General features: G+C 73.1%; 94 protein-coding genes (1 of these 94 cut by a window edge). 43 read left to right on the plus strand and 51 right to left on the minus strand.

The features are described from left to right. Window positions 1-2,006 carry the 5' portion of an outer membrane protein assembly factor BamB family protein gene (locus ABTZ03_RS04925; protein ID WP_350511416.1) on the minus strand. Its footprint begins 388 nt before the window's first position, so 2,006 of the gene's 2,394 nt are visible here — the first part of the coding sequence; it begins with the start codon at window positions 2,004-2,006; its stop codon lies beyond the left edge, outside the window. A gap of 425 nt (window positions 2,007-2,431) precedes the next feature. Between ABTZ03_RS04925 and ABTZ03_RS04930 the strand changes: the two genes are divergently transcribed. Then, window positions 2,432-3,079: a TetR family transcriptional regulator gene (locus tag ABTZ03_RS04930; protein WP_188307623.1), complete on the plus strand. Its 648-nt coding sequence runs from the start codon at window positions 2,432-2,434 to the stop codon at window positions 3,077-3,079. A gap of 397 nt (window positions 3,080-3,476) precedes the next feature. Here ABTZ03_RS04930 and ABTZ03_RS04935 read toward each other — a convergent pair whose 3' ends face one another. The 6 genes from ABTZ03_RS04935 to ABTZ03_RS04960 all read right to left on the minus strand — a co-directional run bounded on the left by ABTZ03_RS04935 (window position 3,477) and on the right by ABTZ03_RS04960 (window position 9,368). Continuing rightward, window positions 3,477-4,421 carry a beta-ketoacyl-ACP synthase III gene (locus tag ABTZ03_RS04935; protein WP_350511417.1) on the minus strand — a complete coding sequence of 315 codons (945 nt, stop codon included), beginning with the start codon at window positions 4,419-4,421 and terminating at the stop codon, window positions 3,477-3,479. A gap of 123 nt (window positions 4,422-4,544) precedes the next feature. After that, window positions 4,545-5,804, minus strand: coding sequence for a L,D-transpeptidase family protein (locus ABTZ03_RS04940; RefSeq protein WP_350511418.1), 1,260 nt, complete (start codon window positions 5,802-5,804; stop codon window positions 4,545-4,547). Between the two features lie 127 nt (window positions 5,805-5,931). Beyond that, a complete protein-coding gene (gene mqnE / locus ABTZ03_RS04945; protein ID WP_350511419.1) occupies window positions 5,932-7,095 on the minus strand; it encodes an aminofutalosine synthase MqnE in 1,164 nt (387 codons plus the stop codon). Window positions 7,096-7,148: 53 nt separating this feature from the next. Next, complete coding sequence (locus ABTZ03_RS04950; RefSeq protein ID WP_350511420.1) at window positions 7,149-8,111, minus strand: threonine ammonia-lyase; 963 nt, start codon at window positions 8,109-8,111, stop codon at window positions 7,149-7,151. Between the two features lie 4 nt (window positions 8,112-8,115). After that, window positions 8,116-8,574 carry an Lrp/AsnC family transcriptional regulator gene (locus ABTZ03_RS04955; protein ID WP_030055719.1) on the minus strand — a complete coding sequence of 153 codons (459 nt, stop codon included), beginning with the start codon at window positions 8,572-8,574 and terminating at the stop codon, window positions 8,116-8,118. Window positions 8,575-8,693: 119 nt separating this feature from the next. Further along, the gene (locus ABTZ03_RS04960) at window positions 8,694-9,368 is read right to left on the minus strand and encodes a UbiX family flavin prenyltransferase (RefSeq protein WP_350511421.1); all 675 of its coding nucleotides are present in this window, start codon (window positions 9,366-9,368) and stop codon (window positions 8,694-8,696) included. A gap of 132 nt (window positions 9,369-9,500) precedes the next feature. On the opposite strand from ABTZ03_RS04960, the gene ABTZ03_RS04965 reads away from it, so the two are divergent. From ABTZ03_RS04965 to ABTZ03_RS04975, 3 genes are all read left to right on the plus strand, one after another. Continuing rightward, the gene (locus tag ABTZ03_RS04965) at window positions 9,501-10,247 is read left to right on the plus strand and encodes a cyclase family protein (protein WP_350511422.1); all 747 of its coding nucleotides are present in this window, start codon (window positions 9,501-9,503) and stop codon (window positions 10,245-10,247) included. Between the two features lie 77 nt (window positions 10,248-10,324). Beyond that, window positions 10,325-11,041 carry an MOSC domain-containing protein gene (locus ABTZ03_RS04970; protein WP_350511423.1) on the plus strand — a complete coding sequence of 239 codons (717 nt, stop codon included), beginning with the start codon at window positions 10,325-10,327 and terminating at the stop codon, window positions 11,039-11,041. A gap of 254 nt (window positions 11,042-11,295) precedes the next feature. Continuing rightward, entirely contained in the window at window positions 11,296-13,347 is a 2,052-nt protein-coding gene (locus ABTZ03_RS04975; protein WP_350511424.1) for an LPXTG cell wall anchor domain-containing protein, read from the plus strand. Between the two features lie 68 nt (window positions 13,348-13,415). On the opposite strand, the gene ABTZ03_RS04980 is transcribed toward ABTZ03_RS04975, so the two are convergent. Continuing rightward, window positions 13,416-13,784 (minus strand): VOC family protein, encoded by a 369-nt coding sequence (locus ABTZ03_RS04980; RefSeq protein ID WP_350511425.1) that lies wholly within the window; start codon window positions 13,782-13,784, stop codon window positions 13,416-13,418. An 8-nt stretch (window positions 13,785-13,792) separates the two neighbouring features. Then, window positions 13,793-14,596 (minus strand): TetR/AcrR family transcriptional regulator, encoded by an 804-nt coding sequence (locus ABTZ03_RS04985; protein WP_350511426.1) that lies wholly within the window; start codon window positions 14,594-14,596, stop codon window positions 13,793-13,795. A 97-nt stretch (window positions 14,597-14,693) separates the two neighbouring features. Here ABTZ03_RS04985 and ABTZ03_RS04990 point away from each other — a divergent pair, with 97 nt between their 5' ends. The 3 genes from ABTZ03_RS04990 (at window position 14,694) to ABTZ03_RS05000 (ending at window position 17,741) form a co-directional block, all read left to right on the plus strand. Beyond that, window positions 14,694-15,920 (plus strand): FAD-dependent oxidoreductase, encoded by a 1,227-nt coding sequence (locus ABTZ03_RS04990; RefSeq protein WP_350511427.1) that lies wholly within the window; start codon window positions 14,694-14,696, stop codon window positions 15,918-15,920. A 94-nt stretch (window positions 15,921-16,014) separates the two neighbouring features. Next, the gene (locus ABTZ03_RS04995) at window positions 16,015-16,770 is read left to right on the plus strand and encodes an alpha/beta fold hydrolase (protein ID WP_350511428.1); all 756 of its coding nucleotides are present in this window, start codon (window positions 16,015-16,017) and stop codon (window positions 16,768-16,770) included. Window positions 16,771-16,904: 134 nt separating this feature from the next. Continuing rightward, window positions 16,905-17,741: an NAD(P)H-binding protein gene (locus tag ABTZ03_RS05000; protein WP_350511429.1), complete on the plus strand. Its 837-nt coding sequence runs from the start codon at window positions 16,905-16,907 to the stop codon at window positions 17,739-17,741. A 69-nt stretch (window positions 17,742-17,810) separates the two neighbouring features. On the opposite strand, the gene mqnP is transcribed toward ABTZ03_RS05000, so the two are convergent. Then, window positions 17,811-18,716 carry a menaquinone biosynthesis prenyltransferase MqnP gene (gene mqnP, locus ABTZ03_RS05005; protein WP_350511519.1) on the minus strand — a complete coding sequence of 302 codons (906 nt, stop codon included), beginning with the start codon at window positions 18,714-18,716 and terminating at the stop codon, window positions 17,811-17,813. After that, window positions 18,704-20,161, minus strand: coding sequence for a menaquinone biosynthesis decarboxylase (locus ABTZ03_RS05010; protein WP_350511430.1), 1,458 nt, complete (start codon window positions 20,159-20,161; stop codon window positions 18,704-18,706). The genes mqnP and ABTZ03_RS05010 overlap by 13 nt, the downstream gene beginning before the upstream one ends. Window positions 20,162-20,258: 97 nt before the next feature. Here ABTZ03_RS05010 and ABTZ03_RS05015 point away from each other — a divergent pair, with 97 nt between their 5' ends. The 4 genes from ABTZ03_RS05015 to ABTZ03_RS05030 all read left to right on the plus strand — a co-directional run bounded on the left by ABTZ03_RS05015 (window position 20,259) and on the right by ABTZ03_RS05030 (window position 23,968). Further along, window positions 20,259-20,732, plus strand: a complete 474-nt coding sequence (locus tag ABTZ03_RS05015) for a PLD nuclease N-terminal domain-containing protein (protein WP_502894391.1) — start codon at window positions 20,259-20,261, stop codon at window positions 20,730-20,732. 451 nt (window positions 20,733-21,183) lie between these two features. Next, window positions 21,184-22,785, plus strand: coding sequence for an acyl-CoA carboxylase subunit beta (locus ABTZ03_RS05020; protein WP_350511432.1), 1,602 nt, complete (start codon window positions 21,184-21,186; stop codon window positions 22,783-22,785). A gap of 73 nt (window positions 22,786-22,858) precedes the next feature. Beyond that, window positions 22,859-23,068 (plus strand): acyl-CoA carboxylase epsilon subunit, encoded by a 210-nt coding sequence (locus tag ABTZ03_RS05025; RefSeq protein WP_350511433.1) that lies wholly within the window; start codon window positions 22,859-22,861, stop codon window positions 23,066-23,068. Between the two features lie 288 nt (window positions 23,069-23,356). After that, the gene (locus ABTZ03_RS05030; protein ID WP_350511434.1) at window positions 23,357-23,968 is read left to right on the plus strand and encodes a ScbR family autoregulator-binding transcription factor; all 612 of its coding nucleotides are present in this window, start codon (window positions 23,357-23,359) and stop codon (window positions 23,966-23,968) included. A 16-nt stretch (window positions 23,969-23,984) separates the two neighbouring features. On the opposite strand, the gene ABTZ03_RS05035 is transcribed toward ABTZ03_RS05030, so the two are convergent. Further along, complete coding sequence (locus tag ABTZ03_RS05035) at window positions 23,985-24,611, minus strand: ScbR family autoregulator-binding transcription factor (RefSeq protein ID WP_350511435.1); 627 nt, start codon at window positions 24,609-24,611, stop codon at window positions 23,985-23,987. 351 nt (window positions 24,612-24,962) lie between these two features. Between ABTZ03_RS05035 and ABTZ03_RS05040 the strand changes: the two genes are divergently transcribed. After that, window positions 24,963-26,027, plus strand: a complete 1,065-nt coding sequence (locus ABTZ03_RS05040; RefSeq protein ID WP_350511436.1) for a ScbA/BarX family gamma-butyrolactone biosynthesis protein — start codon at window positions 24,963-24,965, stop codon at window positions 26,025-26,027. Window positions 26,028-26,036: 9 nt separating this feature from the next. On the opposite strand, the gene ABTZ03_RS05045 is transcribed toward ABTZ03_RS05040, so the two are convergent. From ABTZ03_RS05045 to hemL, 7 genes are all read right to left on the minus strand, one after another. Next, window positions 26,037-26,426: a hypothetical protein gene (locus ABTZ03_RS05045; protein ID WP_350511437.1), complete on the minus strand. Its 390-nt coding sequence runs from the start codon at window positions 26,424-26,426 to the stop codon at window positions 26,037-26,039. A gap of 139 nt (window positions 26,427-26,565) precedes the next feature. Beyond that, window positions 26,566-27,696: a c-type cytochrome biogenesis protein CcsB gene (gene ccsB / locus ABTZ03_RS05050; RefSeq protein WP_350511438.1), complete on the minus strand. Its 1,131-nt coding sequence runs from the start codon at window positions 27,694-27,696 to the stop codon at window positions 26,566-26,568. Window positions 27,697-27,699: 3 nt separating this feature from the next. Further along, window positions 27,700-29,487, minus strand: coding sequence for a cytochrome c biogenesis protein ResB (resB, locus tag ABTZ03_RS05055; RefSeq protein ID WP_350511439.1), 1,788 nt, complete (start codon window positions 29,485-29,487; stop codon window positions 27,700-27,702). Between the two features lie 2 nt (window positions 29,488-29,489). Then, on the minus strand, window positions 29,490-30,260 hold the full coding sequence (locus tag ABTZ03_RS05060) for a cytochrome c biogenesis CcdA family protein (protein WP_350511520.1): 771 nt from the start codon (window positions 30,258-30,260) through the stop codon (window positions 29,490-29,492). Window positions 30,261-30,304: 44 nt separating this feature from the next. Beyond that, a complete protein-coding gene (locus ABTZ03_RS05065) occupies window positions 30,305-30,919 on the minus strand; it encodes a TlpA family protein disulfide reductase (RefSeq protein WP_502894387.1) in 615 nt (204 codons plus the stop codon). Window positions 30,920-31,061: 142 nt separating this feature from the next. Continuing rightward, window positions 31,062-31,712 (minus strand): histidine phosphatase family protein, encoded by a 651-nt coding sequence (locus ABTZ03_RS05070; RefSeq protein WP_350511521.1) that lies wholly within the window; start codon window positions 31,710-31,712, stop codon window positions 31,062-31,064. A 60-nt stretch (window positions 31,713-31,772) separates the two neighbouring features. Continuing rightward, entirely contained in the window at window positions 31,773-33,101 is a 1,329-nt protein-coding gene (gene hemL / locus ABTZ03_RS05075; RefSeq protein WP_350511441.1) for a glutamate-1-semialdehyde 2,1-aminomutase, read from the minus strand. Window positions 33,102-33,417: 316 nt separating this feature from the next. Here hemL and ABTZ03_RS05080 point away from each other — a divergent pair, with 316 nt between their 5' ends. Continuing rightward, window positions 33,418-34,047 (plus strand): hypothetical protein, encoded by a 630-nt coding sequence (locus tag ABTZ03_RS05080; RefSeq protein ID WP_350511442.1) that lies wholly within the window; start codon window positions 33,418-33,420, stop codon window positions 34,045-34,047. A 57-nt stretch (window positions 34,048-34,104) separates the two neighbouring features. On the opposite strand, the gene ABTZ03_RS05085 is transcribed toward ABTZ03_RS05080, so the two are convergent. The 5 genes from ABTZ03_RS05085 to ABTZ03_RS05105 form a co-directional block, all read right to left on the minus strand. Then, window positions 34,105-35,550 (minus strand): DHA2 family efflux MFS transporter permease subunit, encoded by a 1,446-nt coding sequence (locus ABTZ03_RS05085; RefSeq protein ID WP_350511443.1) that lies wholly within the window; start codon window positions 35,548-35,550, stop codon window positions 34,105-34,107. 82 nt (window positions 35,551-35,632) lie between these two features. Then, the gene (locus ABTZ03_RS05090) at window positions 35,633-36,127 is read right to left on the minus strand and encodes a MarR family winged helix-turn-helix transcriptional regulator (RefSeq protein ID WP_350511444.1); all 495 of its coding nucleotides are present in this window, start codon (window positions 36,125-36,127) and stop codon (window positions 35,633-35,635) included. A 63-nt stretch (window positions 36,128-36,190) separates the two neighbouring features. Continuing rightward, on the minus strand, window positions 36,191-37,534 hold the full coding sequence (locus ABTZ03_RS05095; RefSeq protein ID WP_350511445.1) for a glycosyltransferase family 39 protein: 1,344 nt from the start codon (window positions 37,532-37,534) through the stop codon (window positions 36,191-36,193). Between the two features lie 173 nt (window positions 37,535-37,707). Next, window positions 37,708-39,384, minus strand: coding sequence for an RICIN domain-containing protein (locus ABTZ03_RS05100; protein ID WP_350511446.1), 1,677 nt, complete (start codon window positions 39,382-39,384; stop codon window positions 37,708-37,710). Window positions 39,385-39,631: 247 nt separating this feature from the next. Continuing rightward, on the minus strand, window positions 39,632-39,871 hold the full coding sequence (locus ABTZ03_RS05105; protein WP_350511447.1) for a chaplin: 240 nt from the start codon (window positions 39,869-39,871) through the stop codon (window positions 39,632-39,634). A gap of 583 nt (window positions 39,872-40,454) precedes the next feature. On the opposite strand from ABTZ03_RS05105, the gene ABTZ03_RS05110 reads away from it, so the two are divergent. The 3 genes from ABTZ03_RS05110 (at window position 40,455) to ABTZ03_RS05120 (ending at window position 41,565) form a co-directional block, all read left to right on the plus strand. Continuing rightward, window positions 40,455-40,697: a chaplin gene (locus ABTZ03_RS05110; protein WP_350511448.1), complete on the plus strand. Its 243-nt coding sequence runs from the start codon at window positions 40,455-40,457 to the stop codon at window positions 40,695-40,697. 110 nt (window positions 40,698-40,807) lie between these two features. After that, window positions 40,808-41,077 (plus strand): chaplin, encoded by a 270-nt coding sequence (locus tag ABTZ03_RS05115; protein WP_350511449.1) that lies wholly within the window; start codon window positions 40,808-40,810, stop codon window positions 41,075-41,077. Between the two features lie 92 nt (window positions 41,078-41,169). After that, on the plus strand, window positions 41,170-41,565 hold the full coding sequence (locus ABTZ03_RS05120) for a hypothetical protein (protein WP_350511450.1): 396 nt from the start codon (window positions 41,170-41,172) through the stop codon (window positions 41,563-41,565). Window positions 41,566-41,659: 94 nt separating this feature from the next. Here ABTZ03_RS05120 and ABTZ03_RS05125 read toward each other — a convergent pair whose 3' ends face one another. After that, window positions 41,660-42,367 carry a hypothetical protein gene (locus ABTZ03_RS05125; RefSeq protein WP_350511451.1) on the minus strand — a complete coding sequence of 236 codons (708 nt, stop codon included), beginning with the start codon at window positions 42,365-42,367 and terminating at the stop codon, window positions 41,660-41,662. A 326-nt stretch (window positions 42,368-42,693) separates the two neighbouring features. Between ABTZ03_RS05125 and ABTZ03_RS05130 the strand changes: the two genes are divergently transcribed. From ABTZ03_RS05130 to ABTZ03_RS05140, 3 genes are all read left to right on the plus strand, one after another. Next, entirely contained in the window at window positions 42,694-43,038 is a 345-nt protein-coding gene (locus ABTZ03_RS05130; RefSeq protein ID WP_350507669.1) for a rodlet layer protein, read from the plus strand. Window positions 43,039-43,119: 81 nt separating this feature from the next. Beyond that, a complete protein-coding gene (locus tag ABTZ03_RS05135) occupies window positions 43,120-43,464 on the plus strand; it encodes a rodlet layer protein (protein WP_188309838.1) in 345 nt (114 codons plus the stop codon). Window positions 43,465-43,683: 219 nt separating this feature from the next. Further along, complete coding sequence (locus ABTZ03_RS05140) at window positions 43,684-43,950, plus strand: hypothetical protein (RefSeq protein ID WP_350511452.1); 267 nt, start codon at window positions 43,684-43,686, stop codon at window positions 43,948-43,950. Window positions 43,951-44,009: 59 nt separating this feature from the next. On the opposite strand, the gene hemB is transcribed toward ABTZ03_RS05140, so the two are convergent. The 7 genes from hemB to ABTZ03_RS05175 form a co-directional block, all read right to left on the minus strand. Continuing rightward, entirely contained in the window at window positions 44,010-44,996 is a 987-nt protein-coding gene (hemB, locus tag ABTZ03_RS05145; RefSeq protein ID WP_350511453.1) for a porphobilinogen synthase, read from the minus strand. A 92-nt stretch (window positions 44,997-45,088) separates the two neighbouring features. After that, a complete protein-coding gene (locus ABTZ03_RS05150; RefSeq protein WP_350511454.1) occupies window positions 45,089-46,735 on the minus strand; it encodes a bifunctional uroporphyrinogen-III C-methyltransferase/uroporphyrinogen-III synthase in 1,647 nt (548 codons plus the stop codon). Further along, window positions 46,732-47,736 carry a hydroxymethylbilane synthase gene (gene hemC, locus ABTZ03_RS05155; protein ID WP_350511455.1) on the minus strand — a complete coding sequence of 335 codons (1,005 nt, stop codon included), beginning with the start codon at window positions 47,734-47,736 and terminating at the stop codon, window positions 46,732-46,734. The genes ABTZ03_RS05150 and hemC overlap by 4 nt, the downstream gene beginning before the upstream one ends. A gap of 41 nt (window positions 47,737-47,777) precedes the next feature. Next, a complete protein-coding gene (locus ABTZ03_RS05160) occupies window positions 47,778-49,118 on the minus strand; it encodes a glutamyl-tRNA reductase (RefSeq protein WP_350511456.1) in 1,341 nt (446 codons plus the stop codon). 25 nt (window positions 49,119-49,143) lie between these two features. Continuing rightward, window positions 49,144-50,046: a redox-sensing transcriptional repressor Rex gene (locus ABTZ03_RS05165; protein ID WP_350511522.1), complete on the minus strand. Its 903-nt coding sequence runs from the start codon at window positions 50,044-50,046 to the stop codon at window positions 49,144-49,146. A 107-nt stretch (window positions 50,047-50,153) separates the two neighbouring features. After that, complete coding sequence (locus tag ABTZ03_RS05170) at window positions 50,154-50,900, minus strand: 3'-5' exonuclease (protein WP_350511457.1); 747 nt, start codon at window positions 50,898-50,900, stop codon at window positions 50,154-50,156. Between the two features lie 173 nt (window positions 50,901-51,073). Continuing rightward, window positions 51,074-51,349 carry a glutaredoxin family protein gene (locus tag ABTZ03_RS05175; RefSeq protein ID WP_350511458.1) on the minus strand — a complete coding sequence of 92 codons (276 nt, stop codon included), beginning with the start codon at window positions 51,347-51,349 and terminating at the stop codon, window positions 51,074-51,076. A 95-nt stretch (window positions 51,350-51,444) separates the two neighbouring features. Between ABTZ03_RS05175 and ABTZ03_RS05180 the strand changes: the two genes are divergently transcribed. The 3 genes from ABTZ03_RS05180 to ABTZ03_RS05190 all read left to right on the plus strand — a co-directional run bounded on the left by ABTZ03_RS05180 (window position 51,445) and on the right by ABTZ03_RS05190 (window position 55,489). Beyond that, window positions 51,445-52,509 (plus strand): HAD family hydrolase, encoded by a 1,065-nt coding sequence (locus ABTZ03_RS05180; RefSeq protein ID WP_350511459.1) that lies wholly within the window; start codon window positions 51,445-51,447, stop codon window positions 52,507-52,509. A gap of 592 nt (window positions 52,510-53,101) precedes the next feature. Beyond that, window positions 53,102-53,920: an ECF subfamily RNA polymerase sigma factor, BldN family gene (locus ABTZ03_RS05185; protein WP_402419315.1), complete on the plus strand. Its 819-nt coding sequence runs from the start codon at window positions 53,102-53,104 to the stop codon at window positions 53,918-53,920. Between the two features lie 267 nt (window positions 53,921-54,187). Beyond that, window positions 54,188-55,489, plus strand: a complete 1,302-nt coding sequence (locus ABTZ03_RS05190) for a DUF5667 domain-containing protein (protein WP_350511461.1) — start codon at window positions 54,188-54,190, stop codon at window positions 55,487-55,489. 88 nt (window positions 55,490-55,577) lie between these two features. On the opposite strand, the gene ABTZ03_RS05195 is transcribed toward ABTZ03_RS05190, so the two are convergent. From ABTZ03_RS05195 to proC, 7 genes are all read right to left on the minus strand, one after another. Beyond that, window positions 55,578-56,585 (minus strand): lysophospholipid acyltransferase family protein, encoded by a 1,008-nt coding sequence (locus tag ABTZ03_RS05195; protein WP_350511462.1) that lies wholly within the window; start codon window positions 56,583-56,585, stop codon window positions 55,578-55,580. Window positions 56,586-56,592: 7 nt separating this feature from the next. Next, window positions 56,593-57,699, minus strand: a complete 1,107-nt coding sequence (locus tag ABTZ03_RS05200; RefSeq protein ID WP_350511463.1) for an NAD-dependent epimerase/dehydratase family protein — start codon at window positions 57,697-57,699, stop codon at window positions 56,593-56,595. Window positions 57,700-57,849: 150 nt separating this feature from the next. Beyond that, a complete protein-coding gene (locus ABTZ03_RS05205) occupies window positions 57,850-57,966 on the minus strand; it encodes a 30S ribosomal protein bS22 (RefSeq protein WP_425311139.1) in 117 nt (38 codons plus the stop codon). Between the two features lie 172 nt (window positions 57,967-58,138). After that, complete coding sequence (locus ABTZ03_RS05210) at window positions 58,139-58,348, minus strand: helix-turn-helix domain-containing protein (RefSeq protein WP_045699258.1); 210 nt, start codon at window positions 58,346-58,348, stop codon at window positions 58,139-58,141. Window positions 58,349-58,572: 224 nt separating this feature from the next. Continuing rightward, window positions 58,573-59,769: an acetoin utilization protein AcuC gene (locus ABTZ03_RS05215; protein ID WP_350511464.1), complete on the minus strand. Its 1,197-nt coding sequence runs from the start codon at window positions 59,767-59,769 to the stop codon at window positions 58,573-58,575. A 50-nt stretch (window positions 59,770-59,819) separates the two neighbouring features. After that, entirely contained in the window at window positions 59,820-61,019 is a 1,200-nt protein-coding gene (locus ABTZ03_RS05220; RefSeq protein ID WP_350511465.1) for an MFS transporter, read from the minus strand. A gap of 85 nt (window positions 61,020-61,104) precedes the next feature. After that, window positions 61,105-61,932: a pyrroline-5-carboxylate reductase gene (gene proC / locus ABTZ03_RS05225; RefSeq protein ID WP_350511466.1), complete on the minus strand. Its 828-nt coding sequence runs from the start codon at window positions 61,930-61,932 to the stop codon at window positions 61,105-61,107. 167 nt (window positions 61,933-62,099) lie between these two features. On the opposite strand from proC, the gene ABTZ03_RS05230 reads away from it, so the two are divergent. Continuing rightward, complete coding sequence (locus ABTZ03_RS05230) at window positions 62,100-62,558, plus strand: hypothetical protein (protein WP_350511467.1); 459 nt, start codon at window positions 62,100-62,102, stop codon at window positions 62,556-62,558. A 114-nt stretch (window positions 62,559-62,672) separates the two neighbouring features. After that, window positions 62,673-64,031, plus strand: coding sequence for an SCO2583/SCO2584 N-terminal domain-containing protein (locus ABTZ03_RS05235; RefSeq protein WP_350511468.1), 1,359 nt, complete (start codon window positions 62,673-62,675; stop codon window positions 64,029-64,031). 3 nt (window positions 64,032-64,034) lie between these two features. On the opposite strand, the gene ABTZ03_RS05240 is transcribed toward ABTZ03_RS05235, so the two are convergent. The 7 genes from ABTZ03_RS05240 to ABTZ03_RS05270 form a co-directional block, all read right to left on the minus strand. Then, window positions 64,035-64,547 carry a hypothetical protein gene (locus ABTZ03_RS05240; protein WP_350511469.1) on the minus strand — a complete coding sequence of 171 codons (513 nt, stop codon included), beginning with the start codon at window positions 64,545-64,547 and terminating at the stop codon, window positions 64,035-64,037. 124 nt (window positions 64,548-64,671) lie between these two features. Then, window positions 64,672-66,516, minus strand: a complete 1,845-nt coding sequence (ilvD, locus tag ABTZ03_RS05245) for a dihydroxy-acid dehydratase (protein ID WP_350511470.1) — start codon at window positions 66,514-66,516, stop codon at window positions 64,672-64,674. Between the two features lie 177 nt (window positions 66,517-66,693). Then, window positions 66,694-67,464, minus strand: a complete 771-nt coding sequence (locus ABTZ03_RS05250; RefSeq protein ID WP_350511471.1) for a class I SAM-dependent methyltransferase — start codon at window positions 67,462-67,464, stop codon at window positions 66,694-66,696. 45 nt (window positions 67,465-67,509) lie between these two features. After that, a complete protein-coding gene (locus tag ABTZ03_RS05255) occupies window positions 67,510-68,313 on the minus strand; it encodes a sugar phosphate isomerase/epimerase family protein (protein WP_350511523.1) in 804 nt (267 codons plus the stop codon). A gap of 570 nt (window positions 68,314-68,883) precedes the next feature. Continuing rightward, a complete protein-coding gene (locus ABTZ03_RS05260; protein WP_350511472.1) occupies window positions 68,884-69,846 on the minus strand; it encodes a Ppx/GppA family phosphatase in 963 nt (320 codons plus the stop codon). 183 nt (window positions 69,847-70,029) lie between these two features. Continuing rightward, window positions 70,030-70,926, minus strand: coding sequence for a glycerophosphodiester phosphodiesterase (locus ABTZ03_RS05265; protein WP_350511473.1), 897 nt, complete (start codon window positions 70,924-70,926; stop codon window positions 70,030-70,032). Window positions 70,927-71,011: 85 nt separating this feature from the next. After that, a complete protein-coding gene (locus ABTZ03_RS05270) occupies window positions 71,012-72,304 on the minus strand; it encodes an SUKH-4 family immunity protein (protein ID WP_350511474.1) in 1,293 nt (430 codons plus the stop codon). 120 nt (window positions 72,305-72,424) lie between these two features. Between ABTZ03_RS05270 and ABTZ03_RS05275 the strand changes: the two genes are divergently transcribed. Continuing rightward, window positions 72,425-72,706: a hypothetical protein gene (locus ABTZ03_RS05275; RefSeq protein ID WP_350511475.1), complete on the plus strand. Its 282-nt coding sequence runs from the start codon at window positions 72,425-72,427 to the stop codon at window positions 72,704-72,706. Beyond that, on the plus strand, window positions 72,703-72,993 hold the full coding sequence (locus tag ABTZ03_RS05280; protein ID WP_350511476.1) for a hypothetical protein: 291 nt from the start codon (window positions 72,703-72,705) through the stop codon (window positions 72,991-72,993). Before ABTZ03_RS05275 ends, ABTZ03_RS05280 begins: the two co-directional genes overlap by 4 nt. 33 nt (window positions 72,994-73,026) lie before the next feature. On the opposite strand, the gene ABTZ03_RS05285 is transcribed toward ABTZ03_RS05280, so the two are convergent. Continuing rightward, window positions 73,027-75,720, minus strand: coding sequence for a toxin glutamine deamidase domain-containing protein (locus tag ABTZ03_RS05285; RefSeq protein ID WP_350511477.1), 2,694 nt, complete (start codon window positions 75,718-75,720; stop codon window positions 73,027-73,029). Between the two features lie 49 nt (window positions 75,721-75,769). Continuing rightward, on the minus strand, window positions 75,770-76,189 hold the full coding sequence (locus tag ABTZ03_RS05290) for a hypothetical protein (RefSeq protein ID WP_350511478.1): 420 nt from the start codon (window positions 76,187-76,189) through the stop codon (window positions 75,770-75,772). Window positions 76,190-76,427: 238 nt separating this feature from the next. On the opposite strand from ABTZ03_RS05290, the gene ABTZ03_RS05295 reads away from it, so the two are divergent. After that, complete coding sequence (locus ABTZ03_RS05295) at window positions 76,428-77,267, plus strand: DUF3109 family protein (protein WP_350511524.1); 840 nt, start codon at window positions 76,428-76,430, stop codon at window positions 77,265-77,267. A gap of 73 nt (window positions 77,268-77,340) precedes the next feature. Here the strand turns inward: ABTZ03_RS05295 and ABTZ03_RS05300 are convergent, their stop codons facing one another. Next, window positions 77,341-78,510, minus strand: coding sequence for an NADH-quinone oxidoreductase subunit D (locus tag ABTZ03_RS05300; RefSeq protein WP_350511479.1), 1,170 nt, complete (start codon window positions 78,508-78,510; stop codon window positions 77,341-77,343). Next, complete coding sequence (locus ABTZ03_RS05305; RefSeq protein ID WP_350511480.1) at window positions 78,507-79,523, minus strand: SAM-dependent methyltransferase; 1,017 nt, start codon at window positions 79,521-79,523, stop codon at window positions 78,507-78,509. The genes ABTZ03_RS05300 and ABTZ03_RS05305 overlap by 4 nt, the downstream gene beginning before the upstream one ends. Before the next feature lie 129 nt (window positions 79,524-79,652). On the opposite strand from ABTZ03_RS05305, the gene ABTZ03_RS05310 reads away from it, so the two are divergent. From ABTZ03_RS05310 to ABTZ03_RS05385, 16 genes are all read left to right on the plus strand, one after another. Further along, a complete protein-coding gene (locus ABTZ03_RS05310; protein WP_350511481.1) occupies window positions 79,653-80,876 on the plus strand; it encodes a DUF7134 domain-containing protein in 1,224 nt (407 codons plus the stop codon). Between the two features lie 25 nt (window positions 80,877-80,901). Next, on the plus strand, window positions 80,902-81,591 hold the full coding sequence (locus ABTZ03_RS05315) for a response regulator transcription factor (RefSeq protein WP_350511482.1): 690 nt from the start codon (window positions 80,902-80,904) through the stop codon (window positions 81,589-81,591). Between the two features lie 114 nt (window positions 81,592-81,705). Further along, window positions 81,706-82,641: a Rossmann-like and DUF2520 domain-containing protein gene (locus ABTZ03_RS05320; RefSeq protein WP_350511483.1), complete on the plus strand. Its 936-nt coding sequence runs from the start codon at window positions 81,706-81,708 to the stop codon at window positions 82,639-82,641. Next, a complete protein-coding gene (gene panC / locus ABTZ03_RS05325; RefSeq protein ID WP_350511484.1) occupies window positions 82,642-83,547 on the plus strand; it encodes a pantoate--beta-alanine ligase in 906 nt (301 codons plus the stop codon). A gap of 66 nt (window positions 83,548-83,613) precedes the next feature. After that, window positions 83,614-84,063, plus strand: a complete 450-nt coding sequence (panD, locus tag ABTZ03_RS05330) for an aspartate 1-decarboxylase (protein ID WP_350511485.1) — start codon at window positions 83,614-83,616, stop codon at window positions 84,061-84,063. 15 nt (window positions 84,064-84,078) lie between these two features. Further along, a complete protein-coding gene (locus tag ABTZ03_RS05335) occupies window positions 84,079-85,752 on the plus strand; it encodes an L-aspartate oxidase (RefSeq protein WP_350511486.1) in 1,674 nt (557 codons plus the stop codon). A gap of 4 nt (window positions 85,753-85,756) precedes the next feature. Beyond that, complete coding sequence (nadC, locus tag ABTZ03_RS05340; RefSeq protein ID WP_350511487.1) at window positions 85,757-86,725, plus strand: carboxylating nicotinate-nucleotide diphosphorylase; 969 nt, start codon at window positions 85,757-85,759, stop codon at window positions 86,723-86,725. Window positions 86,726-86,773: 48 nt separating this feature from the next. Beyond that, window positions 86,774-87,559, plus strand: coding sequence for a type III pantothenate kinase (locus tag ABTZ03_RS05345; protein WP_350511488.1), 786 nt, complete (start codon window positions 86,774-86,776; stop codon window positions 87,557-87,559). 107 nt (window positions 87,560-87,666) lie between these two features. After that, window positions 87,667-88,416, plus strand: coding sequence for a hypothetical protein (locus ABTZ03_RS05350; protein ID WP_350511489.1), 750 nt, complete (start codon window positions 87,667-87,669; stop codon window positions 88,414-88,416). Between the two features lie 93 nt (window positions 88,417-88,509). Next, entirely contained in the window at window positions 88,510-90,066 is a 1,557-nt protein-coding gene (gene lysX / locus ABTZ03_RS05355) for a bifunctional lysylphosphatidylglycerol synthetase/lysine--tRNA ligase LysX (RefSeq protein ID WP_350511490.1), read from the plus strand. A 251-nt stretch (window positions 90,067-90,317) separates the two neighbouring features. After that, window positions 90,318-90,782, plus strand: coding sequence for a BlaI/MecI/CopY family transcriptional regulator (locus ABTZ03_RS05360; RefSeq protein ID WP_350511491.1), 465 nt, complete (start codon window positions 90,318-90,320; stop codon window positions 90,780-90,782). A gap of 9 nt (window positions 90,783-90,791) precedes the next feature. Continuing rightward, entirely contained in the window at window positions 90,792-91,328 is a 537-nt protein-coding gene (locus ABTZ03_RS05365; protein WP_350511492.1) for an amino-acid N-acetyltransferase, read from the plus strand. A gap of 91 nt (window positions 91,329-91,419) precedes the next feature. Then, window positions 91,420-91,770 carry a histone-like nucleoid-structuring protein Lsr2 gene (locus ABTZ03_RS05370; RefSeq protein WP_350511493.1) on the plus strand — a complete coding sequence of 117 codons (351 nt, stop codon included), beginning with the start codon at window positions 91,420-91,422 and terminating at the stop codon, window positions 91,768-91,770. A 675-nt stretch (window positions 91,771-92,445) separates the two neighbouring features. Further along, entirely contained in the window at window positions 92,446-94,965 is a 2,520-nt protein-coding gene (locus tag ABTZ03_RS05375; RefSeq protein WP_350511494.1) for an ATP-dependent Clp protease ATP-binding subunit, read from the plus strand. A gap of 277 nt (window positions 94,966-95,242) precedes the next feature. Next, entirely contained in the window at window positions 95,243-97,594 is a 2,352-nt protein-coding gene (locus ABTZ03_RS05380) for an immune inhibitor A domain-containing protein (protein WP_350511495.1), read from the plus strand. A 383-nt stretch (window positions 97,595-97,977) separates the two neighbouring features. Further along, window positions 97,978-98,928, plus strand: coding sequence for a M23 family metallopeptidase (locus ABTZ03_RS05385; RefSeq protein WP_350511496.1), 951 nt, complete (start codon window positions 97,978-97,980; stop codon window positions 98,926-98,928). A 333-nt stretch (window positions 98,929-99,261) separates the two neighbouring features. On the opposite strand, the gene ABTZ03_RS05390 is transcribed toward ABTZ03_RS05385, so the two are convergent. After that, window positions 99,262-99,900: IS4 family transposase (locus ABTZ03_RS05390; RefSeq protein ID WP_350511497.1), on the minus strand; the 639-nt coding region annotated here is incomplete at its 5' end.

Consider the following 99,900-nt stretch of genomic DNA (forward strand, 5'->3'; position numbering starts at 1 on the left):
GCCGCGTCCAGCGCGTAGACGGTGCCCAGGTAGTCCGCCACGTAGACGGCGTCGCCGTCCAGCGCCGGCGGGGTGAACAGCACCACCGGGGCCTCGAAGCGCCAGCGCTCGGCCCCGCTGGCCGCGTCCAGCGCGTACACCCGGGTACCGGCCGTCACGTACAGCACGCCGCCGCGCTCCACCGGGTGCGAGGGGACGTCGTCGCCGACCGGGACGGACCAGCGCAGGCCGGCCCCGCGCCCGTCCACGCAGCGCAGCCGGCCGGCGCCGTAGTAGTAGAGCGCGCCGGCCAGCAGCACCGGGCCGGACTGCGGGTTCTCGTAGTCCTGCTGGGCGTCGTCGGCCCGCCACAGCTCGGCGCCGGTGGCGGCCGCGCGCAGCTGGACGCCGCCGCCCCGCACGCCGCAGCAGAGCACGCCGTCCGCGGCGGACAGCGAGTAGACCCAGCCGTCCAGCGAGGTGCGCCAGCGCTCGGTGCCGTCCGCGACGTCCACGGTGTACAGGTGCGGGCCGTCCGCGGCGTGCACCCGGCCGGCGTCCACCGCGAGCGCCCAGGCGACGTCGCGGGTCTTGTAGCGGCGCTCGCCGGAGGCGATGTCCAGCGCGTGCACCTCGAAGCTGGAGACGAAGAGCGTCCCGTCGGCGACCACCGGGGTGCCCCAGACGTCGTTGGACATCCGGAACCGCCAGGGTCGCCAGCGCGCCGCCGGGGAGGGCGGCGGGGTCGGGATCGGCGGCGGGGTCGGCTGCACCCGGCGGACCCAGTCCGTCGTGGCCGGGGCGGTGCTCGGACCGGGCTGCTCGTGCTCGGCCCGCGGCCCCGGGCCTATCCGCACCGAGGCGCCGGACAGCTGCACCTCGACGGCCATCCCGCCGGTGGGCGCGCGGTGCTTGTTCTTGGACGGGATCTTCGCGGTCGGGATCTCCCCGTCCGTGGCACCGGGACGCGACCCGGCGTGCACCGGGCCGGTGGGCGGCGCGTGCCCGGCGCCCGGGTAGGTGCGCGGGTCGTCCGGGCCCGGGTGCTGCGGCGGCACCGGCGGCGGGCCCTGGGGGTGCGGCGGCCGGTGCGGCTCGACCGGCCCGGAGTGCGGCGGGCGGGGCGGCACAGCGGGCCGGCGGCCGCGCTTGCTCTCGATCAGCGCCAGCGCGTGGGCCGGCAGCCAGTCCCCGGCCTCGCCGGAGGCGTCGTCCCGGGAGAACAGGTGCGGGGCCAGCTCGGCCTGGATCTGGGCCGGGGTGGGCCGGCGCTCGGGCGCCTGCTGCATGCAGGCCCGGACCAGGTCCATCAGCTCGGGCGCCATGCCGGTCAGGTCCGGCTCCTCGCGCAGCAGCTGGAACACCGTCTCGACCGGGTTGGTGCCGCGGAACGGCGGGTGCCCGGTGGCGCAGAAGACCATCAGCGAGCCGAGCGAGAAGACATCGCTGGCGCCGCGGACGGTACGGCTGTCCCGGGCCTGCTCGGGGGACATGTAGGCGGGGGTGCCGACCGCGACGTTGGTCATGGTCAGCCGGGTGTTGGAGACACCGGCCGCGATGCCGAAGTCGATCACCTTGGGGCCGTCCTCGACCACCAGGACGTTGGAGGGCTTGAGGTCGCGGTGGACCAGCCCGGCCGCGTGGATGGACTGCAGCGCCTCGGCGATGCCGGCGACCAGCCAGCGGGTGGCGTCCACCGGCAGCGGGCCGCACTCCTCGACCAGGTCCTCCAGCGAGGGCGCCGGGATGTACGCGGTGGCCAGCCAGGGCACCCGGGCGTCCGCGTCGGCGTCCACCACGGCCGCGGTGTAGAAGCCGCCGACGGTCTTGGCCGCCGCGATCTCACGGGCGAAGCGGACCCGGAACAGCTCGTCCTCGGCCAGCTCCCCCCGGACGGTCTTGATGGCCACCCGGCGCCCGGAGGAGGAGCGCGCCAGGTAGACCAGCCCCATCCCGCCCGCGCCGAGCCGCCCCAGCACCTCGAAGGGCCCGATCCGCCTCGGATCGTGCGCCGTCAGCTGGTCCACTCCGCAGCCACCTCCCCGTTGTCCGCACCCGCCGCGTGGTGTCGGACCCGATTCTCCAATGCCGCCCGGCGCAACTCCAACCTCCCCCACCGGGAGACGGCCGCCGCCCCGGGCCGACAGTCCGCTGGTCAGCGATGACACAACGGCCGGATTCTGACGACCGCTCCGGCCGCGGCTTGCGCCCCGGTGCCCGGACCGTCGGGGTGTCACCCCGCACAGTCGATCACTCTCCGTCACTCGACCACCCCTCAGCGGACTCGCCGTCACGCTATGGGGTCAAAAGCACACGGGGGGGCTTCAAGAGCGCCTTCGGAGCCCGGTGAATATCCGTCCGAACTGGTTCGGGCCGCTATAGCAACCCCCCGTGCGGAGTAATAGTCGCATCACCGAATCGCGCCAAGATCGTGCCACGGTAAGCTGACGGCATGACAGGACAAGTTCGCACCGTCGACGGTCGCGTCGCCGGGCGACGCGGACAGGAGACGCGGCAGAAGCTGCTCGACTGCCTCCGCGAGATGCTCAGCACGTCGCCCTATCGGGACGTCAAGGTCATCGACGTCGCCCGTATGGCGGGTACCTCCCCCGCGACCTTCTACCAGTACTTCCCGGATGTCGAGGGCGCAGTCCTCGAAATCGCCGAGGAAATGGCCAAGGACTCCGACACCCTCAAAGAGCTGGTGGCCGGAAAGTCCTGGGCAGGGAAGTCCGGACCGACCACTTCGGAAGAACTGGTCGACGGATTCCTCGCCTTCTGGCGCAAGAACGACGCCATTCTCCGAGTGGTCACGCTGGGTGCCGCAGAAGGGGACAAGCGGTTCTTCAAGATCCGCATGACCGTCCTCAACTCGGTGGCCAAGCCGCTCGCGGAGGCCGTCAAGGAACTCCAGGCGAAGGGTCAGGCCGACAAGTCGCTCGACCCGAACGCCGTGGCCGGGGCCCTGGTCTCGCTGCTCGCCTCCGCAGCCGAGCACCAGAAGGCCTTCACCTCCTGGGGCGTCAAGGTCAAGGACCTCAAGCCCAACCTCGCTCCCCTGGTGTACCTGGGCGTCACCGGCAAGAAGGCGCCCAAGTAGCACCGTCCGTTCGATCCACCATCCGCTCCGCGCGCAGCCCCGGCCTCCTGTCCGGGGAACGACGGACGGCGGCCGTGTCCTCGGGGGAGGTCCGCCGACGTACCGCACGCGCGCCAGACATGCCGGTGGGCGGGCACCCCTCACACAGGGTGCCCGCCCACCGGCATGTTCTGCTCCCGGGGCCCCGCGGACGAACCCCCCGCCCCGAGGCCCAACCAAAGGCGAGCGGGCGAGTCACCGCCCCGAGGCCCGGCTCAGAGGCGAGCGGGCGAGTCCCCCGCCCCGAGCCGAAGGGGCGCGCCGGTGCCGAAAGGGAGAAGCGAGGGAGCGACGAAGGAGCGAGGGAGCACCGACCGTCGGCACCGGGACAAGAGCGCCCCGGAGGCGAGCGGGCGAATCAGGGACAGCGCACGACCTGGCCGGCGTAGGCCAGGCCGCCGCCGAAGCCGAAGAGCAGGACCGGGTCGCCCGGGGAGAGGGCGCCGCGCTCGACCAGCTTGGAGAAGGCGAGCGGGATCGAGGCGGCCGAGGTGTTGCCCGAGTCGACCACGTCCCGGGCCACCACCGCGTCGGCGAGGCCGAGCTTGGCGGCGATCGCGTCGATGATCCGCAGGTTGGCCTGGTGCGGCACGAAGCCCTTCAGCTCGGCCGGGTCGATCCCGGCGCGCTCGCAGGCCTGCCGGGCCAGCGGGGCGAGCTGGGTGGTGGCCCAGCGGAACACCGACTGGCCCTGCTGGCTGATCACCGGGTCCCAGCCGGTGATCACCACGGCGTCGCCCCGTTCCGGCTCGGAGCCCCAGACCACCGGTCCGATGCCCGGTTCGGCGCCCTCGGGCTGGGCCTCGACCACCGCGGCGCCCGCGCCGTCGCCGAAGATCACACAGGTGGAGCGGTCGGTCCAGTCGAGCGTGTCGGACATCCGCTCGGCGCCGATCACCAGGGCGCGGCTCGCCGCCCCGGCCCGGATCGCGTGGTCGGCGGTGGCCAGCGCGTACGAGAAGCCGGAGCAGACCGTGTTGATGTCGTACGCGGCGGGCGCCCGGATGCCCAGCCGGGCCGCGACCGCGGCGGCGGTGTTGGGGCTGCGTTCGATCGCGGTGCAGGTGGCGACCACCACCAGGTCGATCTCCGCCGCCGTCCGGCCGCTGTTGGCCAGCGCCTTCTGCGCGGCCTCGGCAGCGAGGTCGACCAGGGACTCACCCTCGGCGATGTGCCGGGTGCGGATGCCCACCCGGGTGCGGATCCACTCGTCATCGGTGTCGACGAGTGCCGCCAGATCGTCGTTGCCGAGGACCTTGGGGGGCTGGTAATGACCGAGTGCCACAATGCGCGAACCGCTCATGGTGCCATGGAACCGGGTTACCCGCTGGTCAGCAGGGCACGACCGGCTACAGGATCCGCGCCGACGATCTGTAGGGGCTCCACAAGCCCCTTGGGGCGTCTGGGTTCCGGCGGTCCGTCGAGGTCACGCGGCCAGCGAGGCGGCGTCGCCCATCGCGATCACCGGGTGGGCCGCCGGGTCCAGGGTGCGGATCAGCTGGGCCATCTTGTCCTCGGGTATCGACACGCAGCCGTGGGTCGGGCCGTCGTGGTCGACGTGCAGCCAGATGCCGCCGCCCTTCTTGCCGCCCATCGGGCGGCGCGGGTCGAGCGGGGAGCTGCCGGCCACCCGGTTGTAGTTGATCGCGACGACGTAGTCGAAGGAGCCGGCCAGCTGGTCGCCGAAGAAGCCCGTCCCGGAGACCACGAAGCTCGGGTCCTTGTCGTACGGGAGCTTGCTGCCGGGGTCGGCGTTGCGGCCGCCGGCGTCGGTGAGGTCGAAGACGCCGATCGGGCTGCGCAGGTCGCCCTCGTTGTGGTCGGTGGTCCAGCCGTTCTTGCCGTTGTGGCCCTGCCAGGTCTCGCCGGCCAGCCAGCGGCCCTCGGGGGTGCGGGTCCACAGGGTGACGCTGTTCCTGTCGGTGTCCTTGCCCTGACCGGTGGCGACCACGACCTGGGTGGTCGCGGCCGGGATCTTCGCGGTGAAGGCGGCACCGAGGCCGGGTATCGCGGCCAGCGAACCGTCCGGGCGGGCCTCGCCGCGGCCGGCGGCCGCGGGCGCGGACTGCCGGTCGGTGGCGGCCTGGACGGCGGCGGGGGCGGGTGACGCGGGGTGGTCGGGCGTGCTGACGCCCTCCGGCGCGTGGCCGTCGGCGGCGGTGGCGACGGCCTTGGCGCCGTCCTGGCCGACGGTGTACCAGCCGGCGGCGGCCGCGACCAGCAGGGCGGTGCCGGCCATCACGGCCTTGCCGTGGCGCTTCTGCTTCGCCTTGCGCCGGCGGCCGCGGGCGGCCGCCCGGCCGCCCGGCCCGGGGGCCGCCGGGGTCACGGAGGCGAGGGGCACGACCGGGGCGAGCTGCTCGTGGGCGGGCTCGGCGTCCACCTGGTCCGGGTACACCGGCTCCAGGTACACCGGCTCCGGGTGGACCGCGTCCGTGTACAGCGGCTCGGCGTACTCCGGCTCTGCGTACTCCGGCTGGACGGCGTACGGCTGGAACGGCTGGTCGTACGCCTCGACGTACCCGTCGACCGGCCGCGGGTACTCGCCGTAGCCGTCCTGCGGAGCCTGCGGGTACTGCTGGTACGCGCTGTACGGCGCCTCGTGCGACTGCTGCGGCACCCCGTACACCGGCTCCTGCATCGGCTCGTACGGCGGGTACTCGGTGGCGCGATGAGAACCGGACATGCCGTCGATCCTGCCAAACGCGCTACCCGTTGGTAAACCCGGGGCACGTGCGGGAGCCGTGAAGACGCCGCCGCCCGGGCCGCGGGTGCGGTCCGGGCGGCGGCGGGCACACCGGGGTGTGCGCAGGTCAGAGGCGCATCGCCTGCGGGGTCTCGCGGCGGTTCAGGTCCGGGCCGTCGTACTCGCGGATGATCTCGTAGCGGGTGTTGCGCTCCACCGGGCGGAAGCCGGCGTCCCGGATCAGGCCGAGCAGGTCGTCACGGCCGAGCTTGTTCGGGGTGCCGAAGTTGTCCGCGTCGTGGGTGATCTTGTACTCGACCACCGAGCCGTCCATGTCGTCCGCGCCGTGGCTGAGCGCCAGCTGGGCGGTGGTCACGCCGTGCATCACCCAGAAGACCTTGACGTGCGGGACGTTGTCGAAGAGCAGCCGGGAGACCGCGAAGGTCTTCAGCGCCTCGGCGCCGGTGGCCATCTCGGTGCGGGCCATCAGCTTGTTGCGCACGACGCCGTCCTTGGAGTCGTGGAAGTCGTGCTGGTAGCGCAGCGGGATGAAGACCTGGAAGCCGCCGGTCTCGTCCTGCAGCTCGCGCAGCCGCAGCACGTGGTCGACCCGGTGGCGGGGCTCCTCGATGTGGCCGTACAGCATGGTGGCCGGTGTCTTGAGGCCCTTGCCGTGCGCCAGGCGGTGGATCCGCGACCAGTCCTCCCAGTGGGTGTCGTGGTCGACGATGTGCTGGCGGACCTCCCAGTCGAAGATCTCCGCGCCGCCGCCGGTCAGCGACTCCAGACCGGCGTCGATCAGCTCGTCCAGGATCTCGTCGGCGGGCAGGCCGCTGATCTTCTCGAACCAGTGGATCTCGGTGGCGGTGAAGGCCTTCAGCGAGACGTTCGGCAGCGCCGCCTTGAGCTCCCGCAGCGAGCGCGGGTAGTAGCGCCAGGGCAGGGTCGGGTGCAGGCCGTTGACGATGTGCAGCTCGGTGAGGGAGTCGCTCTCCATCGCCTTGGCGAGGCGGACGGCCTCCTCGATGCGCATCGTGTAGGCGTCCTTCTCGCCCGGCTTGCGCTGGAACGAGCAGTACGCGCAGGACGCGCTGCACACGTTCGTCATGTTGAGGTGGCGGTTGACGTTGAAGTGGACGACGTCGCCGTTCTTCCGCGTCCGCACGTGGTGCGCCAGCCCGCCCAGCCAGGCCAGGTCGTCGCTCTCGTAGAGCGCGATCCCGTCCTCGCGGGTCAGCCGCTCACCCGCGTAGACCTTCGCCTCCAGCTCGCGCTTGAGCCCTGCGTCCATGCGGTGGCCCGCCTCCTCCGACATTCGATTCCTTGCCGGAGACGAGGTTACGCCTATGCCGTCAAGAGCTCGGCGAGCAGACCCGGGTCGATGTTGCCGCCGCTGACCACGGCCGCCACCTGGCGGCCCCCGGTCTCGGCGGCCCGGTGGAAGTACGCGGCCGGGGCGACCGCGCCGGAAGGCTCGGCGACCAGCCGGCCGCGGCGGGCCAGCAGGGCGACGGTGGCGCGGATCTCGTCCTCGGTGACGGTGACGATGTCGTCCACGTAGGCGGTGATGTGCTCGTACGGCAGCACGCCGACCGAGGGGGTGCGCAGCCCGTCCGCGACGGTCCGGTAGGTGTCCGCGACCGGCCACTCCACCCGGCGCCCGGAGCGCAGGCTCTCCTGGGCGTCGGCGGCCAGCTCCGGCTCCACCCCGATCACCCGGATCTCCGGGCGGCTGAGCTTGAGCGCGGCCGCCGTCCCGCCGATCAGGCCGCCGCCGCTGACCGGCACCAGCACGGTGTCCAGCCCGGCGGGGGCGTCCTCGGCGATCTCCAGGCCGACCGTGCCCTGGCCCGCGAGGATGAACGGGTCGTCGTACGGCGGCACCCAGACGAAGCCGAAGCGCTCGGCCAGGTCGCCGGGCAGGGTGTCCCGCTCCGCCGGCGGGACGAGGATCACCTCGGCGCCGAACGAGCGGGTGGCCGCCACCTTCACCTCGGGCGAGGTGTCCGGCATCACGATCACGGCCTTGATGTCGAGCAGCTGGGCCGCGTAGGCGACGGCCTGGGCGTGGTTGCCGCTGGACTGGGCGACCACGCCGCGGGCGCGCTCCTCCGCGTCGAGCGCGGCCAGCCGGTTGTAGGCGCCGCGGGTCTTGAAGGCCCCGGTCGGCTGGAGGTTCTCGGGCTTCAGCCAGAGCCGGCGCTCGCCCTCGGCCGCCCAGGGGGCGGGGACCAGCGGGGTGCGTACGGCCACCCCCGCGATCCGCTCCCGGGCCGCGTGCAGCTCCTCCAGACCGACCAGTGCCATCTCGTCACTCTCCTACGGGGGGTAGCTCGCTCACCCGGTTCTCCCACTTCGTGGAGAGTACGACGGTGGTGCGGGTGCGGGCCACGCCTTTCGTGCCCGAGATCCGCTTCACCACCGACTCCAGGCCGGCCACGTCGGCCACCCGGACCTTGAGCATGTAGGAGTCGTCACCCGCGATGAACCAGCAGTCCTCGACCTCGTTGAGGTCCTTCAGCCGGAACGCGACGTCCTCGTGGTCGGCGGCGTCGGTGAGTTGAAGGCCGATCAGGGCCGTGACGCCGAAGCCGAGCGAGGCCGGGTTGACCGTCGCGCGGTAGCCGGTGATCACACCGGCCTGCTCCAGGCGGTTGATGCGGTCCGTGACGCTCGGGCCGGAGAGTCCGACCAACCGGCCCAGCTCTGCGTAGGACGCGCGGCCGTTCTCCCGGAGCGCCTGGATGAGCTGTCTGTCCACCGTGTCCATATACCGTCCGCGTCCTTCCGAACCTCACCAGACCCACAGATCATTATCCGGATTCCAAGGCGCCGTGCGCTGAACGACCCGGATATCGCAGAGAAGATACTCTCCCGCCTTCGGTCTCCTTACTCCCCCTCGGCCGGAGCGGCCTCGCCGTCACCGGGTTTGCGGGCCGCCGCTCCCAACTCGCCCTCCCAGCGCAGGTACAGGGAATGCGGCACGTCGACGGCGTCCAGCACCCGGCCGGCCACGAAATCGACGAGTTCGCGCACGGTGGAACCGCCGGCGTAGAAACCGGGTGAGGCGGGCAGGACGACCGCGCCCTGTGCGTCGAGCTCCACCAAGTGCTTCAACGTCACCCCGTTGAGTGGTGTCTCGCGCACGCAGACGACGAGCGGGCGGCGCTCCTTGAGGGTGACGCTGGCCACCCGCTGCAGCAGGTCCTTGCTCAGGCCGAGCGCGATCCCGGCCACCGCGCCGGTGGTCGCCGGGACCACCAGCATGCCCTTGGCGGGGTACGAGCCGCTGGACGGGCCGGCCGCGAAGTCCCCGGCGGACCAGTAGCGGACGTCGTCCAGCCCCTCCTCGGTGCCCAGCCAGCGCGCCAGGTCGGTGCGCCAGTGGGCGTCCCGGAAGGAGATGCCGGTCTCGTCCAGGATGGTGAGCCGGGCGGCCCGGCTGACGATCAGGTCCACCGCCTCACCGGCGGCGAGCAGCGCCCGGATCACCGACGCCGCGTACGGCGTCCCCGACGCTCCCGAGACCCCGACCACCCACGGCTGACGCTTCGCAGTTCCCATGGGGCAATTCTGTCGGGCTTCACGGCCGGGCGTCCGCCCGCACCCGGCCACCGAGCCGCCCGTCACCTGCGGTTCCGTCCCGGGTCGCGCCGACCGGGTCCGCTCGGGCCCGCCCCCTGGGAGGATGGGCGCATGGCAGCGACCCTCGTCGACCTCACCCATCAGGTGACCACCGCGATGCCGGTCTACCCCGGCGATCCGGCCGTCCTGCTGGCGCCCGCCCTCACCACCGCCACCGCCGGGGTGAACGTGCTGGCCCTGCACCTCGGCTCGCAGTCCGGGACGCACGTGGACGCGCCGTACCACGTGGACGTCACCTGGCCGACCCTGGACGGGCTGCCGCTGGAGCGGTTCACCGGCCCGGCCGTGGTCGCCGACGTGCGCGGGCTGGAGCCCCGGGCGGCCGTCACCCCCGAGCTGCTGGCGCCCGCGCTGGAGCGTTGCGGGGAGGGCTCCGTCCTGCTGCTGGCCACCGGCTGGGCCCGGCACTGGGGCACCGACGCCTACCTCGCCCACCCCAGCCTGACGCCGGCCGCCGCCGAGGCGATCGTGGCCGCCGGGGTGCGGACGGTCGGCGTGGACGCGCTGAGCGTGGACCCCACCCCCGACCCGGGGCCGGAGGACCCGGCGGTGGCCGCCCTGCTCGCCGACCTCACCGACGAGCACGACGGGCCCGACCCGGTGGACGAGCCGACGCTGGCCGCCCACCGGGTGCTGCTGGGGGCGAGCGGCGGCGGGGTGATCGCCGAGAACCTGACCGACCTGCGGGCACTGCTGGCGGCGCAGGAGGCCGGTCGGCCGGTGGAGGTCTCGCTGTTCCCGCTGCGGCTGGTGGCGGCGGACGGGGCCCCGGTCCGGGCGGTGGCCCGGCTGGGCTGACCGACGCGCGACGAACCGTTCCTGCCACGGCACTTGGTCTAGACCATCCCCTGGTGGCGCCACTAGGCTGTCCGGCCATGGCTGAGATCATCGGAGTGGTCGAGCGACTCTGGCGCTACCCCGTGAAATCCACCGGCGGCGAACGACTCGACGCCGTCGACGTGGACGTCCGCGGCCTGGCCGGCGACCGGCTCTACGCCGTCCGCGACGCCTCCGGCAAGCTCGGCTCCGGCAAGAGCACCCGGCGCTTCCGCCGGATGGACGGCCTGCTCCGGCTCTCCGCCCGCCTCGGCCGCCGGATCGACGGCCCCGAGCTGTTCGACCCGCTCGGGCGCCCCGTCGACCACCCGACCGCCTTCCTGCGCGCCTACCTCCAGCGCGCGGACGTCGAACTCGCCCGCGAGGACGCCGTCCCGCACTTCGACCGGCTGCCGGTCAGCGTGCTCACCACCGCCACCCTGGACTGGGTCCGCGAGGCCGTCCCGTTCGCCGTGGTGGACGAACGCCGCTTCCGCCCCAACATCGTGCTGCGCACCCCGCCCGGCACCCCGCCGTTCGTCGAGGACGGCTGGTTCGGCCGGCAGGCCCACGGCGAGGCCCCGGACAGCGCCCGGTTCGCCTTCGTCACCTCCAGCGAGCGCTGTGCGATGAGCGGCGCCCCCCAGCCCGGGCTGCCGCACGCGCCCGAGATCCTCAAGGCGATCGTGCACGCCCACGACGGCCGGCTGGACGCGCTCGCCGAGGTGGCCGCGCCGGGGCGGCTGCGACTGGGCGACCGGCTGGTGCTGGACTGAGTCGCCGGACCTCCGGCCGAATCCGCAGGTCAGAGGCGTTTCCAAGATTCTCCGAAAAAACTTCGAAACCACCTGCAACCCCCGTGACCCTTGGACGTCTATGGGAGTGAGCGGCGGGGAGACCCGCCGGGACGGACCGCAGGCGACACCGGGGCACCACCTCGGACCTCGGGTCCGGATCACAGACCACACCTGATCGACCGGCTTCAGACGATCGCCGGTGAACACCCTGGGGGGTATGCACTATGTCCGTCGTGCGCGCACGTCGTTCCCGCTCCACCGTTCTGACCGCCGCCACCCTGGGCGCTCTGCTGGCCACCGGCGCCGTGCTGGCCTCCCCGGCCGCCTACGCCGCCGACGCCCCGGCCGCCGCCACCGCCTCCGCCGAGCCGACCGCCAAGGCCACCTCCGACCTGTCGCTGCAGGTCAACGCGCCCAAGACGGTCGGCCGCGGCGGAGAGCCGGTCGAGTTCACCGAGACCGTCACCAACTCCGGCGCCACCGAGGCCTCGTTCAACCTGCGGGTCAAGGCCACCACCGACGCCAGCTCGCTCGCGTACCAGGCCATCAAGGTCGAGTACCGCGACGCGGACGGCACCTGGAAGGCCGTCACCGACACGGTGCCCGGCCTGACCGTCGCCGCCGGCGCCAGCAAGGCCGTCCAGCTGCGCCTCACCACCGGGCTCCACGCCTACTGGACCAACCGGGTGTCCATCGTCAAGCTCGGCTCCGCCGTCCTCGACGCGACCGGCGGCACCGTCCTCGCCGAGAGCACCAAGGACGTCTCGGCCGACTACCTGACCATGGAGGTCGGGAACGCACCGACCACCGCGGTCATCGGCGGCGCGCCGGTCGAGTTCGACTACACCGTCAAGAACCCCACCGAGTCCCGCTTCACCACCGTCTCCAAGGTCGTGACGGCCAGCAAGTACAGCACGCTCCAGATGCAGAAGGCCGACGGCAGCTGGGAGACCCTCACCGGGACCTCCATGCCGCACGCCGACGACGACCTCCGCTACCTGCTCGCGGCCGACCAGAACCTGGCGCCCGGCGAGACCTTCACCCGGCACCTCCGCCTCGCCTTCAACGGCGACGCCAAGATCGGCACCACCTACGCCCACGCGTACGCGGAGCTCGACAACGGCCCCGGGTACTCGCCCACCTACATCGGCCCCCAGTTCATCCAGATCAACCTCACCGGGTCCCCGCTGGGCCTGTCGGTGCAGGAGCCGTCGTCGATCGGCAACGGCGGCAAGCCGGTCGAGTTCACCGAGACCGTCACCAACGCGAGCGGCTCCGAGGCGCCGTTCAACCTCAAGCTCGACGCGAGCAACCCGGCCGCCCGCAGCGCCGGCCGCATCACCCTGGAGTCCCGTGCCACCGACGGCACCTGGAAGCCGGTCGGGCTCACCTTCACCCAGCAGCCCGACGGGTTCCACTTCGTCGGCTCGCTCGCCGGCGTGACCGTCCCGGCCAACGGCACCAAGACCGTCCAGCTGCGCCTCGCCGCGCCGCTGAACAACGACTGGGCCGGCCAGAGCGGAACCGTCAAGCTCTCCTCGACCGTCCTGGACCAGACCGGTCAGTTCGTCCTCGCCAACAGCACCAAGGACGTCGCGCTCAAGGCCCTCGACGTGCAGACCAAGGGCGCGCCCACCACCGCCGTCCTCGGCGGCGCCCCGGGCGAGTTCGACGTCACCTTCGCCAACCCCAGCGCCTCGGACTACGACAACGTCTCCGAGGTCGTCCAGACCGACCGGCGCAGCACCCTCCAGGTGCAGAAGGCCGACGGCGGCTGGGAGGACATCACCGGTCTCCCGACCGGCCAGCCGGGCGGCGACCAGGCCGTCTACCACCTCAGCGGGGACAAGAACCTGGCCGCCGGCGCTTCCGTCACCCGGCACGTCCGCCTCGCCTTCACCGCCGACGCCCCGATCGGCCGGACCTACGTGAACACCTGGGCCGTCCTCGGCGAGGGCACCGACTTCCCCGCCTCCGTCGGCCCCCAGGGCTTCCCGGTCGACGTCAGCGCCACCGCGGTCGCCGGCACCGGCGCCGGCGCCGTCGACAAGGCCACCACCAACGGCGGCACCACCGCCGTCAAGGCCGGCCTCACCACCACCGACGGCACCGCCGCTTCCGGCAGCACCGGCACCTCCACCGACATCGCCGACGTCCAGTCGGCGGGCGGCGTGCTCGCCCACACCGGCTCGGACGGCATGCTGGCCTCCGCCGCGGCCGCCGCGAGCCTGCTCGCCGGCGGCATCGGCGCGCTCTTCTTCGCGCGCCGCCGTCGCAGCGCCTGACCACCGCTCCACGCAGTACCCGAGCCCCGGCTCCCCGGCACCGTCCGGGGGCCGGGGCTCGGCGTTTCTCAGCCCCTGACGAGGCAGAAGGGGTGTCCGGCCGGGTCCGCGTAGACCCGCCAGCCGCCGGCGTCGTGCAGCCGTACGGCGCCGAGGGCGAGGACCTCGGGCTCGGCGGCGTCGAGGTCCGGCACGTCGACGTCCAGGTGCGCCTGCTGGGGGTGGTCCGGGTCGGCCCAGCGGGGCGGGCGGTGGTCGGCGACGCCCTGGAAGCAGAGCACCGTGCCGTCGTCGAGGTGCAGGGTGGACCAGTCCGCGCCGAGCGACCAGCGGCGGTCCGGGCGGTCGACCTCGCCGCCGAGCACCGCGGCGTAGAACCCGGCGAGCGCCGCCGGCTCCGGGCAGTCGAGCACCAGGCACTGCAGTCTGCCGATCACGGGTCTCCTCAGGGGGTGTCGTCCTCCCCGGATTCTGCCTCCGGCAGGGCGACGGCCCGCAGGTAGGCCTCGGTGAAGAGTTCGAGGGTCTCCTCCAGCGAGGGCAGCTCGGACCCGAGGACGGGTTCCAGGGACGGCCGGAACAGCAGGTGGTTGAGCAGCGGGCCGAGCATCAGCTGGGACAGCACCGGGATCGGCAGCGGCCGCAGCCGGCCCGCCTCGATGTGCGGCTGCAGCAGCCGGGTGAGGCCGTCGAACATCCGCGGCAGGTAGACGGCCATCATCCGGGCGGCGGGGCCGTCGGATCTGCCGAACAGGTCGGCGAACATCGCCGGGACGACCTTCGGGTCGCACTGGAGGGCCGCGGCGAAGGTGCGGTGCAGCGCCCGGACGGTGTCCTCCAGCCGCTCCGGCGGGTCGGCGGCCAGCGCCTCCAGGTCCGGCAGCGGGCCGTACTGGAGGAAGACGGCGGAGAGCAGGCCGTCCCGCCCCTCGAAGACGGTGTGCAGGCTGGGCAGCGAGCACTCGGCCCGGTCGGCCACGGCGTCCAGGGTCACCCCGGACAGGCCGCGTTCGGCCACCAGCCGGCCCGCCGCCTCGATCGCCCGCTCCCGCACCGGCGGCCGTCCGCCCGGGTCGACGCCGGTCCGCCGGACGGCCTCGTCCAGCGGGGCCCGGGAGCCGCCGAGCCGGCGCAGCAGGGTGCTGCGCGAGATGCCGGCCGCCGACGCGATCGCCGTCAGCGGGACGTCCGCGACGTCCCGTCCCCGTTCCTTCGCCGCGGTGAGCGCGGCCGTCACCAGATCGTCCATGTGACACAGAGTACTACTTGACACCTGAGACGGTCCCAGAGATGCTCTATAGGCGAGTTCCACGCAGTAGCGGCAAGGGATCGAAGGGGAGAGAGCCATGAGCGTCGTCGTCTCCGGAGGCGGACCAGCCGGAATGATGCTGGGCCTGATGCTGGCCCGCGCGGGTGTCGAGGTGACCGTGCTGGAGAAGCACGGCGACTTCCTGCGCGACTTCCGCGGGGACACCGTCCACGCGTCCACCGTGCGCCTGATGGACGAACTCGGCCTCGGCCGGAAGTTCGCCCGGCTGCCGCAGAGCCGGCTCGGCAACCTGATGATCCCGCTGCCCGGGGGCGGCGAGTTCGCACTGAGCGCCTACGACCGGCTGCCCGCGCCGTACAACTACATCGCGATGATGCCCCAGTGGGACCTGCTGGACTTCCTGGTCCAGGAGGCGCAGCAGGAGCCCACCTTCACCGTGCGGATGAACACCGAGGCGACCGGGCTGCTCCGCGAGGGCGGCCGGGTGGTCGGCGTCCGCTACCGGACCCGGGACGGCGAGGAGGGCGAGCTCCGCGCCGAGCTCACCGTCGCCGCCGACGGCCGGCACTCCACCCTGCGCCGGGAGGCCGGTCTGGTGCCCCGGGAGTACCCGGTGCCCTTCGACGTCTGGTGGTTCCGGCTCCCCCGGCACCCCCACGAGCAGGCGGGGCAGCCCAGCATCGTCCCCGGCTTCGGCACCGGTGAGATGGCGCTCAGCATCGCCCGCGACGAGTACTTCCAGATCGGCTACTTCAAGCCCAAGGGCTCCGACGCCCGGCTGCGCGCCGAGGGCGTCGAGCGGTTCCGCGCCCGGATCGCCTCGATCCTGCCGCAGTACGCGGACCGGGTCGACCAGCTGGCCGCCATGGACGACGTCCACATGCTCGACGTCAAGCTCAACCGGCTCGACCGCTGGTACGTCGACGGTCTGCTGCTGATCGGCGACGCCGCCCACGCGATGTCCCCGGCCGGCGGGGTCGGGATCAACCTCGCCATCCAGGACGCCGTCGCCGCCGCCACCCTGCTCGCCGAGCCGCTGCGCCGCGGCCGCCCGACCGTCGCGGCCCTGGCCCGGGTCCAGCGCCGCCGCGAGTGGCCGACCGTGGTCATGCAGCGCCTCCAGCGGGTCCTGCACCACGTCATGTTCATCCCGACGCTCACCGGCCGCCGTCCGGGCCCGCCGACGGCCTTCGCCACGCTCTCCCGCCGGGTGCCCGCGGTCCAGGTGGGCCTGACCCGGCTGCTCGCCCTCGGCCCCCGCTCCGAGCACGCCCCGGACTTCGCCCGCCGCCCCGCCGCCTGACCGGCCGCCTCCCGGACGGCCGACTCCCGACCGGCCGGTCCGCCACCGCTGACCGGCCGTTCGGGCGGGCCGATTCCGGGGAACGACCAACGGCATGACGATCCCTCACCGCCGCACCGGCACCGGCGACCACCACGTCCTCGTCCTGCACGACTGGTTCGGCACCAGCGCGGGCTGGAGCCCCTTCCTCGACTACCTCGACGGCAAGGCCTTCGGCTACGCCTTCCTCGACTACCGCGGCTACGGCGACCGCAAGGACGTGACCGGCGCCTACACGCTGGCCGAGATAGCCTCCGACGCCCTCGCCCTCGCCGACCAGCTCGGCTGGGACCGCTTCTCCGTGGTCGGCCACTCGATGGGCGCCAAGGCGGCCCAGCAGCTGCTGGCCGAGGCACCGTCGCGGGTGCGCAAGCTGGTCGGCCTGGCTCCGGTGCCGGCCGGGTCGTACCCGCTGGACGAGGCCGGTGAGCAGCTGTTCTACGGCGCCGCCGAGGACCGGGAGAAGCGGTTCGCGATCCTCGACCTGGTCACCGGGCAGCGGGCCGGCCGGGTCTGGCTGGACCGGATGGTCGACCAGTCGCTGCGGCTGTCGACCCCCGAGGCCGTCGACGGGTACGTCCGGGACTGGGCGACGGCCGACCTGGAGCGGCGGATCAGCGGGAACCCCGTACCGGTCAAGGTGATCGTGGGCGAGTACGACCTCGCGCTGACCGCCGACCTCATGCGGGGCACCTGGCTGGAGCACTACCCCAACGCCGAGTTGGAGGAGCTCAGCGGCAGCGGGCACTACCCGATGTACGAGGCGCCGGTCGCGCTGGCCTCCTCGCTGGAGTCCTTCCTGCACAACTGACCGGCGCCCCGCGCCCGTTCACCGGGTCACGACCGTGGGCCGGGTGGACGGGCGCCCGTCGCGGTAGACGATGGCGCATGGACCGGAGACCCGTGCGCATGGGGCGTCGAGGGCTCCGCGCCTACCGTCGAGGTATGACGGAGAACACGACTGACGACGCGTCGACGGTGCTGCTGGTCGGCGCCTCCGGGGCGGTGGGGCGGCACCTGGGACTGCAACTCGCCGCCGCCGGAGTGCGGGTGCGGACGCTGACCCGGCGCGCGGACCGGGCCCGGCAGCAGGGGTACGTGCACGGCGACCTGCGCGACCCGCGCTCGCTGCGCGCGGCCGCGCACGGCGTCGACGCGGTGTTCCTGCGCTGGCCGTCCTCGACCGCCGAGGGCGCCGCAGCGGCGGTGGCGGCGCTGGCCGGGGAGGTCCGGCGGGTGGTGCTGCTCTCCCCGGCGGGCGGGCGCGCGGCGCCGAGCGAGGAGGTCGAGGCGCTCCTCGGTCGCAGCGGGCTGCCGCACACCGTGCTGCGGCCGCACGGCCTCGCGGGCGACGCGCTGCGCTGGGCGGAGGAGATCCGGGCCGGGGGCGCCGTGCGCGGCTACGGCGGCACGGCCGGGCTGAATCTGGTGGACGAGCGGGACATCGCCGCGGTGGCCGTCCGGGCGCTGACCGAGGACGGGCACGACGGCGCCCGCTACGTCCTCACCGGCCCGGAGTCCCCGACCCAGGCCGAGCAGGTGCGGATCATCGGCGAGGCGGCCGGGCGGGAGGTCCGCTGGGAGGAGGTCCCCCGGGAGGCCGCCCGCCACCGGATGCTCAGCACCGGCTGGCCCCCGGCCCTGGCGGACGGCGCCCTGGACTTCATCCACGCCCGGATCGCCGCCCCGGAACCGGTCACCACGACGGTCCAGGACGTCACCGGCCGGCCCGCCCGCCCCTTCCGCGCCTGGGCCGCGGACCACGCCGCGCTGTTCCGGTGAGCCGTCGGACGGTCGGGTGCGGGCGGCTCCCCGGCCGGTCGGTCGGGCGCGGGCGGTCGGGAGGGGCGGTCAGATTCCGAGGCCGCGGACGACCAGGTCGACCAGGGCGAAGAAGAACAGCGAGATGCCGACGAAGCTGTTGGTCTGGAAGAACGCCCGGTTGAGCCGTGAGAGGTCGTTCGGCTTGACGATGGTGTGCTCGTAGCCGAAGGCACCCGCGACGACCGCCAGGCCGATCCAGAAGGCCGGGCCGGCGTCGGTGAGCACCGCGAACCAGCCCAGCAGCAGGGTGGTCAGGACGTGGCAGACCCGGGCGCCCCAGATGGCGGCGGGAACCCCGAACCGGGCCGGCGGGGAGCCGACCCCGTTCTCCCGGTCGGACTCGACGTCCTGGCAGGCGTAGATCAGGTCGAAGCCGCCGATCCAGATGCCGACCGCGAGGCCGAGCACCACGGCCTCCCAGGACCAACTGCCGGTCACCGCGAGCCAGGCGCCGACCGGGCCCATCGCCTGGGCCAGGCCCAGGATCGCCTGCGGGAAGTTGGTGAACCGCTTGCCGTACGGGTAGACCACCATCGGCACCACGGCCACCGGGGCGAGCGCCAGGCACAGCGGGTTGAGCAGCGCCGCCGCGCCGAGGAAGACCACCAGCGCGACCGCCGAGCCGATGTACGCGGTCCTCAACGAGACGGCGCCGGTGACGAGTTCGCGACCGGCCGTGCGCGGGTTCCGGGCGTCGAGCTCACGGTCGATGATCCGGTTGGCGGCCATCGCGAAGGTGCGCAGGCCGACCATGCAGACGGTGACGACGAACAACTGGCCCCAGTGCACCCGCCGGTCGGCCAGGAACATCGCGGTGAGCGCGGCGATGTAGGCGAAGGGCAGGGCGAAGACCGAGTGCTCGATCATCACCAGCCGCAGGAACGCCCTGGTGCGGCCCGGGGTCTCGACGGCAGCCGTGCTCACAGTCCGTATTCCTTCCAACGACGGGTCACCAGCGCGGCGGTGGCCGGGTCCGAGGAGACCATCTCGGGCCAGCCGCCGTCCCGGGTGTAGCCCTCCTCGGGGAGCTTGCGGGTCGCGTCGATGCCCGCCTTGCCGCCCCAGAACTGCTGGTAGGAGGCGTGGTCGAGGTGGTCGACCGGGCCCTCGACCACGGTGAGGTCGCGGCTGTAGTCGACGTTCCCGAAGGCCCGCCAGGCGACTTCCTGGTAGTCGTGCACGTCGCAGTCGGAGTCCACCACGATGATCAGCTTGGTGAGCGACATCATGTGGGCGCCCCAGATCGCGTGCATCGTCTTCTGGGCGTGCTTGGGGTACTTCTTGTCGATCGAGACGATCACGCAGTTGTGGAAGCCGCCGGCCTCGGGCAGGTCGTAGTCGACGATGTCCGGGATGATGATCTTCAGCAGCGGCAGGAAGAAGCGCTCGGTGAACTTGCCGAGCGGGCCGTCCTCGGTCGGCGGCCGGCCGACCACGATGGACTGCAGGATCGGCCGGCGGCGCATCGTCACGCAGTCGATCTTCAGCGCCGGGAACGGCTCCTGCGGGGTGTAGAAGCCGGTGTGGTCGCCGAACGGGCCCTCGGGGAGCATCTCGCCGGGCTCCAGCCAGCCCTCCAGGACCACCTCGGCGTCGGCCGGGACCTGCAGCGGGACGGTCTTGCAGTCGACCATCCGGACCCGCTCGCCCGCGACGAAGCCGGCGAACAGGTACTCGTCGATGTCGCCGGGCAGCGGCGCGGTGGCCGCGTAGGTGACGGCGGGCGGGCAGCCGAAGGCGATCGCGACCGGGAGGCGCTCGCCGCGCTTGGCGGCGACGGCGTAGTGGTTGCGGCTGTCCTTGTGGATCTGCCAGTGCATCCCGATGGTGCGGCGGTCGTGCCGCTGGAGCCGGTAGAGGCCCAGGTTGCGGACGCCGGTGTCCGGGTCCTTGGTGTGGGTCAGGCCCAGGTTGAAGAAGGAGCCGCCGTCCAGCGGCCAGGTGAACAGCGCGGGCAGCTCGTCCAGGTTGACGTCGTCACCGGTGAGCACGACCTCCTGCACCGGGGCGTCGCCGGGCTTCACGTGCCGGGGCGGGACGTGCGCCATCGAGGCGAGCTTGCCGAAGGCGTCCCGGAACCCGGTGAAGCCCTGCGGCAGTTCGGGCTTGAGCAGGCCGGCGATCTTCTCCGCGATGTCCTCCGGGCCCTTGAGGCCGAGGGACTTGGCGAGCCGCCGCTCGGTGCCGAAGACGTTCATCGCGAGCGGCATCGACGAACCCTTGACGTTCTCGAACAGCAGCGCCGGGCCCTTGGCCTTCTGCACGCGATCGACGATCTCGCCGATCTCCAGGTGCGGGTCCACCTCCGCCTTGATGCGCTTGAGGTCGCCTTCGCGGTCGAGGGCCCGGAGAAACGAGCGGAGATCGTCGTATGCCATGTCTGTCAGTATCCGCCACCGGATAGCCTGGCTTGCGTCAAGGGCCCCGGAAGGCGCCCGCCGCTACCGCCGTCGCCGGGGGGAGATCACAGCCGTGCTGAGGATTCTTCTGACCATCGTCCTTCCGCTCGCGCTGTGGGTGTGGGCGTTCATCGACTGCCTGGTCACACCCGAGGAAGAGGTCCGGTACCTGCCGAAGGTGATCTGGCTGATCATCGTGCTGCTCTTCCCGCCGCTCGGTCCGATCGCCTGGCTGGTGGCCGGCCGGCGGCGCGGCTTCCTGCGGGCCGCGGCACCGGGCGGGCCGGGGCAGCCGGCCGCCGCCGACGGCCGGCCGGGGCCGGGCGGGCCGCGCGGCGGGCGCCAGGTGGCACCGGACGACGATCCGGAGTTCCTCGCCTCGCTCGGGAAGGCGGCGCCGTCGGGTGACGGGTCGCATCCCGGGGGCGGGTCGTTGCAGGAGGACGACAAGGACCACGAGGCGATGCTCCGGCAGTGGGAGGCCGATCTGCGCCGGCGCGAGCAGGAGCTGCGCGGCGGCGACGAGCCCGAGGACGGGCGAAAGAGCTGATCGGAGCGGTTCGGCCGCTCCCCCGGACAGCCCACCCGGACGCTCGCGGGTGGGCTGTGGCGTTTTTGGCGCTTCCCTACGACTGCGGACCCTCTAGCACGAATCGGCTCCTTCCCGGCGTCGGGATTGAGCGGAGCTTGAGCCGTACCCCAGACGGGCGCCCTACAGTGCTGTGAGACGTCCCTGACCTGCGCTTTCCTTCACGCTCAGATCATCGGATCATCATCTGTCCGACAACCCCCAGTATTCGAACGGACACCGAGCGCACAGCCTTCGCACCGACCGCTTCTGTACAGGCCTGACAGCTAAACGAACTGGACCTTGTACGGAATCGACGCCGAAACCAGCGCACGGCCCCTCGTACAGTCATAAGTGAAGAAGTTGTTTCGCAGCTGGGGGCACAGCAGACGTTGGCTGTCGGACAGTTCCCTCACCCTTGGAGTGGTTCGAGATGACGGTTGTGCATGAGGCGCCGGTCGGCGGCGAGGTCCCCGAGGTCCCGGCTGACGCCAAGGGGCGGGTCGCCGAGCTCCACGAGCTCCGCGAGAAGGTGCTCCGCGGCCCGAGCGACAAGGCCACGGAGGCCCAGCACGCGAAGGGCAAGCTGACCGCCCGCGAGCGCATCGACCTGCTGCTGGACGAGGGCTCCTTCCGCGAGGTCGAGCCGCTGCGCCGGCACCGCGCCCAGGGCTTCGGCCTGGAGGCCAAGAAGCCGCACACCGACGGCGTGATCGTCGGCTGGGGCACCGTGCACGGGCGCACCGTGTTCACCTACGCGCACGACTTCCGGATCTTCGGCGGCGCCCTGGGCGAGGCCCACGCGCAGAAGATCCACAAGATCATGGACATGGCCATCGCGGCCGGTGCCCCGCTGGTCTCGCTGAACGACGGCGCCGGCGCCCGCATCCAGGAGGGCGTCACCGCCCTGGCCGGTTACGGTGGCATCTTCCAGCGCAACACCAAGGCCTCCGGCGTCATCCCGCAGATCTCGGTGATGCTCGGCCCGTGCGCCGGCGGCGCCGCGTACTCCCCCGCGCTGACCGACTTCGTCTTCATGGTCCGCGAGACCTCGCAGATGTTCATCACCGGCCCGGACGTGGTCCAGGCGGTGACCGGCGAGAAGATCAGCCAGAACGGGCTGGGCGGCGCCGACGTGCACGCCGGCGTCTCGGGCGTCTCGCACTTCGTCTACGACGACGAGCAGTCCTGCATCGAGGAGGTCCGCTACCTCCTCTCGCTGCTGCCGCAGAACAACCGCGAGATGCCGCCGTCCGTGGTCAGCGAGGACCCGGTCGAGCGCCGCAACGACAGCCTGCTGGACCTGGTGCCCGCCGACGGCAACCGCCCGTACGACATGCGCAAGGTGATCGAGGAGATCGTCGACCACGGCGAGTACCTGGAGGTCCACGAGCGCTGGGCGACCAACGTGCTGTGCGTGCTGGCCCGGGTCGACGGCCACGTCACCGGCATCATCGCCAACCAGCCGCAGTCGCTGGCCGGCGTGCTGGACATCAACGCCAGCGAGAAGGCCGCGCGCTTCGTCCAGATGTGCGACGCCTTCAACATCCCGCTGCTCACCCTGCTGGACGTCCCCGGCTTCCTGCCCGGCGTCGACCAGGAGCACGGCGGCATCATCCGGCACGGCGCCAAGCTGCTGTACGCGTACTGCAACGCCACCGTGCCCCGGATCTCGCTGATCCTGCGCAAGGCCTACGGCGGCGCGTACATCGTGATGGACTCCCGCTCCATCGGCGCGGACCTGTCCTACGCCTGGCCGACCAACGAGATCGCCGTGATGGGCGCCGAGGGCGCCGCCAACGTCATCTTCCGCCGCGAGATCAACGGCGCCGAGGACCCGGACGCCATGCGCGCCCAGAAGATCAAGGAATACAAGAACGAACTGATGCACCCGTACTACGCGGCCGAGCGCGGCCTCGTGGACGACGTCATCGACCCGGCCGAAACCCGCCAGGTGATCGCCGCCGCACTGGCCATGCTCCGCACCAAGCACGCCGACCTGCCCAGCCGCAAGCACGGCAACCCGCCGATGTAGCACGGCGGTTCGCCACGGCAGGCCGCACCGGGCACCACCTCACACCACACGCAACCGGGGGAGAAACGAAGACATGACCGCTTCCGCCGAACCTCTCGTCCGCATCGTCCGCGGCACCCTCTCCGACGAGGAACTCGCCGCCCTCACCGCCGTGCTGGCGGCGCGTGCCGCCGTCGCGCAGCAGGCCACCGCCACCGCGCAGGTCGAGCCGATCGCCAGCTGGCAGCGCCTGGAGCGCCGCCCGGCGTACTACTCGCCGGTCAGCTGGCAGCAGGCCGCCTGACGCTTCCGGGCTCCGGCCGTCGCAGGACAGGCCCCGACGGCCGGTCACCCGCTCCGGGTGGCCGGCCGTCGGGCCGTCCACCGGCTCCCGACCGGGCGTTCCGTCGGCACACCGGGGGCCGGCCCGGGGTGCGGGCGCCGTTCGCACCCGCCCTCACCCGTTCGCACCCGTCCGGCCCGGCGCGGAGCGGCTCGGTAGGATACCTACCGGACGGTTCGCGCCCGTCGCCCCGTCGGCCCCCATAGGATCGGCCGCTGCCGAGGTACAGAACTTTCCAGGGAGGCTGCGATGGCCAGGCAGGCCCGCGCGCTGGCGACCCGCCAGGCGGTACTCCTCGCGGCGGCCGAGGTGTTCGACGAGCGGGGCTACGCCGCCGCCACGATGTCCGAGATCCTGGACCGGGCGGGTGTCACCAAGGGCGCGCTGTACTTCCACTTCCGCTCCAAGGAGGAGCTGGCGCTCGCCGTGATCGAGGGTCAGGGCGCCTGGATCGCCTCCTGGGAGCCCTCCTCGGACAGCCCGGTGCAGACCCTGATCGACCTCGGGTACGCCTTCGCCCGGGCGCTCCAGGAGGACCCGCTGGTGCGCGGCAGCATCCGGCTGACGATCGAGCACGGCAGCTTCACCCAGCCCCAGATCGCCGCCTACCAGGGCTGGATGGACCTGGTCCGGGCGCTGCTGGAGCGCGCCCGGGAGGCCGGGGACCTCCACCCCGGGGTCGACCTGGTCGCGGCCTCCGGGGTGATCACCGGCGCGGTCACCGGGATCCAGCTGAGCTCCCAGGTGCTGGCCGACCGGCGGGACCTGATCCAGCGGATGGCCGACCTGTGGACGCTGATCCTGCCGGGGCTGGTCCAGCCGCACGCACTGGCCCGACTGAGCGTCGCCGAGCGCGGCTGAGCCCCGGCGGACCCGGCTACACCCGGTAGCCGGCCCGGCAGTCCGGGCCCACCAGGGCCGGCAGCGTGGCCGTCCAGAGCCGCCGGACCGTCTCCTGCGCCGGCCGGCCGGGCTCCTCCGCCGCCAGCAGCACCTGACCGGCCACCACCGTGGTGATCAGCTCGGCGCAGGCCCGCCGGTCCGCCCCCGGGCACAGTTCGCCGGCCCGTTCGGCGCGGTCCAGCAGCCGGTGGACCACGGCGGTGAGGCTGCGCCAGGCGGTGTCCGGGCCGGCCGTATCGGTCCGACCGGCGTCCGGCCGCGGGCCCTGCCGGCCGAGCCGGACCCCGGCCCGCACCACCACGTCCTCGCGCAGCAGCCGGGCCAGCTCGTACGAGAAGTCGATCAGCCCCTGGACGGCCGGGCCCTCGGCGCGCAGGGCGCGCAGCGCGGCCGAGCCGATCTCCCGTCCGGCGGCGGCCCGCACGCCGTCGGCGAGGGCCTGCTTGGAGACGAAGTGGAAGTAGAGGGCGCCCTTGCTCACCCCGGCCCGGCGACTGATGTCGACCAGGCTGGCGGCCTCGAACCCGACCCCCGCGAAGGTGTCCGCGGCGGCGAGCAGCACGGCCTGCCTGGTCCGCCCCGCGCGTTCCTGCTTGACCACTGATCCCCCCGGACTCCGCCGGACGCGCTTCCCCGCCCCACCCGGCCGCTGTCGGCGCGCCCTCGGTCGGAGGCGGCACCTCGCACGCGGACGACGCTGGCCGAAACCGCATGGTTGGTATCTAATCTAGCGCCTGTGTCGACCCCGCCGTCCAGCGGGGACCGCCCCCCGCCCAAGGTCTGCCTCCCCTGTTCCAGGCATTCCCGCAGCCCAGAGGCCGGGTAGCGTGGTCGGTCCGGGTCCCGCGACGGGGCCACCCCGGCCGCAGAAGACAAACCGGGTGGTATGTATGTTTTGCTGTGGGGCGACCGTAGCGGCCGCCGGACCGACACCCTGGAGCTGGGGCCAGTCATGCCAATGATCGTAGAGCCGGACGCCTTCGGCCCGTACGCCCACCCCGGCTCCGACCCGTCCCCCGGCAGCCGCCCCGGCTCCGGATCCGGCTACGACTTCCACGACCGGACCGTCTCCCGACACCTGGTGCACCGCGCCTCGGTCTCCGAGGTCTTCCTCACCGGCTGGCAGGCCACCGGCCCGTACGACTTCCTGCTCGGCGCCCAGTGGCCCCGGCTGCACGGCTTCTACCGGCTGCCCGGGGACCGCTACCACGACCCGGTGCTGATGGCCGAGACCGTCCGGCAGGCCGGACTGCTGATCGGCCACGCCGGCTTCGGGGTGCCGCGCGACCACCACTTCGTCATGGAGGACCTCGGCTACGCGCTCGGCGAGTCGGGCCTGCCCGGCCTGGCCGTGACCGCCGGCCCGGCCTCGCTGATGCTGACGGTCGGCTGCCAGGACGTCCGGATGCGGCACGGCCGGCTGGCCTCACTGCGGGTGCAGGCCGAGATCACCCGGGACGGCCTGCGGATCGGCCACGGTTCCGGCCAGCTGCGGGTGATCACCCCCGCCTCGTACGAGCGGCTGCGCGGCCACCGCACCGTCGCTCCGCCACGGCCGCCGGAGCCCGCCGCGCCCGAGCTGGTCGGCCGGGCGGAACCCGCGGACGTGGTGCTCAGCCCGACCCTGCGGCCGGACACCTGGCTGCTGCGCGCCGACGCCGACCACCCGGTGCTGTTCGACCACGAGCTGGACCACGTGCCCGGGATGCTGGTCCTGGAGGCCGCCCGGCAGGCCGCCCAGCGGCTGCACCACCCCGAGCCGGTGGTGCCGGTCGAGCTGGTGACCTCCTTCGACCGCTACATCGAGCTGGACCGGCCCTGCTACGTGCGGGCCGTCCGCGAGCGGACACCGGACGGCCGCCGCACCCCCGTCCTGGTCAGGCTGCTCCAGGACGGGCGGACGGCGGCCGAGTGCCGGCTGCTCACCGCGCCGGTGGACGGTCCGCGGGTGCCGGTCCGGCGGGACGCCTTCGAGGGCCGCCCCGCCGCGCCCGGCCTGCTGCCGCTGGCGAGTTGAGGGCCGCCCTCAGGCGGCCACCAGGGCGGCCGGCCGCCGCCCGGCGTGCATCACGCTGAGGTTGGCCGCCAGCCGGACCGGGTCCTGGGCCAGCCAGAGCCGCAGCGCCGCGCCCAGCGCCGCGCTGGCCGACTCGATCCGGACGTCGGTGATCTGGGCGATCCGGGCCGCGCCGGGCACCAGCAGGTCGGCCAGCGCGGTCGGCAGCCAGACCGTCAGCGCGCACGGCGCCGGCGTGGCGATGGCGCTCAGCAGCCGGTAGGCGTCCCCCGGCGCGCTGAGCGTGGGGATGATGTCCAGCAGAGCGTCGGCCACCACTTCGGACACGTCGCTCCGGTGTCCCTGGGCGAGCCGACGGAGCAGCAGCTGCTCGGCGGCGGCGATTCGGACGGTCAGCATGACCTCGTCGCACTCCATTGCGCGATTTCCTCCTCGTTCCTCCCCGTACCGGCACGGGACGGCCGGCACGAACTACCCCCGTTGCACCTCGGCCCGGCCACCTCCGTGGACAGCCGGGCCGACGGGTGGGTGCCCCCGGTCAGATCCCCGCGTACGAGTGCTTGCCGGTGACGAAGATGTTCACGCCGTAGTAGTTGAAGCACCAGCAGGCGAAGGCCGCCAGCGCCAGGTAGGCGGCCTTGCGGCCCTTCCAGCCGGCCGTGGCCCGGGCGTGCAGGTAGCAGGCGTAGGCGACCCAGGTGATGAACGACCAGGTCTCCTTCGGGTCCCACTCCCAGTACTTGCCCCAGGCGGCCTCGGCCCAGATCGCGCCCGCGATGATGGTGAACGTCCACAGCGGGAAGACCAGGGCGTTGATCCGGTACGACAGCTTGTCGAAGGTGGAGGCGGCGGGCAGCCGGCGCCAGATCGACGCCGAGGTGCCCAGCGGGCCGGTGGTCAGGCCTGCCGCCATCCGCTTGTCGAAGGAGTCCTTGGCCAGGTACAGCAGGGTGGAGATGAACGCCGCGTAGAAGGCGCCGCCGCAGAAGATCGCGGTGGAGACGTGGATCGCCAGCCAGTACGAGTGCAGCGCCGGGACGAGCTGCTCGGAGTCGGTGTACAGCACCTGGGTCGCGATGCCGAGCGTCAGCAGCACGGCGACGGCGACCGGCAGGCCGAGCCAGCGCACGTTCTTCCGCGAGGCCAGCAGCACCAGGTAGGTGGCCGTCATCGCGAAGGCGAAGGCGCAGGAGAACTCGTACATGTTGCCCCACGGCCAGCGGGACACCGAGAGGCCGCGGGCGACGATGCCGCCGCCGTGCAGCAGCACCGCGAGGACGGTCAGCGAGACCGCGATGCGGCCGGCCAGGTCGGCCTTCTCGTTGGTGCCGGCCGCGCCCGGGCCGTCCACGTCCTCGTCGCCGCGACCGCCGGTGACCACCGTCGCGCCCGCGTCCGCCAGGACGGTGCGGGTGAGCGTGGTGGTGCCGCCCTTCGCCCCGGCGACGGTGACGGTGACCTTCTTGGCCGCCTTGGGCTCGGCGGCGGCGACGGTCTCGGCGAGGTTGCCCGCCTGCTCCGTGGACCGGACGGCGACCGCGCCCTTGCTGCCGAACGTCCACTCGAACATGTGGGCGAACATGGCGATCGTGTAGACCGCCATCGCCGAATAGATCAGCTTGTTGGAGAGGTCGGCCAGCTGTGGGTCGACCCCCGAGGCGAGGTGCACCGTCTACTCCTTGGCGTTCTGGTCAGCAGGGGCTGTGGGGTCTTCTGCTGCGGGGTCTTCCGCTCCCGGGGCGTCCGCTGCGGAGGCTTCCGGTGCGGGGTCTTCCGGTGCCGCCGGGTCCTCGGGTGCCTCGTCGGCCCCCTGGTCCTCCGACGCCGGGGCGTCGTCCTGGAGGTCGACCGCGAGTTCGGCCAGCTCCTCGGCGATCTTCGCCGACTCGCTGCGGGCCAGGCCGGCCAGCTCCACCTGGGTACCGCCGCCCGGCAGGGCCACCGCCCGCACCCAGATCCGGCGGCGCTGGATGAACAGCGAACCGATCAGACCGAGGATCGCCAGCACCGCGCCGGTCAGCGCGATCTCGTTGCCGGGGCGGTGCGAGACGTTGAAGCTCGCCCACTGCTTGTAGCCCTCGAAGGTGACGCTGCCGTAGCCGTCCGGCAGGTTCCAGGCCTGGCCCGGCTTGAGCAGGGCCTTGGCCGGCTGGCCGTCCTGCTGCATCTGGGTGAGCTTGGCGGTGTTCAGCTGGTAGATGTTCTGCGGCAGGCCGGAGTCGGTGCCGAGGTCGCCGGAGAAGGCGTTCAGCACCAGTTCGGGGGCGGCGTCGCCGGGGAACAGCGAGATCGGGCCGGTGCCGGCGAAGCTCAGCGGGGCGGTCGGCAGGAAGAAGCCGGAGAAGCCCAGCTGGGTCCGGTTGCCGTCCGGGCCGGCGCCGTAGTCGGAGACCTTCACCACGCCGGTCGAGGTCAGGTTGGCGTCCTGCGGCAGGAACGGCACGACGTCGTGGTAGACCACGTCGCCCTTGCCGTTCTTCACGGTGATCACCGGGGCGTAGCCGTGGCCGATCAGGAAGACCTTGCTGCCGCCGATCTCCAGCGGGTGGTTGACCTCGATCGTGCCCTTCTTCAGCTTCGACTCGTCGCTGCCCTCGTAGTACTGCACGTTCGCGGTGAACTGCCGCGCGGCGCCCATCTGGTCACCGGTGTTCTGGAACTTCGAGGTGAAGTCGTTGAGCTTCAGGTAGAACGGGTCGAGGTCCTGGCTGCCGTAGAACCGGGTGCCGGTGAAGTCGTCGAGCTGGGTGATGGTGTTGGAGTAGCCCTGGCCCTCGACCATCAGCTTGCCGCCGGTGCCGGAGGCCAGGCTGGCCCAGGCGAAGCCGCCGAGCAGCGCGAACAGCGACAGGTGGAACAGCAGGTTGCCGACCTCGCGCAGGTACCCCTTCTCGGCGGCCACCGCGCCGCCGGCCAGGTTGGCCCGGAAGCCGCGCTTGCGCAGCAGCCGGTGGGCGGCCGCGTTCACCTGCTCCGCGTCCGCATCGGTGCGCCAGGCCGCGTACACCGGCATCCGGGTCAGGTTGCGCGGGGCGGCCGGCGGCTGGGAGCGCAGCACGCCGACGAACTGCCAGGTCCGCGGGATGATGCAGCCGGCCAGCGAGACGAACAGCAGGATGTAGATCGCCGAGAACCAGACCGAGCTGTAGACGTCGAACAGCTGGAGCTTCTCGTAGATCGGCGCGACCGTGGTGTGCTGCGCCTTCCAGGTCTGCACCTTGAACTGGTTCTGGCCGTTCTGCGGGATCAGCGACCCCGGGATGGCGGCCAGCGAGAGCAGGAACAGCAGGATCAGGGCGACCCGCATCGAGGTCAGCTGGCGCCACATCCAGCGCGCCCAGCCGAGCACCCCTATGCCGGTCGGTCCCTCGGACTCGACCGGCGCGGTGCTGAGCCGCTCGGCGGCGGCGTCCTCGTCCGGCGCCGGGGGCAGCTCGGTATCGGTCGTGGTCTTGCTCACGGTCAGATTCCGATCTGGGAGTCGGCGGTCCAGGACTGCAGTTCGCTCATCCAGGAATCCCAGATCCCGGTGACGAGCAGCAGACCGACCGCGACGAGCATGCCGCCACCGATCCGCATGACGAGCGGGTAGTGCCGCTTGACCCACCCGAAGGCACCCAGCGCGCGGCGGAAGGCCAGCGCGGCCACGATGAACGGTACGCCGAGGCCCAGGCAGTAGAAGGTCATCAGCAGGGCCCCGCGCGCCGCGTCGGCCTGGTTCAGCGACAGGCTCTGGACGGCGGCCAGCGTCGGGCCGATGCAGGGCGTCCAGCCGACGCCGAACACCACGCCGAGCAGCGGCGCGCCGAGCAGGCCGACGGCCGGGCGGCGGTGCGAACGCACCTCGCGCATGCTCAGCCCGGGGACGAGGCCCATGAAGGCCAGCCCCATCACCACGGTGAGCGCGCCGAGCACGATCGAGATGGCCCGCTTGTGCTGCAGCAGGGTGGTGCCGAACTGGCCGAACAGCGCCCCGCCGGAGACGAAGACCGCGGTGAAGCCGAGGATGAACAGCGTCGCCCCGAGCAGCATCCGGCCGCGCCGGGCACCGCGGGCGTCCGCGAGGTCGGCGGCGGAGAAGCCGGTCACGTACGAGAGGTAGCCGGGCACCAGCGGCAGCACGCAGGGCGAGAAGAACGACACCAGGCCGGCCACCAGCGCGATCGGCGCCGCGGCGAGCAGCGCCCCGCTCTGCACGGTGCTGAAGTTGTCCGCCAGCGGCAGTCCGGTCAGCGGGAGTCCGGCCTGCGCGAGTTCGGCGAGTCGTGGCGCCCCGCTCACTGCTGCTGCTCCGCGACCACCGGCTGGACGATCGACTCCAGCGCCTCCTGGGTCGTCCCGCCGACGGCGCGGGCGGCCAGCTTGCCGTCCCGGTCGACGATCAGGGTGGTCGGGATGGACTGCGGGTTGAGGCTGCCCTTGGGGAACTTGAGCAGCTGGGTGCCGGCCGGGTCGAAGATGCTCGGGAAGGAGACGCCCTGCTCCTGCTCGAAGCGGACGGCGTTGGTCTTGTCGGTGTCCCGGGTGTTGATGCCGAGGAACTGGACGCCCTTGTCCCTGTACTCGTCCGCGACGGCCTGGAGGTTCTTCGCCTCGGCCCGGCACGGCCCGCACCAGGAGCCCCACACGTTCAGCACCACGACCTTGCCGCGGTAGTCGGAGAGCTTGACCTGGTTGCCCTCCAGGGTCTCCCCGGAGATGTCCGGCGCGTCCCCGCGCTTGCCCGTGTCCGCCTTCGACAGGTTGGTCCCCTTGACGGTGACGAACCCGACCTGGCCCTCGCCGCTGCCCGACGAGCCCGAGGAGGAACAGCCGGTGAGGACGAGCGCAGCGGCGGCGACTGTGGCGGCGGCTGCGGCGACACGGGGACGGGGGCGCGTCATGGCAGACATGTGAAAAGTTTCGCATGGAGTTCCGGCCCGGTTCGCCGGGGTCCTACCTTGCGCGTCGCACCCCGTCTGACCTGCGACGACTTCGGGTCACCCGGCATTTGCCAGGTGACCCGAAGTCATACTTACGCACCGCTTACGGGGGTCAGGCGCCGAAGCTCTTGCCCACCGGCTTGTCGCCCTTGCGGCCCTTGCCGACCAGGTGCGCGGGCAGCAGGTCGCGGGCCGGCTCGCGGTAGCCGACCGAGACGATCCGGTCGCCCTCGAAGGTGAAGCTGGTCAGCGAGGCCAGCGAGCACTGCCGCTTGCGCGGGTCGTGCCAGAGCCGGCGACGCTCGACGAAGGAGCGGAGGATCCAGATCGGCAGCTGGTGGCTGACGCAGACCGCCTCGTGCCCGCGGGCGGCGTCCCGGGCCGCGCCGAGCGCGCCCATCATCCGCACCACCTGGTCGAGGTACGGCTCGCCCCAGGACGGCTTGAACGGGTTGGTGAGGTACTTCCAGTAGCCCGGGTTGCGCAGCGAACCGTCGCCGACCCCGAAGGTCTTGCCCTCGAAGATGTTCTCCGCCTCGATCAGCCGCGCGTCCTCCGCGACGTCCAGGCCGTGCGCCTTGCCGATCGGCGCGGCGGTCTCCTGGGCCCGCTCCAGCGGGGAGGCGACCACGTGGGTGATGTCCCGTCCGGCCAGGTCCTCGGCGACCCGGTCGGCCATCTGCCGGCCCAGCTCGGACAGGTGGTAGCCCGGCAGGCGCCCGTACAGGATGCCCTCCGGGTTGTGCACCTCGCCGTGCCGCATCACGTGGACGACGGTGATCTCTTTGGCGCTCACTTCTCAACTACTCCTGGGACTCGGGGCTCAGGCCGTGGCGGCGGCAGCGGCGCGCGCGGCGGCCGGCAGGGCGGCGGCGATCCGCTCGATCGCCCGGGCGTCGTGGGTCGCCGAGACGAACCAGGACTCGAAGGCGGACGGCGGCAGGTAGACGCCCTCGGCGAGCATCGCGTGGAAGAAGGCGGTGAAACGGTACGCCTCCTGGGTCCGGGCCTCGTCGTAGTTGGTGACGGGGGCCTCGGTGAAGAACACCGAGAACATGTTCCCGGCGGTCTGCAGCCGGTGTGCCACGCCCTCCTTGGCGAGCGCCTCGGAGACCAGGCCGGAGACCTCGGCGGCCACCTTGTCCACCGTCGCGTACACCTCGTCGGTGCAGCCGCGCAGCTGGGCCAGGCCCGCCGCGGTGGCGACCGGGTTCCCGGACAGGGTGCCCGCCTGGTAGACCGGTCCGGCCGGGGCCAGGTGGGCCATCACGTCGGCGCGGCCGCCGAAGGCCGCGGCCGGGAAGCCGCCGCCCATGACCTTGCCGAAGGTCAGCAGGTCGGGCGCCCAGCCCTCGTGCGCCGCCTCCAGGCCGTACCAGCCGGCCTTGGAGACGCGGAAGCCGGTCATCACCTCGTCGGAGACGAACAGCGCGCCGTTGTCCCGGCAGAGCCGGGCCAGGCCAGCGTTGAAGCCGGGCAGCGGCGGGACGACGCCCATGTTGCCGGGCGAGGCCTCGGTGATCACGCAGGCGATCTCGCCCGGGTGGGCGGCGAAGGCCTGCTCGACGGCGGCGAGGTCGTTGTACGGCAGCACGATGGTGTCGCCGGCCTGGGCGCCGGTGACGCCCGGGGTGTCCGGAAGGCCGAAGGTGGCCACGCCGGAACCGGCGGCGGCCAGCAGGGCGTCCACGTGACCGTGGTAGCAACCGGCGAACTTGACCACCTTGGCCCGGCCGGTGAAGCCGCGGGCGAGCCGGATCGCGGACATGGTGGCCTCGGTGCCGGAGGAGACCAGGCGGACCTGCTCGACCGGGGCGACCCGGGCGACGATCTCCTCGGCCAGCTCGACCTCGCCCTGGCCGGGGGTGCCGAAGGAGGTGCCGCGGGCGACCGCCTGCTGGACGGCCTCGATCACGGCCGGGTTCGCGTGGCCGAGGATCATCGGACCCCACGAGCACACCAGGTCGACGTACTCACGGCCGTCGGCGTCGGTGAGGTAGGGGCCGTTGCCGGACACCATGAAGCGCGGCGTTCCGCCGACCGCGCGGAAGGCGCGCACCGGGGAGTTGACGCCGCCGGGCGTGACCACGGAGGCGCGATCGAAGAGCGACTGGGACTGGGGGGCTTCGTAGGGGTAGCTCACAGGAGACATGGTCTCAAATCGTGTCCTTGAGCTCTGCATGTCCGGCCCGATCATCTGGAACGATGATCCGGGCACCGTTGTCTGTACGGTTGTCCGTGACGGTTGTCCGTGGCGGTCGTGTACGGGCGGGGCCGCTGGCTGTTCCGGAGCACGGACCAGTCAGACTGTGGGCACGGGGTGCGCGAGCGCCCGGGGTGTGTGCAGGGGTGTGGAGAGGACTGCCGCGTACCGCGGATGGGTACGGCGGCGCATGACGGGTAAGGAGCACGTCCGGCGGGACGCCGGGCGTGCGGGGGTCTGTCGATTCCGGCGAATTCCGGTGAGGATGGTCCGAGTGTCCGAGGCGCAGGACGGCTTCGACGAGGCGGCGGGTGGCTCCCGCAGGCCCGCCGAAACCGCACGCGGGGGTACGGGAGCGGGTACGGGGCGTGGTCGCCGCGGCGGCGAGAGGCGGGGTGAGGGACGCGTGGGGGTGACGTACAAGTACTTCGGCGCACCGGACCGCGCGACCGCCGCCAGAGTCCCCACCGCCCTCGGCCCGGGCGGTCTCGGTCTGGACGCCGGTGAACTCGGCGCGCTGGGGCGGCTCGGCGACCTGATGGAGACCAGCGGCTCCCCCACCGGCCACCTCTCCACCAAGATCAAACCGGAGACCATGAGCGCCATGGTCCTCACCGGCATCCAGGGCGTGCCGCTGCACCAGGTGCCGCCGCTGGAGCTGGTGGTGCTGCACCCCGACTACGCCGTCGTCCAACTCCCGCACAACGTGGTCGAACCGCTCCGCAAGGCCGACGAGACCGAGCTCGGCGCGGCGGCCTTCATCTGGTCCACCGTGCCGGACCGGCGCGGGCCGCGGGACGCCTTCGTGATCTACAGCATGCTGCACGAGTGGCAGGACTTCGCCAACCGGCTGCACGACGCCGGGCACCAGCTGTACTGCCTGGTCTGGCCGTAGCGACCGCGCACCCCTGGCCGCTGAACATGCCCAAGGGTGCGCCGAGTTGACGGTTCGTCAAGCCCTGCTGACGGGTCGGACCAGAATCGCGGCGAGCAGCAGGGCCAGTGCGAGCAGTCCGGTGGCCACCGCGAAGGCGAGTCGGAAGCCGGCCGTGAGCGACTCGGCCGCGGGGTGCCCGGCGGCGGCCAGGGTGTGGGCGCGGCCGGTGGCGAGGGTGCTGAGCACAGCGACCCCGAGCGCGCCGCCGACCTGCTGGGAGGTGCCGAACAGGCCGGAGGCGGTGCCCGCGTCGCGCGGGTCGACCCCGGCCATGGCGAGGGCGGTGAGCGCCGAAATCGCCAGGCCGAAGCCGCTGATCAGCAGCATGGTGGGCAGCACGTCGAGGGCGTAGTCGGCCTCGACGGGGAGCCTGGTCAGCAGGGCCAGCCCGGAGAGCAGCAGGACCAGGCCGGTGAGCAGCATCCGGCGCTCGCCGAAGCGGGCGATCAGCCGGGCGGAGAGCAGCAGCGAGACGGCGCCGACGGTGGTGGCGGCCGGGAGCAGTGCGAGGCCGGTGGCGGCGGCGCCGTAGCCGCGGACGTCCTGCAGGTAGAGCGCGATCATGACCTGGAAGCCGAACATCCCGCCGACCATCAGGGTCTGCACCGCGGCGGCGGCGGAGAGGCCGCGGGAGCGGAAGACCCGCAGCGGGAGCAGCGGTCGGGCGGCCCGGGCCTGACGCAGTGTGAAGGCGGCCAGCAGGGCGAGCGCGAGCGCGCCGAGGAGGAGGGTCCGGGGCGAGGTCCAGCCGTGCCCGCCGGTGCCGACGATGGCGTAGATGCCGAGCATCAGGGCGGCGGTGATCAGCGCGGCGCCCGGGGCGTCGACGCCGGCCCGCAGGCCCGGGCCCCGGTCGGGTGCCAGCACCCGGAGGGCCAGCAGGCCGGCGGCGAGGCCGATCGGCAGGTTGATCAGGAAGATCCAGTGCCAGTCGAGGGCCTGGGTGAGCGCCCCGCCGAGGACCTGGCCGATCGAGGCGCCGGCCGCCCCGACGAAGCTGAACGCGCCGATCGCGCGGCCGCGTTCGGCGGGCTCGGGGAACAGCGTGACGATCATGCCGAGGCTGACGGCCGAGGCCATCGCGCCGCCGACGCCCTGGAGGAAGCGGGCGGCGATCAGCATCCCCTGCGACGTGGCGAGGGCGCAGAGCAGCGAGGCGGCGGTGAAGACGGCGAGGCCGGCGATGAAGACCCGCTTGCGGCCGATCAGGTCGCCGAGCCGGCCGGCCAGCAGGAGCAGGCCACCGAAGGCGATCAGGTAGGCGTTGACCGTCCAGGTCAGGTCGGCGGGCGAGAAGTGCAGGTCGTCCTGGATGGCGGGCAGCGCCACGGTGACGATCGAGCCGTCCAGGATGATCATCAGCATCCCCGCGCAGAGCACCGTGAGGGCGAGCGCGCGGGAGCGGGTGGGGCCGGGGGCCGGGGGCGCCGTGTCGGGCGCGGCCGGGGCGTGCGTGGTCATGGCGGTTCTCCCGGTTCGTCGAGTACCGGGAAGGAAGCTATCAGATTGTTTTCTTCGGGACTATCTATCTCGGGATGGAAGCTCAGCCCCGGGAGCGCCGGGCCCGGCGCACGGTCCGTTCGCTCTCCACCGGCTCCGCCAGGTGCCCGTCCACCAGGCGGGTCAGGGCCGCGACGAAGGCGTCCTGCTCGGGCTGCGGCAGCGCGTCCAGCAGCTCCCGGTGGACCCGGTCGGCGATCCGGGTGCCCTGCTCCACGGCGCGGGTGCCCTGGTCGGTGACCGAGATGATCCGGGCCCGGCGGTCGGTGGCGGACGGGCGGCGCTCGGCCAGGCCCGCCTTCTCCAGCTCGTCGACGGTGACCACCATGGTGGTCTTGTCCAGGTCCGCCAGCTCGGCCAGCTGGATCTGGGTGCGCTCCGCCTCCTGGGCGTGGAACAGCACGCAGTACGCACGGGGGGTGATCCCGAGCTCGGTGAAGGCGGCCGCCATCCGGGTCGCCAGCACGTGGCTCGCGTGGTCCAGCAGGCCGGAGATGTCGCGGATCTGGCGCACGGGCACGGGCGGGGTCGTCGTCATGCGTCCGAGGTTAGCAACGGCCCGTCTGCTGCCGGATGATCCCGTTGCTGACCAACGCCGGGGTTACGGGATTCCCAACTCGAACAGCGCATAGCCGGCGTACCAGCCGGCCGCGATCACCGGCATCGCGAACAGTCCGACCAGCGTGGAGGTCCGCACCCGGCGCAGCGCCACCGCCAGACCGATGAACAGCGGGAAGGCCGGCAGCAGGTAGCGCGAGATGTTGCCGAAGATCTGGTTGCTGCTCAGCGCGGTGAAGACGGTCAGCCCGGTGAAGATCCACAGCACCAGCGGCGGACGGGCCTTCCCCAGCAGCACCAGCAGGCCGGGCAGGGCGATCAGCAGGGCGATGGCGATCAGGTCCGGAACGGGGTTGGACTGCCAGAAGTCCCAGTGGCCGGTGATCACGTCCATGAACGTCCGCGCGGTGGAGGCGCCGAAGTCGAAGTAGCGGTTCCAGGCGCCGCGCTGCAGCTTGAAGTAGCCGCCCCAGTCGCCCATCCGCCAGCCCACCCAGGCCACGTAGCCGAACAGGCCCCACGGGGTGATCAGCATCGCGGTCAGCGGGCGGGCCACCCCGTCCCTGCGGCGGACCAGCGCGACCAGCGCGGCGATCGAGACCGCGGCGATCAGCGCGGCCGCGGTCGGCCGGTTCAGGCCCGCGACCAGGGCCAGCAGACCGGCCGCGAGCCAGCGGCGGGTCATCACGCAGTAGCAGGCCCAGGCGGACAGCGCGACGAACAGCGAGTCCGAGTAGACCGCCCACTCCACCCCCGAGCCCGGGAACAGGCCCCAGATCACCGCGGCGATCACCCCGGCCCGGAAGCCGCCCAGTCGCTCCGCGATCGCGAAGATCCCGGCCGCGGCGACCAGCGAGGCGATCACCGAGACCGCGATCCCGGAGCCGTACGGGCCGAGCCCGGTGACCGCGCCGACCAGCCGCATCAGCCAGGGGTAGAGCGGGAAGAAGGCGGCGGAGTTCTCGTAGTAGGTGGCCAGCGGGAAGCCGTGCAGCGGGATCAGCTGCGGGTCGTAGCCGTTCTCGGCGATCCGCTGGTACCAGACGCCGTCCCAGGTGCCCAGCACGTCCCAGGCGTGGGCGCCGCCGCCGCGGCCGACCTGCTTCTTCAGGTAGTCACCGGTGTGGTCAAGCAGCAGCAGGAAGACGGCCAGGCCGGTCGCCTTGACCACGGCGTAGGCGCCGAGCGCGGGCGCGAAGCGGTCCACCAGCGCCATGAAGCGGCCGGGCGCCGGGCCCGTCCGCTGCTCGGAACGCCCCTCCGACTCCGGCTCCGGGGCCGTCACCGGCCCGGTGCCCGACGACCCTCCGGCGGCCGGTCCGGTGCTCGACGACTCTCTGGCGGCCGGTTCGGTGCTCGACGACTCGGTGCTCGATGCCGTGCTCATCTGGTCTGGGTACTCCCCGCCCCGCTCCTGGTGCGCGCGGCTCCGGCGCGACGATGTTCCCGTGAGCCTACGGCACGCCCCCGAGCCCGGGCCCTCCCCCGGCCGCCCGGGAATCCCGTGGCGCCGGGGGTGCGGCCGTCGCCGCCCGGGCCGGGCGGCGACGGCCGGCGGGCTCAGCCGTGGAGGTACACGATGCCGAGCTTGGTGAGCTGCCAGAGCTGGGCGGGGGCGCCGGTGTCGGCGGCGAGTTCGACGTAGGGGTTGCTCTTGGCGTCGAGGGCGGTGCCGGCCGCCAGCACCTTGGTGGGGTCGGCCGAGTCGGCGATCTTGTAGTTGCCGTTGCCGGCCGGGACGAACACCCAGTGCTGGTTGGCGCCGCCGTTGCAGCCCCACTGCTGGATCCGGGTGCCGGCGGCGGTGCCGGCCGCGTTGGCGTCCAGGCACATGTTGCGGTTGCCGCTGAAGTCCAGCTCGTAGCTGCCGCCGGCCTTGGCCTCCAGGACGAAGGACTGGTTCAGCCCGCCGGTCGCCGGGTAGCTGATCGCGGCCCGTCCGTTGGTGGAGTCGCCGTAGGTGCCGCCGCCGGAGAGGTCGAGGGCGTTGCCGGTGGCCGCGTTGGTGAGCTGGTACCAGGAGCCGTCCTCGGGGCCGTCGCCGAAGGGCTGTCCGGGGGTGAGCGGCTGGATCGAGGTGGTGTTCTGCTGGTTGAGCGTGCAGTAGGCCTCCGCCTGGTCGGGCTTGGCGAAGAACTGGCCGAGGCAGACGCCCTCACCGCGGTAGCCGGCCACCCGCAGGTGGTACGACTGGCGGACCATGTTCATGCACAGCCCGGGGATCCCGATCTGCGAGTCGCAGCCGTTGCGGGCCCACTCGGAGAGGTTGATGACGTCGCCGTTGCTGTACTCGTACGGCGAACTCGTCCACTCCGCGCACACCTCGTGCCCGAAGGCGACCCGCCGCTGGTCCAAGTACCGTACGCCGGGGACCTGTTCGGCCGCGCCGCGGAGCGCGTCGCTGAAGGTGGGCACCACCCAGTCGTGGCCCCAGGCGAGGTCCTCGGGGAAGGCCGGACAGCCGTCGGTGATCTTGCCGAGGTAGTCGTTGCGCCGGATGTCCGGGGTGATCGGGTTGAAGTACGACTGGTAGACGAGCTGGTACGCGGAGTCGGCGTAGCCGGCCTTGCGCATGGTCTGCCGGACGTCCTGGAGCGCGGCGACGACCTTGGGCTGGACCGCCTTGGCCCGGCGGCGGATCTCGTCGCTGCCGATGGTGTCCCGGCAGCCCTGGTCCTTGGGGATCGGGAAGTACTGGGCGAGGCAGTGCATCATGATGCCGCTGAAGTCGAAGTCGTCGTTGGCGCCGATCGTGACGACGACCATCTTGACGTCGTACTTGCCCGCCGCGTCGGCGAGTTTGACGTCCTGTTTGGGCTCGCCGAAGTCGCCGAAGCCCGGGCCGGTGATCTTGGCCAGCTCGGGGTCGCTGACCAGGTCGCCGGTCTGGGCGCCGGAGCAGGCGAGGTCGATCGGGGTGACCCCGGGGATGTCGGTGGTGAAGATCTCCGACTTGGGGTGGCGGTGGCAGTAGTTGGTGGGGGTGTCGGTCCCCGGGAAGTAGCCGTCGTTGGTGTCGGTGCCGGCGCCCTCCCCGGAGATGGCGCTGTCGCCGAGGGCGACGATCGCGGCCGGGCGGGTGGGCGCCGGGGCCGGGGCCGGCGAGGTGTCGGCGAACGCGGCGGGGGCGCCGGCCAGGCCGAGGGTGGCGACGAGGACGCCGGTGGCGAGCAGCGCGGCGGACCGGGACGAGCCCGTTCGCCCTCGCCGCGCCGCGGACGTGCGGAACCTGATCACACGCGACTCCTTGCGGGGTGGGGGAACCGCCCGGCTGGGGATGCCGGACGGCGCGGAGCAAGAGAGGTGGTGCCGAAAAGGTGAGCAGGTCTCATATTCTAAGTACTGACAAGTAGTACAACAAGGCTTATGACCGCTCCGGGACCTGACCCGGAGTCGACTGCCGGGCACGGAAAAGAGCCGCCGCTCCGCGCCCCAGGAGGGAAGCGCGGAACGGCGGCTCTCACCGGCCGAACCGGGGGTGGATTCAGCCCAGGTTGGCGCAGTGGTTGCCGAACGCCGGGTTCAGCAGACCCACGATGTCGATGGTGTTGCCGCACAGGTTGACCGGAACGTGCACCGGGATCTGGACCTGGTTGCCCGAGATGACACCGGGGGAACCGGCGGCGACACCCTCGGCGCCGGAGCTGGCCATCGCGGTGCCGGCGCCGGCGGCCACGATGCCCACCACGGCCGCGCCGACGGCGGCGGTCTTCTTGATGCTCATGCGAGCCTCCTGACTGTTCAAACAGAGATGCACGGGGAGTGCGACATCTAGAACGACACCCGTCCGGACCGGTTGCGACGGTGGGCGCACTGTCACCCGTCTGGCGCAACGCGACCACCCACCGGGCATTCGGGTGATCTCCGGCGGGAGGCGGACCGGACCGTTTCCCCCCGCGCGCTGCCTCGTTCTCCCTCACGAAGACGATCCAATCCGGCCCTGCTCCTGAATCGAGTACCGCCCATGCGCAGCTCGCCCACGGCCTCGACGGCACCGAGGCCACCGGCAAGTCGGTCGACGTGGCGGGCCCCCCAGAACCCGGCGTTCGGCGACACCGCCTGAACGCCTGACCGGGAATTCCTGGTCGCACCTCCGTCCGAATCGTTCCCGGCCGTGCGGGAACCGTTCGCGGGGTGCTGGAAGAAACGCGGCGGCTGCGTCGACGCCCGAGCCATGGGCGGAACACGCCGGTGTACGCCGCCGGAGTGACATTCACGGCAATCCCTACAGCCTTCGGGTGAGTATTCGTGCTCGCCCGACTCCCCGACATTTCCCTTCCGTCGGGCAGAAATCGGAGGAATACATCATGCGCAACCTCAAGAAGGCCGCTGCCCTGTCGCTGGCCGCCACCGGTCTGGTGCTCGGTGCCGCCGGCGGCGCGTTCGCCAGCTCGGGCGCCCAGGGCGTGGCCGCCGGCTCCCCCGGCGTGCTGTCCGGCAACCAGATCCAGATCCCGGTGCACATCCCGGTCAACGTCTGCGGCAACAGCATCGGTCTCATCAGCATCCTGAACCCGGCGTTCGGCAACTCCTGCGCCAACGTCGGCTGAACCCGCGGTCGCCGCACCGGCGACAGCTGATTCACCCGAGCCCGTGCCGCGTCCCGCAGTGCCGGGGCGCGGCGCGCTCCACCCGTGTGTGATCGAGGAGATCAACCCCCATGCAGAACGTTAAGAAGGCCGCCGTCCTCTCCGCCGCCGCTGCCGGCCTGGTGCTGGGCGCGGCGGGCTCCGCCGCCGCCAGCTCCGGCGCCGAAGGCGTGGCCGCCGGCTCCCCCGGCGTCATCTCCGGCAACCAGCTCCAGGTGCCGATCCACATCCCGATCAACCTGTGCGGCAACTCCATCGACGTGATCGGCGCGCTGAACCCGGCCTTCGGCAACGCCTGCGCCAACGTCGAGGCCCACCCGATGCCCGCGGACGACTGCTGATCCCCGATCGGCACGCGTTTCGGCCGTACTGCCCCCCGACCAGCCGGCCGGGGGGCAGTTCGGTTTCCCCGATCCCTCGAAGGGTGATCCGCATGGTTTCGACGGTTTCGATGAAGGGCGGGGCCGGCCTGGCCGCCGCCGTGGGCGCCGCGCTGCTGCTCGGCGCCGGTGCCGGTACCGCGCAGGCCGCCGCCCCCGCGGGGCAGCAGCCCGCTGCGGGCCCGGCCACCCTGGCGAAGACCGACGTCGGGCAGGCGCTGGGCGGGACGACGGCGGGCCTCGGCTACGGCGTCGCGCCGATCAAGAGCCTGCGCCTGGACCCGTGGGCCAACTCCTCGGCCGACGTGCTGAACAACGGCGCCACCGTCCAGCCGGACCAGGGTCTGGCCCCGCTGGGCACCGGCACGCTGACCGGTCCGCTGAGCTCTGGCGGCGGGGTCAAGGACCTCCCGCTGGTCGGCGGGCTGTCCGGCGTCCTGCCGGGCTGAGCGCCGGGCGTACGGACGCGACGGAGCCCGGCACCCCCCGTCCGGCGGAAGGGGTGCCGGGCTCCGTCGCGTCCGGTCGGGTTGCGGAACCGGCTCAGAGCTGGGTCAGGTCGGCCAGGCCGCTCTGCTGCACCAGGCCGGTGACGGTCGAGGTGGCCGTGTCGGGGGCGTCGGTCTGCTGCAGCACCCCGGTGGTGGTCGCGGTCGTGGTGTTGGCCAGGTCGTTCACCTCGTCGGTGACGGAGAGCCGGCTCTCGTCGCCGCCGAGGCTCGCGGTGGCCCCGGGGACGGTCTGCACGGCACCGGGCACCAGGTGCGGGTCCACCTCGTCCACCCGGAGCCGGCCGTCGGCGAGCTGGCCGGTGCCGTCGTGCACCAGCGACAGCGGCTTGCCCACGTCCAGCCCGGGGGTCTTGGCCTGCAGCGGCGCGGCCGGAGCCTCCAGCAGCACCTCGCCGAGGTCGGCGCCCTGGTCGACCAGCGGGAGCGGCAGCTGGGCCTTGGCGCTCGGGCCGACCTTGCCGGTGGCCAGCTGGGGCAGCACGTGGTCCGGGAGCAGCCCGTTGTCGGTGGTCCGGCCGGCGACCGGCGGCATCACCAGCGAGGTCGGGATGCCGGCCGTGACGTGGCTGCCCAGCGGGGTGAGCGGCACATCGGCCGGCACCTGCTGGGTGGACAGCTTGTCCTCCAGGGCTCCGACCTGGTCGGGGCTTACCGGGGCGGCGGAGGCCGCTCCCTGGGAGGCGAGCACGCCCGCACCGACCGCCAGCAGCATCGCGCCGGCCCGCTTGGAGAACTTCATGCTTGTCACCGTTCTGCCTGTCCGTACCGGGGACGCCTGGAGACCCGGTACCGGAGTTCCTTCGGGAAGGGCTGCGGGGCCCGCAGCCGGAAAGCAATCTGCGCAACGAGTGACCGTGAGTTCGGATTGCGGGCGTTAACCGATTCGGCCTAATAATCCGACCGCAAACCACCCTTCGACGCGCCTCCCGGACTCTTTTCAAAAATCCCCGTAACCTTCCGTGCCGTCATTCTTTGATCTGGACGTCAGTGACTGCAGACCGGGTCTGAGCGTTCGACGCGTTGCTACGCACGGAAACCGAAAGCATTTCAGAGAGGGATCTCCCCATGATCCAGAAGTCCTTCGCCGCCGCCGGCCTGGCCGTCGCCGCGCTGGCCGGCGCCGCCGCACCCGCTTCCGCCATCGGTGACGCGGACGGCGCGGCCGCCTCCATCGAGGGCAACGGCGGCACCAACTTCACCGGGACGGTCGGGAACAACAGCCCGAACTTCCACTTCCTGGACAACGCGAACGTCTGCCTCCCCGAGATCCACAACATCGCCGTCGGCGTTCTCGGTGTGGCCGTCCCGGTCGAGGTCCCGATCGCCAACAGCGGTGGCAAGCAGTACTGCACCCAGGGCCAGGGCACCCAGAGCCACGGCGACGCGGGCGTGTCCCACCTGGTCGGCTGACGCTCCCCCAGCCCACCTCGCACCACCTCCTGAACCACCCTCGAATCGCTCCCCGATTCACCCTTGAGAGGAAAACCGGAAATGATCAAGAAGTCCCTCGCCGCCGCCGGCCTGGCCGCCGCCGCCATCGCGATGTCCGCCGGCTCGGCTTCCGCCATCGTCGACTCGGACGGCGCCGCCACCTCCGTCCAGGGCAACGGCGGTACCAACCAGACCGGCACCCACGGCAACGGCAGCCCGAACTTCCACACCCTGGACAACGCGAACATCTGCCTGCCGGAGGTCCACAACATCGCCGTCGCCGTCGTCGGCGTCGCGGTTCCGGTCGAGGTGCCCGTCCTGAACAGCACCCCGAAGCAGATCTGCAACGTCGGCCAGAACACCCAGTCCTCGGGCGACGCGGGTGTCTCGCACCTGATCGGCTGATCAAGGGGCATGGCACGGACGGAGGGCCCGGGGAGGAAAGTTCCTCCCCGGGCCCTCCGGGCTTGACCGAGGTGTCCGGCCGGACCGCCGAACGGGTGCGGGCCCTCCGGACGACCGTCCGTCCGGCCCGGCGCGTGGGGCGTCGGACCGGACCGACCGAGTGATCACCAGTCAGAGGCAGAGCGCCCGTGGGGGCGCTCCCACAGAGAGGGCAGATCCATGAAGAGCAAGCTGGCCAAGGCCGCCCTGACCGCCGCCGCCGCGCTCGCGCTCGCGGGTGCCGCCACCCCGGCGTTCGCGCACGTCGGCCTGGAGGGCGGCGGCGGCCTGGTCGCCACCGGCGACCAGCCGTTCCTGGCCGGGGGCGGGTTCGGCGTCGGCCACACCTCCAACGTCATCGCCGGCGGCTTCGCGGGCGGCGCCGCCACCGCGACCGACCTGGCCGGCGGCGGCGACGGCTTCGCGCACGTCAACGGCTGGCACTAGTGCGCCGGAAGGCCGGGTCGCCCCGCGGGGGACGGCCCGGCCTTCCGTCTGTCCGACGCCTACTGCTGCTTGAGCATCGCGGCGGCCTCGACCGCCCAGTAGGTGAGGATCTGCTCGGCGCCGGCCCGGCGGAGCGAGGTGAGCGTCTCCATGATCATCCGCTCCCGGTCGATCCAGCCGTTCGCGGCGGCCGCCTCGACCATCGCGTACTCGCCGGACACCTGGTACGCGGAGACCGGCACCGGGGAGGCGTCGGCGACCTGGCGGAGGATGTCCAGGTAGGCCATGGCCGGCTTGACCATCACCATGTCGGCGCCCTCGGCGAGGTCCAGCTCCAGCTCGCGCAGCGCCTCGCGGGCGTTGGCCGGGTCCTGCTGGTAGGCCTTGCGGTCGCCCTTGAGCGAGGAGCCGACCGCCTCGCGGAACGGGCCGAAGAACGCCGAGGCGTACTTGGCGGTGTAGGCGAGGATGCCGGTGTCCTGGTGTCCGGCCTCGTCCAGGGCCCGGCGGATGACGGCGATCTGGCCGTCCATCATGCCGGACGGGCCGACCAGGTGGACGCCCGCGTCGGCCTGGACCCGGGCCATCTCGGCGTAGCGCTCCAGGGTGGCGTCGTTGTCCACGCTGCCGTCGGCGGCCAGCACGCCGCAGTGGCCGTGGTCGGTGTACTCGTCCAGGCAGAGGTCGGACATCACCACCAGGGAGTCGCCGACCTCGGCGACCACGTCCCGGATCGCCTGCTGGAGGATGCCGTCCGGGTTGGTGCCCTCGCTGCCGATCGCGTCCTGCACGAGCGGGACGCCGAACAGCATCACACCGCCCAGACCGGCCTCGGCCGCCTCGACGACGGCCTTGCGCAGGGTGTCCCGGGAGTGCTGGACCACACCCGGCATCGAGCCGACCGGGACGGGCTCGCTGACGCCCTCGCGGACGAACATCGGCAGGATCAGCTCGGCCGGGTGCAGCCGGGTCTCGGCCACCAGACGGCGCATCGCCGGGCTCTGCCGCAGCCGGCGCGGGCGAACGTACGGGAATTCAGCGGACACGGCTTCTCTCTCCGAACGGTTGTGCAGCACTGGGGACGGCGAACCGCCGCCCCCAGCACCATAGTTGGCCTTACACCCGGGGGCGGGGACCCTCAACGGGCCTTGCGGCGGGAGCCCGGACGACGCTCGCTCGGCCGGTAGACCGGCTCGCCCGCGGCCGTCGCGGTGTCCCGGCGCCTGGCCCCGAAGTCCGCCAGCGCCTGGGCCAGCGCGGCCGCCGACGGCGCCGGGGCCATCACGTCGACCCGCAGGCCGTGCTCCTCGGCGGTCTTGGCGGTGGCCGGGCCGATGCAGGCGATGACCGTGACGTTGTGCGGCTTGCCGGCGATGCCGACCAGGTTCCGGACGGTCGAGGACGAGGTGAACAGCACCGCGTCGAAACCGCCGCCCTTGATCGCCTCACGGGTCTCGGCCGGCGGCGGCGAGGCGCGCACCGTCCGGTACGCCGTCACGTCGTCGACCTCCCAGCCGAGCTCGACCAGGCCGGCCACCAGGGTCTCGGTGGCGATGTCGGCGCGCGGCAGCAGCACCCGGTCGATCGGGTCGAAGACCGGGTCGTACGGCGGCCAGTCCTCCAGCAGCCCGGCCGCGGACTGCTCGCCGGAGGGCACCAGGTCCGGCTTCACGCCGAAGTCCACCAGGGCCTGGGCGGTGGTCTCGCCGACCGCCGCGACCTTGATCCCGGCGAACGCCCGGGCGTCCAGGCCGTACTCCTCGAACTTCTCCCGGACGGCGCGGACGGCGTTCACCGAGGTGAAGGCGATCCACTCGTAACGGCCGGTGACCAGGCCCTTGATGGCCCGCTCCATCTGCTGCGGGGTGCGCGGCGGCTCGACCGCGATGGTCGGCACCTCCTGCGGCACCGCGCCGTACGAGCGCAGCTGCTCGGACAGGCCGTGGGCCTGCTCCTTGGTGCGCGGCACGAGGACGTTCCAGCCGAACAGCGGCTTGGTCTCGAACCACGAGTGCGAGGCGCGGTGGGCGACCTGCTCGCCCACCACGGCTATCACCGAGGTCGCCGGGTCCACCGGGGCGGAGACCGGCGAGGGCAGCACCCGGGCGGCCTTCAGGTCGGCCGCGATGGTGGCCAGCGTGGAGGTGAAGGTGCGCTGCCGGGTGGTGGTGCCGGACAGGGTGGCGCTGAGCGCCGAGTCCGGCTTGCGGCCGTTGGAGACCAGCGCGCTCGCGGTGGCCGGCAGCTGGCCCAGGGTGGTGCGGACCACCAGGGTGGTCTCCGGCGCGCCCAGGTCCACCGGGACGCCGGACAGCAGCTGGGCGCCGTCCACGAAGCGGACGTCGGCACCAGCCGCGCCGCGCAGCGGGACGCCCGCGTACGCCGGGACGCCGACCGACTGGGCGACGCCCGGGATCACCTCGAAGGGGATCCCGTCGCCCGCGCAGCTGAGCATCTCCTCGGCCGCGCAGCCGTCCAGGCCCGGGTCGCCGTCGACGGTGCGGACCACGTGCTTGCCGGCCCGGACGGCCTCGGCGACCAGCTTGGCCAGGTCGAAGCCGGCGCCCTCGGCGGCCGGGGCGTGCACCTGCACGCCGGCCGGGCAGTGGGTGCGCACGGCGGCCGCGGTCAGCGGGTCCGCGACCAGGACGTCGGCCGAGGACAGCACCTCGACCGCGCGCAGGGTCAGCAGGCCCGGGTCCCCGGGACCGGCTCCCAGGAAGGTGCACCGTCCGGTGGGCTGACCGGCCGGGAACAGGGCGTCAGTGGCGGCGGTGGGGCTCATCGGGCTCGCTCCCCCATCAGGGTGGCCGCGCCCGCGTCGAGCAGCCGGGCGGCCAGGTCGTGGCCGAGGGCCCGCGCCTGCCGCTCGGCGGTCTCGTCGAGGACGATCGGACCGTTGGCGGACATCTTCAGCAGGGCGGCACCGTCGGGGTCGCCGACCACTCCGTCCAGCTGCAGTTCGTTCTCCCGGCTCCAGGTGGCCAGTGCGGCCACCGGGGCCGAGCAGCCGGCCTCCAGGGCGGCCAGCAGGGCGCGCTCGGCGGCCACGGCGACCCGGGTGGGGGCGTGGTCCAACAGCGCGAGCGCGGCGGTCAGCCCGGTGTTCCCGGTGGTGCACTCGATGGCGAGTGCGCCCTGGCCGGGGGCCGGGATCATCAGCTCGGGGTCGAGGTGCTGGGAGATCTCGGCGCTGCGGCCGAGCCGGTTGAGGCCGGCCGTGGCCAGCACCACGGCGTCCAGCTCACCGGAGGTCACGAAGCCGATCCGGGTGTCCACGTTGCCGCGGATCGCCACCGTCTCCAGCCGGGCCCCGCGGGCCCGGGCCCAGGCGTTCAGCTGCGCCATCCGGCGCGGCGAACCGGTGCCGATCCGGGCCGGGCGGCCGGCTCCGGCCAGCTTCTCCACCAGCTCGTCCAGGGTCAGGCCCTCGGCCGCGACCAGGGCGTCCCGGACGTCCTCGCGGACCGGGACGGCGGCCAGCGCCAGGCCCTCGGGGGCGGCGGTGGGCAGGTCCTTGAGCGAGTGCACGGCGAAGTCGATCCGGCCCTCCAGCAGGGCGTCCCGCAGCGCGGAGACGAACACGCCGGTGCCGCCGATCTGGGCGAGCGCCTCCCGGGAGGTGTCTCCGTAGGTGGTGATCTCGACCAGCTCGACGGGGCGGCCGGTGAGCCTGGTCACCTCGCGGGCGACCATGCCCGACTGGGCCATGGCGAGCGCGCTGCGCCGGGTGCCGAGCCGCAGGGCGGCGGCCGGAGCCTGCTCGGTGAGCGGTTGACCATTCATGAGGTGATCGTCCCGGTGGTACTCGTGGGATGGCTGACGGTTCATCTGGTGCCCCCGCCCGAAGGCTGGGGCGGACCGCCGACGGGCGTGCCCGACACGGCGTGCACGGCCGCCGGGTCGAGGTCGAACAGCTCGCGCAGGGCGTCCGCGTAGGAGGCCCCGCCGGGCTCGGCGGCCAGCTGCTTCACCCGGACGGTCGGGGCGTGCAGCAGCTTGTCGACGACGCGGCGGACGGTCTGGGTGATCTCGGCGCGGGAGCGCTCGTCCAGGTCGGGCAGCCGGGAGTCCAGCCGGCCCAGCTCGGCGGCGACCACGTCGGAGGCCATCGACCGCAGCGCGACCACGGTCGGCGCGATCCGGGCGGCCCGCTGGGCGGCGCCGAAGGCGGTCACCTCGTCGGAGACGATCCGGGTGACCTGGTCGACGTCGCCGGCGCCGGGGCTGGCGGCGTGCGCGTGGGAGAGGCTCTCCAGGTCGACCAGCAGGGCGCCGGCCAGCTCGTGCACGGCGTGGTCGACGTCGCGCGGCATGGCCAGGTCGAGCAGGGCGAGCGGCTGGGGCGAGGTGCGTACGGCGACCGCGGCGGCCACGTCCTCGGCCCGGACCACCACACCGGCCGCGCCGGTGCAGGAGATCACCAGGTCGACGTCGGCCAGCGCCTGCGGCACCTTGGCGAGGTCCAGGGTGCGGGCCACGTCCGGGCCGAGGATCTCCACCAGGCGCTCGGCGCGGGCCGGCGTCCGGTTGGCGATCAGCAGGTCGGTGACCCCGGAGCGGACCAGGGTGGCGGCGGCCAGCGAGCTCATCGAGCCGGCCCCGACCACCAGGGCGCGCTTGCCGGCGATCTCGCCCGCGCCCGCGGCGACCTGCTCCAGGCCGAAGGTGACCAGCGACTGGCCGGCCTTGTCGATGCCGGTCTCGCTGTGCGCCCGCTTGCCGACCCGCAGGGCCTGCTGGAACAGCTCGTTCAGGTCGCGGCCGGCGGTGTGCTCGTCCTGGGCCTTGGCCAGCGCGTCGCGCAGCTGGCCGAGGATCTGGCCCTCGCCGACCACCATCGAGTCCAGGCCGCAGGCCACCGAGAAGAGGTGGTGGACGGCGCGGTCCTCGTAGTGGACGTACAGGTGGGAGGTCAGCTCCTCCAGGTCCACCCCGCTGTGGTGGGCCAGCAGCAGCGACAGCTCGGCGACGCCGGCGTGGAACTTGTCCACGTCCGCGTACAGCTCGATCCGGTTGCAGGTGTTGAGCAGCGCGGCCTCGGCGACGGTCGAGGACGCCGCCGCGTCGTGCAGCAGCCGGGTCGGGACCTCACCGGTCAGCGCGGCGCGCTCCAGCACGCCGACCGGTGCCGTCCGGTGGCTCAGTCCGACGACGAGAAGACTCATGCCCGCCCCCCACGGCGTTCGGTGTTCATGCGGGCATCACCGCGGACAGCTCGCCCTCGCCGCCCTTGGCGGTCTTGCCCTTGACCGACTGCTCGGCCTGGTCCTTGTCCTTGGCCGCCGGCTCGGCGCCGGTGCGGCCCTTGCCGCTGCCGCCGGCCGCCCGGCGCAGCTTGGCCGCGGCCGCGCGGACCGGGCCGGGGGCGCGCTCCAGCACCGACTCGGCGCGGTCGGGCTCCTCGCCGGCCTTGCGCTGCTCGTGGAAGGCCAGGATCTGCAGCTCGATGGAGAGGTCCACCTTGCGCACGTCCACGCCGTCCGGGACGGTCAGCACGGTCGGGGCGAAGTTCAGGATGCTGGTGACGCCCGCCTCGACCAGCCGGTCGCAGACCTGCTGGGCGGCGCCGGGCGGGGTGGTGATCACGCCGATCGAGACGTGCTGGCTCTCGACGATCGACTCCAGCTCGTCCATGTGCCGCACCGGGAGCCCGGCGGCGGTGGAACCGACCACGTTCGGGTCGGCGTCCAACAGGGCGGCGACCCGGAAGCCGCGCGAGGCGAAGCCGCCGTAGTTGGCGAGGGCGTGGCCGAGGTTCCCGATCCCGACGATGACGACCGGCCAGTCCTGGGTCAGGCCGAGCTCGCGGGAGATCTGGTAGACGAGGTACTCGACGTCGTAGCCGACGCCGCGGGTGCCGTAGGAGCCGAGGTAGGAGAAGTCCTTGCGCAGCTTGGCCGAGTTCACGCCGGCCGCGGCGGCCAGTTCCTCGGAGGAGACGGTCGGCACCGAGCGCTCGGAGAGCGCGGTGAGGGCCCGCAGATAGAGGGGGAGCCGGGCGACGGTCGCCTCCGGGATGCCCCGGGCGCGCGCGGGGCGACGCGCGGCGCCCTGGTCGGGCGTCTGCGAACTGCTCTGTGGTGATCGGCCGATTGCCACGGTGCTCCTGTGGGTGAAGCTGGGCTTTGGCAGCCAGGCTAAGCGTTTGTGAACGTGTGCACAAAGATGGTGTCCGTTTTGTCCCCGCACAGTGATGCGCATCACGCCGTCGAACCCATAGCACCGGCCCGGGTCAGGACCAGCTCCGGGGCCGCGGAACCGGGCAGCCAGGGCCCGTACGACGCCTCCCGGCGGAGCAGCCGGACGGCCGTACCGGACGGACGGGAACGGGCCCGGCCCAGCCGCGGCCAGGGCACCCGGGCGGCCTCGCGCAGCGGGCCGGTCCAGTCGTCCGGCGGGCAGGACGGGACCCCCACGCAGTGCCGCAGCAGTTCCGCCGTCACCCGGGCGTCGCCCAGCGCGGTGTGCGCTGGGTACCAGCCGAGCCCGGCCGCCTCCACGCAGGCCGCCAGGCCGTGGCTGCGGGCCTCCGGCAGGTGGGCCCGGGCCAGCCCCATCGTGCACAGCAGCGGGACGGGCGGCAGCGGCACCCCGATCCGGGCGAACTCGCGGTCCAGGAAGGCGTGGTCGCAGCTGACGTGATGGCCGACCAGCACCCGGCCGGCCAACAGCTCCAGCAGCCGGGGGGCGATCTCCCGGAACCGCGGGGCGCCCTCGACGTCGGCCTGGCGTATCCGGTGCACATGGGTCGGGCCGACCGGGCCCAGCGGGTCCAGCAGGGTGGCGAACTCGCCCTCGGGGCGGAGCCGCTCGTTCAGCAGCACCACCGCGACCTCGACCACCCGGTGCCGCCACGGGCTGCGGCCGGTCGCCTCCACGTCCACCACGGCGAACCCCCGGGAGCCGGGCAGGGCTTCGGGCGGACCGGGGGTCGGGCGGGGAAGCATGGCGGCACTCCTCGTGTGCTCAGCCCCCCACGGGCGCAAACGCGTTCGATCGTAAGCCGACCACGGCGCGCCGCCCCAAGCCGGAACGGAGTGTCTTTGGCAACGATTCGGCGAACCGCCCCCGCCGGTCGGCGGGGGCGGTGGTGCACGAACGGAGGTCGCCGGACAGGGGCCTAGGCGCCCAGGGCCTTGCGCAGGCGCTTCTCGTCGACCCGCCAGAAGTCGTGCTGCCGACCGTCGATCAGGGTGACCGGGATCTGCTCCCAGTAGCGGCGGTACAGCTCCTCGTCCCGGGTGATGTCCTTCTCCTCGAAGGTCACGCCCAGCTCGGCCGTCACCCGGAGCAGCACCTCCCGGGCCTCGTCGCACAGGTGGCAGCCGGGCTTGCCGACCAGGGTGACGGTACGGTCGGCCGGCTCGGGGCTCTTACGTCGCAGCAGTGGGCTCACCCCGCCATTGTGGCGGGGCCGACGGATCGGCTGTTCACCCCACGGGCACGGCTCCGTCACGGCCGCTCCCCGCCCGGCTGGCTATGCTCGATGACATGGCCGTGCTCCGAAGGCTCACCCAGTCCAGACGCTCCACCACCGAGCGGAGCGCCCTGGCAGGCGAGGCCGCCGCCGCGGCGGCCGAGGCCGCACTGCGCGCCCCCGCCCTGGACGCCCCCGCAGCACCCGCCCCGGAGGCCGGGACCGCTCCGGCGGGAGCACCGGAAGCCGTGCGACCGGAGGCCGGAACACCCGAGACCGAGGCACCCGAGACCGAGCCGTCGGCGGGCAGGCCCGGGAAGGCCCCCAAAGCCCCGGCCGGGAACCACACCCCCGACCCGGACGACCCGCGCGCCGCCGCCTTCTTCGACTGCGACAACACCATCCTGCGCGGCGCCGCGATCTTCTACCTCGGCGTCGGCCTCTACCGCCACGGCTTCCTCACCCGTCGCGACATCGCCCGCTTCGCCTGGCAGCAGGCCCTCTTCCGGGTGCAGGGCACCGAGGACCCGGACCACATCTCGGACGCCCGGAACACCGCCCTCGGCATCGTCGCGGGCAAGCCCACCGCCGACCTGGAGGCGATCTGCGAGGAGGTCTTCGAGCAGGTCGTCGCCGACAAGATCTGGCCCGGCACCCGCGCCCTGGTCCAGATGCACCTGGACGCCGGCCAGCGGGTCTGGCTGGTGACCGCCGCCCCGCTGGAGGTGGCCCGGATCATCGCCCGGCGGCTCGGCATGACCGGCGCGCTGGGCACCGTCGCCGAGGCCCGGGACGGCCACTACACCGGCCGGCTGGTCGGCGACCTGCTGCACGGCCCGGCCAAGGCCGCCGCGGTGCGCGCGCTGGCCCGGCACGAGCGGCTGGACCTCGACCGCTGCGCCGCCTACAGCGACTCGGCGAACGACATCCCGATGCTCTCGCTGGTCGGCCACCCGTACGTGGTGAACCCGGACGGCGCGCTGCGGCGGCACGCCCGGGCGCAGGGCTGGCGGGTGCGCGACTTCCGGACGGGGCGCAAGGCGGCCCGGGTGGGGCTGCCGGCGGCGGCCGCGCTCGGGGTGCTGGCCGGTGCGACGGCCGCCGGGGTGGCGCTGCAGCGCCGTCGTCGGCGGGGCTGATCCCGGCCGACCCGGGGGTCCGGGGCGCCCCGCGCCCTCCCGCGCGCCCGCCGCGCCCCATCCGGGGAACCGTTTCTGCCTTCTCCCCCGCGCGGGTGAGGAGGCGTCAATCAGGGGCCTGACCTGGCCCCTCGTACGAGCGAACTCCCCGTCCCGACACGGCCGTCCGGGCTCACCGACAGAACCTGTCACCCGGTGACCGGTTCTGATCGTTCGCCAGGCCGGGAAAGTCAGGGGTTGCGGAGCCCCAAGGCTGGGAAACCGCCCGCAGTACCGCCGAATTGGTCACCCTGGGCGCCCGAACGGTCACGTTGAGCCGGATGAACGATGACATCTCCGGTCAGTGTCAGCCGAATATGCGCAACAAATGGATCCCAAACGACCACTTCGACCACACGGTGTAGCTGTCATTGCACAAAGCGTTATTCTCTCCTGGATGCACGTCACCCATGCATCCCGCTCGAACGGATGTCATGGGGAGTGCTCTCCGCGCAGGCGGAGGTGATCCGTCCACAGTTCTGCCTCTGGGAGTCCCGTGTACCCACCCGTCCGGAACGACGCGCCTGCACCCTCCCGCCCGTCGTCCGCGCCCCTGCGTCCCCGCACCGGCCTGCGCGGTCGGCCGGCCGAGCGGCAGATCTCCACCGGCCTGGACCTGCTGCGCACCCTGCTCCGCAGCCAGCTCGCCACCTCACCCCAACTCGTGCCCGCCGGTGTGCCGTTGGGCCACCAGCACGGCCCCGGCCTGGCGCTGCGCACCACCGCCGCCGGCTCGACCGGCACCGGTTCGCGCGGCCGCACCGGCAGCACCGGAGTCGGCCGCGGCCGCACCCGCACCGCGCCGAGCCCCGGCTACGAGACCGAGCACAACCCGATCATGGAACTGGTCGAACGGGCCCAGGCCGGCGAGAGCGACGCCTTCGGCCGGCTCTACGACCACTACGCGGACACCGTCTACCGCTACATCTACTACCGGGTCGGCAGCCGGGCCACCGCCGAGGACCTCACCAGCGAGACCTTCCTGCGCGCGCTGCGCCGGATCGGCACCTTCACCTGGCAGGGCCGGGACTTCGGCGCCTGGCTGGTCACCATCGCCCGCAACCTGGTCGCCGACCACTTCAAGTCCAGCCGGTTCCGGCTGGAGGTCACCACCGGCGAGATGCTCGACTCCAACGAGTGCGAGCGCAGCCCGGAGGAGTCGGTGCTGGAGTCGCTCTCCAACGCCGCCCTGCTGGACGCGGTGCGCCGGCTCAACCCCCAGCAGCAGGAGTGCGTCACGCTGCGCTTCCTGCAGGGGCTCTCGGTGGCCGAGACCGCGCGGATCATGGGCAAGAACGAGGGTGCGATCAAGACCCTCCAGTACCGCGCCGTCCGCACCCTGGCCCGGCTCCTCCCGCCCGACGCCCGGTGAGGCGGCGGTGACCGAGGGGGCGATAGCCCGGCGGTCCGACGGCCCGTCACCACGCCCGCCCAGCCGACACGTCCGGGTGAACGGTCGGTCCGATGATCAACCGTGCGTAACCGACCGCCCGCACCACTCGTTGGCCAGCGTGCAAGCCCCCACCAGGCCTACGGTCAAGCCGAATTGCGACCGGTCACCCGATGGAGTGGCTTTGGCCCGCCGGGGCAACCGTCCGGCAGGCCGGGGTGTCGACAACGACGAAGGGAGGTGTGGCCCGTGACGGCAAACGTGCTGGAGCACCGGCGGGCGAAGGCCTTCGCCGAGGCGCTGGAGGCCCACCAGGCGGAGCAACGCCACGCGGCCGGCGCCGAATCGGCCAACGCCGCTACCGGCGAGGTCGGTTCGATGGCGATGGCCGAACTGGTCGGTCTGGCCGACGCGCTGGGGGCACTGCCCGGACCAGCCCTGGACCAGGAGGTCCGGACGGTCCAACGAGCCCAGCTGATGGCCGCGTTCGAGCAGGCCTTCGCCGGTGGACCGGGCGCCGCGGTGCCCCGCCAGCGGCGCCACCGGGCGATCCGGACGGCTCCGCGCGGCCGGTGGAGCCGCCGCTTCGCGATCGGCGGACTGGTCGCCGGACTCGCGGTCGGCAGCCTGGCCGGGGCCGCCGCCGCCAGCTCCAACGCCCTTCCCGGGGACACGCTGTACGGCATGAAGCGTGGCCTCGAAGGGCTCCGGCTGGACCTCGCGGACAGCGACTCGGAGCGCGGCGAACTGCTGCTCGGCAACGCGGCCACCCGGCTCGGCGAGGCCAACGCCCTGGTCGGGCAACCGGGTTCGGCCACCGGGCTGAGCCCGGACACGGTCGCCCGGGTCCGCCGCGCGCTGGACGACATGCACGCCGACGCCCTCAAGGGCCGCGACCTGCTGCGCTCGGTCTACCGCAGCAACGGCTCGTTGGACCCGATGCGCGCCCTGGCCGGCTTCGCCCACGACGAGGACGGCCGCTGGAGCGAGCTGCAGGGCCGGCTGCCGGTCCAACTCACCGACCAGGCCAGCCTGGTGAACCAGCTCTTCGACGACATAAGCGAGGACGTCGCGCCCCTGCGCCTGGCCCAGCCCCCCGCCAAGAGCGGCGGCCCGGCCGGCACCGGAGCGGGCGACGGCTCCTCCGCCACCACCGGCGGCTCCCCGGCCGACCCCGGGACGAACGGCGCCGCCCCCGGCTCCGCGCAGTCCCAGGGCGGCACCGGCGACACCAGCCGTCCCGGCGGCCCCGACCGCGCCCCGGCCGACCCCGGTGCCGGCAGCACGGCCGGCAACGGGTCCAAGGGGGGCGGCCTGCCGAGCACCCTGCCCAGCAGCGCCCCGGACGCGGTCAACGGCCTGGTCGGCAACCTCACCAGTGGGCTCACCGGCGCCGGCCGTCCCTCGCCGAGCGCCGACGCCGTCCCGCCGCAGGTGCCGCAGCAGCCGTCCGGCCCGCCCAGCACGCCGAGCGCCGCCCAGCAGGGCGTGGACGTGCCCCCGCTGATCCCGGGCCTGCTGCCCGGACTGCGGATCCTCGGCGGCAGCTGAGGAAGGTCGTGACGGGGGCCCCGGCGGAACGCTCCGCCGGGGCCCCCGTCGCGACCTCAGCAGACCAGCCGGATCGGAAGAACCTGGATCAGAAGAACACCGACCGCCGCTGCACCAGCAGTTGGTACAGGGTGTGCTGGATGGTCTCGCGCACCTCGTCGGCCAGGTCGAAGACCAGCATCGGGTCGTCCGCCGCCTCCGGCGGGTAGCCGTCGGTGGCGATCGGCTCGCCGAAGCGGATCGTCCACTTGGTCGGCAGCGGCAGCATCCCGACCGGCCCCAGCCACGGGAAGGTCGGCGTGATCGGCACGTACGGCAGGCCGAGCAGCCGGGCCAGCGTCTTGGCGTTGCCGATCATCGGGTAGGTCTCCTCCGCCCCGACGATCGAGCACGGCACGATCGGCACCCCCGCCCGCAGCGCCGAGGAGACGAAGCCGCCGCGGCCGAAGCGCTGGAGCTTGTAACGCTCGGCGAACGGCTTGCCGATGCCCTTGAAGCCCTCCGGCCAGACCCCGACCACCTCGCCGCGCTCCAGCAGCGCCTGGGCGTCCTCGTTGCAGGCCAGGGTGTGACCGGCCTTGCGGGCCAGCTCGTTGACGCCCGGCAGCACGAAGACCAGGTCGGCGGCGAGCATCCGCAGGTGCCGGCGGCCCGGGTGGTGGTCGTGGACGGCCACCTGGGTCATCAGGGCGTCCAACGGCAGGGTGCCGGAGTGGTTGGCGACGATCAGCGCACCGCCCTCGGCCGGGATGTGCTCGACCCCCTGGACGTCGACCCGGAAGTACTTCTCGGCCAGCGGGCGCAGCAGCGAGAGCAGTACCTCCTCGGTGAGCTCCCGGTCGAAGCCGAACTCGTCGACCTCGTAGTCGCCGGTGATCCGGCGGCGCAGGAAGGCCAGCCGCTCGGCGGCCCGGCCCTCCCAGCCCTTGCCGAACAGCCGGGTGGCCGCCGGGCCGAGCTGCCCGGACAGCGCCCCGCCGACCGCGCCGGCCAGCCGGTCGGCCAGGGCGGGCGCCTCGGGCGAGGTGTAACTGGGGGCGGACTCGATCGGGATGACCTTGGCCTCGCCCGGCACGTTCTCGGCGGCGGCACTCATCGCGGGTTCAGCTCCTCGGGCGGTGGGGACGGTGCGGTACGGCGGTCGCCGTGCCGGCGGCCGGTTCCGGGCCGAGCAGGGCGGTCAGCCGGTCGGTGACGGCGGCCAGCCGCTCGGGCGGCAGCAGGCCGGGGCCCAGCGCGTCGGCGAAGTCGGCGAAGGCCTCCGGGGTGGTGAACGCCGGGCGGTAGCCGAAGGTCTCCCGCAGCCGCGTGGTGTCCACCACCCGGCCGTGGGTGAGCAGCCGCAGCTGCTCCGGCGAGACGTCCACCAGCCGGGTCCGCCGGGCCAGCGCGGCCATCCAGCTGACCGCGGGCAGCAGCAGCGGCAGGGTGGGGCGGCCGAGCCGGCGGGCGCACTGGGAGAGCAGCAGCACGCCCTCGCCCGCCACGTTGAGGGTGCCGGTGTTCACGGTGCCCGGCACGGGCTCGTCCGCGGCCCGGCAGAGCACCGCGACCGCGTCGTCCTCGTGCACGAACTGCAGCCGGGGGTCGTAGCCGAGCACGGTCGGCAGCACCGGCAGCGCGAAGTACTCGCTGAGCGGGGTGTCGGCGCCGGGGCCGACGATGTTGGCGAAGCGCAGCACCGTCACCGCGACGTCCGGGCGGCGCCGGGCGAAGCCGCGGACGTACCCCTCGACCTCGGCCGCGTCCTTGGCGAAGCCGCCGCCGGGCGGGTCCTTCGGCTGGATCCGCTCGCTGAACACCGCCGGGTCGCGGGGCGCGGAGCCGTAGACGCCGGTGGTGGACTTCACCACCAGCCGGCGCACCCCGGGCGCCTTCTGGCAGGCGCCGAGCAGTTGCATGGTGCCGATGACGTTGGACTCCTTCACCGCGGAGCGGTTGGTGGAGCCCAGTCCGGTGGCGCTGACGCTCAGGTGCACCACGGTGTCCACCCGGTGCTCGGCGATCACCCGGGAGACCGCGGGCCGACGCAGGTCGAGCTGGTGGAAGGTGTACGGCGCGACGGGGCCGTCCGGCTCCTCGACCGGCAGCCGGGGCGGCTGCACGTCCACACCGACGACCCGGTCCACCCCGGGGCGCCGGCGCAGCTCGGCGGCGAAGCGGGCACCCAGATGACGGGCCACGCCGGTGACGAGCACGACCACACCCACGGTGCTGCACCCCATTCCCTCGACCGAGCGGCCTGCGTGCACCGTACCGCGCCGCCCGACCGGGCCGTAAAACGACACCGCCCGCCCCGGGCCACAGGGGCCGGGACGGGCGGTGGAAGCGCTGGGCGCGCTGGGCGCGGCCGGGGGCGCTTACTTCTTGTTGCGACGCTGAACGCGAGTGCGCTTGAGAAGCTTGCGGTGCTTCTTCTTGGCCATACGCTTGCGACGCTTCTTGATGACAGAGCCCACGGAACAACCCTCGCTCACTGAGACTCTCGTCCGTGAGAGACGGAGTCCATACGACTGACGTGAGGGCCTAGCCTACCGTCCATGGCCGGAAGGCCGTAATCGCGCTCCCCTCAGCCGGAGAACTCACGGGAAATCCGGGGCGAACGGGGGCGGATCCACGGCTGTGGAACCACCCCCGCCCGCCCGTCGGCTACGCGCTCTCCAGCCGCACGTAGGACTCCTTGAGGTACTCGTGCACCGCCTGCTGGGGCACCCGGAAGGACCGTCCGACCCGGATGGCCGGCAGCTCTCCGCTGTGCACCAACCGGTACACGGTCATCTTGGACACCCGCATGACCGCGGCGACCTCGGCCACGGTCAGGAAGACGACTTCCTGCAGGGGACGCTCGACGGAACTCATGACCATCACCCGACCCTTACCCGTGTGCAAGGCACCGGCTTCCCCTCCGGTGACTCCACCGGCACACGTGTATCCCCAGAGTAGTTATGGGTGGTACCAGTGGGAAGAGGGGAGGTGCAGTCCTCGTACGGTGAGAGATAGGACCGTTGCAGTACGTAGTCGGTCGGCGGATCGCACCAGTGGGCGTACGCACGGCCCGCCCGGCGAACGGTGAAACGGCGGATTCAGGCCAGTAGACCGTGGTGGGGGAACACCGCGCGGCGGCTGGCGAGGATGGCCTGATCGAGTCGGTCGGCCGGATCGTAACCCGAGTCGAAGTCGCGCCAGGACGGGCGGGCGCCGTCGGTCATCCGCAGCGGGGCGGGCCGGCGGGTGCGGCGGTGGACCTCCGCGCGCCAGGTCTCGGGGGTCTCGGTGGCGGGGTCGACGGGCCGGCCGGCGGCGGTGGCGACCAGGTGGGTCCAGCTCCGCGGGACGACGTCCACCACGGCGTAGCCGCCCCCGCCGGTGGCCACCCAGCGGCCGCCGGTGAGCCGGTGGGCCAGCTCGTGCAGCTCCTCGGCGATCAGCCGCTGGGCGTCCACGGTGACGGCGAGGTGGGCGAGCGGGTCCTCCAGGTGGGTGTCCGCGCCGTGCTGGGTGACCAGGACCTGCGGGCGGAAGGCGGCGAGCAGTTCCGGCACCAGGGCGTGGAAGGCGCGCAGCCAGCCGGCGTCGCCGGTGCCGGCCGGCAGCGCCAGGTTGGCGGCCGAGCCGGGGGCGTCCGGGCCGCCGGTCTCGGTGGGCCAGCCGGTCTGCGGGAAGAGCGTGGCCGGGTGCTCGTGCAGTGACACGGTGAGCACCCGGGGGTCGTTCCAGAAGGCCTCCTGGACGCCGTCGCCGTGGTGGACGTCCACGTCGACGTAGGCGACCCGCTCGGCGCCGAGTTCGAGCAGCCGGGCGACGGCGAGGGCCGGGTCGTTGTAGATGCAGAATCCGGAGGCCTTGCCGGGCATCGCGTGGTGCAGCCCGCCGGCGAAGTTGACGGCGTGCGGGGTCTCGTCGCGCCAGACCGCCTCGGCGGCGGCGACCGACTGACCGGCGATCAGCGCGGAGGCGGTGTGGACGGCCGGGAAGGACCAGTTGTCGTCGGTGCCGAGGCCGTGCCGGGGGTCGGACTGCTCGGGGTGCGCGCCGGCGTGCTTGACCGCCTCGACGTACTCCCGGGTGTGCACCAGGTGCAGGGTGGAGTCCCCGGCGGGCGGCGCGGAGCGGACCGTCACCCCGGGGCCGGAGGCCAGGCCGAGGTCCTCGACCAGGCGCATGGTGAGCGCCAGCCGGGTCGGGTCCATCGGGTGGCCGGGGCCGAAGTCGTAGGCGGTGACGGCCTCGTCCCAGAAGAGGTGCAGGCCGCAGGGGGTGTCACGCTCGGCTTCGGGCATGACCTCCACCGTAGTGGGTGGCGGCGCCCGGGCTCACCGAGCCCCCGTCGTCACCCCGCGGCGGCGGTGGCCGGAACCGGCGCGGGCGCGAAGCGCTCGGCCAGCGGCAGCACGGCGAGCACCAGCAGCATCGGGGCGAGCAGCGCCCAGCGGTACGAGCTGGCGTCCGCGACCGCGCCGACCAGCGGCGAACCGACCAGGAACCCCACGTAGTTGAAGAGGTTGAGCCGGGCCACCGCGGCGTCCGAGTCGGCCGGGAAGAGCCGGCCGCCGGCCGCGAAGACCTGCGGGATGATCGCGCAGATGCCGAAGCCGAGCACGGTGAACGAGGCGATGCCCGCCCAGGGCGCGGGGGCCACCGCGGCCAGCCCGAAGCCGAGCGCGGCCAGCGCCGCACCGCCGCGCACCACCGGGACGGCGCCGAAGCGCTGCACCGCGCGGTCGCCCAGGGCCCGGCCGAGCAGCATCGCCACCATGTAGCCGAGGTAGGAGAGCTTGGCCAGGTCCTCGCGGCTGCCCAGGCCGTCGGTCAGGTACTTGACGCTGTAGTTGGAGACCGAGGCGTCCGCGATGTACGCGAAGGCCATCGCCAGGCACAGCGGCAGCAGCGGGCGCCAGGGGATGGACCGGGCGGCGGCCTCGGCGGCCTCCCGGACGGCGTCGCCGAGTTCGGCCGGGCCGGCGAAGAACCGGCCGGTCAGCACCGCGAGCGGGGCGACCACCGCCGCGGCCGTGCCGAAGAGCACCGGCAGCCCCAGGTCGTAGTGCGAGCCGAGACCGGCGATCGCCGCGCCGAGGATGCCGCCGAGGCTGAACGCGGCGTGGAAGCCGATCATGATGGAGCGGCCGTAGCGGTGCTGGAGGCCCACCCCCAGCATGTTCATGCTGGCGTCCAGTGCCCCCACCAGCAGCCCGAACGCGCCCAGTGCCAGGGCGAGTTGCCACAGCGCGTCGCCCAGCCCGACGCCCGCCAGGCTGAGGCAGACGGCCGGTTGGACGACCCGCAGCACCGCCCGGGCGCCGGTGCGCTTCACCAGCTGCTCGGAGAGGATCGAGCCGACCCCGGCCAGGATCGGCACCGCGGCCAGGAAGACCGGCAGCAGCCCGTCGCTCAGCCCGTACCGCTTCTGGATCTCCGGGATGCAGGTGACCAGCAGCGCGAAGGTGGTGCCCTGGAGCAGGAAGCTGACGGCGAGCGCGGCCCGCCCGACCCTCAGGCCGGGCGGGACGGTCGGGGACACGACGCTCATGCGGGACCTCGCTACTGGCCGGTAGAACGATGTTGGCCGAGAGCGTAGGGGCTGCGCCGCCTTTGCGGGAGGGGTCGTGCAGCGATCATTTCCCGCCGGAGGCCAGCTCCCGGGAGCGGTCCCGGGCCGCCTCCAGGGCGCCCAGGAGCGCGGCCCGCACCCCGTGGTTCTCCAGCTCGCGGATGGCCGCGATGGTGGTGCCGGCCGGGGAGGTGACCGCCTCGCGCAGCTTCACCGGGTGCTCGCCGGAGTCGCGCAGCATCACCGAGGCGCCGATCGCGGACTGCACGATCAGGTCGTGCGCCACCTGCCGGGGCAGGCCGAGCAGGATGCCCGCGTCCGTCATCGCCTCGACCAGGAAGTAGAAGTACGCCGGGCCGGAGCCGGACAGCGCGGTCGCCGCGTCCTGCTGCGACTCCGGCAGCCGCAGCGCCTTGCCCACCGAGCTGAAGATCTCCTCGGCGCGCGCCAGGTGCTCCTCGCGGGCGTGCGAGCCGCCGGAGATGACGCTCATCCCCTCGTCCACCAGCACCGGCGTGTTGGGCATCACCCGGACCACCGGGGTGCCGGCCGCCAACCGCTCCTCGAACCAGGCGGTCGGGACGCCGGCCGCCGCCGAGATCACCAACCGGTCGGGGGCGATGTGCGGGGCCAGCTCCTCCAGCAGGGTGCCCATGTCCTGCGGCTTGACCGCCAGGATCAGGGTGTCGGCCAGCTTGGCGGCCTCGGTGTTGGAGACGGCCACCACCCCGTAGCGGTCGGCGAGTTCGGCCGCGCGCTCCGGTCGGCGGGCGGTCACCAGGACGTCCGACGGGTCCTTGCCGGCCCGCAGCAGACCGGAGAGCAGGGCCTCCCCGATCTTGCCGGTGCCCAGGAAGGCGATCTTCTGTCCGTGCGCTGCGCTGCTGCCCATGGTCCGCTCCTTGCCTCGGTACTGCGGTCATCCTCGCACCGTGCGGCGGCCGCCGACAGGACCGTCCGCTCCGTGATCGCCCGGGGACGGCGACCCCTCGCCCCTAGGGAGAAAACTCGGGGGTTTCCCCTATGGCCTCCGGCCCCGCCCGGGCGCACCGTGGAGTTATGGCACACGACGGAATGTCCCGACGAGAGAACCGGCAACTCGCCGTCGCCTCGGCGACGGTGGGCCCGTGGCGGACGGCCGCGGGAGTCGGTGCGGTGGTGGGTGCGACCGCCCTGGGGGTCGAAGCGATCTCCGGGAACTGGTCACTGAGCATGCTGGCCGGACCGGCCGGCTGGGCCCTGTTCTTCTTTTTCCTGGTCGGCAGCGTCGGCGGTCAACTGCGCCGCGACACCGCCGACCGGCGGCTGCGCCGCTGGGCGGAGGCGCACCCGTGGCAGTCCGCCCTCCCGGTGGCCGGCGGGCTGCTGGTGCTCAACATGCTGGCGCAGCTGTTCCTCGGCGACGCCGGGCTGTTCGGCGCCTTCTTCGTCTCGCTGCTCCCGGCCGGCATCCTGCTGGCGATCGCCGGGGTGGTGGGCTCGGTGAAGCAGGCCCGCGGCAAGGGCCAGGGCCACTGACCGGGGCACGTTTCCGGACAAACGGGTGGTGAACTCACCTGCCGCGCACACGGGTTCACCACAAGGTGTGCCCCCGATCAACGAATCGTCACACCCCGTCGGCATACTGGCGCGATGCCGATAGCCGAAGATCCGGAGCCGCGCCCCTCCGAGGGCCGTGAACCGGACGGGTCCGACCCGTCCGGAGCGGGCGGGAAGGACCCGTTCGCCGACCTCGTCCTGGACGACGAGTTCGTCAAGGGCGCCACCGTCAAGGAGCAGTCCGGGCGCAGCAGGATGCTGTCCGCCCGGTGGAAGCACACCCCGCCGGTCGACCCGGGCGGCCGCCGCTCGGTCAACGACGGCCCGCCGCAGGCCAGGCGCCGGTTCGGGCGCAAGCCCAAGCTCCAGGTGGTCGACCCCTGGGGCAACGTCCGGCCGGCCAAGCGCCGACGCGCCCTGGAGTGGCGCACGCCGCTGTTCGTCGTGCTGACCCTCGCCGTGCTGCTGGCCGCGCTCAACATCGACGGGCTGCGCGACTGGCTGCACACCGGCGGCTCCTCGGCCGCCCACGTGCCGGTGCCGACCGTCGCCCCGGAGACGGCCAGGCCGACCACGGCCCCGCCGACCGTTCCCGCCGACCAGCCCACCGTGGCCCACCCGTGGGCGGGCTCCCCCGCCGAGGGCTGGCCGAACGGCGCGGACGCCTTCGTGCTGCCCGAGGCCAAGGCCACCGGGGTCTTCTCCGCCGACCAGGTCGCCGACCAGCTGCAGCTGGTCAAGGACTACCTGACCGCCGGCAACCTGGACCCCAAGGTGGTCGCGGGCGGGCGGCCGGAGGCCGCGCTCGCGATGCTGCAGCGGGAGGAACGGGACGTCGCGGCCAACGCCCTGGACAACCCGTCCCAGAAGAACGACCCGACCAGCTGGTTCAGCCGGTTCGACCCGCGCGACGCCGTCCCGGTGGGCGACGTGGTCAAGGTGCAGGGCCGGATGACCTTCGAGGGGGACGGGGACAAGGGCGTCCTGGTCCACACCGACTTCAGCTACGTGTACCCGCTGCGCCCCGGCCCGGAGGCCGCCAAGCGGGCCGTCACCCCGGCGCCGCCGGCCGGCTCCCCGAAGCCGACCGAACCGGCCGCGCCCCAGGGCGGCACGGCCAAGCCGGTGGGGCTGCTCACGCCGGTCGACGACGCGCCCGCGGACACCTGGACCACCCGCACCATCGTGCGCCGGGTGGACACCTTCCGCTTCTACGACCCGGGCCGCTACTCGGTCAACCCCAAGAAGCTCGCGTTCGCCGGCCAGCAGACCGACCCGGCCAACTCCGCCTGCGACGTCTACGACGGCTTCTTCCACCCGCAGTTCGCGCAGTTCGACCAGCTCCGGCCGGATACCCCGGGGCCCCGGTCGACCGGTCCGGCGGAGGACCCGTACGACCGCAGCAAGGACATCCCGAAGGCCGAGGGGTGCGGCACGGTCAGCCGCACCTGACGGTCAGCGCTTGCGCTTCCCGCCGGGCCGGCCGCTGCGGCCGGTCCGGCGCTTCTCGTACTGCTCGACGGCCCGCTGGTGGGCGGCCCGCTTGACCCCCTCGCCGGGGGCCTCGACCAGGCTGCGGGCGAAGTAGGCGGCCAGGCTGCCGGCGCCGCCGATCAGCCAGACCGCGCCGAGCGACTTGTCCTCGGTCATCCAGCCGGTCAGCTGGTCCTTGCCCTCGGTGAGCACCTTCCAGGTGCGCCGGACGGCCAGCAGCGAGCAGACCGCGATGGCGGCGGTCAGCAGCCCGTTCAGGAAGCCTCCGCTGGAGGAGAGCGCGACGCCCTCGACGCCGAAGCGCAGCACCAGCACGGCGGCCGCGGTGGCGGCCAGGGAGCCGACCGAGACGGCGACCCGGCGCAGCCAGTAGCCGTTGTCCCGGTTGAACCAGGAGGTGCCGAAGAAGCGGATCGGCTCCGGCTCGGGGGCGCCGACGGGCTGGGGGGCGGGGGTGGGGGGCTGCTCGCTCACGCCGTCGATTATCACCCGGGCGCGGGATGCGGCGGAGGAGCCGTCGCGGGGGCCGGACGCGCCGGATGCGGCGGAGGAGCCGTCCCGAACGGCGGGACGGCTCCTCCGGTGCGTGCGGGCGGGGTCAGCCGAGCTTGCTGACGTCCCGGACGGCGCCCTTGTCGGCCGAGGTGGCCATCGCCGCGTAGGCCTTCAGCGCCTGGCTGACCTGGCGGTCGCGGCCGACCGGCCGGTAGCCGTGCCCGGCCTCCAGGGCGCGACGGCGCTCGGCGAGGACCTCGGCCGACACCTCCAGGGAGATCGTCCGGGCCGGGATGTCGATGGCGATGGTGTCGCCGTCCTCGACCAGCGCGATGGTGCCGCCGGAGGCCGCCTCCGGGGAGGCGTGGCCGATGGACAGGCCCGAGGTGCCGCCGGAGAAGCGGCCGTCGGTGATCAGGGCGCAGGCCTTGCCGAGGCCGCGGCCCTTGAGGAAGGAGGTCGGGTAGAGCATCTCCTGCATGCCCGGGCCGCCCTTGGGGCCCTCGTAGCGGATGACGACCACGTCGCCCTCCTTGATCCGCTTGGCGAGGATCGCCTCGACCGCGGCCTCCTGGGACTCGCAGACCACGGCCGGGCCGCTGAAGGTCCAGATCGACTCGTCCACGCCGGCCGTCTTCACGATGCAGCCGTCCTCGGCGAGGTTGCCGTACAGCACGGCGAGGCCGCCCTCGACGGAGTAGGCGTGCTCGACGCTGCGGATGCAGCCCCCGGCGGCGTCGGTGTCCAGGGTGTCCCAGCGCTCGGACTGCGAGAAGGCCTCGGCGGAGCGCTTGCAGCCGGGGGCGGCGTGCCACAGTTCGACGGCCTCGGCGGAGGGCGAACCGCCGCGCACGTCCCAGGTCTTGAGCCACTCGTCGAGCGAGTCCGAGTGCACGGTGTGGACGTCCTCGTTGAGCAGTCCGCCGCGGTACAGCTCGCCGAGGATGGCCGGGATGCCGCCGGCCCGGTGCACGTCCTCCATGTAGTACGAGCCGTTGGGCGCGACCTTGGAGAGGCAGGGCACCCGGCGGGAGACCGCGTCGATGGCCCGCATGTCGAAGTCCAGCTCGGCCTCCTGGGCGGCGGCGAGCAGGTGCAGGATCGTGTTGGTCGAGCCGCCCATGGCGATGTCCAGGGCCATGGCGTTCTCGAAGGCGGCGCGGCCGGCGATCGAGCGCGGCAGCACCGAGGCGTCGTCCTGGCCGTAGTGGCGGTTGGTGATCTCGACGACCGTGCGCCCGGCCCGCTCGTACAGGTCCTTGCGGGCGGTGTGGGTGGCGAGCACCGAGCCGTTGCCGGGCAGCGAGAGGCCGATCGCCTCGGTGAGGCAGTTCATCGAGTTGGCGGTGAACATGCCGGAGCACGAGCCGCAGGTCGGGCAGGCGTTCTCCTCGATGATCGCGATGTCCTCGTCGGAGACGTTCTCGTTGACCGCCTGGGAGATCGCGTCGATCAGGTCCAGCTTGCGCACGGTGCCGTCGACCAGGGTGGCCTTGCCGGCCTCCATCGGGCCGCCGGAGACGAAGACGGTCGGGATGTTGAGGCGCAGCGCGGCCATCAGCATGCCGGGGGTGATCTTGTCGCAGTTGGAGATGCAGATCAGCGCGTCGGCGCAGTGCGCGTTGACCATGTACTCGACCGAGTCGGCGATCAGGTCGCGCGAGGGCAGCGAGTAGAGCATGCCGCCGTGGCCCATCGCGATGCCGTCGTCCACCGCGATGGTGTTGAACTCGCGCGGGATGCCGCCCGCCTGCTTGATCGCCTCGGAGACGATCCGGCCGACCGGCTGGAGGTGGGTGTGGCCGGGGACGAACTCGGTGAAGGAGTTGGCGACCGCGATGATCGGCTTGCCGAAGTCCTCGCGGGCTACGCCGGCGGCCCGGAGAAGCGCCCGGGCGCCTGCCATGTTGCGACCGTGGGTGACCGTACGGGACCTCAGCTCGGGCACTGTGCTCCACTCCTTCGGGGCTCGCCGCCGGCGCCCCGCCGATGAGGAGGGTGCGGGGGCCGTTGTGGCTTACGAGCCTACGCCCGCCGTCCGGCCGGCGGACGGCGCGTCCGCGATGCGGGCAGCGGGCCCGCCCGGGTGCGGCCTCCGGGCGGGCCCGGGCAGGTGCCCCGGGCGTCAGCCGGGCTTGACGGCCACGGTGAGGTTGAGGCTGAACGGCTCGACCACCACGCCGTCCGGGAACTCGGCCAGCATGGCCTCCCGTTCGGCGGCCAGCACGGGCGCGCGCCCCTCCGGACCGAGCGAGGCCAGGTAGGAGCGGGAGGTGAGGTCGGTGAGCACGTGCTCGACGGTGACCCGCCGCTCCCAGTGCAGCACCGCCTGTTCGACCACGAGGCCGGCCGGGGCGAAGTGGCTGGTGTGGCCGCTGATCCCGCCGTAGCCGTGGTAGCGGTCGGGCAGCGCGACGGCCATCCGCTCACCCCGGGCCCGGACCCAGGGCACGGTCTCGTCGTACACGTTCCACCAGGTGGCGAGGGCGCCGCCGGGCCGCAGCACCCGGATCGCCTCCGGGACGGACCGCTCGGGGTGGGTCCAGTGGAAGGCCTGGGCATAGGTCACCAGGTCGGCGGAGCCGTCGTGGAAGGGCAGGTCGTCGCCGTCGCCGCGGACCAGCGGCAGGGTCGGCGAGGAGGCCAGGAACTGGGCGGCCATGCCGTCGCTGGGCTCGACCGCGACCACCTCGGCGCCCCGGGCGGCCAGCAGCCGGGTCGCGATGCCGGTGCCGGCGCCGACGTCCAGCACCCGGGCGCCCTTGAGGCCGTGGCCCCAGAGCCGTTCCAGCTCGTCGAACAGTTCGTCGGGGTAGCCGGGGCGCCCCCGGTCGTACTCGGCGGCGACCGCGCCGAAGCTCACCGCGAGCTCCCGGAAGTTCCGATTCTCCGTCATCTCTCCCCCTCGGTACGGCAGTTCGCGCCCCGCTGGGCGCGGAGCTCAGCGTACGCGCGAGGGGGTCGCGAGGTGCAAGCGGGTGAAGGCGAGGGCCTCGGCGAGATCGGCCTCGCGTTCGGCGGGGGACGCGGAGCGGCGGGTGTTGACCTCCAGCACCACGTGGCCGTCGAAGCCGGTGCGGGCCAGGTGTTCCAGGAGCTCGGCGCAGGGCTGCTTGCCCCGGCCGGGGATCAGGTGCTCGTCCTTGCCGGAGCCGCTGCCGTCGGCGAGGTGGACGTGGGCGAGCCGGTCGCCCATCCGCTCGACCATCGCGAAGGCGTCGATCCGGGAGGTGGCGACGTGCGACAGGTCGATGGTGAAGTGCCGGTACTCCTCGTCGGTGACGTCCCAGCCGGGGGCGTACGCCAGCACCTCGCGGTCGCGGTAGCGCCACGGGTACATGTTCTCGACGGCGAAGCGGACGTCGGTCTCGCCCGCCATCCGGTTGATGCCCTCGACGAACTCGCGGGCGTACTGCCGCTGCCAGCGGAACGGCGGGTGGACGACGACGGCGGTCGCGCCGAGCTTCTCGGCCGCGGCCCGGGCCCGGACCAGCTTGGTCCACGGGTCGGTGGTCCACACCCGCTGGGTGATCAGCAGACAGGGCGCGTGCACCGCCAGGATCGGCAGCTGGTGGGCGTCGGAGAGCCGTCGCAGGGCCTCCAGGTCCTGGCTGACCGGGTCGTTCCAGACCATCACCTCGACCCCGTCGTAGCCGAGCTTGGCGGCCAGCTCGAAGGCGACGGCGGTGCTCGCCGGGTACACCGAGGCGGTGGACAGCGCCACCTTGGTGTCCGGGATGTGCAGGGTGGGGTGCGGGGGCAGCACCAGCCGGTCGGTGGTGCGCAGCAGCGGCGGGCGGGCGGCGTCGCGCTTGGCGGCCTTGACCGAGCGGACGGACTGGACGGCGGCCTTGGCGGCGCCGGCGGCCCGGGCGGTGCGGGTCTCCTTGGGGGGCTCGGCCGGCGCCCTCCCGGCGGGGGCGCCCTGCGCGGGGGTGCTCTTCGTGGAGGTGTTCTTCGCCGGACCGTTCTTCACGGCGGCGCTCTTCTTCGCGGCGCCCCTGGTTGCGCCCTTCTTTGCGGCGGCCTTCTCCGCGGTCGTCCCGGCGGCCTTCTTCGCGGTGCGCTGGGCCGCCTTGACGGCCTTGGCGGCCTGCGCCGCGGTGGCGCCCTTGACGGCCTTGCCGAGGCCCGGCTTGCCCGGTCGGCGGCGCGGACCGTCCGGCCGCGGCTGCCCGTCGCCGGGAGCGCGGCCCTCCTGCGTTCCGTCCTCGCCCGCTGGTTGCACCACGGGAGACAGCGTAAGCGGAGCACGCCGCGAACGGGGTCGGATGCCCGGCGGAGTGACCACCGGCACGCCCCGCGGGGGCGCGCCCTACGACGTGAGCGCCGGGCGGCGGCGGTCGGCGGGGCTGTCCATGGCGTCCAGCTCGCGCAGGATGATGCCCTCGCGCAGCGCCCACGGACAGACGTCCAGTTCCTCCAGCCCGAACAGGTCCATCGCGGCGTCGGCGACCAGCGCGCCCGCCAGCAGCTGCTTGGCCCGGCCCTCGGAGACGCCGGGGATCTGCGCCCGCTCGGCGACGGTCATCGTGGACAGCCGCGGCAGCCAGGCGGACAGCCCGCTGCGGGTGAGCCGCCGGTCGGCGTACGGGCCGGCGTCGGCGGGGGCGGCGCCGGTCATCCGGGCGAGCTGCTTGAAGGTCTTGGAGGTGGCGACGGCGTGCTGCGGCGGGCCGAGCCGGGAGACCTCGCCGACCACGCGGGCGATCTCGGCCCGGATGTGCCGCCTGAGGTCGCGCAGCCCGTCCGGGTCGGCGACGTCGCCGGGCAGCCAGTGGGCGGTCAGCCGCCCGGCGCCCAGCGGCAGCGAGCAGGCGACGTCCGGCTGCTCGTCCAGGCCGCAGGCGATCTCCAAGGACCCGCCGCCGATGTCCAGGTTGAGCAGTCGGCCCGAGGACCAGCCGAACCAGCGGCGGACGGCCAGGAAGGTGAGCCGGGCCTCGTCCTGCCCGGAGAGCACCCGCAGCTCGACCCCGGTCTCGGCGGCGACCCGGCGCAGCACCTGCTCGCCGTTGGCGGCCTCGCGGACGGCGGAGGTGGCGAACGGCAGGATGTCGACGACGCCCTTGTCCTCGGCGACCCGCAGCGAGGAGGCGACGTGCCCGATCAGCCGCTCGACGCCGGCCTCACCGATCGCGCCGGACTCGTCCAGCAGCTCGGCCAGGCGCAGCTCCGCCTTGTGCGAGTAGGCGGCCAGGGGGGCGGCACCCGGATGGGCGTCCACCACGAGGAAGTGGACCGTGTTGGAACCTACGTCGAGTACACCGAGTCGCATAACTCTCCACGCTACGCGATCCGGCCCCGGCGGTGATCGGTCCTGCCGGTATTCGCGCTGGTCCCGACCGTTTTCGGTGTGGGTGCGATCGACTGCGCCGCCTCGATCGCCCGGCGGCTCGGTGGTTCAGTGACCCAGCGGCGGTTCAGTGACCCACCAGCGGTTCAGTGACCCAGCGGCGGTTCAGTGACCCACCGGCCGGGGCCGCGCGGCTCCGGCCCGGCGCCCGGTGCGGCAGTTGGCGTCCACCCAGCGGCGGGCCGGGCCCGGGGTGTCGGTGACCAGGCCGTCGACGTCCAGGGCGGTCAGCCGCCGCCAGGCCTGCGCGTCGTCCACCGTCCACCCGTAGACCTCGTGCCCGGCCGCGCGTTCGGCGGCGACCCGGGCGGCGGTGACCAGGCCGGACTCCAGGGCGATCCCGTCCAGCCGCAGGCCCCCCGGGTCCTCGGCGATCCCCCGGCCCTGGATCAGCACCACCGGCAGGGCGGGCGCCACCGCGTGGGCCTGGCGCAGGTGGTCGGCCGAGAAGGAGTAGAGCACCACGTGCGCCCGGCTGCCGGCCGCGATCCGGGCGATCGTGGCCACGTCCCGGGCCCGCTGCCACTTGATCTCCATCAGCAGGGTGGTACTGCCGCCGGCGAGGCGCCCGAGCAGCTCCGCCAGGGTCGGGACCGGCCGGGCGGCGCCGGGGCCGACGGTCACCCGCAGGGCGGCGACCTGGGCGGCGGTCAGGTCGGCGACCGCGCCCCGGCCGTCGGTGGTGCGGTCCACGGTCGGGTCGTGCATCAGCACCGGGACGCCGTCCCGGGTGGTCTGGACGTCGGTCTCCAGCCAGTCGGCGCCCTGGTCGAGGGCGGCCTCGAAGGAGGCCATGGTGTTCTCCGGCGCGGTGAGCGGCGCGCCCCGGTGGCCGATCACCACCGGGGAGCCGCACACCGGCGGCGCGGCGGCCGGGCGGGCCCGCGACGCGAGGGCGCCGGGAGGGCCGGCGGCGCCGGGGGTACCGGGAGTGCCTGCGGCGCAGCCGACCGCGAGGGCGAGGGCGGCGAGCGCGGCGAGGCGGGCGGCCCGGGTCACCACGTCGCGCTCCAACCGGCGGGTACGGCAGGCGGGTTCATGCGGTTCACGGCATCCTCCGATCCGTCCGCCCCCGCCCGCACCGGGATCAGAGCAGGCCGTCCCACAACTGTTCCACGATGACGGCCCACCAGTTCTCCGGATCGCCGTAGAGCGTGCCGTCCAGCTCCGCCAGCCCCCGCTGCAGGGCGTCCACCGCAGCGCCCGCGGCGACCGGGTCCAGCCCGCGCAGGGTCGGCCACCAGCCGGCGAACAGCTCCAGGCAGCGGAGGAAGGAGCGCAGGTCGGCGTTGCAGTGCCGGGCGGTCGCGTAGTCGGGGTCGACGGCCCGGACGGTGCCCCGGCTCGCATCGAGGGTGATCAGCGCCCACCCGTCCGTCCCCAGCACCGACTGCCCCACCAGCGCCGACCGTTCCCGCTCGGCCGCCCGGCCACCGCGGCCGAGCGCCGCCAGGTGCGCGGCGAGCGGCGGCAGGGCGGCGCCCGGCCGGGAGCCGTCCGCGATCGCCGCGACGCCCGGGTGACGCAGTGCGAAGAACCCGTCCACCGCCTTCGGCACCCCGACCGCCAGCAGCAACGCGGCCGCGTCCCCGGGCAGTTCGGCCCGCGCCACGTCCGCCGGGTCGAGCCGCTGCACCCCCGCCGGGCCGAAGCGCCCGGCCAGCCGCTCCGCCAGCACGGCGTCCGGCTCCGCCGGCAGCGGCGGCACCGCCCGGGGGAACGGCACCCGGTTGCGGACCGGCCCGTCCGCCTCGACCGGCAACTCCCGTACGGCGGCCGCCCGGTGGTCGAAGCGCGGCCCGTACGGCAGGTCGAACTCCAGCCGGACGTGCGGCAGTTCGGCGGCCAGCGCGTACGCCCAGTAGCCGCCGGGCAGCGCGGCCGGCCGCAGGTCGGTCCGCACCGCCAGCACGTCCTCGGCGGCGACGCCCTGCTCCCGCAGCCACCACCAGCCGCGCAGCGCCGGGTGCGGCAGGCCGGGGGCCGAGCGCAGCGCCAGCGCGGCGGTCCCGCCGGCACCGTCCCGGTACGTCAGCTCGGCCCGGGCACCCCGGCCGGTGACCGGCGGCCCGGTCGGGTCGTACCCGCCCGCGCCGACGAAGTCCCGGTACAGCACGACCACTTCATCCACCGGCACCGACGGCCACACCGTGCACCGGCCGCTCTCCCGGTCCACCACGGCACACCCGGCCCCCACCTCCTCCGGCGCCCGCCGCCGCCCCGTCCGCGGATCCACCGCCACCCCCGGCGGCTCCGCCCACACCACCCACCCCAGCTCGAACTCGTGCGCACGCACCCGCCGCACCGCCCCGGCCCCCTGCGGCAGGTCCCCGTTCAGCCACCGCTGCCCCGCCTCCACCGCCTGCGCCCGCGAGATCACCCGTCCACCCCCGTCTCCCGACTCCGTTCCTCACCATCCAACCCCGTCCGGCTACCGGTGCAGTCCGTCGGAGGAGGACACTGGTAGCGGCCCCGCCCGATGAGAGCCTCCGGAGGAACGGTGAGCGCAGCACCCCTGCACGGCCACCACGACAGCCACCAGCCCATCGCCCGCACCCAGGACGCCGTCGCCGCCGCGCTCCCGCCGGCCCAGCGGATGGAGTTCTACCGGGAGATGGGAGAGGCCGACGACGAGACGATCGGCGGCGTCCTGCGCCGCTGGTGGCTGCGCGCCCAGCTCTACCGCGACCCGGAGGGGGACCGCATCCACGCCGCCATCCAATCCGGCACCGCTCCCGGCAGCCCGGCGTCCGAGGTCCTGCGCCGGCTCGGTGCCGAGTGAGCGACCACGTCGAGGTCCCGGGCGAGGGCGATCCGATCACCTTTTCCCCAGCCGTGGAAGAACTCCTCGGCGACCCGGGCACGACACCCGATCTGTTCTCCGCTGTCGTGGCGTTCCTCGTCGACATCCGCGAGAACGCCTTCCCCCACCTGAGCATGCCGGTGCCAGGTCGGCCAGGCATGCACTCGGCACCGCTGCGCCGCGACCTGGGGCTGGTGGAGTACGCGGTGAACGAAGAGCAGGACCCCCCGCGGATCTACGTCTCCCGCATCCTTCGAGTGGACTGATCGAGGCGCCGCGACAAGGTCGTTCCGACACGGTCACCAGGCCGCCGCCAGGTCCAGGGGGCGGCCGTCCGGGGTGAGGGCGATGGCCCAGAGGCCGTGGGTGGCGGGGTGGAGGGGGGTGGGGCCGCGGCGGGCGAGTTGGTGGTCGAGGTAGCTGACGGTGTCGCGGTGGTTGACGGCGTTCCAGGCGTGGGGGCGGCCGTGGCCGTCGAGGGTGAGGAGGACCGCCTGGGCGCCGTGGCCGGCGCGGCGGAGTTCGGCGGTGAGGCGGGTGAAGGCCTGGCCGCCGTCGCCGAGGTCGTGGAAGGGGGCGCCGAGTTCGCGTTCGGCGCGGTCCCGGCCGCCGCGTTCGCCGGCGGCGCCCTCGGTGGGGATGCGCGGGGCGGCGCAGGTGGGGCGGCCGGTGTAGGTGTCGACGGCGGAGAGGGCGATCTCCAGGCTGTTGTTGGCCCGGCCGGGTTCGCGGTGGCCGCCCGCGTTGACGGCCTCGGCCCAGTCGCCGGCGGCCGGGTCCGGGTGGCGGACGGGCAGGCCGTCCTCGTCGCGCGGGGCCCGGCGTTCGAGTTCGGCCTGGTGCTGGGGGTCGACCGGGCCGAGCCCGCCGGGCAGGCCGTACGGGCGGCTGTCGGCGATGGTGCGCGGCCGGGGTCCGAGGTCGTCGGCGAGCGGGCCGCGACGGGCGCGCAGGGCGAGCTGGAGGGCCGTCGCGTGGGCGGTGGCGACCGGGACGGCGCCCCAGAGGAGGGTGGGGTCGGTGCCGGCCGCGGCGGTGTCCCGGCGGCGGCCGTCACCGTGCTGCGGCTCGGGTCGGCCGGTGACCGGGGCGATCGGGACGGTCCCGACGACCGGCGGCTCCGCCGGGGCCGGGGACGGCGCGGTGACCGGGTGCGGGGCGGCACCCACGGGGGTGCGGGGCACTCCGGGGGGCTGCACGGGACCGCCGGGCACCGGCGTTCCGACCACCGGGGCGCCGCCACCGGGCGCGCCCGTCCCGATGCCGCCGCCGAACGGCGCCCCGATCTGCCCGGGGTACCCCGGGGCCCCGCCACCGACCGCGAGCGGGCCGGGCCCGACGGTGCCGCCCACCGGGTGGCCGCCCGGGTACGCCGGGGTCCCGAACTGCCCGGGCCCGCCGACCACCCCGATCACGCCGACCGACCGGACGACGGCCTGGGCCGCCTCCGGAGCCCGGCCGTACCCGGGACCGCCGCCGGCCGACGGCACCGCAGGGGCGGGCGTGGGCGGCGCGACCACCGAGTCGGTCCGTACGGTCACCGGCCCGCCCCCGCCGCCGGAGTCGCGGCCGGGTGCCTGGAGCGGGTAGTCGTCGTCCGACCGACTCGCCGCCACCCGGACCGCAGGCCGGTCGTCCCACCCGGGCGGCGCCCAGTCGGCGGTGACCGCGGCCGCGGCCCGGTGCCGACCGGGGTTGGAGGGCTCCGGCCCGGCCGGGGCGGGGACGACCGCCGGATCGGCCACCGGATCGGCCGCCGTCACAACGGCCGACGGGGCCCCGGAAGCGGAGACGGCGGGGGCGGAGACGGCGGGGGCGGGCGCGGAGGAGTCGACCGTGAGCGCGGCCGGGATCGCCGACGCGGCCGGGTCCGCCCCCGGCACCGCGCCGGACGCCTTCGGATCGGTCAGGTCGGCGAGCGGCAGCCCGTGCAGTTCCCGGCCCGCCCGGTCGGTGACCACCGGCTGCCCGTGCTCGTCCAGCCCGACGACCAGGTCGGCCACCCCGACCACCGGTCTGCCGTCCGGCCCGGTCACCACGAGCAGTCCGCCGGCGTCGGCGACCACCGTGCCGTCGGAGCGCAGGATGACCGGCTTGCCGTCCGGGCCGAGGACGGGCTGCCCGTGCTCGTCGAGCTCGACGCCGAGTCCGGGCACGCCGACCAGGGGCTTGCCGTCCCGCCCGGAGAGCACGACCAGCCCGGTGCCGTCGCGGCCGAGCACCCCGGGCTCGCCGAGGGCGGCGGGCAGTCCGGCGGCGAGCGGGTCGAAGCCGCCGCCGGTGCGGTAGGAGGCCGGGGTGACGCCGGGCCCGGAGGCGGTGCCGAGGCGTAGCAGGGCGACGGCGGACGGGTCCTTGAGCGCGGTGGCCAGGGCGTCCTTCATGGCGCGGCCGAGTTCGGTGAGCAGCCCGGCGATCTTCAGTGCGGCGGCCTCCACCGCGACGTCCCCGACGCCTGCGGCGACCTGTCCGGTGGCGGCGTTCCGCACGTCCTGCGCGAGGCCGGCGCCGGACTCCTCCGGTCCGCCGAACACCCCGGTCCGCCCGGTCCGCCCGACGTTCCGAGTGGCCGGGGTCGAGGCCGGGCCCGGGCCCGGAGCCGGGGCGGCCTGCTCCTCGGCCCGCGCGAGCTCGGCGGCCAGGTTCCGCAGGGTGGCGATGATCTCGGCCTTGCCGCCGTCGACGGCCTGCGCGGCGGCGTCGAAGGCGGCGGCGACCAGCCCGACCGCGGTGTGGGCGTCCACCAGGCAGCCCTTGCCGCCGTCGTCGAGCGTCCGCCAGTACGCGGTGAAGGAGTCGACCGCGTGGCCGGAGTTGTCGGCGGCCACCCGCCGGACGGACTCCCCGCCGCGGCGGGTGATCCGCTCGGCCTCGGCGGCGAACTCCCGCCAGTGCCCGGCCGCCGTGCGCAGGGCCTCCTCGTCGGCCTGCGGCCAGGGCCGGCCGGTCCTGGCCAGCAGCGGGACCAGGTCCTCGGGCAGTTTCCGGGACACGCGCCCCTCCCCCTCCGCGTCGCCTTCGAGTCGCCTTCGAGCCGGCCGATCAGACCGACATGTCCTTGGGGACGGCCGGGACCGCCCCCGGGGTTGCCACGGCCCCGGACGGCGTGGCCACCCCCGCCGTCCCCCCGAAGCCGTCCGCGGTCGTGGTGTCGGTGTCCGTGGTGCGCTCCGCCATGGTGTGCAGCCCGGCCCCGACGCCTCCCAGCTGACCGGCCAACGCCCTCAGCCCGCCCAGGAGTTCACCGCGCGCCGGACCGTACACGGCGGCGAAGGCGCCGCCCGGCCGGTCGGCGCCCCAGGGGGTGCCGAGCGCGGCGAGGTCCTTCTCCAGGGTGCCGACGGCCTTGCCCAGCTCCCGCCCGAGCTTCTCGAACTCCCGCCCCTCGCCGTGCAGTTCCCACGGCTTGAGGACGAACCCGGCGCCGTCGTGGTCGGACGCCCCGGTGCTGCCCTCTGCCATCCCCGTACCTCCCCGTAGCGGACCGGCCGCCATCCTAGGGACGCCCTCCCCCGCCCGCACCGACGGCACGCACCTCTTCACCCCGTCTCCACCGCACCCGGTCGGCGCGCCCCCGGCGGCGCCCACCGGCCCGTACGTCCCCGGGAAGCTCTACCCTTGCCGGGTGGCACCAGCAGAAACCTCCAAGAAGAAGGCCAAGGCGAAGCCCGAGGCCTCCCCCGCCCCCGTCGACCTCGCGATGCCGACCCTGCGCCGCGAGATCCCGCGCGACGAGGTCCCGCTCGACTTCCCGCGCGCCTGGGTCGAGTTCGCCGACCCCGCCGACGAGGAGCAGGTCTTCCGCTGCGACCTCACCTGGCTGACCTCCCGCTGGTCCTGCGTCTTCGGCCAGGGCTGCCACGGCATCCGCGAGGGCCGGGGCGAGTCGGACGGCTGCTGCACGCTGGGCGCCCACTACTCGGACGAGGACGACGAGAAGCGCGTCCTCGGGCACGCGGCCCGGCTGACGCCCGAGCTGTGGGAGAACTTCGCCGCGGGCACCGACGCCAAGGGCCGGATCAGGAACGACGGCGGTGTGACCATGCTGGACGAGGACGGCGACCGCCAGACCCGTCGGGTCAACGGCGCCTGCATCTTCGTGAACAGCCCCGACTTCGCGGGCGGCGCCGGCTGCGCCCTGCACGCGCTCGCCCTCAAGGAGGGCCGGGAGCCGCTGGAGACCAAGCCGGACGTCTGCTGGCAGCTGCCGGTCCGCCGCACCTACGACTGGATCGACCGCCCGGACGACACCCGCTACCTCCAGGTGTCGATCGGCGAGTACGACCGCCGCGGCTGGGGCCCGGGCGGCCACGACCTGCACTGGTGGTGCACCGGCGCCCCGGCCGCGCACCAGGGCGCCGTGCCGGTGTACGTCAGCTACCGCCCGGAGCTCACCGAGCTGATGGGCAAGGCGGCGTACGACGTGCTGGCCGGGCTGTGCGAGGAGCGGATCGCCACCAAGGGCGACCGCAAGGTGGCGCCGCACCCGGCCGACCCCGCCCGGCCCAAGAAGGACAAGCTGGACAAGAAGGCCAAGTAGCGGCCCGGTCCGGGCCGGGGACCGGCACGAAGGAACCGGCACGAGGGAACCGGCACGAAGGCCCGGTGGCGGCCTACTTGTCGATGTCCCCGACCACGAAGAACGTCGACCCGAGGATCGCCACCATGTCCGCCACCAGCGTCCCCGGCAGCAGTTCGGTCAGCACCTGGACGTTGTTGAAGGACGCCGAGCGCAGCTTGAGCCGCCACGGCGTCTTGTCGCCGCGCGAGACCAGGTAGTAGCCGTTGATCCCGAGCGGGTTCTCGGTCCAGGCGTAGGTGCTGCCCTCGGGCGCCTTGAGCACCTTGGGCAGCCGCAGGTTGACCGGGCCGGGCGGCAGGGTGGCGAGCTTGTCGAGGCAGGCGTCGGCCAGGTCCAGCGAGTTGAGGGTCTGCTCCAGCAGGCACTCGAAGCGGGCCAGGCAGTCGCCCTCCTCGCGGGTGACCACGGTGAGCACCTGCCGCAGTTCCTCGGAGCCGTACGCGAGGTAGGGCTCGTCGCGGCGCAGGTCGAGGTCGAGGCCGCTGGCCCGGGCGATCGGGCCGCTGACCCCGTAGGCCTGGGCCTTCGCCTTGCTCAGCACGCCGACGCCGGCGGTGCGGGCGCGGAAGATCTCGTTGCCGAGGACGAGGTCCTCGAAGACCGGCAGCTGCGAGCGGACGGTGGCGACGGCGGTGCGGACCCGGCCGAGCCAGCCGGCCGGGAGGTCCTCCTTGAGGCCGCCGACCCGGTTGAACATGTAGTGCATCCGGCCGCCGGAGGCCTCCTCCAGCACGTGCTGGAGGTCCTCGCGGCCGGTGAAGGCGTGGAAGATCGGGGTGATCCCGCCGAGTTCCAGCGGGTAGGAGCCGAGGAACATCAGGTGGTTGAGCACCCGGTTGAGCTCGGCGAGCAGGGTGCGGATCCACACCGCCCGCTCCGGGACCTCCATGCCGAGCATCCGCTCGACGCCGAGCACCACGCCGAGTTCGTTGGAGAAGGCGGAGAGCCAGTCGTGCCGGTTGGCCAGCATGATGATCTGCCGGTAGTCACGGGCCTCGAACAGCTTCTCCGCGCCCCGGTGCATGTAGCCGATCACCGGCTCGGCGGTGATGATCCGCTCGCCGTCGAGCAGCAGCCGCAGCCGCAGCACACCGTGGGTGGCCGGGTGCTGCGGGCCGATGTTGAGCACCATGTCGGTGGTGCCCGCCTCGCCGGTGAAGTTCTCGGCTCCCGCCCCGATGCCGACCGTGGTCTCCCTCATGACGACAGAGTCTGCCATCCCGGCAGCGGCTCCAGGCTCGTCGGTACCGGCATGCGGACGGCCTGGACCAGCCACCCGAAGGCGCCCAGCCCGCCCGGGTCGGTGAGTTCGGCCGCCTCCCCCGCACCGCCGAGCGCCCGCAGGTAGGCCGCCGGGTCGGTGGAGGCGAGCGTCAGCGGCGGGCGTCCGCCGCTCACCCCGAGCGCACGCAGGGCCGCGCGCTGCGTCGTCCACAGGCTGTGGAGACCGGGCACGGCGACGGCGTCCAGCGCGACGTGCGCGGTCACGTCGCAGGAGCCGTCCGGCACCGGGGCGACCTCCCGGCCGTCCCGGAACCCGGTGAAGGTCCCGAACGTCGGCCGCCGCCCCGCCGTGTGCCCGTAGTCGGCGGCGACCGCCAGGCCGCGCTCCAGCCCGGCCACCGCCCGCGCCCAGGCGGCGTCCCGGGGGGCGCCGAACTCCACCACGTCCCCGGGGTCGCCGACCGGCCACCAGCGTTCGGCCCAGGCCGCGTCGGCCGCCGAGACCGGCTCGCCCAGGCGCTCCTCGCCGGTCGCGGTGTCCACCTCCCGGTAGCGCAGCACCCCGTCCCCGTCCACCTCCCCGGCGTCCAGCGGCACGTTGTCCAGCCACTCGTTGGCGAACAGCAGCCCGGTGACGCCGCGCGGCGGTTCCGTCGTCCACAGGGCTGTGGACGGAAGTCCGTCGGGCCGCGCCGCGAGCTCCACTCCGTACGGGCGCAGCCGGGCCAGCACCTCGCCGGGCAGTTCGGCCAGCACCCCGGTCAGCAGTTCCCCGCGCCCGGCCCCGACGTCGACCAGGGCCAGCTCCTCCGGACGGCCGAGGGCCTCGTCAACCTCCAGCAGCAGCCGGGCCACCGCACGGGCGAACCGCGGCGAGGCGTGCACCGAGGTGCGGAAGTGCCCGGCCGGCCCCTCCGGCCTGCGGTAGAAGCCGCCGTCCTGGTCGTACAACGCCCGTTCCACGGCGGGGGCCCAGCGCATCCACGTCATGGGCCGGGACGCTACCGGGACCGGACGTACCCCTCCCAACCGGCGCCGTCCCGTCTCCGACCTACGGAGTAGGACGGATCGCCCTACCGGCGGACCTGGGCACCTCGCCCGACTGCCTAGGCTGGACACGTGCATCGACTCAACGCCTGGCTCCGCCGTCACCCCATGGTGGTCGACGCCGTCTGGGCGTCGATGATCCTCCTCCTCGGCCTGGTCCCGAGCGGCACCGAGGACAACTGGCCGTACACCCCCCAAGTCGTGATCGCGGTGCTGCTGCCGCTGCTGATGGTCTTCCGGCGGCGCCACCCCGACGTCACGGTCGCCACGGCCGCCGGCCTCGGGCTCGGCCAGGTGCTCGCCGACGTCGAACCGGGCGCCTCCTCGCTCGCCTACCTGGTCTTCGCCTACACCGGCGCCGCCTTCGGCCAGAAGTGGACCTCCCGGCTCGCCCTGGTGGCCGGCCTGGCCGCCGGGCCGCTGGAGTTCTGGCGGCTGCACCCGACCAAGACCGTCTCCACCGGCTCCGGGCACTACGTCTCCCGCCCGTTCGGTTTCGGCGAGGCGCTGCTGTACGCCCTGCTGATGAGCACCCCGTTCATCCTCTGCTGGGCCTGGGGCCGGCTGACCCGGGTGCGCCGCGCCTACCTGACCGAGCTGGAGGACCGCGCGGCCCGGCTGGAGCGCGAGCGGGACGCCCAGTCCAAGGTCGCGGTGGCGGCCGAGCGGGCCCGGATCGCCCGCGAGCTGCACGACGTGGTGGCGCACAACGTCTCGGTGATGATCGTCCAGGCCGACGGCGCCGCCTATGTGCTCGACAACTCCCCGCAACAGGCGAAGGAGGCGCTCGGCACGATCGCCTCCACCGGGCGCCAGGCGCTGGTCGAGATGCGCCGCCTGCTGGGCGTGCTGCGCACCGCCGACACCGCCGAGGAGTACGTCCCCCAGCCGGGCGTCGAGGAGCTGCCGGACCTCCTGGAGCAGGTCCGCACCGCCGGGCTGCAGGTGGACTACGCGACCTCCGGGCACCCGCGTGAACTGCCGCGCGGCGTCGAGCTGACGGTCTACCGGATCGTCCAGGAGGCGCTCACCAACGTCCGCAAGCACGGCGGCCCCGATGTGCACGCCCGGGTCGCGGTGGACTTCGGCGAACGCGAGCTGGCCGTCCTGGTGGAGGACGACGGCCGCGGCAGCACCGACGAACAACTGGCCGCCGGCGGCGCGGACGGTCTGGGCCACGGCCTGATCGGCATGCGCGAGCGGGTCGGCATGGTCAGCGGCAGTCTCGACGTGGGCCCCCGCCCCGGCGGCGGCTTCCGGATCCGCGCCGTCCTCCCGCTCAAGGCGGCGCACTAACCCCCCGCCCCCCTTAGGAGCCACCTTGACCATCCGCGTGATGCTCGTCGACGACCAGGAGCTGCTGCGCACCGGCTTCCGGATGATCCTCCAGTCGCAGGGCGACATCGAGATCGCCGCCGAGGCGGGCGACGGCGCGCAGGCCCTGGAACAGCTGCGGCACACGCCGGTGGACGTGATCCTGATGGACGTCCGGATGCCGCGGCTGGACGGGGTGCAGGCGACCCGCCGGATCTGCCTGGCCGAGGACGGCAGCCCGCTGCCGAACGCCCCGCACGTGCTCATCCTCACCACCTTCGACCTGGACGAGTACGCCTTCGCCGCGCTCAAGGCCGGTGCCAGCGGCTTCCTGCTCAAGGACGTCCCACCGACCGAGCTGGTGGCCGCGATCCGCGCGGTGCACGGCGGCGACGCGGTGGTCGCCCCGACCACCACCCGCCGGATGATCGACCGCTTCGCCGAGGTGCTGCCCACCCCGCAGAACGCGCCCGGCTCGGACGTGCTGGGCCCGCTGACCGAGCGCGAGCGGGAGGTGTTCCTGCTGGTCGCCCAGGGCCTGTCGAACGGCGAGATCGCGGCCCGGCTGGTGCTCTCGGAGGCCACCGTGAAGACCCACGTCGGCCGGATCCTGGCCAAGCTGGCGCTGCGCGACCGGGTCCAGGCGGTGGTGCTGGCCTACGAGGCCGGGCTGATCCGGGCCGGGGCCACCGACTAGGGCTCGCACGGCCGGGGCCGGGGCCCGGGCCGGGCCCGGCGGCGCCCGTACACTGGGGCGGTACGTCCGGTACCCGTCAGCGGACTGGAACGGTCATTCAGGACAAGGGTGGACATGGCTTCGTCCGACTTCACCGACTTCGCACCGCTCGACGACCCCAGCGACCCGGGCAACCGCCCGGCCCGGCTCGCCGTCGGCGTGGTCGGCACCGGGCGGGTCGGCCCGGCGCTGGGCGCCGCCCTGCAGCTCGCCGGGCACACCGTGGTCGCCGCCTCCGGGGTGTCCGCCGCCTCCCGCCGCCGCGCCGAGTCGCTGCTGCCGGGGGTGCGGATCGTCACCCCGCCGCAGGTGATGGCCGCCGCCGACCTGGTGCTGCTGACCGTCCCGGACGACTCGCTGGCCGACCTGGTGGCCGGCCTGGCCGCCACCGGCGCGGTCCGCCCGGGCCAGCTGCTGGTGCACACCTCCGGTGCGCACGGCGTCGGCATCCTGGAGCCCGCCACCCGGGCCGGGGCGCTGCCGCTGGCGCTGCATCCGGCGATGACCTTCACCGGCACCTCCGTGGACCTCGCCCGGCTGGCCGGCTGCCCGTTCGGGGTGACCGCCCCGCAGGAGCTGCGGCCGGTCGCCGAGGCGCTGGTGGTGGAGATGGGCGGCGAGCCCGAGTGGGTGCCCGAGGAGGTCCGCCCGCTCTACCACACCGCTCTCGCGCACGGCTCGAACCACCTGGTCACCCTGGTCGCCCAGGCGATGGACCTGCTGCGCACGGCGGGCGTCGCCGAGCCCGGCCGGTTGCTCGGCCCGCTGCTCGGCGCCGCCCTGGACAACAGCCTGCGCTCCGGCGACGCGGCCCTCACCGGCCCGGTCGCCCGGGGCGACGCGGGCACCGTACGGCGCCACCTGGCGCAGCTCAGTACGGTGTCCCCGGACATCCCGGCGGCGTACCGCGCGATGGCCCGCGCCACCGCGCAGCGTGCGCTCGCCAACGGGACGATCGACGACGCGTCGGCGGCGGCGCTGCTGGACGTACTGAACGAGGAGAAGCCCTAGATGGCACGCGGCAAGCAGTCGAACAAGCCCCAGAAGACGCCGAAGGTCCACCGGGCCGTCGTCACCCGCACCGTGGACGACTTCGAGGCCGCGTTCTGGCCGGACGAGCGTCCGGTGGACAACGCCGTGGTGATGACCATGGGCGCGCTGCACGAGGGCCACGCCGCGCTGATCCGGGCCGCCCGCAAGCAGGTCGGCCAGGAGGGCCGGGTCGCGGTGACGGTCTTCGTCAACCCGCTGCAGTTCGGCCCGTCCGAGGACCTGGAGCGCTACCCGCGCACCCTGGACGACGACGTCCGGCTGGCCGAGGAGAGCGGCGCCGACGTGGTCTTCGCGCCGTCCGTCGAGGAGGTCTACCCGAACGGCGAGCCGCAGGTGCGCATGGCGGCCGGCCCGATGGGCGAGCGCTTCGAGGGCGCCACCCGTCCCGGCCACTTCGACGGCGTGCTGACCGTGGTCGCCAAGCTGCTGCACATCACCGACCCGGACTTCGCGTTCTTCGGCGAGAAGGACGCCCAGCAGCTGGCGCTGATCCAGCGGATGGTCGCCGACCTGGACTTCGACGTGGAGATCGTCGGCGTGCCGACCGTCCGCGAGGAGGACGGTCTGGCCCGGTCCTCGCGCAACCGCTACCTCTCCGAGGAGGAGCGCGGCCGCGCCCTCGTCCTGTCCGAGGCCCTGTTCGCCGGCCGGGACGTCGCCGCGCAGGGCCCGAAGGCCGTGCGCGAGGCCGCCTCGGCCCTGCTGGACGGCGCCGACGGCGTCACCCTCGACTACCTCGCCCTGATCGACCCGCACGACTTCTCCGAGGCGGCGGACGACTTCCAGGGCGAGGCGGTGCTGGCCGTCGCCGCGAAGGTGGGCTCGACCCGCCTGATCGACAACGTCCGCATGATCGTCCGGTAGTTCCGGCAAGCCCGGCGACACCGGCAGCAAACCCTTCCGGCATGCACTCACAGGAGGCGTGACCACATGCTCCGCACCATGCTCAAGTCCAAGATCCACCGGGCCACCGTGACCCAGGCCGACCTGCACTACGTCGGTTCCGTCACGGTGGACGAGGACCTGCTCGACGCCGCCGACCTGCTCCCCGGCGAGCTGGTCCACATCGTCGACATCAACAACGGCGCCCGGCTGGAGACCTACACCATCGCCGGCCCGCGCGGCACCGGCGTGATCGGCATCAACGGCGCCGCCGCCCGCCTGGTCCACCCCGGCGACCTGGTCATACTCATCGCCTACGGGCAGATGGACACGGCCGAGGCCAAGGGCTACCAGCCGAAGGTGGTCTTCGTGGACGAGCACAACCGGGTCACCGGCCTGGGCGGGGACCCGGCCGAGGCCCCGGAGGGCAGCGGACTGCTGCGCGGGGACGCGGCGTACCGTGACGAGGACGGCGCGGCCACCGCGGCCACGCGCTGAAGGAGCCCCTGAGCCATGTCCGCTACGCACCGCCTCACCGCCCCGGCCCCGGGCTGGACCGCCACCACCGACGTGGTCGTGGTCGGCTCCGGCATCGCCGGCCTCACCGTCGCCCTCAACGTCCGCAAGGCCGGCCTGCGGGCCATGGTGGTCACCAAGGCGGTGCTGGACGAGGGCTCCACCCGCTGGGCCCAGGGCGGCATAGCCGCCGCCCTGGGCGAGGGGGACACCCCGGAGCAGCACCTGGACGACACCCTGGTGGCCGGCGCCGGCGTCTGCGACGAGGAGGCCGTCCGCACCCTGGTCACCGAGGGCCCGGACGCCGTCCGCCGGCTGATCGCGGTCGGCGCCGCCTTCGACCGCGGCGAGGACGGCGAGATCCTGCTCACCCGCGAGGGCGGCCACCACCGCCACCGGATCGTGCACGCCGGCGGGGACGCCACCGGCGCGGAGGTCTCCCGCGCCCTGGTCGCCGCCGTCCGCAGCGACCCGGACCTCGAACTGATCGAGCACGCGCTCGTCCTCGACCTGCTGACCGACGCCGAGGGCCACACCGCCGGCCTCACCCTGCACGTGATGGGCGAGGGCCAGCGCGACGGCGTCGGCGCCGTCCGGGCCCGCGCGGTGGTGCTCGCCACCGGCGGCCTGGGCCAGGTCTTCTCCGCCACCACCAACCCGGCGGTCTCCACCGGTGACGGCGTGGCCCTGGCCCTGCGGGCCGGCGCCGCGGCCGCCGACCTGGAGTTCGTCCAGTTCCACCCGACCGTGCTCTGGCTCGGCCCGGACGCCGCGGGCCAGCAGCCGCTGGTCTCCGAGGCCGTGCGCGGCGAGGGCGCCCACCTGGTGGACGCCGACGGCGTGCGCTTCATGGTCGGCCAGCACGAGCTGGCCGAGCTCGCCCCGCGCGACATCGTCGCCAAGGCGATCACCCGGCGCATGCAGGAGCGCGGCTCCGACCACATGTTCCTGGACGGACGGCACTTCGGCGCCGAGATGTGGGAGAACCGCTTCCCCACCATCCTGGCCTCCTGCCGCTCGCACGGCATCGACCCGGTCACCGAGCCGATCCCGATCGCCCCGGCCTCCCACCACGCCGCCGGCGGCGTCCGCACCGACCGGCACGGCCGCACCTCCGTCCCCGGCCTGTACGCCTGCGGCGAGGTCGCCTGCACCGGCGTGCACGGCGCCAACCGGCTGGCCTCCAACTCCCTGCTGGAGGGCCTGGTCTTCGCCGAGCGGATCGCCGCCGACCTGGCCGAGCGGCACGCGGCGGGCGAACTGCCCGAGCGCACCGTCGACGTCGCCGCCGCGCGGGCCGCCCGGCCGGTGCCGCTGCCGGCCTCCGAGGCGCGCGCCGAGATCCAGCGGCTGATGTCGCGCGGCGCGGGCGTGCTGCGCTCGGCCGCCTCGCTGGCCGACGCCGCGGCCGGGCTGGCGCTGCTCGCCGAGCAGGCCCGCTGCCACGTGGCCGAGGAGAAGCCGGCCGACCCCCGGGTGGAGACCTGGGAGGCCGCCAACCTGCTGCTGGTCGCGACCGCCCTGGTCGCGGCCGCCGCCCAGCGCGAGGAGACCCGCGGCGGGCACTGGCGCGAGGACTTCCCCGAGCGCGACGACGCCCACTGGCGCCGCCACCTGATCACCACCCTCGCCGCCTCCGGCGACCCCGTCAGCACCCCTGAGGAGCAGTAGAACCATGACCCACTCCCACGAGGAACTCCCCCTGGCCGACCAGGGCGGCTGCGGTGACGGCTGCGCCTGCGGCGACGGCGAGGGCTACGAGACCGGGCTGGACCCGCAGCTGGCCGAGCTGCTGGAGGAGGCCGGGCTGGACCCGATCGAGGTCGAGGACATCGCCACCCTGGCGCTGGCCGAGGACCTGGCCGGCGGCGAGGACGTCACCTCGGTGGCCACCGTGCCCGCCGACGCCGTGGCGACCGCCGACTTCACCGCCCGCCAGGCCGGCGTGGTCTCCGGCCTGCGGGTCGCCGAGGCCGTCGTCTCGCTGGTCTGCGAGGAGGAGTTCGAGGTCGAGCGGCACGTCCAGGACGGCGACCGGGTGGAGGCCGGCCAGGTGCTGCTGTCGGTCCGCTCGCGCACCCGCGACCTGCTGACCGCCGAGCGCAGCGCGCTCAACCTGCTCTGCCGCCTGTCCGGCATCGCCACCGCGACCCGGGCCTGGGCGGACGCCCTGGCGGGCACCGGCGCGGTCGTCCGGGACACCCGCAAGACCACCCCGGGCCTGCGCGCGCTGGAGAAGTTCGCGGTGCGCTGCGGCGGCGGCGCCAACCACCGGATGTCGCTCTCGGACGCCGCCCTGGTGAAGGACAACCACGTGGTGGCGGCCGGCGGCGTGGCCGAGGCCTTCCGGGCCGTCCGCGCGGCCTACCCGGAGCTGCCGGTCGAGATCGAGGTGGACACCCTGGAGCAGATCCCGCCGGTGCTGGAGGCCGGGGCGGACCTGATCCTGCTGGACAACTTCACCGTCGAGCAGCTGAAGGAGGCCGTCGCGCTGGTGGCCGGCCGGGCGAAGCTGGAGGCCTCCGGCGGACTGACCCTGGCCACCGCGCGCGAGGTCGCCCAGACTGGTGTCGACTACCTGGCCGTGGGCGCGCTGACCCACTCCTCGCCGGTCCTGGACATCGGCCTGGACCTGCGCGCCTGACCGTCAGGTCGAGAGCAAGTCCCGTCCCGACTCGCAGAAAGCGTCCTCGTGCTCCTCACCATCGACGTCGGCAACACCCAGACCACACTCGGCCTGTTCGACGGCGAGGACGTGGTGGAACACTGGCGGATCTCCACCGATCCGCGCCGCACGGCCGATGAACTGGCGGTGCTGCTGCAGGGGTTGATGGGCAATCACGCCGCGGCCAAGGACGCCGTGGTGGAGGGGCTGGCGATCTGCTCCTCCGTCCCCGCCGTGCTCCACGAGCTCCGCGAGGTGACCCGCCGTTACTACGGCGACGTCCCCGCGGTGATCGTGGAGCCCGGCGTGAAGACCGGGGTGCACGTCCTGATGGACAACCCCAAGGAGGTCGGCGCGGACCGGATCGTCAACGCGCTGGCCGCCAACCACCTGTACGGCGGCCCGTGCATCGTGGTCGACTTCGGCACCGCGACCACCTTCGACGCCGTCAACGCCCGCGGTGACTACGTCGGCGGCGCGATCGCCCCCGGGATCGAGATCTCGGTCGAGGCGCTCGGCGTCCGCGGCGCCCAGCTGCGCAAGATCGAGCTGGCCCGCCCGCGCAACGTGATCGGGAAGAACACCGTCGAGGGCATGCAGTCCGGCATCCTCTACGGCTTCGCCGGGCAGGTCGACGGTCTGGTCGAGCGGATGGCCCGGGAGCTGTCCAAGGATCCGGACGACGTCCAGGTGATCGCCACCGGCGGCCTCGCCCCGCTGGTCCTCGGCGAGGCCACCAGCATCGACGTGCACGAGCCCTGGCTGACCCTGATCGGCCTGCGCCTGGTGTACGAGCGCAACCGCCCGAGCTGAGCACCCGCCGGGGCCGTCCGCCCGGCCGGAGCACCCGGCCGGGCGGACGCACGGAATTCCACGCGACGTTACCGACAAATCGGATATTCGTCACGTAGTGTCAGTCCATGCCTACGCCACACGGATCGCGCGGCGGCATGGCCTTCAGCGCCGACGAAGTCCGCGTGCTGCGCCGAGCCCTCGCCCAAGCCCTGCACCCCGCCGTCCCCGTCCACCTCCAGGGGCCCGACCGGACGGCGCTCGCCGGGCCGGGCGCCGAACTGTGGGCCGAGGACGTCCAGGACGCCCTGCACCTGACCGAGGCGATCGACGAGGCCGTCCAGGAGGGCGGCCGACTGCGCGCCTTCCTGCTCGCCGACCTCTGCCGCTACCGCGCCGCGCTGCCCGGCACCGCCGCCGGCTACCTGGAACGGCTGGAGGAGGCGGTGACCGACGGCTACCTGCCCGGGCCGGAGGACCTCACCGCGCTGCGCGGGCTGACCCGCCAGCCCTGCGGCCACGGCGAGCGGGTCCGCCGCTCCCGGCTGGCCGGGCGCTGCCACGCGCTGGCCGAGGCCGCCGTCCGCGAGCGGCTGGCGCTCACCGCCGGGCACCCGCGCCACCTGGTGGCCGTACCGAACCCCGCCGCACCACCTAGCAGTCACCCCACCCCTGTAGGAGGACGGACCACGATGAGCAGCACCGACTCCCGGGACTCCCGCCCGGAGCAGCCCGCCGCCGCGCAGACCCCGCCCCGCCCGCACCGGATGCCCACCCCGGCCGAGCTGTTCGGCCGCCGCCCCAAGCCCCCGGCCCACCCGGCCCCGCCCGCCGACGGGGCCCCGGAGGAGATCGAACTCCGCACCGGCACCGGCTGATCCGGCCCCGCCGCCGAGGGGAGACCGTCGCCACGGTCTCCCCTCGGCGCATCCGGGCGCGGAGCACGGTGTACGGCTGGCTACCCTTGTGGGGTGAGCGATCAGAGCCTTGTTCCCGCGACCGACGACCTTCCCGAGCAGATGCGCGTCCGGCGCGAGAAGCTGGACCGGCTCCGGGCGGCCGGCGTCGACCCGTACCCGGTCGGTTTCCCCCGCACCAGCACCATCGCGGACCTGCGTGCCAAGCACCCGGACCTCGAACCCGACACCGCGACCGGCGAGCGCGCCGGCATCACCGGGCGGGTGATCCTCTCCCGCACCGGCGGCAAGCTCTGCTTCGCCACCCTGCGCGACGGCACCGGCGACCTCCAGGTGATGTTCTCCCTGGACAAGCTCGGCCCCGAGCGGCTGGCCGCCTGGAAGGCCGACATCGACCTCGGCGACCAGGTCGGCGTCGAGGGCGAGGTGATCACCTCCAAGCGCGGCGAGCTGTCCGTGATGGTGGACCGCTGGGAGCTCACCGCCAAGTGCCTGCGCCCGCTGCCGGACAAGCACAAGGGCCTGACCGACCCGGAGGCCCGGGTCCGCCAGCGCTACGTCGACCTGATCGTGAACCCCGAGGCGCGCGAGATCCTGCACCTGCGCAGCAAGGTGGTCCGCTCGATCCGCCGCACCTACGAGGACCGCGGCTACATCGAGGTCGAGACCCCGATGCTGCAGCCGGTGCACGGCGGCGCCAACGCCCGTCCGTTCAAGACGCACATCAACGCGTACGACATCGACCTCTACATGCGCATCGCCCCCGAGCTGTACCTCAAGCGGCTGGTGGTCGGCGGCGCCGAGAAGGTCTTCGAGATCAACCGCAACTTCCGCAACGAGGGCGCGGACTCCACCCACAACCCGGAGTTCACCTCGCTGGAGTCGTACGAGGCCTACGGCGACTACGACACCCAGGCCGAGCTGATCCGCGCGACGATCGTCAACGCCGCCCGGGACGCCCTGGGCACCACCGTGATCAAGGGCCTGGACCCGCACGGCGTGGAGCACGAGATCGACCTGGCCGAGCCGTGGGAGGAGGTCAGCGTCTACCCGGGCATCTCCGCCCACCTGGGCGTCGAGGTCACCCCGGAGACCACCGTCGAGGAGCTGCGCAAGCTGGCCTTCGACCACGACATCCCGTTCGAGAAGAGCTGGGGCCACGGCCAGATCGTGCTGGAGATGGTCGAGCGCCTGCTGGAGGAGAACGCCGTCCGGCCGACCTTCATCAAGGACTACCCGACCGAGGTCTCCCCGCTGACCCGCCAGCACCGCTCGGTCGCCGGCGTGGCCGAGAAGTGGGACCTGGTGATCTTCGGCACCGAGATCGGCACCGCCTACTCCGAGCTGATCGACCCGGTCGAGCAGCGCGCCCGCCTCACCGCCCAGTCCCTGCTGGCGGCCGGCGGCGACGTCGAGGCGATGCAGGTGGACGAGGACTTCCTGCGCGCCCTGGAGTACGCGATGCCCCCGACCGGTGGCCTCGGCCTCGGCGTGGACCGCCTGATCATGCTGCTGACCGGCAAGAACATCCGGGAGACGGTGCTCTTCCCGCTGGTGAAGCCGGAGCCGAAGGCTTCCGCCGCGACGGCGGAGAAGACCGAGGAGGAGTGACCTGATGGACTACGTCAGCGCGATCGTGCCGCCGCTGGTCATGGCGATCGGCTTCGGATTCCTGGTGCGGGCCATCATCCGCAGCCAGGGCGGGGCCCAGAAGGCCAAGGAAGACATCGACTGATCCGACTGACGTCGTCAGCCGCCCCCGGACCACCCGCGCCGCCATTCCCGATTCCCGGGGGTGGCGGCGCGCCGGTTTGGCGCACTTCACAAGATTTGCCCCATTCACTCCCTATCCTGGCGGCACTATGGTCCGGCAACTCGGCGAACTTGAGAACGCCATCATGACCCGGGTGTGGCGGTGGAACCGACCGGTGACGGTTCGCGAGGTTCTCCTGGATCTGCAGTCGGAACGGGAAATCGCGTACACCACGGTGATGACCGTCCTGGACAAGCTGCACAGAAAGGGCTGGTTGCGCCGCGAGCGGGTCGGCCGGGCCTATCGATATGAACCGGTCTCCTCGCGTGAGGCGTACACGGCGGCCCTGATGAACGACGCCTGGGCCACCGGTGACAATCCCGCGGCGGCCCTGGTCCACTTCTTCGGCCTGATGTCGCCGGAGCAGCGCGAGGCACTCCGGGACGCCCTGCGGGTGGCGGCGTTGTTCCCGTCCGATCCGGCGGCGGATCCACCCGCCGGGGATTCCGCCGGGGACGGCCCGGATACCGGCGGCGCGGATACCGGGGAGACCGCGCCCGGCACGACGCGATAACGTCCCGCCATGGAGGTCACCATCCGCCGCGCGCGGACCACGGACGTACGGGCCGTACGCGGGCTCATCGACGCCTACTCGCGCGACGGCATTCTGCTCGACAAGCCCACAGTCACACTGTTCGAATCCGTCCAGGAGTTCTGGGTCGCGGAACGCGACGACAACGGCGCGGTGGTGGCCTGCGGCGCCCTGCACGTGATGTGGGAGGACCTCGCCGAGGTCCGCACGCTGGCGGTCCATCCGTCCTGCCGGGGCTTCGGGATCGGGCATCTGCTCTTGGAGAAGCTGGTGCAGACGGCGCGCTGGCTGGGCGTCCGTCGGATTTTCTGCTTGACGTTCGAGGTGCCGTTCTTCGTGAAACACGGTTTCGTCGAGATCGGGGAGCTTCAGGAAACCGATGATGGTACGACAGACCCGGCGGCGATCGCTACGGACGTCTATGAAGAACTTCTCCGCTCGTACGATGAAGGTGTCGCGGAGTTCCTCGACCTGGAGCGGGTGAAGCCCAACACACTGGGCAACTCGCGCATGCTGCTGCACCTCTGAGCGGCTCCGCGCCGGTCAAGGGTTTGTGTTTTCCGGAGAAAGGCGCTTTCCTTTCCTTAGGCAATGGGTCGTTTAGCGGAAAGGGAAGCCCGTGGCACAGAGGGTGCAGGTCATTCTTGAAGACGATCTCGATGGCGGTTCGGCGGACGAGACGGTGACGTTCGCGCTCGACGGCGTTGCCTACGAGATCGACCTGAAGAGCGCCAACGCGGACAAGCTCCGCGGTCTGCTGGCGCCCTACCTGGAGAAGGGCCGCAAGCAGAGCGGCCGACTCGCCGGCCCCCGTCGTCCGGGCCGCGGCCCCGCGACGCGTCCGGCCGGCAGTGCTCCCGACACCGCGAAGATCCGCGCGTGGGCCAAGGAGCAGGGCATGGACGTCAACGACCGCGGCCGGGTGCCGAGCACCGTCCGCGAGGCCTACGACAAGGCCAACGCGTCCTGACCCCGGCGCCACCGGCCCGCCGGAGCGGATGCGGGGCCCCGGCGGCCGTGCACGGCGCCGACGACACACGCGCGGGGCGCGGAGGGAACACCTCCGCGCCCCGCAGCGCGCACCCGGACGGCCACGGGCCCCCCCGTGCCCAGGCCCGGGGCGGCCGGGGCGGCGGGCTCGGCCGGGGCAGTGGGCTCGGGCGGCGGAACAATCACGAGCTGTGCAACGCTGTAGGGGCGAAGCGGTAACGCGGACACCCCCGGGACGGCGTACGACCACTCCGGTCGCCGTTGAACCACCGCCACCGCGGCCCGACTTCTCGCCAGGCGAACACCGCCACCGCGGAAACTGCGCGAGAACCGCCCCGATACCGGGTATGAATGCAGGTGGACGGGTTCTTCGACCCGTCCAGGGGCAGCGTGTGCGACCGGCCGCAGGGGGTCCGGCTCCGCCCCGGCGGCTCTTGTTCGCCGATGGCGTAGCGGATTCCGGTGCATCCGGCCCACCTGTGGGAACACCGATTCCCAGCATCAGGTTGGGATTGGTGTCGGCTGGTCGCGCAGCATCTCGCTCCTCTACCGGGGAGTGAATCCGTGGGCCGCGCCGCTGAGCGGGACTAGCATGCGGAAGGACAGGGCGGGGACGGACCCCGAACTGCCCGACCGCTCTGAGGAGCGATAAACGATGTTCGAGAGGTTCACCGACCGCGCGCGGCGGGTTGTCGTCCTGGCTCAGGAAGAAGCCCGGATGCTCAACCACAACTACATCGGCACCGAGCACATCCTCCTGGGTCTGATCCACGAGGGCGAGGGCGTCGCCGCCAAGGCCCTGGAGAGCCTCGGGATTTCTCTTGAGGCCGTACGCCAGCAGGTCGAGGAGATCATCGGCCAGGGCCAGCAGGCCCCGTCCGGCCACATTCCCTTCACCCCCCGGGCGAAGAAGGTCCTGGAGCTGTCGCTCCGGGAGGCCCTGCAGCTCGGCCACAACTACATCGGCACCGAGCACATCCTGCTCGGCCTGATCCGCGAGGGCGAGGGAGTCGCCGCCCAGGTCCTGGTCAAGCTGGGTGCCGACCTCAACCGGGTGCGCCAGCAGGTCATCCAGCTGCTCTCCGGCTACCAGACCAGCGGCGGCAAGGAGTCGGCCACGGCCGGCGGGCCCGCCGAGGGCACCCCGTCGACCTCGCTGGTCCTGGACCAGTTCGGGCGCAACCTCACCCAGGCCGCCCGCGAGGCCAAGCTCGACCCGGTCATCGGGCGCGAGAAGGAGATCGAGCGGGTCATGCAGGTGCTGTCCCGCCGCACCAAGAACAACCCGGTCCTGATCGGTGAGCCCGGCGTCGGCAAGACCGCCGTGGTCGAGGGCCTGGCGCAGGCGATCGTCAAGGGCGAGGTCCCGGAGACGCTCAAGGACAAGCAGCTCTACACGCTGGACCTGGGCGCCCTGGTGGCCGGCTCGCGCTACCGCGGTGACTTCGAGGAGCGCCTGAAGAAGGTCCTCAAGGAGATCCGCACCCGCGGCGACATCATCCTGTTCATCGACGAGCTGCACACCCTGGTCGGCGCGGGCGCCGCCGAGGGCGCCATCGACGCCGCCAGCATCCTCAAGCCGATGCTGGCCCGCGGCGAGCTGCAGACCATCGGTGCCACCACCCTGGACGAGTACCGCAAGCACCTGGAGAAGGACGCCGCGCTGGAGCGCCGCTTCCAGCCGATCCAGGTCGCGGAGCCCTCGCTGCCGCACACCATCGAGATCCTCAAGGGTCTGCGCGACCGCTACGAGGCCCACCACCGGGTCTCCATCACGGACGCCGCCCTGGTCGCCGCCGCCACCCTGGCCGACCGGTACATCTCGGACCGCTTCCTGCCGGACAAGGCCATCGACCTGATCGACGAGGCCGGCTCCCGGATGCGCATCCGCCGGATGACCGCGCCGCCGGACCTGCGCGAGTTCGACGAGAAGATCGCCGACGTGCGCCGCGAGAAGGAGAGCGCGATCGACGCGCAGGACTTCGAGAAGGCCGCGTCCCTGCGCGACGACGAGAAGCAGCTCCTGCAGGCCAAGGCCAAGCGCGAGAAGGAGTGGAAGGCCGGCGACATGGACGTCGTCGCGGAGGTCAACGAGGAGCTCATCGCCGAGGTCCTGGCCACCGCCACCGGCATCCCGGTCTTCAAGCTCACCGAGGAGGAGACCTCGCGTCTGCTCCGCATGGAGGACGAGCTGCACAAGCGCGTCATCGGCCAGAAGGACGCCATCAAGGCGCTCTCCCAGGCCATCCGGCGCACCCGTGCGGGCCTCAAGGACCCGAAGCGTCCCGGCGGTTCGTTCATCTTCGCCGGCCCGTCCGGCGTCGGTAAGACCGAACTGTCCAAGACGCTCGCCGAGTTCCTCTTCGGCGACGAGGACGCGCTGATCGCGCTCGACATGTCCGAGTTCTCCGAGAAGCACACCGTCTCCCGGCTGTTCGGCTCCCCGCCCGGATACGTGGGCTACGAGGAGGGCGGCCAGCTGACCGAGAAGGTCCGCCGCAAGCCGTTCTCGGTCGTCCTCTTCGACGAGGTCGAGAAGGCCCACCCGGACATCTTCAACTCGCTGCTGCAGATCCTGGAGGACGGTCGCCTGACCGACTCCCAGGGCCGCGTGGTCGACTTCAAGAACACCGTCATCATCATGACGACCAACCTCGGCACCCGGGACATCTCCAAGGGCTTCAACCTGGGCTTCGCGGCCACGGGTGACTCCCAGAGCGGGTACGAGCGGATGAAGGCGAAGGTCGGCGAGGAGCTCAAGCAGCACTTCCGCCCCGAGTTCCTGAACCGCGTCGACGACATCGTGGTGTTCCACCAGCTGTCCGAGGACGACATCATCAAGATCGTCGACCTGATGATCGACAAGGTGGACGAGCGGCTCAAGGACAAGGACATGGGCCTGGAGCTCAGCGTCGAGGCCAAGAAGCTGCTGGCCAAGCGCGGCTACGACCCGCTCCTGGGTGCCCGTCCGCTGCGCCGCACCATCCAGCGCGAGATCGAGGACCACCTCTCCGAGAAGATCCTCTTCGGCGAGCTGCGGGCCGGCCACATCGTGGTCGTCGACGTGGAGGGCGAGGGCAAGGAAGCCAAGTTCACCTTCCGCGGCGAGGAGAAGTCGGCCGTCGCGGACACCCCCGCCGAGGTCGCTTCGTCCGGTCCGGACCTGACGAAGTAAGAGCAACATTTAACAGACAACTTCACAGCCACCGAGCCCCCGGCGTTCGCGCCGGGGGCTCGGTGCGTTCCCGCCTCCCGCACCCCGCCCCGGACCTGGGACGTTGCCGACGGGCCGTCAGCTGACGTGAAATCGGCGAGCATAGCGCCGTGCCCATGTCAGGGTCAAGGTCTATCTTTTCCCGCCCCACTTCGGTCAAATGACGTCCACCTGTCTTTCATATTGGTTTACCGGGCCTTGGCCAAGAGTCGGCTCGGTCGGGGAGGGCGTCACAACGTTGAAGACCACCAGGAGAGCCGCAGCGGTCACCACCGCCGCGGCGGTCATAGTCACGCTCGGCGCGGGTCTGTTCCCGAGCAGCGCCGTCGCGGCCGGCTCGGCGCCGGTCCCGAGGGACCCCGCCGACGCCGTCCAGTCCGTCACCACCGAGCACAACATCCCGGGCCCGCTGACCGCCAAGGTCGAGGCCGAGAAGAAGGCCGCCACCGAGCAGCTGCTCAACGGCACCGCCCAGGTCGAGCAGCACAACGGCAGCACCAGCGTGAAGCTCGGCAAGGACAAGTACGTCGAGCTCGCCCGTGAGCGCACGGACAAGATCTTCACGATCCTGGTCGACTTCGGCGACCAGGTCGACAACACCACCAAGACCGCCGACGGCAAGGTCAAGTACGGTGGCGAGCCCGGCCCCAAGCACAACGAGATCGCGGCGCCGGACCGGGCCACGAACAACTCGACCGCCTGGCAGGCCGACTACAACCAGCAGCACTACCAGGACCTGTACTTCAGCAAGGACAAGCCCTCGCTGAAGACCTTCTACGAGAAGCAGTCCTCGGGCCGCTACTCGGTCGACGGCGTGGTCTCGGACTGGGTCCGGGTGCCGTGGAACGAGGCCCGGTACGGCTCGGACTACTGCGGCTCCAACGTCTGCTCCAGCGCCCAGGACCTGATCCGCGACGCCGTCGACATCTGGTACAAGGACCAGGTGGCGAAGGGTCAGACCGACGCCCAGATCAAGGCGACGCTGGCCCAGTACGACCAGTGGGACCGCTACGGGTCGCACCACGACGGGAACTTCAACCAGCCCGACGGGTACATCGACCACTTCCAGATCGTGCACGCCGGTGAGGACAAGTCGGCCGGTGGCGGCAAGCAGGGCAGCAAGGCCCTGTGGGCGCACCGCTCGTACGTCTACGGCAACCTGACCGGCCAGGCCGGTCCGGACAACAACAAGCTCGGCGGCGTCCAGGTCGGCAACACCGGCTTCTGGATCGGCGACTACACGATGCAGCCGGAGAACGGCGGCCTCGGCGTCTTCGCCCACGAGTACGGCCACGACCTCGGTCTGCCGGACCTCTACGACACCGCGGGCAAGGGCATCGACAACTCGGTCGGCTTCTGGTCGCTGATGTCCTCCGGCTCCTGGCTCGGCGAGGGCAAGGACAGCATCGGCGACATGCCGAACGACCTCGACGCCTGGAGCAAGTACCAGCTCGGCTGGCTGAAGGTCGACCGCGCCAAGGCCGGCACCGAGTCGACCCACCACATCGGCCCGGTCGAGTACAACACCAACCTGCCGCAGGCGCTCATCGTCGACCTGCCGAAGAAGAGCATCACCACCGACATCAACAAGCCCTTCGGGGGCAACAACGAGTGGTGGAGCGGCAGCGCCGACAACCTGAACGTCACGCTCACCCGGGACATCGACCTCACCGGCAAGACCAAGGCCAGCATCAACGCCAAGGCCTGGTACGAGCTGGAGCAGGACTTCGACTACGCCTTCGGTGAGGTCTCCGCCGACGGCGGCAAGACCTGGACCGTGGTGGACGGCACCTGGAACGGCGCCGCGCTGCCCAAGGAGAACGGCCGCCCGGCCCTCAGCGGCCTGACCGCCGCCTGGGGCGACCTGTCGTTCAACCTGGACGCCTTCGCCGGCAAGAAGATCCAGTTCCGCTACCACAACACCACCGATGGCGGCCTGCACTACCGCGGCTTCGCGGTGGACAACATCGCGGTGGTCGCCGACGGCGCGACCGTGTTCAGCGACGACGTGGAGAACGGCGACAACGGCTGGACCGCCGCCGGCTTCACCCGCTTCGGCGGCTCGTACACCAAGGACTACGCGCAGTACTACATCGCGGAGAACAAGCAGTACGTGTCGTTCGACCAGACGCTGAAGACCGGCCCGTACAACTTCGGCTCGGCCGCCAAGCCGAACTGGGCCGAGCACTACTCGTACCAGCCCGGCCTGCTGATCTGGTACTGGGACGAGTCGCAGACCGACAACAACGTGAGCGCCCACCCGGGCCACGGCCTGGTCCTGCCGGTCGACTCGCACCCGACCCCGATGAAGTGGTCCGACGGCACCCTGATGCGTCCGCGCATGCAGGGCTTCGACTCGACCTTCGGTTCGCGCCGCGTCCCGGCGCTGACCCTGCACAAGGCCGACGTCGAGACGGTCATCCCGAAGTCCAAGGGCGTCGACGAGTTCAACGACCTGAAGTCCTGGTGGTCGAAGGACAACCAGTACGCCGGTGTCGACGTCCCCAAGACGGGCACCAGCATCGAGGTCGAGAACGAGTCCGCGAACTACCTGGAGACCTGGATCCGGGTCCGCCCGGTCGACAACTGATCGCACCCGGTGTGATGGCAGTTTGACCCCAGCCTCCACGGCCGGCCCGCCCCCGCTTCCCGCGGGGGCGGGCCGGCCGCTTTTCGGGCATCAAACCCGGTTCACGGGTGGCGATCGTCACAGCGATTCGCCGCGGTACGACCGGGCCTAGTAGTCGGGCGGGCGGGACGGCGGGGCGGATCGGGCCGGTCGTGGACGATCCGATCGCATGATCATTACTCCGTCGGCTTGAATATCCGGCGCCACGATGACTACACGCCGTAGTACGTCACGCCGTTTGGGACTCCGCTCGGTGACCGTTACACCTGAGTGGTCCCCCGCTCAGCGAAGCGCCCGATCGGGCGCTTCGTGCTGCCCCCGTCCGACCGTGAGGTACGCCGGCGATGTCCACCGTTCCGCCCGTGGGACCGGCCCTGCGCCGGCTCGCCGTCCGTGCGACGGCCCAGGCGGCCGTCTGGCAGCCGCGGATCGGCCAGGCCGTCCGCAGCCGTGCCGTGCCGCCGCTGCGCCTGCTGGCCACCCCCCGACACGCCACCCTGCCGGGCAGCCGGCAGCGCACCGAGCGCGACCACGCGGTGGTCTCGGCCGGGTCCGTCGCGGTGCTGCTCGCGGGCGCGCTGCTGGTGGCCGCGCCGGGCAGCGCCTCGGCGCAGACCGTGCTGCCGACCACCCCGGGCAGTTCGGCCTTCACCGCCCCGCGGGCCGAGGTGCCCAACCCCGGACTGGTGCAGGTGGCCGGGCCCAGCCCGTACAAGCTGCCGGACGACGGCGCCTCGGCGCAGGCCTTCGTGGCGGTCGCCCCCAATCTGCTGCCGTTCGACCCGCCGGCCCCGGAGCCCGGGACCGCCGATCCGGCCGCCCCCGAACCCGCCGCCGACCCCGCCGAGGCCCAGCCGGAGGCCGCCCCGGCCCCGGCGCCCGCGCCGGACTGGTCGGCGCCGGTGCCGGACGCACCGACCAGCAATCCGTACGGGGTGGCCAACTCCGAGTACGCCGCCGGGTACCACACCGGGGTGGACTTCGCGGTGTCCCCGGGCACGCCGGTGCTCGCGGTCGGCGACGCGACCGTGGTCTCGGCCGGTTGGGACGGCGCGTACGGCAAGGAGGTCGTGCTGCGGCTCGCCGACGGGCACTTCGCCCAGTACGCCCACCTGTCCGCGCTCTCGGTCTCGGCGGGCCAGCAGGTGTCGGTGGGCCAGCGGATCGGGCTGTCCGGGAACACCGGCAACTCCACCGGGCCGCACCTGCACTTCGAGATCCGCACCAGCAACCGCTACGGCGCGGTGATCAACCCGATCGCCTACCTCTCCGGGCACGGCGTCACGGCGTTCTAGGGCGTGTCTGACAATTCGCGTCGGATCAGCGCGCGGCGTCGGGGTGCGTGCATCGCAAGGCGGAGGAGGGAGTCCATGCGGAGCATCGGCGACCGACGACAACGCGGCGAGGTGCGTGCCCCGGCGTCGCGCCCGGCGGGAATTGTCAGACACGCCCTAGGGCCAATGCCAGTGACTTAGGTCGTGCTCGCTCTGGTGATCGTGACGGTGGCCGGAGCGGGTGGTGGCCAGTTGCGGTGTTGGGCGCGTTTGAGGGGCCAGTTGGACATCTTGCGTTTGATGACGCGTGGGCAGGATCGCTGACGCCGTGGTGGCAGGAGGCGTTCGGTGATCTCAGCCAGGGTGCGGGTCAGTGCGCGGGCGAGTGTGCCGGGGGGAAAGCGCCGCCTGGGCGGGGACCTGGCGGCGAACCACCCGCAGGCTGCGGGTGAAGGACAGGCGGTCGGGGTCCAGGCCCTCGCCGAGGGCGGCCTGGTGCATCAGCCGCCGGATGGCGTGGTGGACCAGGAGGAACCCGTAGATCTCCTGTTCCACGCCCCAGGGGTACTTCGAGCGCAGGACGAGTCTGGGGCCGCGCTGGTGGGTCTTGATCTCGTCCAGCGTGGTCTCGATCTCCCAGCGCTGGGCGTAGAGCGCGGCCAGTTCGGCCGCCGGTGCCTCCTGCGGGTCGAGGACGGTGGTGACCAGCCGGTAGACGGTCGCATCGCCGTTGCGGGCCAGGGTGTACTCGACGACCCGCACGGTCACGGGGTTGCGGCGGCTCCTGCGGTCCGGTTCGGCGTGGACGGTGCTGAGGTAGGAGCCGTCGGAGAGGAGCCGCAGCACGGGCAGGGCGGCGTTGGTGCGGACCCGCCACAGCAGGTCCGCGCCGCTGGCGCGGGCGGCCTGCCACAGCTCGAAGCCGTAGAAGCCGCGGTCGGCCAGCAGGAGCATGCCCTCGCGCAGGTGGGCGAACAGCCGGCGCGCGAGCGT

It is taken from the genome of Kitasatospora sp. NPDC096077, from assembly GCF_040303245.1.
Taxonomy (GTDB): domain Bacteria; phylum Actinomycetota; class Actinomycetes; order Streptomycetales; family Streptomycetaceae; genus Kitasatospora.

Coding starts and splice junctions, on each gene's coding strand:
- ABTZ03_RS04930 (WP_188307623.1), top strand. CDS start 2,432: ATGACAGGACAAGTTCGCACCGTCGACGGTCGCGTCGCCGGGCGACGC.
- ABTZ03_RS04935 (WP_350511417.1), bottom strand. CDS start 4,421: ATGAGCGGTTCGCGCATTGTGGCACTCGGTCATTACCAGCCCCCCAAG.
- ABTZ03_RS04940 (WP_350511418.1), bottom strand. CDS start 5,804: ATGTCCGGTTCTCATCGCGCCACCGAGTACCCGCCGTACGAGCCGATG.
- mqnE (WP_350511419.1), bottom strand. CDS start 7,095: ATGGACGCAGGGCTCAAGCGCGAGCTGGAGGCGAAGGTCTACGCGGGT.
- ABTZ03_RS04950 (WP_350511420.1), bottom strand. CDS start 8,111: ATGGCACTGGTCGGTCTGGAGGAGCTGCACGCGGCCCGGGAGCGGATC.
- ABTZ03_RS04955 (WP_030055719.1), bottom strand. CDS start 8,574: ATGGACACGGTGGACAGACAGCTCATCCAGGCGCTCCGGGAGAACGGC.
- ABTZ03_RS04960 (WP_350511421.1), bottom strand. CDS start 9,368: ATGGGAACTGCGAAGCGTCAGCCGTGGGTGGTCGGGGTCTCGGGAGCG.
- ABTZ03_RS04965 (WP_350511422.1), top strand. CDS start 9,501: ATGGCAGCGACCCTCGTCGACCTCACCCATCAGGTGACCACCGCGATG.
- ABTZ03_RS04970 (WP_350511423.1), top strand. CDS start 10,325: ATGGCTGAGATCATCGGAGTGGTCGAGCGACTCTGGCGCTACCCCGTG.
- ABTZ03_RS04985 (WP_350511426.1), bottom strand. CDS start 14,596: ATGGACGATCTGGTGACGGCCGCGCTCACCGCGGCGAAGGAACGGGGA.
- ABTZ03_RS04990 (WP_350511427.1), top strand. CDS start 14,694: ATGAGCGTCGTCGTCTCCGGAGGCGGACCAGCCGGAATGATGCTGGGC.
- ABTZ03_RS04995 (WP_350511428.1), top strand. CDS start 16,015: ATGACGATCCCTCACCGCCGCACCGGCACCGGCGACCACCACGTCCTC.
- ABTZ03_RS05000 (WP_350511429.1), top strand. CDS start 16,905: ATGACGGAGAACACGACTGACGACGCGTCGACGGTGCTGCTGGTCGGC.
- ABTZ03_RS05010 (WP_350511430.1), bottom strand. CDS start 20,161: ATGGCATACGACGATCTCCGCTCGTTTCTCCGGGCCCTCGACCGCGAA.
- ABTZ03_RS05020 (WP_350511432.1), top strand. CDS start 21,184: ATGACGGTTGTGCATGAGGCGCCGGTCGGCGGCGAGGTCCCCGAGGTC.
- ABTZ03_RS05025 (WP_350511433.1), top strand. CDS start 22,859: ATGACCGCTTCCGCCGAACCTCTCGTCCGCATCGTCCGCGGCACCCTC.
- ABTZ03_RS05030 (WP_350511434.1), top strand. CDS start 23,357: ATGGCCAGGCAGGCCCGCGCGCTGGCGACCCGCCAGGCGGTACTCCTC.
- ABTZ03_RS05040 (WP_350511436.1), top strand. CDS start 24,963: ATGCCAATGATCGTAGAGCCGGACGCCTTCGGCCCGTACGCCCACCCC.
- ABTZ03_RS05045 (WP_350511437.1), bottom strand. CDS start 26,426: ATGCTGACCGTCCGAATCGCCGCCGCCGAGCAGCTGCTGCTCCGTCGG.
- ABTZ03_RS05065 (WP_502894387.1), bottom strand. CDS start 30,919: ATGTCTGCCATGACGCGCCCCCGTCCCCGTGTCGCCGCAGCCGCCGCC.
- ABTZ03_RS05070 (WP_350511521.1), bottom strand. CDS start 31,712: ATGCGGCACGGCGAGGTGCACAACCCGGAGGGCATCCTGTACGGGCGC.
- hemL (WP_350511441.1), bottom strand. CDS start 33,101: ATGTCTCCTGTGAGCTACCCCTACGAAGCCCCCCAGTCCCAGTCGCTC.
- ABTZ03_RS05080 (WP_350511442.1), top strand. CDS start 33,418: ATGGTCCGAGTGTCCGAGGCGCAGGACGGCTTCGACGAGGCGGCGGGT.
- ABTZ03_RS05085 (WP_350511443.1), bottom strand. CDS start 35,550: ATGACCACGCACGCCCCGGCCGCGCCCGACACGGCGCCCCCGGCCCCC.
- ABTZ03_RS05090 (WP_350511444.1), bottom strand. CDS start 36,127: ATGACGACGACCCCGCCCGTGCCCGTGCGCCAGATCCGCGACATCTCC.
- ABTZ03_RS05095 (WP_350511445.1), bottom strand. CDS start 37,534: ATGAGCACGGCATCGAGCACCGAGTCGTCGAGCACCGAACCGGCCGCC.
- ABTZ03_RS05105 (WP_350511447.1), bottom strand. CDS start 39,871: ATGAGCATCAAGAAGACCGCCGCCGTCGGCGCGGCCGTGGTGGGCATC.
- ABTZ03_RS05110 (WP_350511448.1), top strand. CDS start 40,455: ATGCGCAACCTCAAGAAGGCCGCTGCCCTGTCGCTGGCCGCCACCGGT.
- ABTZ03_RS05115 (WP_350511449.1), top strand. CDS start 40,808: ATGCAGAACGTTAAGAAGGCCGCCGTCCTCTCCGCCGCCGCTGCCGGC.
- ABTZ03_RS05120 (WP_350511450.1), top strand. CDS start 41,170: ATGGTTTCGACGGTTTCGATGAAGGGCGGGGCCGGCCTGGCCGCCGCC.
- ABTZ03_RS05125 (WP_350511451.1), bottom strand. CDS start 42,367: ATGAAGTTCTCCAAGCGGGCCGGCGCGATGCTGCTGGCGGTCGGTGCG.
- ABTZ03_RS05130 (WP_350507669.1), top strand. CDS start 42,694: ATGATCCAGAAGTCCTTCGCCGCCGCCGGCCTGGCCGTCGCCGCGCTG.
- ABTZ03_RS05135 (WP_188309838.1), top strand. CDS start 43,120: ATGATCAAGAAGTCCCTCGCCGCCGCCGGCCTGGCCGCCGCCGCCATC.
- ABTZ03_RS05140 (WP_350511452.1), top strand. CDS start 43,684: ATGAAGAGCAAGCTGGCCAAGGCCGCCCTGACCGCCGCCGCCGCGCTC.
- ABTZ03_RS05150 (WP_350511454.1), bottom strand. CDS start 46,735: ATGAGCCCCACCGCCGCCACTGACGCCCTGTTCCCGGCCGGTCAGCCC.
- hemC (WP_350511455.1), bottom strand. CDS start 47,736: ATGAATGGTCAACCGCTCACCGAGCAGGCTCCGGCCGCCGCCCTGCGG.
- ABTZ03_RS05160 (WP_350511456.1), bottom strand. CDS start 49,118: ATGAGTCTTCTCGTCGTCGGACTGAGCCACCGGACGGCACCGGTCGGC.
- ABTZ03_RS05170 (WP_350511457.1), bottom strand. CDS start 50,900: ATGCTTCCCCGCCCGACCCCCGGTCCGCCCGAAGCCCTGCCCGGCTCC.
- ABTZ03_RS05180 (WP_350511459.1), top strand. CDS start 51,445: ATGGCCGTGCTCCGAAGGCTCACCCAGTCCAGACGCTCCACCACCGAG.
- ABTZ03_RS05195 (WP_350511462.1), bottom strand. CDS start 56,585: ATGAGTGCCGCCGCCGAGAACGTGCCGGGCGAGGCCAAGGTCATCCCG.
- ABTZ03_RS05210 (WP_045699258.1), bottom strand. CDS start 58,348: ATGAGTTCCGTCGAGCGTCCCCTGCAGGAAGTCGTCTTCCTGACCGTG.
- ABTZ03_RS05215 (WP_350511464.1), bottom strand. CDS start 59,769: ATGCCCGAAGCCGAGCGTGACACCCCCTGCGGCCTGCACCTCTTCTGG.
- ABTZ03_RS05220 (WP_350511465.1), bottom strand. CDS start 61,019: ATGAGCGTCGTGTCCCCGACCGTCCCGCCCGGCCTGAGGGTCGGGCGG.
- proC (WP_350511466.1), bottom strand. CDS start 61,932: ATGGGCAGCAGCGCAGCGCACGGACAGAAGATCGCCTTCCTGGGCACC.
- ABTZ03_RS05230 (WP_350511467.1), top strand. CDS start 62,100: ATGGCACACGACGGAATGTCCCGACGAGAGAACCGGCAACTCGCCGTC.
- ABTZ03_RS05235 (WP_350511468.1), top strand. CDS start 62,673: ATGCCGATAGCCGAAGATCCGGAGCCGCGCCCCTCCGAGGGCCGTGAA.
- ABTZ03_RS05250 (WP_350511471.1), bottom strand. CDS start 67,464: ATGACGGAGAATCGGAACTTCCGGGAGCTCGCGGTGAGCTTCGGCGCG.
- ABTZ03_RS05260 (WP_350511472.1), bottom strand. CDS start 69,846: ATGCGACTCGGTGTACTCGACGTAGGTTCCAACACGGTCCACTTCCTC.
- ABTZ03_RS05290 (WP_350511478.1), bottom strand. CDS start 76,189: ATGGCAGAGGGCAGCACCGGGGCGTCCGACCACGACGGCGCCGGGTTC.
- ABTZ03_RS05295 (WP_350511524.1), top strand. CDS start 76,428: ATGCCGACCCTGCGCCGCGAGATCCCGCGCGACGAGGTCCCGCTCGAC.
- ABTZ03_RS05300 (WP_350511479.1), bottom strand. CDS start 78,510: ATGAGGGAGACCACGGTCGGCATCGGGGCGGGAGCCGAGAACTTCACC.
- ABTZ03_RS05305 (WP_350511480.1), bottom strand. CDS start 79,523: ATGACGTGGATGCGCTGGGCCCCCGCCGTGGAACGGGCGTTGTACGAC.
- ABTZ03_RS05320 (WP_350511483.1), top strand. CDS start 81,706: ATGGCTTCGTCCGACTTCACCGACTTCGCACCGCTCGACGACCCCAGC.
- panC (WP_350511484.1), top strand. CDS start 82,642: ATGGCACGCGGCAAGCAGTCGAACAAGCCCCAGAAGACGCCGAAGGTC.
- panD (WP_350511485.1), top strand. CDS start 83,614: ATGCTCCGCACCATGCTCAAGTCCAAGATCCACCGGGCCACCGTGACC.
- ABTZ03_RS05335 (WP_350511486.1), top strand. CDS start 84,079: ATGTCCGCTACGCACCGCCTCACCGCCCCGGCCCCGGGCTGGACCGCC.
- nadC (WP_350511487.1), top strand. CDS start 85,757: ATGACCCACTCCCACGAGGAACTCCCCCTGGCCGACCAGGGCGGCTGC.
- ABTZ03_RS05350 (WP_350511489.1), top strand. CDS start 87,667: ATGCCTACGCCACACGGATCGCGCGGCGGCATGGCCTTCAGCGCCGAC.
- ABTZ03_RS05360 (WP_350511491.1), top strand. CDS start 90,318: ATGGTCCGGCAACTCGGCGAACTTGAGAACGCCATCATGACCCGGGTG.
- ABTZ03_RS05365 (WP_350511492.1), top strand. CDS start 90,792: ATGGAGGTCACCATCCGCCGCGCGCGGACCACGGACGTACGGGCCGTA.
- ABTZ03_RS05375 (WP_350511494.1), top strand. CDS start 92,446: ATGTTCGAGAGGTTCACCGACCGCGCGCGGCGGGTTGTCGTCCTGGCT.
- ABTZ03_RS05385 (WP_350511496.1), top strand. CDS start 97,978: ATGTCCACCGTTCCGCCCGTGGGACCGGCCCTGCGCCGGCTCGCCGTC.